Genomic DNA, 112,726 nt, shown 5'->3' on the forward strand with positions numbered 1-112,726 from the left:
GGCACAGGCGCAGCAGCAAGGTGCGATGGGCGGCATGCCCGGCGGCGCACTCCCGCCCGGTGCGCTTCCGCCGGGCGTTCCTGCCGGCCGCTAAGCATCTGAGATTATTCGCATTGAAAGCCGGCGCTGGGGACAGTGCCGGCTTTTTCGTGTGCGCGTCCTGCATGGTGAAGGGGCGGCTGCCGAAAGCTCGCGCCGCTGAGCATGGCGATCGTTCGACATTCGTCGGGAGCAGAGGGTGTTCGCGCCGAGGCGCGGAGGACGCGGAGTGGGACCGTCCGCGGCGGCGTCGCTCTGTGATGTTCATGTGTCGGTGGGAGGATCGCGAAGACTCTGGCGCAGCGTCTCCCTGCGTTCTCCGCGCCTCCGCGCGAACCATCCCTTTTGTTTGCCCGGAGGCGGACGTGGCCACGCGAAAGCGGACCCGGTCGATCGGACGGCGAGACGCGGCAACCCATCTGCGCCGGACAAAAAAATAGCGGCCCGAAGGCCGCTATTTCCTAGCCGAAGCTATCGGTCAGCTTAGTTGCTGTCCGCGTCGTCGTCGCTGTCGGCGACAACAACGATACCGGCGACAACGGCAGCAGCCGCGACCAGTGCGATGATGATGCCGCCACCGGCGAGCTCGTTCTTCTTCGACGACGCCGAACCGGTACGGACCGACTTCGACACCGACAGGCTGGCAGCCGGGTTTGCCGGAGCGGCAACCGCCGGAGCAACGGTCATCGTCGCGGCAGCAGCAGCTGCGAGATACTTCCCAAGACGCATAATGAACTCCCTCTTGTGCTCGTCACCGGTCGCCTTGCCAGAACTAGGTCAGCAGGACAACCGCTTATCGGCCGCGAACCCCGAATGATCCGCAACCGTTGCGGCGATGCAACATGGCACCGCCACGGGTCGGCATAGCATGACGGGTATCGCTGTGAAGCCCCAATCATGCCGACATCGCTTCACGCGAACGCGAAATTCAACCGGCTCGTATCGTCCATCGCGAAGTGCCTTCGAGGCCCAGCGCAGTCAAACGCCCGGTTTCATAGGCGCCCGTATCTACGCCGATGCGATGTGGCTGTACGTCCAAGTCTTCGCTGATCGTATGTCCATGAACGACCATCTTTTCAAAGGGGCGTTCATGATTCAAAAACGGATTACGTATCCATCGCAGATCCGCGCTGCGCTGGCTCGACAGGTCGGTGCCGGGCCGGATGCCCGCATGCACGAAGACATAATCGCCGATGACGATCAGATCCTCGAAACGCGTCAGAAACTCCTGATGCGCGATCGGGATCCGCTGACCCATGGCGGCGTGCAATTCCTCGTAATCCATGGGGTCATAGTCGGCCGCGTCGATGCCGTAGCTCATGATCGTCTCGCGTCCGCCGATGCGGCAGAACATGCGCAGCGCCTTGGGTTCGCCCTTGAGCGATTCGAGGAACACCTCCTCGTGATTGCCGAGCAGGAAACGGGTATCGGCGCGCGTTTCGGCCAGCAGGCGCAGCCGCTCGATCACGGCGGCAGAGGCGGGGCCGCGGTCGACGAGGTCGCCGAGGAAGATCAGCGTCGTCCGCGCCGGCCCGCGCGCCGCATCGTCGTCGGCGATCAGCGCCAGCAATTGCCCGAGCAGATCGTCGCAGCCGTGGACATCGCCGACCGCATAGACGCGTTCGCCGTCGGGTATGGCGGGAGCGGGGGATGCCGACGCGCGGCGCGCGCCCAGCAGCTTTTTAAGCATGTCATCCTGTCGATCGAGGCGGAGCGTTCAGTTAGGCCCACCGGGCATAGGCTGCAACACCCTGAACGGCACGTGAAAGCGTCAGCTCGCCAGACGAAGCGCCGCCGGCGCGGCGGCGGTGGCGGGCTGGTCCGGCCAGATGCCGCGTGTATCGAGCACGGCCTTGTCGCGCCGCTCCTCGACCGGCACCGAGCGGAAGACGTCGTGATCGACCAGCACGATCATGATCGGGCACGTCTCGATCGCGGTGTCGATGTCGATCAGCCGCGCGCCCGAGCCGTCGAAGGCGGCCGGCAGCGTATCGGCATAGGGCTCGACGATCCGCACGCGGTCGCCGAACCGCATCGCCAGCCGCTCCGCCACCTTGAGCGCGGGGCTCTCGCGGAAATCGTCGATATTGGCCTTGAAGGCGAGGCCGAGGCAGGCGACCGGCGCGCCGGGTCGCGCCTCGATCAGAGCGGCGGCCTGCGCGACGACATGGTCGGTCTTGCCGTCGTTGACGATCCGCGCGGTGCGGATGAGCGGCGTGTTGGCGGGATCGGCATGGACCAGGAACCACGGATCGACGGCGATGCAATGGCCGCCGACGCCGGGGCCGGGTTGCAGGATGTTGACGCGCGGATGGCGGTTGGCGAGGCGGATCACCTCCCACACGTCGACGCCCATCGTATCCGCGATCAGGCTGAGTTCGTTGGCGAAGGCGATGTTGACGTCGCGGAAGGCGTTCTCGGTCAGCTTGGTCATCTCCGCCGCCCGGGCGGTGGTGGTGACGCAGGCGCCGCGGACGAAGCGGCGGTAGAAGGTCAGCGCCTTGCGCGCGCAGCGCGGGGTGATGCCGCCGATGACGCGGTCGTTGTCGATCAGCTCGACGAGGATGCGGCCGGGCAGCACGCGTTCGGGACAATAAGCGATCGCGATGTCCGCCGCCTCGCCGGTGCGGCCGGGGACGCGGAGGTCGGGGCGCAATTGCGCGAGCAGGTCGCGGACCTTCTCCGTCGTGCCGACCGGCGAGGTCGATTCGAGGATGATCGTGTCACCGGCCTTCAGGACCGCGGCGATGCCGGTGGCGGCCTGCAGGACATAGCCGATATTGGGCGCGTGATCGTCGGCGAAGGGCGTCGGCACCGCGATGACGAAGACGTCGGCGGGTTCGATCGTGGTCGAGGCGCGGAGCGACCCGCGCGCGACGACGCCCGAGACGAGGCCGTCGAGATCGACCTCCTCGATATGGACTTTGCCCGAATTGACGGTGTCGACCACCGATGCGGTGACGTCGACGCCGAGCACGCGCGCGCCGGTGCGGGCGATCACCGCCGCGGTCGGCAGGCCGATATAGCCGAGACCGAGGACGACGACCTTCAGTTCAGAGTCCGAAATCATCGGCGACGATCCTTGCGATCCGGTTGCTGGCCTGGCCGTCCCCGAACGGATTGTGGGCGCGGGCCATGGCGGAATAGGCCGCCTTGTCGTCCAGAAGCGTGAAGACTTCGGAAACGATGCGATCCTCGTCGGTGCCGATCAGCTTCGCGGTGCCGGCGACGACGCCCTCGGGGCGTTCGGTGGTATCGCGCATGACCAGAACGGGTTTGCCGAGCGCGGGCGCTTCCTCCTGGACGCCGCCCGAATCGGTCAGCGCGATATCGCACAGCGTCAACGCACGGATGAAATGCGGATAGTCGAGCGGCGCGATGCGCGCGACATTGGCGGCATCGCCCAGCACCGCATCCATCACCGCGCCGACGTTGGGATTGGGGTGCATCGGAAACAGGACCGCGACGTCGTCGCGCGCGGCGATGCGGGCGATGCTGCGGGCGATCGCCGCCATGCCGTCGCCGAAATTCTCGCGGCGATGGGTGGTGACGAGGACGATCCGTTTGCCCGCGAACCGCGCGGCAAGGTCGTCGAGCCCGGCGGCGAGCGCCGGTTCGGCGGTGATCCGTGCGCGCGTCCAGTGCAGCGCATCGATCACCGTATTGCCGGTGACATGGACGCCGGCGGTGACGTTCTCGCGCGCCAGCGCCGCCGCGGCGGTGTCGGTGGGCGCGAAATGGAGATCGGCGATCGGCGCGACGATGCGGCGGTTCACCTCCTCCGGCCAGGGATGGTAGATGTTGCCCGATCGCAGTCCGGCCTCGACATGCGCGACCGGGATCTTGCGGTAATAGCCGGCGAGCGCGCCGACCATCGCGGTCGCGGTATCGCCCTGGACGACGATCCGGTCGGGCGCGACGCGGTCGATCACCTCGCCCAGACCGGTGAGCAGGCGCGCGGTCAGCCGGTCGAGCGATTGGCCCGGCTCCATCAGGTCGAGGTCGATGTCCGGCGTCAGGCCCGCGATCGCCAGCACCTGGTCGAGCAGGCCGCGATGCTGCGCGGTGACGCAGGTGACGGTGTCGATGCCGCCCGCATCCTCCAGCGCGCGGATCACGGGAAACAGCTTGATCGCTTCCGGCCGCGTGCCGAAGACGATCAGAACTTTGGGGCGCGATGGCGATGTCATGCCCGGGGGCTTAATCTATTTGCCTTAATGTGAGACTAAGCACTGCAACTGCATGTTTGCTAGGGCGTGCGGCAGCCTCTACACGCCGACGGACTTACGAGAAGGGTGACAATGACGATCAAGCGGGTGCGCAAAGCGGTATTTCCGGTGGCCGGTCTCGGCACGCGATTTCTGCCGGCGACGAAGGCGATGCCGAAAGAAATGCTGACGGTCGTCGACAAGCCGTTGATCCAATATGCGGTCGAAGAGGCCCTGGAAGCGGGTATCGAACAGATCATCTTCGTGACCGGGCGCAACAAGCATGCGCTCGAGGATCATTTCGATATCTCCTACGAGCTCGAAGACACGATGCAGGCGCGCGGCAAGTCGCTCGACCCGCTGCAGGGGACGCGGATGAAGCCGGGCAGCCCGGTCTATATCCGCCAGCAGCAGCCGCTGGGTCTCGGCCATGCCGTGTGGTGCGCGCGCGAGATCGTCGGGGACGAACCGTTCGCCGTGCTGCTGCCCGACGAGCTGATGGTCGGCAAGCCGGGCTTCATCAAGCAGATGGTCGAGGCCTATGAGCGGGTCGGCGGCAATATCGTCGGTGCGCTGGAGGTGCCCGACAGCGAGACGGACAAATATGGCATCATCTCGCCGGGGGCGATCGACGGCCGGCTGACCGAGGTGAAGGCGCTGGTCGAGAAGCCTGCCAAAGGCAGCGCGCCGTCGAACCTGATGATCCCCGGCCGCTACATCCTGCAGCCCGAGGTGATGCGCATTCTCGAAGGGCAGGAGAAGGGCGCGGGCGGCGAGATCCAGCTGACCGACGCGATGGCGCAATTGATCGGGCAGCAGCCGTTCCACGGCTTCACCTTCGACGGACAGCGCTACGACTGCGGCGACAAGGCGGGGTATATCCAGGCCAATCTCGCGCTGGCGCTCGACCGTGCCGACATCGGACCGGCGGTGCGCGACTTTGCGACGACGCTGCTGAAATAAGGGCGATGCGCCGCCTTCCCCGATGGGGAGGCGGCGTCGCTTACGTTCGCGGCGCTTGGCCGCAGGTCCTGCAGCCCGGGTCCTTGGGCAGGCGCAGCGTCCGGAAACGCAGGCTTAGCGTGTCGGCGAGCAGCAATTTGCCCGCGCTGTCGTCGCCGAAGGGGTGGAGGGCGCGTAGCACCTCCAGCGCGGCGAGGCTGCCGATCGCGCCGGCCATCGGCCCCAATACGCCGTCCTCGGCACAGCTGACGCCGGCGCGATCGGGATCGTCGCCGACGAAACAGCGGTAGCAGGGCTTGTCCGCCTCCCAGCCGCGGAACACGCCGAGCTGACCGTCGAACTGGCCGATCGCGGCGGACACGAGCGGGATGCGCGCCGCATAAGTGGCGTCGGCGACGCACAGTCGCGTCGCGAAATTGTCGCAGCCATCGAGAATCGCATCCGTATCGGCGAGGATGTCGGCGACGTTGGTCGCGTCGATCCGGAGCGCGCGGGCCTGCGCGACGATGTGCGGATTGAGCCGCCGCGCCGCCGCTGCCGCCGCATCCGCCTTGCGCAGGCCGATGTCACCGGTGGCATAGATCGTCTGGCGTTGCAGGTTGGACAGGTCGACCGCGTCGTCGTCGACGATCGTCAGGCGTCCGATCCCGGCGGCGGCGAGATACTGGATGGCGGGCGAACCGATTCCGCCCGCGCCGATCACCACCACATGCGCGGCGCGGAACCGCTGCTGACCGGCGCCGCCGACCTCCTTGAGGACGATATGCCGGGCGTAGCGGGTGAGTTCGTCGTCGGAGAGCGTCACGCCGGCCAGGAGAAGGTCAGACTGGTGCGATACCAGGTGTCGGGATCGGTCGCCGCGGCGGCGATGTTGCCGCGCGCCAGGCTGGAGACGAGCCCGGCGGCATATTGCTCCACCGACGGACAGGCGATCGCGCGCGGGACGACGCGGCGCGGCTGCGCGCCCGGCCCGACCAGCACCGCTAGGTCGATCCTGAGCGTCCAGCCCTGCGCAGCCGCTATCGCCGCAGTGCAACGCCCCGCCTTGACCTCGGCACGGACGAAACCCGACAGGTTGGGGCTGTCGTCCGCGCTGCGCATCAGGGGCAGGGGGCGTAGCACGCTCCAATCCTGCGGCGGCATCGGCAAGGGCGATGCGCCGGCCAATTGGGCCGCCAGTACAAGCACGTCGATCATCGGCCGGTCGATCCGAACCCTCCGCTTCCGCGTGCGGTATCGTCGAGTCCGTCGACGATGGCCAGCGTGGCGCGTTGAACCGGGGCGGGGACAAGCTGGGCGATCCGCTCGCCCCGCGTGATCGCGAACGGCGCTTCACCCAGATTAATCAGGATCACTTTCACCTCGCCGCGATAGTCGGAATCGATCGTCCCCGGGGTGTTGAGACAGGTGATGCCGTGTTTGAGCGCAAGGCCGGAGCGCGGACGGACCTGCACCTCATACCCCTCGGGAATCGCGATGGCGAAACCGGTGGCGACCGCAGCCCGCGCGCCGGGCGCCAGCGTCAGCGCCTCGGCGGCGACGACGTCCATCCCGGCCGCGCCGGCAGTGGCATAGGCAGGGACGGGCAACCCCTCGCCATGCGGCAGGCGGCAGAGGCGGATGGCGATCGCGTCGGTCATGGTCCTGCCCTATCGTCGGTTTGGCGTATTTGTCGATCGATCATGCGCTACGGGTTATGAACGATCGCCAGCTTGTTGCCCGAGGGATCGCGTACATAGGCCGCATACCAGTCGGGACCATAATGGGGTCGCAGACCGGGGGCGCCATCGTCCTGCCCGCCATGCGCCATGGCCGCCCGATAGAAGGCGTCGACCTGATCGCGATTCGCCGCTGCGAAGCCGGTCATCGCGCCATTCCCGGCACGCGCCGGTTCCCCGTCGAACGGCTTGCAGACCCACAGGGTCATGCCTTTGCCTGTGCCATCGCGCGAATAGGCGCGCCACCCGGGGAAGGCGACATGCGACGACCAGTCGATCGTGGCGAGCACGGCATCGTAAAAGGCGTTGGAAACCTCGGAGTCGTTCGCGCCGACCGTCACATAATGATCCATGACACTATCCTCCCTGCGGCAGGATCTATCGCACTGAATGGAACATATCAAGAACTGATAAGCGCGTCCGCGATCCGTTGCGCCAGTCGCCTGGCGACCTCCTCCTTGGGCAGGCGTTCCCAATGTTCGACGCCGTTGGCGGTGGCGAGGTGGACGGTGTTGGCGTCGCCGCCGAAGACGTCGCCGGAGACGTCGTTGGCGACGATCCAGTCCGCGCCCTTGCGCAGCCGTTTGGCGGTGGCGTGTTCGACGACCCGCTCGGTTTCCGCGGCGAAGCCGACGACGAGGCGCGGGCGTCGGTCCGAGGCCGCCACGGTCGCGAGGATGTCGACATTCTCGGTCAGGGTAAGGGCGGGGGTGGCATCGCCCTTCTTGACCTTCTGCGGGGCGGCGTCGACGCGCCAGTCGGCGACCGCGGCGACCATTACCGCGGCATCGGCGGGCAAGGCGCGCGCGACGGCATCCGCCATGTCCTGCGCGGTGACGACGTCGACGCGCGTCACGCCGGCGGGGGTGGCGAGCGCCACCGGGCCGGCGACGAGGGTGACGCGCGCGCCGAGACCGGCGAGCGCGTCGGCGATGGCGAAGCCCTGCCGCCCCGACGAGCGGTTGGCGATATAGCGGACCGGATCGATCGGCTCGTGCGTCGGGCCGGCGGTGACGAGGACGTGGCGGCCGGCGAGCGGTCCCGCCGCTGGCGTCAGCATCGAGTCGATCTCCGCGGCGATGGCGGCGGGTTCGGGCAGGCGGCCTGGGCCATATTCGCCGCACGCCATCGCCCCCTCGTCGGGGTCGAGCACGGTGATGCCGTCGGCGCGCAGCTGCGCGACGTTGCGCTGTGTCGCGGGGTGGGCCCACATCCGCACGTTCATCGCCGGTGCGGCGAGCACCGGCGTGTCGGTAGCGAGCAGCAAAGTGGTGGCGAGGTCGTCGGCGATCCCCGCCGCCATCCGCGCCATCAGATCGGCGGTGGCGGGCGCGACGACGATCAGGTCGGCCTGGCGACTGAGCTGGATATGGCCCATCTCCGCCTCGTCCTTGAGGTCCCACAGCGTCGTATAGACCTTGTCCTCCGACAGCGCGGCAAGCGTCATCGGCGTGACGAAATGACTCGCGCCCTCGGTCAGGACGCAGCGGACCGCATGGCCGCGCTTGCGCAGCAGGCGGATCAGCTCGGCGGCCTTGTAGGCGGCGATACCGCCGCCGACGACCAGCAGGACACGCTTCATCTGACGATCCTCTTCACGGTGATCCGCCGTCGGTCCGACAGGCCGGCAAACAGGTCGCGCACGCCATCGGGCACGAACGCCAGTCCGACCAGCAGCAAAGGCGCCACCAGCAGGCCCCAATAGAAGGTGTCGAGCCGACCGAACAGGCTGAGCACAACGGCATAGGCGGCGAGCAGCAGGGCGACGCGCAGGCCGAGCGGATCGTGCCATGCCGCCCAGCCGAACAGCGCGAGGCCGACGAGCGGCGCGGCGAGCCACAGGGGCGCCAGCGCCAGTGCGGTCGAGACGGTCATCGTCCGCACGAAGAAGCCGAAGCCGAGCTGACCCGACCAGCCGGGCGAGGCGGGGTCGAGCGGGCGGACCACCGCTGCGACGGCATGCGCATGCGCCGCCAGCACGAGCGCGAGGATCGCGCCTGCGACCAGCCAGCCGGTCGCCTCGCGTCGCTGCCCGCCGAGCAGCGCGAGGATCGCCATCAGCGCGAGGTACAGCCCCGCCGTCTCGCGGATCAGCGCCGCGGCGAGCCCGAACGCGACCGACGGCAGCCATGCGGCGGGACGATAGACGGCGAGCGACAGCGCGACGAACAGCCCGGCCCAGATTTCGTGGAAGGCGATCAGGTCGCGCTGCACGAACGCCATCAGCCCGCCTGCGAGCAGCGCCATCGCGACGATCCGCGGCGGCGTGCGCGCGAAGACGGGGGCCAGCCGCACATACCAGGCGAGCGCCACCGCCGCAGCCAGCACGTAGAGCAGCAGGACGACGACACCATGCGGCACCGACGCCTGCACCCGGGCGAGCGTCGGCAGGCGGACGGTGACGAACGGCTTCAGCGGGTAATCGCCGCTGCGCATCGCGTCGGCGGCGACGGTATAATACGGGCCGCCGTGGCGGACGTTCTCGACGATCGTCTCGTAGAGCATCACATCGGCCTGATCGTCCGCCCGGTTGGCGGCATCGCCGCTCGCCGCGGGTGGCGCCGGGGTGGCGAACACCAGCAAGGTCGCGAGCAGCAGCACCGCCAGCGCCGCCAGCACGGCCCCGGCGTTGCGCGGCGACAGCCCGGCGAAGCGCGAAGGCCGGGTCAGCCACACCGGAGCGAGCGGCCGGCGCATCGGGCTAGTGGACTATCAGCCAGGTCGCCGCGACGCTGGCGACCGCGGTGACGACCGCGACCGCGGCATAACGCCAGCCGCCGCCGATCCGCACCACCTCGATCTCGCGCAGCGGCGGCGCGGGCGGTTCGCCGCCGGGGGCGGGATAGCGCGCCTCGATCCGGCGGAGCAGGTCGGGCAAAGCGGCGATGGTGCGCACGTCCCGGATCAGCCGGTCGGCGATCGCCGCCTCGGGGCCGAGTTCGGTCCTGATCCATTCGCGCACGAACGGCGCGGCCGCTTCCCACAGGTTGATGTCGGGATCGAGCCCGGTGGCGACGCCCTCGACCATCACCATCGTCTTCTGGAGCAGCAGCAGATGCGGCTGCGTCACCATGTCGAAATCGCGGGTGATCGAGAACAGGCCGTCGAGCATCATGCCGATCGACATGTCCTTGACCGGCAGGCCGCGCATCGGCTCGCCGACCGCACGCAGCGCGGTCGCGAATTCGGCGACATTGTGGTGGCTCGGGACATAGCCCGCCTCGAAATGGATTTCCGCGACGCGTTTGTAATTGCCGGTGATGAGGCCGTAGAGGATCTCGGCGAGCCATACGCGGGCGCGGCGGTCGATGCGGCCCATGATGCCGAAGTCGATCGCGGCGATCCTGTTGCCCGGCAGGGCGAACAGATTGCCCTGGTGCATGTCGGCGTGGAAGAATCCTTCCGCGATCGCCTGGCGCAGGAACGCCTGCACCAGGGTGTTGGCCAGCCGGGGCAGATCATACCCCTGCGCGACCAGCGCCGCGCGATCGGACAGCTTGATCCCGTCGACCCATTCCACGGTCAGCACGCGTGCGGTCGAGCGCTGCCAGTCGATCGCCGGGACCATGAAATCGGGCTCGGCGGTCATCGATTCGGCGAGTTCGGAGGCGGATGCCGCCTCGCGCCGGAAGTTGAGCTCGCGCGCGGTCCAGCGCTTGAAATTCTCGACCGTCAGGCGCGGGCGGAGGCGGCGCGCCTCGACGCTCATCCCCTCCAGCTGCGCCGCGGCCCATTCATAGGTGGCGATCGCGCGCGTGAAGTCCGCCTCGACACCGGGGCGCAGCACCTTGACCGCGACGGTGCGGCCGTCGGTGGTCACCGCGCGATGGACCTGCGCGATCGAGGCGGCGCCGACCGGCGTCTCCTCGATACTGGCGAACAGGTCCGACGGCGGCCGGCCGAAGCTCGCCTCCATCGCCGCGGCGATCACCGCATAGGGGACGGGCGGCAACTGGTCCTGCAGGCGCAGCAGGTCGTGCGTCGCCTCGTCGCCGACGAGGTCGGGACGGGTGGCGAGCGTCTGGCCGAGCTTGATCGCGGCCGGGCCGATCGCCTGGAAGGCGTCGGCATAGCGCGGCACCTTGGGCACGCGCGCGCCGAACCGGGCGATGCGCGCCAGCCGGCGGACGGGGGCGGGGGTGTTGGGATCGCGTTCGATCCCGCGCAGCGCGCCGTGGCGGGCGAGGATGCGACCCCATTTCAGCAGGCGCCAGACATGGACGACGGAAGCGGTCACCGGGAAAGCCCCTCCCCTGCAGGGGAGGGGCTGGGGGTGGGGCATGTCTCACCGAGCGCGACGCCTGTGTCCCCCACCCCAACCCCTTCCCTGAAGGGAAGGGGCTTGTTTGTACGCCTCATCAGATCTTCCAGCCCGAGTGGATCGCGACGAGGCCGCCGAGGATCGGTTCGGCCCTGGTCCGAACGAAGCCGGCGTCGGCGATCATGCCCTTGAAGGTCGGCATATCGGGGAAGCGGCGGATCGATTCGATCAGATAGCGATAGCTGTCGGCGTCCTGCGCCAGCATCTGCCCCAGCTTCGGCACCAGCTTGTGCGAATAGCTGTCGTAGACCTCCTTGAACCCCGGCCACGTCGTGGTCGAGAATTCGAGGCAATAGAAACGCCCGCCGCGGCGCAGGACGCGATGCGCCTCGCGCAGCGCCTTGGGGATATCGGTGACGTTGCGGATGCCGAAGGCGATCGTATAGGCGTCGAAGAACCGGTCGGGGAAGGTCAGCGTCTCGGCATTGGCCTCGGTCCATACCAGCCCGTCCATGCCGCGCTTGGCGGCGCGTTCCATGCCGACCTCGAGCATCTGCGGATTGATGTCCGCGACCGTCACCGACGCGCCTGCCGCAGCGAGGCGGAAGGCGATGTCGCCGGTGCCGCCCGCCATGTCGAGGATCTGCTGTCCCTCCTGCGGCTGGACGCGGCGGACGAAGCGGTCCTTCCACAACCGGTGCATGCCGCCGGACATGGCGTCGTTCATCAGGTCGTAGTTCTTGGCGACGCTGGAGAAGACGCCGCCGACGCGGGCGGTCTTTTCCTCGGGCGCGACGTCTTCATAGCCGAAGGAGACGGTTCCGGTGGGGGCGGTGTCGGTCATGGGCTTGCCCTAGCGGCGCCTTGTGGCCGGGGCAAACGCAACCTAGCTGATCCGTGTGCCAGAGCTTCCCGAAGTCGAAACCACCGTCCGCGGGCTGACCCCCGTCCTCGCCGGCCAGCGCCTGACATTGGTCGAGCCGCGCCGCGCCGACCTGCGCAAGGCGATTCCCGTCGATCTGCGCCAGCGGATGACGGGGGCGACGGTCACCACGCTGGGGCGGCGCGCGAAATACGGCCTGATCGACACCGATCGCGGCGATACGTTGATCTTCCACCTCGGCATGTCGGGACGCTGGCGGGTCGATCCGGCCGAGCGGCTGGCGCATGACCATCTGCTGATCGAGACGGCGGAGGGGCGCAGCCTCGCGCTCAACGACCCGCGGCGATTCGGCTTCCTCGATCTGGTCGCGAGCGCCACGCTCGACGCCTATCCGCCCTTTGCGGCGATGGGGCCGGAGCCGCTGGGGGACGACTTCACCGGTGCCTATCTTCACACCGCGCTGAAAGCACGGGTCGCGCCGATCAAGGCGATGCTGCTCGACCAGCGAATCGTCGCCGGCCTCGGCAACATCTATGTGTGCGAGGCGCTGCACGTCGCGCGGATCGCGCCGACGCGGGCGGCCGGACAGATCGCGCTGCCGCGGCTCGAGCGGCTGGCGGTGGCGGTGCGCGAGGTGCTGCTGGCGGCGATCGAGGCGGGCGGATCGACGTTGCGCGACTATGCCCGGCCGGATGGCGAGCTGGGCTATTTTTCCAAGCAGTTCCTGGTCTATGGACGCGAGGGCGAACCCTGCCATTGCGGCGGCACGGTCCGGCGGCGGGTGGATAGCGGGCGATCGACCTTCTATTGTCCGCGATGCCAGCGCAATTGATCGGTCGTGGTTGACCCGCATCGCCACAATCGCTAAGGGCACTGCCTTCGAGACGGCGTAGGGATGACCGGCGCCTCTTTATATCGACCACATTACTCGCAAGGACGTACCGAATGGCGAATACGCCGCAAGCCAAGAAGCGCATCCGTCGCAACCAGCGCCGTGCCGACATCAACGGTGCCCGCGTCGGCCGCATCCGTACCTTCATCAAGAAGGTCGAAGCGGCACTTGCTTCGGGCGACAAGGCTGCGGCGACCACGGCGCTTGCGGCGGCTCAGCCGGAGCTGCAGCGCGGCGTCGCCAAGGGCGTGCTGCACAAGAACACCGCCAGCCGGAAGTTCTCGCGTCTGACCAAGGCGGTCACCACGCTCGCCTGACCCACGTCACGCGTCAAAGATTGCAACCCGTCGGGACCCGTCCCGGCGGGTTTTTTGATGTCCGGATCGGGCGCAAAAAGAACGAAAAGGGGAAAGGCAGGAGTCACCGCGATTCGTGTCGCGCCGATGACGGCGCGCGGGCGATAAAATCAGCATAAACAATGGCTTGTCAGATTTCTCGACGCATTTCTGCGGGCCAGGGGCTGTCAATCCCGTTTATTTCAGGAATGTGACCCGGCGGGGGCTTGATCGACTCGGCCCAGGCTTCATAACTCGCCCTCACCGCGGCGACATTCATCGCCACCGGGGACCTGAACAGCGTGGGCATGCCGAACGGCCATTGGCCGTAAGGGGGATTTGTCTGTCTTGAATACGACCGCCGGCCCGCCAGTGCGTGGTTCCGGCAACGGAGAGTTGTGCGTTGAACGATTGGCAGGCAGCGGTGGAGACGGAGAGCGAGGCGCACCGCGCCTGGGCCCGTGTCCGCAGCAACCTGCGTGAATCGGCGGGCGCGCGACTGTTCGAGCAATGGCTGAAGCCGATGGAGCTGATCGAGGACCGCGATGCCGACACGATCCGGCTCGGCCTGCCGTCGGCGTTCATGACCAACTGGGTCCGCAACCATTATGCCGACCGGCTGATGCTCGAATTCCGCACGCTGCTGCCCAACGTGCGCGGCGTGTCGATCGAGACGCGCATCGCCGCGCCGGCGGCGGTGAAGCTGGTCGCCGAGGCGCCCGCGGCTCCGGCTCCGGTCGCCCCGGCGCCGGCGCCGGTCGTGCAGCATGCGCTGCCGCTCGTCGCCGCGAAACCTGCGGGGGAGCGTCCGTCGCTCGATGCGCGCTTCACCTTCGACCGGTTCGTCGTCGATGCGGCCAACCGCGTCGCGTTCAACGCGGCGCGCGCGCTGGCCGAGCCCGGCGTGCCGCGGTTCAGCCCGCTGTTCCTCCATTCGGGGACGGGGCAGGGCAAGACGCATCTGATGCATGCGATCGGCCATGCCTTTCTGGCGCAGCATCCCGATGCCACCGTCATCTGCATGTCGGCCGAGCGCTTCATGTTCGATTTCGTCGCGGCGATGCGCGCGCGCGACACGCACAGCTTCAAGCAGCGGCTGCGCGGCGCCGACCTGCTGCTGATCGACGACCTCCAGTTCATCGCCGGCAAGGACGCGACGCAGGAGGAATTCTTCCACACCGTCAACGAGATCATGAGCGCGGGCAAGCGGCTGGTGATCTCCGCCGACCGTTGTCCGCAGGCGCTGGACGGCGTCGAGGCACGGATCGTCAGCCGCATGTCGGTGGGTCTGGTGGCGGACATCAAGGCGCCCGACCTCACGTTGCGGCGTGCTATACTGGACAGGAAACTCAGCGACCTGCCGGAGGCGAAGGTCCCAGCCGAGGTGCTCGACCTGCTGGCGGCGCGCATCCACGCCAATATCCGCGAGCTGGAAGGCGCGCTGAACCGCGTCGTCGCCTATGCACAGCTGACCGGGGACAGCATCGACATGGACTTTGCGGTGGCGACGCTCGGCGACGTGCTGCGCGGCGCGCAGCGGCGGGTGACGATCGACGAGATCCAGAAGCTGGTCAGCCAGCATTTCGAGCTGAAGCCGCTCGACCTGGTGTCGGCGCGCCGCAGCCGCGCGGTCGCGCGCCCGCGACAGATCGCCATGTATCTGGCCAAGCGGCTGACGACCCGGTCGCTGCCCGAGATCGGCCGCAAGTTCGGCGGGCGCGATCATTCGACGGTGATCCACGCGGTGCGCAAGATCGAGGAACTGCGCGACCAGGACCGCGATATCGATGCCGCGGTGCGGACGCTGATGCGGGAGCTGGAGGCCTGACCTTCAACTCCCCTCCCTGAAAGGGAGGGGCCGGGGGTGGGTCGCGGCGCGCGCGACGGCTTCGATGATCGACCAGTGGACGCCATCGAGGTTGGTCATCACCTCTGTGTTCCAGAAGCGCAGGATCGTCCAGCCCTTTGCCTCTAGATAGGCGGTACGGGCGGCGTCTTCCTCCATCATCGCGCCGTGCTGCCCGCCGTCGAGTTCGACGCCGACCTTGTGCGCCCGGCAGGCGAAATCGAGGATGTAGTGGCTGACGATCAGCTGTCGGGTGAAGCGGGGATTGTGTCCGCGCAGGGCGCCCCACAAGCGGCGCTCTGCCGGCGTCGCATCGATGCGAAGGCGCCGTGCGGCCGATCGCAGCTCGGGGGGCGTGCGTTGCATAAGCGGATGCTACGCGGCGTCAGCGCGTGGGGCTACCCACCCCCGGCCCCTCCCTTGCAGGGAGGGGAGCAGATCAGAGCATCAGCCCCATTGCTTCCTGTGCCCGACGCAGCACGGGGGCGGAGAGGTCGCGGGCCTTTGCGGCGCCCTTTTCGAGGATCGCGTCGATCGCCGTGCGGTCGTCAAGCAGGCGGAGCATTTCGTCACGGATCGGGCCGAGCTTCGCCACCGCGAGGTCGGCGAGGTCGGGCTTGAACGCGCCGAAGCCCTTGCCGGCGTAATCGGCGAGCACGTCGGCGGGCGTCCGATCCGCCAGCGCGGCGAAGATCGTCAGCAGGTTGCGCGCTTCCGGACGGTCGGCGAGTTCGTCGATCGTGTCGGGCAGGAAGCCGGCGTCGGTCTTCGCCTTTTTGAATTTCTCGGCGATGACCTCGTCCGGATCGATCAGCTTGACCACCGACTGTTCGGACGGGTTGGACTTGGACATCTTCGCCGAGGCGTCGCGCAGCGACATGATCCGCGGGGCGGCGGCACTGACCAGGGGCTCTGGCAGGGTGAACAGCTCGGTGGCGTAGTCGTTGTTGAACTTGGTCGCGATGTCGCGGGCGAGTTCGAGATGCTGCTTCTGGTCCTCGCCGACGGGCACGTGCGTCGTGTTGTAGAGCAATACGTCGGCGGCCATCAGCACCGGGTAATCGTACAGGCCGACGCTGGCGCCTTCGCGGTTCTTGCCCGCCTTGTCCTTGAACTGCGTCATCCGGTTGAGCCAGCCGACGCGGGCGACGTTGTTGAGCAACCACGACAATTCGCTGTGCGCCGGCACCCGCGCCTGGTTGAACAGGATCGAGCGGTCGGGATCGATGCCGGCGGCGACCAGCGTCGCGGTCATCTCGATCGTCTGGCTGCGCAGGTCCGCCGGCGCGATCCACTCGGTCAGCCCGTGCAGGTCGGCGATGAAGTAGAGCGTCTCGCCGCCCTCCGCCTGGATCGCGTCCTGCATCGCGACCCATTGCTTCACCGCACCCAGGTAATTGCCGAGGTGGAGGTTGCCGGTGGGCTTGATACCGGAGACGACGCGCTTTGCGGACATGAACGGGCTTTCAGGACTTGGAGCGGAGGAGCTGGCGGATGTCGCGGGGCCGAAGCGCGCCGGTTGCGAAGACCGCGACGGCATAGACCAGCATGCCGGTGCCGACCAGCACGACCATCGCGCCCCAGCGGGCGAGGTTGGTGCCGGTGGTATAGGGCTGGAACAGGTCGTTGAGGAAATACATGACGCCGCCCATCAGCAGCGCGGCGACGAGCAGCCGCGGCGCGCGGCGCCTGAGCTGCGCGTCGGGGACGAACTGGCCGCGGCTGGCCAGCGTGCGATAGAGGAGCGCGACGTTGACCGTGCTGGCGATCGCGGTGGCGAGCGGCGGCCCCATGTGGCGGAGCGGGACGATCAGCGCGAGGTTGAGCGCGAGGTTCACGCCCATCGAGATCGTCGCATAACGCACCGGCGTCTTCGTGTCGGAGCGGGCGTAATAGCCGGGCGTCAGCACCTTGACGAGGATGTAGGAGGGCAGGCCGATCGAGAAGGCGGCGAGCGCCTGCGCGGTGAACAGCGTGTCGGTGGCGTCGAACTTGCCGTGCTGGAACAGGGCGGCGGCGATCGGCATGCCGCAGACGACCAGCGCCACCGTCGCGGGCAGGGTGAGCAGCAGCGCCAGCTCCATGCCGCGGTTCTGCATGGTCATCGCCGCCGCTTCCTCGCCGCGGCCGAGCAGCCGCGAGATGGTGGGGAGCAGGACGGTGCCGAGGCCGATGCCGATCAGCCCGAGCGGCAGCTGGTTGAGCCGATCGGCGGCATAGATGTACGACACCGATCCCGACGGCAGCAGGCTGGCGGCGAGCGCGGTCGAGACGACAAGGTTGATCTGCACCGCGCCCGCACCGGCCGCGGCGGGGCCGATCAGCGCCATCAGCCGCTTCACGTCGGGGCCGAGGCGCGGCCGCTTGATCCGCAGCGTCACGCCGGCGCGGCGGCAGGCGTACCACAGCCACAGCAATTGCAGCGCGCCCGAGACGGTGACCGCGATCGCCTGATTGCGCGCGGTGAGCAGCGGCACGTCGTCGTGGAAGAACAGCAGCGCGGCGATCAGCGTCGCGTTGAGCAGGATCGGCGCGGCGGCATTGACCCAGAATTTGTGCAGCGAATTGAGGATGCCGCCGAGCAGCGACACGAGGCTGATGAACAGCAGATAGGGGAAGGTCAGCCGCGCGAGCTGGACGGCGAAGTCGAACTGCTTCGGATCGACGCCGTTGAACCCGCCCGACAGCGCATAGGTGACGGGCCAGGCGGCGACTTCCATCACCGCGGTCATTACGATCAGGATCGGGAGCAGGATCGACAGCGCGTCTTCGGCGAAGGCGATGCCGTGGGCGAGGCCGGTGCCCTCCGCCGCCTTGTCACCCTCCGCCACCTTGCGGTTGAACATCGGGATGAAGGCGGCGGAGAAGGCGCCCTCCGCGAACAGCGCGCGGAACAGGTTGGGCAGGCGGAACGCGATCATATACGCGTCCGACGCGAAGCCCGCCCCGACGAAGCGGAAGAACAGCGAATCGCGCAGCAATCCCAGCACCCGGCTGGCGAGCGTCAGTCCGCCCACCGAGCCGAGCGCCTTGGTCAGGTTCACCGGTATCCGCCCCCCGCTTTATGGATCAGGCGTGGCCGACGTCGCCGACCGAAAAGGCGCCGCCGTTATTCTGTTCGGACTGCTGCAGGTAGAGCTGCGCGAAGTCGATCGGCTCGAGCAGCAGCGGCGGGAAGCCGCCGTCGCGGACGCAATCGGCGAGCACGCGGCGCGCGAACGGGAAGAGCAGGCGCGGCGCCTCGCCGAGCAGGAACGGCTGGATCGCGTCGGCGGGGACGTTGCGCAGGCCGAACAGGCCGGCATAGGTCAGGTCGACGATGAACGCGGTCTGACCCTCGGCCTCCGCCTTGACGTCGATCTTGAGCAGGACCTCGTGGACCTCCTCGCCGACCTGCGCGGTGCCGATGTTGAACTGCACGTCGATCGCGGGCGGGTTCGGGTTCTGGAAGATCGCCGGCGCGTTCGGATTCTCGAACGACAGATCCTTGACATATTGCGAGATCAGGCCGGCCGCAGGCGCGGTGTCTTCGCCGTTCACCGGCTGCGTATCGATCGTGGTGCCGTTGTCCTGGTCGGCCATGGAAATGATCCTCGAATGAAGCGGAAAGGTGGGGACCGAAGCAGCCCGTCGGGCGTTCGATGCCGATGGCGCCCGCGCCTAGCAGCGCCTGCCCGGAGTTTCAACGCCGGGCGGAAGGGCGTGCGGACGAATAGTGTCGTTCGAATAGTGTGGTTTGAATAACAGGGGCTTTCGGCCTATGTATCGGTCAAGATCGGAGGCACGGTGTTCTACGTAGTTCTTCTCGCGATGGTGGCGGCCTTTCTGGCGCTCCGTCTCTACAGCGTGCTCGGCAAGCGTACCGGCCACGAGCAGCAGCCGCTGCCGCGTGCCGCCGAGGATCGGCCGTCGGCGCTGCCGGTCGCGCCGCGCGCGGTCGATGCGGCGCCGGAGGCGCGCGATCCCGTCAACCGCAACATCGAGCCGCGCGCCGAAGCCGGCCTGCGCGCGATCATCGCGGGCGAGCAGGGCTTCGACGTCAACCAGTTCCTGGGCGGCGCGCAGGCGGCGTACCGGATGACGCTGGAGGCGTTCTGGCGGGGTGACGACGCCGCGCTGGCCGACCTTGCCGAACCGGATGTCGCGCATGCCTTCGGCGAGGCGATCGCCGCACGGCGCGATGCCGGCGAGACGCTGGAGAACCGGCTGGTCTCGATCGAGCGGGCGGTGATCTCCGACGCGTCGCTGGACGGTCGCGAGGCACGGATCACGGTGCGCTTCGATGCCGACATCGCCGCGGTGACGCGCGATGCCGAGGGGCAGGTGATCGCCGGGTCGCTGACCGACGCGGTCGAGACGCACGACGTCTGGACCTTCGCCCGGACGCTCAAGAGCCGCGATCCGAACTGGAAGCTGGCGGACACCGACGAGGAATAGGCCCGGCGGGTCGATCGACCTGACCCGGCGCGGGCGGCGGAGAGGTGATGTCGCCGGCTTTCGCCGACGTCGGCAAACAAGCGCTTGTCCCCATCGGCGCGCTTCGGCAGAGCCTTGCATCACGCCAGCCGCCGACGACAGCGGATCAACGGGGACTAGGATGACCGGTAATCGCGTACTCGCCAGCATAGCGCTGGCCCTCGCCCTCAGTGCCTGCGGCGGCCGGGTCGTGCCGCTCGCGACGGGCAATGTGCCGGTGGCGCAGCCGCCGCGCGGTAATGCTGGCCAGCCAAACCGGCCTGCGTCGCGCCCCGTCGCCCCCGGTCAGCAGATCGCGAGCGGGCGCGGCTTCGACGGGCGCATCCAGCCGGCGGTGCCGCTGCTCGCCGCGCCGGTCGTCGCCAATCCTGGCGCGACCACGGCGGCTACCGCGGGAATCGTGCCCGGCCCGGCGCTCGACACGCTGCCGATCACCGATGCGCAGGCCGAGGCGGCGCGGCGTGCCTTCCTGTCGAGCTGTCCCGGGCTGATGCGGCGCACCGATGCCTCCGGCCTGACGCGCGGGACCGACTGGCAGCCCGCCTGTGCCGCCGCGGCGAGCGTGCCGCCGGGCGGGGCGCGCGCATTCTTCGTCGGCTATTTCGAGGCGGTGCAGGTGGGCGACGGCAAAGCCTTCGCCACCGGCTATTACGAGCCGGAGATCGCCGCCTCGCGCGAACGGCGTGCCGGTTACGAGGTGCCGATCTATGCGCGGCCGAACGACCTGATCGACGTCGATCTCGGCCAGTTCAGCGAGGCGCTGAAGGGCAAGAAGGTGCGCGGGCGCGTCTCTGGCAGCAACCTCGTGCCCTATTACGACCGTGCCGCGATCGACACCGGCGTGCTCGACGGCAAGGCGCCGGTGCTCGCCTGGGGCGCGGACGAGGCGGCGGTGTTCTTCCTCCAGATCCAGGGGTCGGGGCGGCTGCGGCTGCCGAACGGCGACATCATGCGCGTCGGCTACGACACCCAGAACGGCCGCGACTATACCGGCATCGGCGCGCTGATGAAGGCGCGCGGGCTGCTCCAGCCGGGGCAGACGTCGATGCAGGGGATCGTCGCCTGGCTGCACGCCAATCCCGCCGAAGGGCGCGCGATCATGGCGGAGAACAAGAGCTTCGTCTTCTTTCGCGAACTTAACACGCCGCCGGTCGGCGCCATGGGCTATGTCGTCAATGGCGGGATCAGCGCGGCGGCGGACGTGAAATACGTGCCGCTCGGTGCGCCGGTGTTCCTGTCGATGGACCGGCAGGATGCGAGCGGCCTGTGGGTGGCGCAGGACACCGGCGGCGCGATCAAGGGCAGCAACCGCTTCGACACCTTCTGGGGCGCGGGCGCGACCGCGGAGGCGACCGCGGGCGGCATGGCGGCGCGCGGCACCGCGTTCCTGCTGCTGCCGATCGGCACGCTCGCGCGCACGCAGGCCGTCCCCTATGGAGCGGGGTCCGTTGCGCCAGCTCAACGCTGACGAAGCCGACCTGTGGGCGCGGGTGATGGCGACGGTGAAGCCGTTGCGGTCGGTGCCCGTCGCGGTGGCGAAACCGGTCGCCGCTGCGCCCGCGCCGGTGAAGGCGACCCGGCCATCCAAGGCGTTGACCCGGGCGGTCGCGGCGGCGCGGCCGGTTGCGGCGAAGCCGGTGATCGCCGCGCCGTCGCCGCGGCAGAATACACTCGACGGCAGCTGGGACAAGAAGCTGACCCGCGGCATCGTCAGCCCCGACAGCGCGATCGACCTGCACGGGCATACCTTGTCCTCCGCCCACGCGATGCTCGACGACGGCCTGTCGCGGGCGATCGCACGGGGCGACCGCGTGCTGCTGCTGGTGACCGGCAAGCCGCCGCGGCCGGAGAGCGAGCGCCCGCATGCGCGCGGCGCGATCCGCGCGGCGATCGCGGACTGGCTGGCGGCGTCGCGGCATGCGGATGCGATCGCGGCGGTGCGAGGCGCGCATCCCCGGCATGGCGGGCAGGGCGCGCTGTATATCGTGTTGCGGCGGGGCGGGCGTTAGAGCGGAGGGGCCGGGGGCTCGGCGTCGAGCGGACGAAGAGGTGGTTCGCGCGGAGGCGCGGAGGGCGCGGAGGTGTTGCGGATGCCGCGCAGGCGATCCTTTCCCTCCATCATCGCGATGACGGGGCTACGCCATGCGTGCGACACCCCCGCGCTAACCCGATCGTCGGATCAGCCGATCGCGAGCCGCGCGATCACGTCCGCGTAGATCGCGGTCAGGGCGTCGAGATCGGCGACGGCGACCGCTTCGTCCACCTGATGCATGGTCGCGTTGACGAGGCCGAACTCCACCGTCGGGCAAAGTTTCGACAGGAAGCGCGCGTCGGAGGTGCCGCCGGAGGTGGAAAGCTCCGACACCAGCCCCGTCTGCGCCTCGATCGCGGCACTGACCAGGGCGGTGAAGGCGCCGGGTTCGGTGAGGAACGCCTCGCCCGACACCTTGCCGGTGACGATCGCGGCGGGGGCGTGTTCGTGGACGAGCGCGCGGACGCGCTCGATCAGGTCGGCGCCGCGCTGTTCGTCGTTAAAGCGGATGTTGAGGCGGGCGCCGGCGCGGGCGGGGATGACGTTATGCGCGGGATTGCCGATGGCGATGTCGGTGATCTCGAGGTTCGACGGCTGGAACCAGGCGTTGCCGTGGTCGAGCCCCATCGCCTGCAGCGCCGCCAACGCCTTGGCGAGCTTGCCCGCCGGATTGTCGGCGAGATGGGGGTAGGCGACATGGCCCTGCCGGCCGGGTACGTCGATCCAGATGTTGACCGAGCCACGCCGGCCGATCTTCACCATGTCGCCGAGCCGGTGCACCGAGGTCGGCTCGCCGACGAGGCACAGGTCCGGCGCGATGCCGCGCGCCGCCATCCGTTCGATCAGCGCGGGGGTGCCATAGGTCGCCGGGCCCTCCTCGTCGCCGGTGATAAGCAAGCTGAGCGTCGGGCCGGTCGCGCGCGAAGCGGCGGCGGCGAAGGCGGCGACCGCGCCCTTCATGTCGACCGCGCCGCGCCCGTAGAGCAGCTCGCCGCGGATCGCGCCCGACCAGGGCGAACCGGTCCAGCCGTCGCCGGGCGGGACGACGTCGACATGGCCGGCGAAGGCGAGATGCCGCCCCGAACCGGGCCGGAGCGCGATTATATTCTCGACCGGGCCGTCGGGCGCCGCGCCGACGACGAAGCGATCGACCGCGAAGCCGATCGGCACCAGGGCGGATTCGAGCACGTCGAATACCGCGCCGCGCGCCGGGGTGACGCTGTCCGCGCGCAGCAACGCCTGCGCCAGCGCCAGACCGTCGATCACGCCGCCGGCCTCACGTCGAGGGCTGTTCGTATTGCTGGATCACCCAATCCTCTTCCTGCGCGCCGGCGATCCAGTCCTGCATCCACGGATGCTGGATGACCGCGTCGATATAGGCGGCGGCGAAGCGCGCGATCGGCAATTGGTAGGTGATGATCCGGGTGCAGACCGGCGCGAACATGATGTCCGCCGCCCCGAACTGCCCGAACAGGAACGCGCCGTCGCCGCCCCAGCGCGCGCGCGCCTGCGCCCACAATTCCATGATCCGGCCGAGGTCGGCGATGACGTCCTCGTCGGGGCGCTTCGCGGGAAAGACCTGGCGGATGTTCATCGCATGCTTGCGGCGCAATGCGGTGAAGCTGGAGTGCATTTCCGCCGCCATCGACCGCGCCATCGCGCGCGCCGGCTCGTCCTGCGGCCAGAAACGGTCGCGCCCGACCTTGTCGGCGAGATAGTCGACGATGGCGAGGCTGTCCCACACCACCGATTCGCCGTCCCACAGAATCGGCACCTTGCCCGACGATGGCGCGAACTCCGCACCCTCGCGGCGGCGATCCCATTCGGCGTCGTAGAGCGGCACGACCACCTCCTCGAACGGAAGGCCGGACTGTTTGCACGCCAGCCAGCCGCGGAGCGACCAGCTGGAATACGCCTTGTTGCCGATGATGAGCTTCATGCCGCCGACCTAATCGATCAAGTCGCGACACGAAACCCGTCTTTCCCTCGCGTCAGCCGCGCTGAGCGTCAAAATCTGCCCAGTGCAACGCCGATTCCGCCAGATATGCTCGGATGAAGCTGGTGCCGGCGGTAACGGGAAAGGCAGTTGAGCCAGTGCATCCCGGCGCCGATGCGATGAGTTGCTTGATCGCCTGTCGTTCACTCTGTGATCCGTGTTCGCTCATCAGGACGGCCCGGGTCTCGTCCGGCGAGCGGACGGCCAAGCAGTTAGTGACGATCGAAAAACTGCGATCGTCCGGCAGTCGCGCAGTGCTGCGCGCCGTCTCGGCGGTTTGGAAGGCATCAAGCGCGCTCTGTCGAACGCCAACACTGTGTGTGGTCTGTGCGGTCGGCTGTCGCTTATACATTGCCTCGGCTAGGCTTCCGCGCAAGAAGACGACGGGCGCTCGATAGGCATAGGGCAGGCACGCCCGTGCAAGGCCGCTGAGCTGGTTCAGCTCGACCAGTTCGGTCCGCGTGTTGGGAGCAGCATTCAGCACCAGTCGTGCACGCTTGGGGCTGACGTTGGACGCGCAGCGACCGAATTGTTGCGCCAATTCATACGTCTGTTCGTAATACTTGCTTTGCGCAAACGGGCCGGCACCGTTGATCCGGTCGAACGGCGCAAGCGCGCCCGGTTCACGCGGTCGATACGTTTCGGGCTGGGCATATGTCGGCGTCCGCAGCGGCGTGACATCGACTTGAGCCGGCGGGGCGGGCGTCGTCGTCTGCGCCATGATCGCCGGAGCACACAATATAATTGCGCCGACCGACGCGATACACCGCAAAGTCCTCATTGCCTGTCTCCCGACTATGCCCAAAGCAGGGCATCCTCGGGATCATCAGTATGTTTTCTGTACTCAAGCTGAACGATGCCTGCAGGCCACGTGCTGTTCCGGATCAACCCACCGCTTCCATCACCGCGGCGCGGAGTTCGGGGATGCCCATGCCGCCTTCGCTCGAGGTGGCGAGGATGTCGGGGTGGGCGGCGGGGCGCTTGCGGGCCTCGGCGGCGACGCTGGCCATGACGTCGGCGAGTTCGGTCGCCTTCACCTTGTCCGCCTTGGTCAGGACGAGGCGATAGCTGACCGCCGCCTTGTCGAGCATCTCGAGGATCTCGCGGTCGACGTCCTTGATGCCGTGGCGCGAATCGATCAGCACCAGCGCGCGCTTCAGCGTGTCGCGGCCGCGCAGGAAGTCGTTGACCAGGAAGCGCCATTTCCTGACGACATCCTTGGGCGCCTTGGCGAAGCCGTAGCCGGGCATATCGACCAGCCGGAACGCCAACGGCGCGCCGACGTCGAAGAAGTTGAGCTCCTGCGTCCGGCCCGGCGTGTTCGACGTGCGGGCGAGGCCGTTGCGCCCGGTGAGCGCATTGAGCAGCGACGACTTGCCGACGTTCGAACGCCCCGCGAACGCGACCTCCGGCACCACCGGTGCGGGGAGATGCTCGAGCGCCGGCGCGGACTTCAGGAAGCTGATCGGCCCCGCGAAGGTCTTGCGCGCATGCTCGATCAGCTCCGGGGTGAAGCCCTCGTCCTCGGGCGTGGTGACGTCGTCGCTCACTTGGCGGGCGCCGTCTTGAGGTCGGGATGCCGGGCATACAGCACGCGCTGCTGCAGGATCGCGAGGAAGTTGGAGGCGATCCAGTAGACCTGCAGGCCGACCGGATAGCTCGCCATCACGAACATCAGTACCCAGGGGATGATCGCGAACACCTGCTTCTGGGTGTCGTCCATCGGCGCCGGGTTCATCTTGAACTGGAAGTACATCGAGATGCCGAGGATGATCGGCACGACCCCGATCGCGATCATGTGCGGCGGGGTGAAGTGCAGATAGCCGAACAGGTTGAGCGGCGTCAGCGGGTCGGGCGCGGACAGGTCCTTGATCCAGCCGAAGAACGGCTGGTGCCGCATCTCGATCGTCAGCATCAGCACCTTGTAGAGCGCGTAGAAGATCGGGATCTGGAGCAGCGTCGGCAGGCAGCCGGCGACGGGATTGACCTTCTCCGTCTTGTAGAGGCCCATGACCTCCTGCTGCATGCGCGGCTTGTCGTCCTTGAACCGCTCCTGGATCGCCTTCATCTTCGGCTGGATCGCGCGCATCTTGGCCATGCTGGCGAACTGGCGCTGGGCGATCGGGAACATCAGGCCGCGGATCGTCACCGTCAGCAGGATGATCGCGACGCCGAAATTGCCGACCATGCGGAACAGCCAGTCGAGATAGGTGAAGATCGGCTTTTCGACGATCTCGAACCAGCCCCAGTCGATCGCCTTGTCGAGCTTGGTGACGCCGGCGTCGTTCTCGTAATGCTGGAGCGCCTTCACTTCCTTCGCACCGGCGAAGAAACGGCTGGTCTGGGTGATCGCGCGGCCCGCGGGCAGCAGCTTGGGGGCGAAGGCGTAATCGGCCTGATAGGCCTTGTTGGTGCCGGCGCGGAACTGGCCGTCGAACTGCGCGGCCTGGTCGGGGACGAGCGCGGTCAGCCAGTATTTGTCGGTGAAGCCGAGCCAGCCGCCGGTCGTCGTGAACTTCGCGGGCGCCTCGTCGATATCCTTGAACTTGGTGCCGTAATCGGCGCCGCCGCCATGGACCGACATCGGGCCGGTGTGGATCTGCCACGTGCCGGGGTCCTTCGACACGCCGACGCGATTGACATAGCCATAGGGCGCGACGGGGACGGGCGCGCCGCCGGCGTTCTGCACCGTCTGTTTGACGGTGAACATATATTGGTCGTCGACCGACAGCTCGATCGCGAAGCGCTGGCCGCTCGCATTGGCGGCGGTGAGCGTCACCGGGCGACCGGGCGCGAGCAGCGGCGCCGAGGCGGTCCAGACGGCGTCGGCGGCGGGCGGCCTCAGGCCGTCGTCGCGCCAGCCGAAGCCGGCGAAATAGGCCTCGGGCGCGCCGGCCGGCGACAGCAGGCGGATCGGCGGCGAATCCTTGGCGATCGTTTCCTTGTACTTGACCAGCACGAGGTCGTCGATGCGCGCGCCCTTGAGGTTGATCGAGCCCTGCAGCGTCGGCGTCTGGATGCGGACGCGCGGGGATTCGGCGAGCACGACCTGCCGGTTGCGGACCGCCCCGGGATTGTCGGCGGTGGGATCGGCGGTGTCGCGCGCCGGGATCGGCTGCGACTTGCCGTTGACGATCTTCGTCACCGGCGGGTTCGCGACGGGGAAGAACTTGCCCTGGATCAGCGGCCACGCGAACAGGATCAGCGCGGCGATGACCGCGAACAGGACGAAATTCTGGCGTTCTTTGTTCAAGGTCTTGCCCCGTCTTGGCTCAAGGGACCGGATCGGGTCCGTACCCGCCCCAGGGATGACAGCGCGCAATCCGCTTCGCCGCCAACCAGCCCCCTTTGGCCGCGCCATAGCGGCGAAGGGCGGTGATTGCATAGGCGGAACACGACGGCTGGTAACGACAGGTGTCGGGCATCAGCGCCGACGGGCCCAATTGCCAGCCGCGCGCGATCAGGATGAGCAGCTTCGCGATCACCGTTTCGGCTTTCGCGGACCGGACGGGCGCGGGCCACGCGGACGTGCCGGCGCGCTCTCGCCGCGGGCGATCTTCGCCAGCGCCTTGGCCAGCTCGACCTTCAGCGCGGCGTGGTCGCGCTCGATGCCGCCGTCGCGGCCGATCAGCACGTGATCCGCACCGCGGATGCCGGCGGCGGGCAACAGCTCACGCGCCAGCGCCCGCAGCCGCCGTTTCATGCGGTTGCGGACGACGGCGTTGCCGACTTTCTTGGTGACGGTGAAGCCGACGCGCATTGCGGGGTCACCATCGTCGCGGTCGCGCACCAGCAGGACGAATCCCGGCATCGGTGCGCGCCGCCCCGCATTCGCCGCAAGGAAATCGCGGCGAACCGTAAGCGTTCGAATTACGCCGACAGCTTCTTGCGGCCGCGGGCCCGGCGTGCGTGGATCACCGCACGGCCGCCGACCGTCGCCATCCGGGCGCGGAAGCCGTGGCGACGTGCACGCACCAGATTGCTCGGCTGAAAGGTCCGCTTCATGATTCATTCCCTGATCGTCTGAATAGAAAACGGCCGCCACGCGGGACGGCCTTGATGGGGAGCGCATACCGAGGGGGATCGCGGAAGTCAACGCGAGCCGATCCGCTTGTCGCGCGCGTGCCGCTTGTCGCGGGCATGGCGGCGCAACGCGCTCTGCCGCCGCATCGTCCGGTCGACCAGACCGCCGATCCGCGGCCAGCGCCGCTTGATCCGCGCGAACCGGACCTGCGCGGATCGCGAGTTGCGCAGGATCAGCACCAGCCCGCCGGCGAACAGGAAGATGCCGCCCGGTCCCGGCAGCGGCGCGAGCGCCCCAGCGCCAAGGATCAGCAGGCCGCCGAGCAGGAGCTGCAACAGACGACTGACGGGATGGCGATCCTGCATGGCGCTCACTTGGGGGCTGTGTGTTGTTCGGACAAGGCAGCTTATGAATGTTCGAAACGGACTCTTTCGCACGGTGCAAAGCGCGCTATGAACCCGGCGTGACGCCGACGTGACATCGGGGGAGCGACGGGGGGAATGACATGGTGGCGACCGTCCAGACGGTGGCGTATCTCGGTCTGGAAGCGCGCGGCGTCGAGGTGCAGGTGCAGCTGATCCCCGGCCTGCCGAACTTCATCGTCGTCGGGCTCGGCGACAAGGCGGTCGCGGAAAGTCGCGAGCGGGTGCGGGGTGCGATTGCCGCGCTGGGCCTCGCGCTGCCGCCCAAGCGCATCGTCGTCAATCTGTCGCCCGCCGACCTGCCCAAGGAAGGATCGCATTTCGACCTGCCGATCGCGCTGGCGCTGCTCGGCGCGATGGCGGTGATCGACGTCGAGGCGCTGGCGGATTACGTCGTCGTCGGCGAACTGGGCCTCGACGGGCGGATCGCGTCGTCGCCCGGCGTCCTGCTCGCCGCATTGCACGCCGCCGCGGAGGGCAGGGGGCTGATCTGCCCGGCCGCACAAGGCTCCGAAGCCGCCTGGGCCGGATCGGTCGAGGTGCTCGCTGCGCCCGACCTGCTCGCGCTCATCAACCATTTCAAGGGCCATGGCCTGCTGTCGGCGCCGCCCGCCGGCGAGGTCGAGGCGGCGTCGCACGGCCCCGACCTGCGCCAGGTCAAGGGACAGGAGGTCGCCAAGCGCGCGCTGGAGATCGCCGCGGCGGGCGGTCACAATCTGCTGATGGTGGGCCCGCCGGGTGCCGGCAAGTCGCTGATGGCGTCATGCCTGCCCGGCATCCTGCCGCCGCTCGATGCGGCCGAGGCGCTGGAGGTGTCGATGGTGCAGTCCGTCGCCGGCACGCTGGCGGGCGGGCGGCTGACCCGCAACCGGCCGTTCCGCAGCCCGCACCACAGCGCGTCGATGGCGGCGCTGACCGGCGGCGGGTTGCGGGTGAAGCCGGGCGAGGTCAGCCTCGCGCATCTCGGCGTGCTGTTCCTCGACGAGCTCCCGGAATTCCAGCGCGGCGTGCTCGATTCGCTGCGCCAGCCGCTGGAGGCGGGCGTGGTCAGCGTCGCGCGCGCCAATGCCCATGTCACCTTTCCGGCGCGCGTCCAGCTGATCGCGGCGATGAACCCGTGCCGCTGCGGCCACCTCGGCGATGCCAGCCTCGCCTGCGCCCGCGCACCCCGTTGCGCCGCCGACTATCAGGCGAAGGTGTCGGGGCCGTTGCTCGATCGCATCGACCTGCACGTCGAGGTCGCCGCGGTGAGCGCCGCCGATCTGGTGCTGCCGCCGCCTGCGGAGGGATCAGCGGAGGTCGCGGCGCGAGTAGCGGCGGCGCGGGCGATCCAGACCGCGCGCTATGCCGGTCACCCGGTCCGCACCAATGCGGAGGTGGACGGCGCGCTGCTCGACATGGTCGGCACCCCGGACGCGGCGGGGCGCCAGCTGCTCGCGCAGGCGGCGGAGGCGATGCGGATGTCGGCGCGCGGCTATACCCGCGTCCTGCGTGTCGCCCGCACGATCGCCGACCTCGCCGGTCGGGACGCGGTCGGCCGCGTCCATGTCGCCGAGGCGCTGAGCTACCGCCGCCGCGCGCCCACTGCCTGACCCGAGCTGGTTTTGCGGGTCGGTCCGCCAAGCACCCTTGCGGGACCGCAGCCCGCCCGCTATCGGGCGATGCTTCGCTGCCCCTGTGGCGAAATTGGTAGACGCATTCGACTCAAAATCGAACGCCGAAAGGCATGCTGGTTCGAGTCCGGCCAGGGGCACCACTTCCCGAAGAAAACCGATTGATTGCTGCCGTTTAGGCTGACTTGGTGTCTAACTCGGGCGGAAGGTTGGACGTTTTCCACTTCGACATCCGACGCCCCCGTCAGACCGGCGGGGTTGGAGGCGTCGCGCGAAGCGCGTGGCTGAACGGCGGATGCCATCACCCGAAACACCCCATCGCCGCGCACGATCGGGATCGACAGGCGTCGATCGCCGCCGGTGGACCGGCCTGTTCGATCCCCTGAACGTATAGACCGTGGCGTCCGGGGCACGCCCCGCCGCTGCCTAGCCGCGCTTGCGCAGCCGCCCGCGGAACAGGCCGCGCTGCGTGGTCGCCTCGAACATCTCACCGGGGCCTTCGGGATCGAGCACCTCGTTGTCCGCCAGCCACTTTTGGATGCCGTCGAGGTCCGGCACCTCATAGGGGCGCAGCGAGCGGCCCGGGCCGCGCAGCCGCTCGATCGTCTCGATCAGCGATCCCGTCTGCTCCATCAGCTGCGCGACGCGTTCCGGCGCGACGTCGAGATGTTCGGCCATCAAATCGTGGCGGGTGGCGAGGATCCTGTTCTCCAGCCCGGCGTCGGGATGGCGTTCGGCGTCGAGCACCACGTCGCATTCGGTGTCGAGCCGGAGCGAGCGGTTGTTGATGTTGGCCGAGCCGATGCGCAGCTGCGTGTCGTCGATGATCGTGATCTTGGCGTGGCAATAGATCGCCGTGCCGCCGCGGGTGAAGGGATGGTAGAGGCGGAACCGGTCGTGCCTGTCGCGGCGGCGCAGCGTCTCGACCAGCCGCGCCCGCGCCGTGTCCATCGCCAGCGGCTCGAGCCAGCCCTGCGCGGTCAGCGGATTGACGATGACGATCTCCGGCCCGTCCGGCTCGTCGAGCCGCGCGGCGATCGCCTCGGCGATGCGGCGCGAGGCGAAATACTGGCTTTCGCAATAGATGTGGCGTTTGGCCGCCTTGATCTGGTCGAGGAACAGCGCCTCGACCTCGGTCACCGCCGCCTCGCCCGGCATCTCCGGCTGGCTGCGCGCGATGCCGAGGTCGACGTTCTCGAACGTCGGGTCGAGCGAGGCGGGCCAGCAGCTGCCGCCGCCCTCGACCGGGGTCAGCGTGTGGCCAGCCGCAAGATGCCAGCGGTCGCGGCACAATTCGCCCAGCGCGGCGGCGGCCGGTCCGGTGATCGCGGTGGTCGCGTCGTGCCACGGCTTGTAGGGCTTGCCGCTCCCCGGCAGCCGGCGCCCCGGATCGTCGTCGCGGTGCGCGCGCGTGTCCCAGCGTTCGGCGGTCATGTCGATCCCGCCGCAAAAGGCGAGGCAATCGTCGATCGAGACGATCTTCTGGTGATGCGACGAGGCGGTCGGATGATGGCCGTCGAGCTTCACGTGGATGCGCGGATGGCGCATCCATTTGAGGACGGTGAACATCGTGCTGCCGCGGAACGCCGCCTTGACCGCGCCGACGTCCCAGCGGAGCAGGTAGAGTTCCAGCTCCGGATTGCGCTGGATCAGCCAGTAGAGAAAGTCGCCGACCGTCTCCGGCCCCTCGGTCATGCCGGTGCTGCCGACCAGCCGGATGCGCGCGTCGAAATCCCAGCCGACCAGCATGATCCGCTTCCGGGCCTGCAGGAACGCTTCGCGGGCGACCCCGAAATAGCGGTCGGCATCGACGATCACCGACAGGCGGTCGGCACGTTCGATACGCCAGACGTTACGGGCTGGGTCGAGCATCGGGGGCGTGTGGTCCTTCTGTCGGTCGTGGAAGCGGTCGAGGACGGCATCGCGCACGAGGCGCTGCGCCGCTGGATCGAAACGGGAGGACCAGCAAGCTGTTCCGTGGGGAGGGGCGCGGACCGTCTCCCCGGAAGGAGGCTCGGCCCGTATGGCCGGGTGCGTACCGGCGAAATGCGTCGCCGTGAAGTCTTGGACGGTGCGGGAGAGGCCGGCGGGGCGCCACCATCCCGCGCGATCGGCGCCGATATGGCGGAATAGGTCCGCGCCACGGAACGTTACGCGGCCGATCCGGGTTTCACCGTTTCGATGAGAGACGATCCCGCACCCCCCCCGGCGCCTGCCGCCGACCTCGGCCGCTTTCCGAAGACCGGCCGGTTCCTGCTCGGACGGGGCAGGGAACGTATGACCGACGAGGAGCGCGACGTCCTCGAAAAGGCGGCGTGCGCGGTGAAGGACTATCCCGCGCGCCATCATCTCGTGCGGCGCGGCGAGCCGGTCGATACCAGCATGATGCTGATCGACGGCTATGTCTCGCGCTACATGGACGACCGCGAAGGCTATCGCCAGCTGGTGTCGGTCCATATCCCCGGCGATTTCGTCGATTTGCACGGCTTTCCGACCGGGCGGCTGGATCACGACATCGGGACGCTGGGGCCGATCCGGATGGCGCTGTTCGATCACCAGACGCTGGTCGGCATCACCGAACGGCATCCGCGGCTGACCCGCTTCCTGTGGTTCGCGACCCTCGCCGATGCCGCGATGCATCGCGAATGGATCTTCCGGCTGGGGAGGCTCGGCGCGGACGGGCGGCTGGCACACTTCTTCTGCGAGCTCAACGCGCGGCTGGAGCTGGTCGGCCTCGCGCGCGACGGCAGGTTCGAACTGCCGCTGACCCAGCCCGACCTGGCCGAGGCGTGCGGGCTCACCGGCGTGCACGTCAACCGCACGCTGCGCCGGCTGCGCGAAAAGGGGCTGCTGCTGTTCCGGAACGGGCAGGTCGAGATCCTCGACCAGCGCGGCCTGTGCGTCGCGGCGGAGTTCGACAGCGATTATCTCTATTCGGATTTCGGCGCATGGAAGACGACGTGAACGAACCGGCCGGCGGACGTGCGCATGATCCGGAAACCGTGCCGGGCGCGGTGTCGCTGCAGGAGGGGCAGGTCATGCTCGACGGGCCCGACGGCGTCGCGGTGGCGATGACGCCCGAGGCGGCGCTGGAAACCGGCCGTCGCCTGATCGCGGCGGCGGAACGGGCGAACACGCAGCGACCGGGGTGACGTCGGCGGATCAGCGGCTATGCTGGGCGTAACCATGATCCGGAGAGCATCTTGTACCACATCCTTCTCGCCACCGGCGCGGTCGCGCTGATGGCCGGCAGCGTCGCCGCCCAGACCGGCCCCGCGGCGACCGCGCCGGCCGCCAATCCGCTGCTTGCCGACTGGACCGGCCCCTATGGCGGGGTGCCGCCCTGGGACAAGGTGAAGCCCGAGCTGTTCCCGGCCGCGTTCGAGGCGTCGCTGGCGGAGCGCGCCGCGGACTATCGCCGGATCGCCGACAATCCGGCGGCGCCGACCTTCGCCAACACCTTCGTGCCGATGCAGCTCGCCGGCCAGCGCTACGGCCGGGTGATGACGCTGTTCGGCGTGATGACTGGCAATATGAACACGCCCGCCTATCAGGCGCTCGACCGCGAATGGTCGCCTAAGTTCGCCGCGGCGTCGGACGCGATCACCTTCGATCCGAAACTGTTCGCGCGGATCGAGGCGGTCCATGCCGCGCGGGCGACGCTCGACCCGCAGCAGCAGCGGCTCGTCACCCGCACCTACGACAGTTACGTGCGACAGGGCGCGAAGCTGACGCCGGCGCAGAAGGTGCAGCTGTCCGCCTATAATCAGGAGCTGGCGAGCGCGTTCAGCGACTTCTCGAGACGGCTGCTCGCCGACGAGAACAAGGCGATCCTCGTCACCGATGCCGCGCAGCTCGCCGGCATCCCCGACAGCGTCAGGGCGGTGGCGAAGGCCGCGGCGGCGGAGCGTGGCCAGACCGGCTGGGCGATCGTCAACACGCGCTCGGCGGTCGATCCTGTGCTCACTTTCGCCACCGATCGCGCGTTGCGGGAAAAGGTCTGGCGCGCGTTCGTCGACCGCGGCGACAATGGCGACGCGAACGACACGAACGCGACGATCGCGCGGATCGTCAAGCTGCGGGCGGATCGTGCGCACCTGCTCGGCTTCAAGACGCATGCCGACTGGCGGATGCAGGACACGATGGCGAAGACGCCCGCCGCGGCGATGGACCTGATGATGCGGGTCTGGCCGGCGGCGAAGGCGCGCGTCGGCGAGGAGGTCCGCGACATGCAGGCGATCGCGGACAAAGGCGCGACGAAAATCACGATCGAGCCCTGGGACTATCGCTTCTATCAGGAGCAGGTCCGCAAGAGCCGCTACGACCTCGATCAGGCGCAGCTGAAGCCCTATTTCGAGCTCGGCAACATCATCCAGGGGTCGCTCTACGCCGCCAACCGGCTGTACGGGCTGAACTTCAAGGAGATCACCGGCACCGTGCCGGTGTTCGAGCCGAACATGCGCGTCTGGCACGTCACCGACCGTAACGGCAGGGAGGTCGGACTGTTCTACCGCGACGATTTCGCGCGGAGCGGCAAGAGGTCGGGCGCATGGGCCAACACCTATCGCGGCCAGCGCAAGCTCGCGCCCGCGCAGACCGTGCTGTCGTCGAACAACAACAATTTCGCACGGGGGGCGAAGGGGGAGCCGATCCTCATCAGCCTCGACGATGCGCAGACGCTGTTCCACGAATTCGGCCACGCGATCCACGCGATGCTGCAGAACGTCACCTATCCGGGCCTTGCCGGCACGCCGCGCGACTTCGTCGAATATCCCAGCCAGGTGAACGAGCATTGGCTGCTCACCCGCGACGTGCTCGACAAATATGCGCGCCATTACCAGACCGGCGCACCGATGCCGCAGGCGCTGCTCGACAAGATCGAGGCGTCGAAGACGTTCAACCAGGGGTTCGCGACCGCCGAATATCTGTCCTCGGCGATCGTCGACATGAAGCTGCACACGGTGGCGGACGGCGTCGTCGATCCCGATGCGTTCGAACGCGCGACGCTGACCGAAATCGGCATGCCGAAAGAGCTGGTGATGCGGCACCGCCTGCCGCAGTTCAATCACCTGTTCTCGTCCGACAGCTATTCGGCGGGCTATTACAGCTATCTGTGGTCGGAGACGATGGACGCGGACACGTTCGCCGCGTTCGAGGAGGCGGGCAGCCCGTGGGACAAGCCGACCGCGGAGCGGTTCGCGCGCATCCTGCTGTCGACCGGCAACGAAACCGACCGCGCCGCCGCCTATCGCGACTTCCGCGGTCGCGATCCGGACGTCAACGCGCTGCTGAAGAAGCGGGGGTTCCCGACAACCGCCGCCAGATGATGCGACGGGCGGTGTGCCGGCGTCCGGTGCATCGCCGTCCTTCATGGAAAGGTGTGTGTTGTCGCGCAGAGGCGCAGAGGACGCAGAGATGGTGCGCCCGCTTCACCCTCACGCATCCCCGTCAGGCCGTAGAGATGGCAGGGCGCCGCGCACCCGGTACGGGACACCTCCGCGTCCTCCGCGCGAACCCTCTCTCTAGAATCGGATGACATCAGATTGATCCGAATGTTCGTCATTGCGAGCGCAGCGAAGCAATCCAGAGCCGTACCAGGACGCCCTGGATTGCTTCGCTGCGCTCGCAATGACGGATCAGTTTGATGTCATCCCGCTCTATCGCGATTTCCGCAGTCACGACACGGGCGTCAAGGCGTAACCTAAGACGCGGTGTCGGATCGTGGAAAGGGTGTGTGTTGGCGCGCGGAGGCGCGGAGGACGGAGAGATGGTGCGTCCGCTTCATCCTCACGCATCCCCGTCAGGCCGTAGAGACGGCAGGGCCACGCGTACCCGGCACGGGACACCTCCGCGTCCTCCGCGCCTCCGCGCGACCCATTTCTCTATCGCGATTTCCGCAGTCACGACACGGGCGTCAAGGCGTAACCCAAGACGCGGTGTCGGATCGTGGAAAGATGTGTGTTGGCGCGCGGAGGCGCGGAGGACGCAGAGATGGTGTGCCCGCTTCACCCTCAGGCATCCCCGTCAGGCCGTAGGGACGGCAGGGCCACGCGCATCCGGTACGGGACACCTCCGCGTCCTCCGCGCCTCTGCGCGCACCATCTCTACCGCTTCCGCACATCATGCACGCCGCAGAACGGCCAGCTCACCGGCTATCGGCCCTGACGCGGCAGTTCGATCGTCGCGCACAGGCCGCCGTCGTCGCGGTTCGCCAGCCGAACGTCGCCGCCCGCCTCGCGCACGATCGACCGGGCCAGCGCCAGACCGAGCCCGATCCCGCCGGTATCGCGGTTACGCGAGGTTTCCAGCCGGGTGAACGCCTCGAACACGTCGGTCAGCCGTTCCTCGGGGATGCCCGGCCCGCGGTCCGCCACCTCGATCCGCACCGTTGCGCTGTCCGGCACCAGCCGCACCGCCGCCCCGCCGCCGTACTTCACCGCATTCTCGATGAGGTTGCGGATCGCGCGGCGGATCAGCGACGGGCGCAGCCGCATGCGCAACCGGTCGGCCTCTTCAAAGCTGACATCCTGCCCCAGATCGCGGAAATCCTCGACCACGGCGTCGACCAGCGCGGCGAGGTCGACCTCGGTCAGCGGCTCGCTCGGCCGGCCCAGCCGCGCCAGCGACAGGATGTCGTCGAGCGTCCGGTTCATCTCGGCGATGGTGTCCGCCATGCGCGTGCGGTCGGTGTCGTCCTCGACCGATTCGACCCGCACGCGCAGCGCGGCGAGCGGCGTGCGCAGGTCGTGGCCGATCGCACCGAGCATCCGGTCCTTCTCGTCCAGCATCGCGGTGACGCGCAGCTGCAGCGCGTTGAACGACTGGACGAGGCTGGCGATATCCGCCGGGCCTCGCACCGTCACCGCCTCCGGCGCGTCGCCGCCGCGGCCGAAGCGCTGTGCCGCCGCGGTCAGGTCGCGCAGCGGCCGCGAGATATGGCGCGCGATCCACAGCACCGGCAGCAGCACGACGCCGTAGAGGATCAGCGTCTGGGCGAAGAGGCGCCAGAACAGGCGGACGCCGCCATTGCCGCTCCACGGCACGATCACCGCCAGCCAGCCGTGCCCCGGCTGCTCGACCGCGATCAGCAGCGCCTGTTCGGGACGATCCTGCACCCGGCGCTGGCGGTTGCTGCGCGCCGGATTGCGGGTCAGCACGGCATCGTCCATCGCCGTCCAGCGCCGCACGCCCGTGTCGATCCGCCCGACCTCGACGCCCTGTTCGCGCAGCTGGTTGCGCAGTTCGGCGGCGATCTCCGGCATCCGCGGCAGGGTGGCGGGGATGCCGTCGGCGTCGGCGCGGCGGATGCGCCCGCGGTCGCGCTGGATCGTGCGCAGCCCCTGCGCCTCGCGATCGATCGCGTCCGCCAGCCGGATCGCGACCGGCCGCGTCGCCTGCGCCAGCCGGAACTCCGCCCGGTCGCGCAACGCGAGCGCGAAATTGACCATCTGCGCGACCAGCAGCGCCAGCGCGATCAGCACTGCCATCTGCCCGGCGAGGCTGCGCGGCCACAGCCGTAGCGTCACAGCCGCACCCTCACAGGCGCGTCACCTCGGCCGCGAGCGTATAGCCGCCGCCCCACACGGTCTTGATGATCTCCGGCAGCTTCGCATCCGCCTCGATCTTGCGGCGCAGGCGGCTGACCTGGTTGTCGATCGCGCGGTCGAAGGCGGCAGCCTCGCGGCCCTGCGTCAGGTCGAGCAGCTGGTCGCGGGTCAGCACCTGCCGCGGCCGCGTCACCAGCGCGAGCAGCAGATTGTATTCGCCCGTCGACAGCGGCACCGACACACCCTCGCGGTCGACCAGCGCCCGCTCGCCCGTCTTCAGCACCCAGCCGGCGAAGGCGTAGGAGCCGCTCTCGGGCGCATGCTGGCGCGCGCCGCCCGCGGTCAGCCGCCGCAGCACCACCTTCACCCGCGTCGCCAGCTCGCGCGGCGAGAAGGGCTTCACGACATAATCGTCCGCGCCCATCTCCAGCCCGACGATCCGGTCGGTCTCCTCCGCCTTGGCGGTCAGCAGGATCACCGGCGTGTCGCTGGTCGCGGCGATGTGCCGGCACAGCGACAGGCCGTCCTCGCCCGGCATCATCACGTCGAGGATGACGAGGTCGATCGCATAGGCGGCGAGCCGCGTCCGCGCGCTTTCCGCATCCGCCGCCTGGGTGACGCGAAATCCCTGCTTGCCGAGATATTGCGCCAGCGGCTCGCGGATCGAACGCTCGTCATCGACGAGCAGCAGGTGCGGCATGTCTCCCATCGGTTCGGCATTAGCCATGCGATCGCGCTCCTGCCAGACCGGACGGGGCATGCCCGCCCCGCCGCGTCGTCACTGTGCCGGGGTCGGCGTGGGAAGCGGCGGGTTGCGGGGGCCGCGCATCGGCCGCGCCGCGGCCAGTTCGGCCGCATCCAGCCTGCCGTCGCGGTTGGTGTCGAGCCGGTCGAACCGTGCACCGGCTCGCTGCGCCGCCTCGGCACGGGTCAGCGCGCCGTCGCCGTCCGGATCGCCGCGCATGCCGAAGCCGCCACCACCGCGCGGACCGCCACCGTTGCCGTTGCGCCGCTGCGCCCGCATCGCCGCGCGCGCCGCATCGCGTTCCGCCGCGGTCACCTTGCCATCCTTGTCGGTGTCCATCGCCACGAAGCGCGCATCCGCGTCCGCAAGCATCTCCGCTCGCGTGATCGTGCCGCCGCGATTGGTGTCGGCGCGCATCAACCCGCCGCCATAGGGAATCGGGGGCGGGGGCGGGGCCACCGACTGCGCGATCGCCGTCGTCGCGAGCAACCCGCCCGCCGCCGTCATCAGAGCCAGAACAACACGCATCGTCGAACCTCCACCGCCAGGGCCGATCCCTGTACCGACCGATGCGACCTATGGGGCGGGTCTGTCGCCGCGATATGTCCGGCGCGGGGGAAAGTGTCGCAATCTGTCGCACGGAGCCCTTGGCGTGTGACGACCCCGGTCGTCAGGCGAACACCGCCACGCTCTGCATATGGTCGGCGACCGGCGTGCCGTCCGCCGCCCAGATTCCCATCCGCTGGCTCGAATGCCCCGCCCGCGCATAGTCGCTCGTCGCCTGCAACAGCCACCAGCCGTCGTCCGTCGCCGGCGCATCGCCCAGCAGGTTGAGCTGCCACGTCATCGAACTGACCGGCGCCGTCCGTCCCAGCATCTTGAGCGCCACCGGCGGCAGGCAGTCCGCCACCGCCATCAGCGCGACCATCGGGTGCAGCCCGTCGCGCTCCTTCAGCCGGACCCAGCGCAGCCATTCCGCCCGCTCGGCCTGCCGCCGCTCGACCAGTTCGAAATTCTGCGAAAAGGCGACCGCGGGATGGCCGCGCAGCACCGTGTCGTCGGGGCCCGGCGGCGCGACCGCCGGCGCGGCACCGGTATGGACGTCGAGCGCCGATGCCACCGTTCCCATGAACACGAAGGTGGCGCGCAGCCCCAGCCCCGCCTCGCTCTCCACATCCGCCTGCACGAACGCCGCGTTGCGGCCCCGGCGCAGCCGGCTGGCGCGGATCGTGATGTCGCCGCTCAGCGGACCGATGAATGCCACCAGCGCCGATCGCAGCGGCGGCAGATCCGTGTCCGATCCCATCGCGGCATGCAGCGCCAGCGCCGCCGACAGTCCGCCATAGGCGGTGCGTCCCTGCAACCAGCCGTCCGGCACCCGCCCGCGCCAGCCGCCCTCGACCGGCTCCAGCCCGGCGATCACATCCCGCAACGCCGTCATGCGAAATCCTCCAGCCGGTCGCGCAACGCGCGTTTCAGCACCTTGCCGATCGCGCTGCGCGGCAGTTCGTCGATCCGGTGCAAGGCCGACAGCCGCTGCGTCTTGCCGACCTGCGCGTTGACCCAGGACAGGATCGCTCCGGCATCCTCGCCCTCGAACCCCGGCCGCGCGACGTAGAAGCCGACCGGCGTCTCGCCCCACGCCTCCGACGGCGCACCGATCACCGTCCCGTCGCCGACCGCCGGATGCCGCAGCAGCACCGCCTCCAGATCGGAGGGATAGATGTTGAACCCGCCCGAGATGATGAGGTCCTTCTTGCGGTCCATCAGGATCAGGAAGCCGTCGTCATCGAAGCGGCCGACGTCGCCGTGGCGGATATAGCGGTTGCCGTCCGCGTCATGCCATTCCGCCTCGCGCGTCGCGCCGTCGCGGCCGTGATAGCCGGTCATCATCGTCGGCGACCGGCCGACGACCTCGCCCGTCTCGCCCGGCGGCACCTCGCGGCCGTCGTCGTCGATCAGGCGGATCTCATGGCCCGGCAACGGCTGGCCGACGGTATGCAACTTGTCGGGATGGGCGCTGGCGTTGAGCCCGCACGAGGCGCCACCCTCGGTCATGCCGTAATATTCGACCAGCAGTCCCGGCCAGCGCGCGACGACATCGGCCTTCAGCGTCGCCGCGAACGGTGCGCTGGTGCTGGTCTTGAAGCGGAAGTGCGACAGGTCGAAGGCGGCGAAATCGGCGAGCGCCATGATCCGCTGATACTGCACCGGGACCAGCATCGTGTGTGTCGCGCGATGCCGCTCGGCGAGCGTCAGATAGGTGCGCGCGTCGAACTTGCCCATCAGCACCGCGGTGCCGCCCCAGCCGAGGGTGGGGAGGAAACTGACCAGCGTCGTGTTCGAATAGAGCGGCGTCGCCACCATCGTCACCGCGGTGTCGAAGCCGGCGGCGGCGTTGCGGGCGATATGCGCCCAACGCATCGCATGGCTCTGGACGATGCCCTTGGGCGTGCCGGTGGTGCCGGACGAATAGATGATGTTGAACGGATCGTCGGGCCGGATCGCGACGGGGGAGGGGCGGACGTCCTCCGCCCCGAGCCAGGCAGCGAAGCCGTCGCCGAACGCGATCCGCCGCGCCGCAAACGCCTGATCCGCGAGCAGCGCCGCATTGGCGGCGTCGAGGAACACCAGCGGCGCGCCGCAATCGACGACCATCGCCGCGATCGCCGCCGGCGTCGCCGAGGGCGCGAGCGGCGTCGCCACGCACCCCGCGCGCAACGCCCCCAGAAACACGACCGCATAATCGACGCTCGCCTGCGCCACGATCGCCACGGCTGCGCCGGGCGCCACGCCGTCGCGTTGCAGCGCCGCGGCGACGCGGTCCATCGCGCGATCCAGCGCGGCATAGTCCATCGTCCCGCCGCTATCGGCGAGCGCGACCCGCTCCCCTCGTTCGCGGGCGTGGGCGGCGATCAAATCGGGAAGCGTCGCGAAGTCGGACGCAAGCATGTCGGCGGCGGTCTGCATCGCGCGACGCTAGGTGAAGGTGTGCGCCGACGCCATACGCAATCTTCGAAACGCTCTGCACCGACGCTGGTACGTTGGAAAATGGCTCACGCGGAGACGCGGAGACGCGGAGGTGTCACGCGAAAGGCGCCGCAGGCGCTCCATTACGAACGGTGCAATCGGCGGCGTGCGGGGAGGGGATCGGTACGCTCACCCCCGGCGCACCATCTCCGCGTCTCCGCGTCTCCGCGCGAACCAATCCTTCTACGACGCAGCAGCCACCCGCACCCGAGCCACCACGATTCCCGCGGCGGCCAGCCCGAGCACCCCCGCGATCACGAACGCCGCGCCCGGAAAGCCGTGATCGATCCCCCACGCCAGCACCTGCGTCAGCAACAGCGGCGCGATGATCGCCGAGACGCTGCCCATCGACCCGAGCCCACCCTGCAACTGCCCCTGCCGCGTCGCATCGACCATGCGCGACATCAGCCCCTGCATCGCCGGCATCGCGAAGCCCGACAGCGCGCTGGTGCAGAACAGCAGATAGACCTGCCAGCTCGCGCTCACCGCCGCGAAGGCGAGGAACGAGCCGCCGCCCGCGACCAGCCCGATCAGCAGCGCCCGCCGCTCGCCGAAGCGGGTGATCGCACGCCCGGTCAGCCCGCCCTGGACGATCGTCGACACCAGCCCGACGAAGGCGAGGCTCCAGCCGATCGCCTTGGCATCCCAGCCGAATCGTGCGGTCGCCCAGAAGCTCCACGTCGCCGGATAGACCATGTGCGCCAACTGCCAGAGAAACATGGCGAGCAGCAGCGGTGCGGCATGGCCGGCGTGGAACAGCGGCCGGAACGCGCCGACGACATGCGCGTCGCGCAGGCGGAACGGGCGCCGGTTCTCCACCGCCAGCGTTTCCGGCATCGCCACCAGCATCACCGCGGCGTTGACCAGCGCCAGCGCCGCCGCGGCGTGGAAGGGCGCGCGTGGCCCCCACAGGGAAAACAGCCCGCCCAGCGCCGGCCCGATGATGAAGCCCAGCCCGAACGCGGCGCCGATCAGCGCGAAAGTCGCGCCGCGCCGTTCGGGCGGCGTCACGTCGGCGATCACCGATCCCGCCGGGCCATAAACCGCGCCCGCGATGCCGGCGACCGCACGCCCGACGAACAGCCAGGCGACGCTGGGGGCGACCGCCATCACCGCATAGTCGATCCCGAAGCTCAGCATGGATGCGATCAGCACCGGCCGCCGTCCGAACCGGTCGGACAGGTTGCCGAGCACCGGCCCGGCGACGAATTGCGCCGCGGCATAGACGACCAGCATCCAGCCCGCGATCCGCGTCGCATGTTCGATATCGGCATGGCCCAGGCTGGTCAGCAACGCGGGAAACACCGGCGCGACGATGCCGAAGCCGATCGTGTCGATCAGCACCGCCGCCAGCGCCATCGGCACCGCCTTATGCCCGAACCGCATGTCGATCTCCCGCCCAGCCCGGCAGGGTTGTGCCCGATCGTCGCGGCGGAGCCAATGGCGGGGCTTTGCATGTCCGATCTTTCGTGGCATGGCCTGCCGCGACATACCCGATCTTCAGATTCGGGTTTCAGGAGATCCCGATGGCAACCGCCGCCGAACTCGACCCGCTCGCCGCCTTTCGCGAAGAGGCGCGGACCTGGCTCGCCGATCATTTCCCGAAAAGCCTCGCGCATCAGGATGCCGGCCTGTCCGCACTGGAAGGGCCGCACGATCCGACCCCGGACGAGGCCGCCTGGACGAAGGCAATGGGCGACAAGGGCTGGGGGGTGCCGACCTGGCCGCGGGCCTATGGCGGCGGCGGCCTGTCGCGTGCCGAGGCGCGGGTCTTGCAGGAGGAGATGGCGCGTATCGGTGCCGCCAATCCGATCGGCGGCATGGGCGTGATGATGTTCGGCCCGACCCTGCTCGAATATGGCACCGAGGAGCAGAAGCAGGAACATATCCCGGCGATCGCGCGCAACGCGGTGCGCTGGTGCCAGGGCTATTCCGAGCCCGGCGCCGGCTCCGACCTCGCCAGCCTGCAGATGTCCGCCGAGGACAAGGGCGATCATTATCTCGTCAACGGCCAGAAGACGTGGACCAGCGGCGGGCAATGGGCCGACAAATGCTTCGCGCTGGTCCGCACCGACCGGACGAAGAAGCATGAGGGCATCAGCTTCCTGCTGATCGACATGGATTCGCCCGGCGTCGAGGTGAAGCCGATCCGCCTGATCTCCGGCGCGTCGCCGTTCTGCGAGACCTTCTTCACCGACGTGAAGGTGCCCAAGGGCAATCTGGTCGGGCGCGAGGGCGAGGGCTGGACGATCGGCAAGCGCCTGCTCCAGCACGAACGCTCCAGCCTGTCGGGCGGTGGCGGTTCGGCCGGGCGCCTGCTCGCCGGCAAGCCGTTGAGCCAGGTCGCCAAGGACTATCGCGGCACCGATGACGCCGGCCGCCTGTCCGACGCCGACCTGCGCATGCGCCTCGTCCGGCACGAGATGGACACGCGCGCCTTCATGCTGACGCTGCGTCGCGCGGCGCTGGAGGCGAAGTCCAATGCCGGCCCGTCGGCCGCGACCTCGATCATGAAGAACGTCGGCGCCCGCATCACGCAGGATCGCGCCGAGCTCGGCATCGAGATCATGGGCATGAACGGCCTCGGCTGGGAGGGCGAGGGCTTCTCCGAGGCCGAACTCGCGCAGACCCGCACATGGCTGTGGGGCAAGGCGGTATCGATCTACGGCGGCAGTTCCGAAATCCAGAACAACATCGTCGCCAAACGCATTCTCGGCATGCTGGACCACCAGTAACCGGGCACCCGTTGGAGGGGAGCGGGGGGACGGCGCAAGCCGATCCTCCCGCCAATTTTGCAGGAACAGACATGGCCGTCCTCACCGAAGAACAGACGATGCTGCGCGACATGGCGCGCGAATGGGCGGACAACGAATCGCCCGTCACCGCCTTTCGCAAGTTGCGCAACGCTGCGCCGGCGGAGGGCTATGACGCCGCCGCCTGGGCCGAGATCGGCCAGATGGGCTGGGGCGGCATCGTCATTCCGGAGGAGCATGGCGGATCAGCGCTCGGCTATCTGTCGCTCGGCATGGTCGTCGAGCAATTGGGGCGCAACCTTGCCGCCAGTCCGCTCGCCTCGACCGGCCCCGCCGCCAGCGCGATCGTGCTCGGCGAGAGCGAGGCGGCGAGATCCGACTGGCTGCCGCGCATCGCCTCGGGCGAGGTCGTCGCGACGCTCGCGATCGACGAGGGCCCGGTGCACGGCGGCCCGATCGCGACGCGCGTCGAGGGTGGTCGCCTGACCGGCACCAAGCTGTTCGTCGCGGAGGGCGACAGCGCCGCGCTGTTCGTCGTCGCGGCGCAGGACGGCCTGTATCTGGTCGCCGGCGACGCGGGCGTCCGCCGCTCGCCGCGCCGCATGGCCGATGCGCGCAGCCATGCCGAGGTGCGCTTCGACGACGCCCCCGCGGTCCGGCTCGGCGGCGTCGATCTGACGGCGCGCGTGGTCGATTACGCCACCGCGCTGGTCACAACCGAATTGCTCGGCCTCTCCGAACAAGCGTTCGCCACCACCAACGACTATCTCAAGACCCGCGTCCAGTTCGGTCAGGCGCTCAGCACCTTCCAAGCGCTGCAGCATCGCATGGCGAAGATGCTGACCGAGCTCGAACTGATGCGCTCGGTGGTCGAGGGCGCGCTCGAGGCGATCGATTCCGGCCGCTCCGATCGCGATCAGGCGGTCAGCCTCGCCAAGGCGGTCGCCGGCGACACCGCGAAACTGGTGACTCGCGAGATGATCCAGCTCCACGGCGGCATCGGCATGACCGACGAACACGACGCCGGCTTCTACATGAAGCGCGCTGCGGTGCTGGAGGCGATGTGGGGCAACTCCGCCTTCCATCGCGAACGCTTCGCCCGCCTCAACGACTATTGATCGCGTCGCGGGCATTCCGGTTTCGCACGAATAAGGTAGATGTTCGCGCGAAGGCGCGAAGACGCGAAGGTGGACCTTTCGGGGCGCCGCAGGCTCTCATCACAGCCTATGCCGGGTGACGATCTAGCCTCGCCGGCAACATCTTTGCGTCTTCGCGCCTTCGTAAAAACCCTTATTCTCTCTGCGCCCTCCGCGCCTCTGCGCGAACCATCAAGCCGCCGGCAAAGCCCGGTCGTCGAACAGTCCGAACAGCAACGTCGAGGCATACATACCGATCGCCCGTTCGCGCGGCATCGTCGCCGCCCATTTGCGCATGTCGAACGCCGCATTCTGTAGCGCCATCAGCGCCTGCGCTGCCACCAGCGCATCGACGGCGCGGATCGATCCTTCGGCGATCCCGTCCATGATCGTTCCCGCGAAGCGGCGCGCGATGCGGTTCGAGCGGTCGACCATCGCGGTGCGGACGACCCCCGGCAGGCCGCTTAGCGCAGTCGTCCGCAACAGCGGCGCGCGTTCGGCGAACTGGACGTCGAGCAAGGTCGCGATCGTGCTCGCCAGTCGCTGCCAGTGCGAGCCGCCGGCTTCGTCCGCCAGCCGCTGCGCATCGCTGATCGTGTCGAAGCTGCGGCGGTAGCAGGCGATCACCAGATCGTCCTTGGCGTCGAGATGGTGGTAGAAGCTGCCCTTGGTGACGTTCAGCTCCGCCGCGATCCGCTGCACCGACGCACCGCGATAGCCCAGTTCGTTGATGAGCCGCGTCGCGGCGAGCAGGAAGGCGGCGCGACCCGGCTCGATCTCCTCATGCTCGAGGTCGATCGGCACCGGCGCCCAGCGCACGTCCGCCCCCGCGATGCCGCGCTCGAACACGTCCATCAGCCGCGCTTCGACCCGGTCATATTGGTCGGGCTCGTACCGGACCAGCCACACCGGCAGCCAGAAGGTGTTCTCCAGCAGTACATGCGCCCGCGCGCCGAAAAGGTCGGTCTGCGCCCGCGACGTCGCCGGGCCCCACAGCGCGCGGGTTCGCCGGAACACCTCGCGCCAGCGATTTAGCAATCGGGTACGGTTCGGGTCTTCTGTGGCGCGAAGATCGGACAGCACCGCCATCGCGCGATCCTCGCCGCGCTGCACCCGCGCCAGCCGGTCCATGTTGAGCGACAGATAGCGACGGACGCGCTCCCGCGGGGTCGGTGCCGCCATCGCCTCGTCGATCATCGCCAGCAACTGTTCGAGCGTATGCTCGAACGCCGCCGCCGCCAGATCCTCCTTGCGCTTGAAATAATAGGTGACGCTGGTGGTGTTCAGCCCTACCCGCCGCGCGACGTCGGCGAAGGTCATGCCCTTTGCGCTCTGTTCGTTGATCGCCTCCGCCGCGGCGGACAGGATCGCGTCACGCTTCGCCCGGAAGCGCTTCGTTCCCTGTTCTTCCCCGTTGCCGATTTCGCTCCCGCCGCTGCCGGCGTCCGCCCCCGTCTGGTTCATCCTGCCAGTGTATCGACTGCGCTTTCGAAGAAACAGTGTTTTCTGGCGGGCCACGCGTCCAGGCGTGAAAAAGCGGCCATCGACCGCTCTGCGGGACTTTACCGAATGTACGGTACGGCCTAAACCCCCGGTCAAAGACGTTTGGAGAGAGCCACATGGACTTCACCCTCAGCGAGCGCGAGACCTATTTCCGCGATCGGGTGCGCAGCTTCATCGACCAGGAGATCCGGCCCCGGATCCCCGAACATGACGCGCAGGAGCATGAGGGCGAGCGCTGGAAGGTGATCCCGGTCATCGAGGCATGCAAGGAAATGGCGAAGGCCGCCGGCCTGTGGAATTTCTTCATGCCGCCCAATTCCGGCCAGACCCATGTCGACGACAGCTTCGCCTTCGAAGGGACGCAGCTCACCAACCTCGAATATGCCCTGTGCGCCGAGGAGATGGGCAAGGTGGGCTGGGCGTCGGAGGTGTTCAACTGTTCCGCGCCCGACACCGGCAACATGGAGGTGTTCCACCGCTACGGTACGCGCGAACAGAAGGAGCAATGGCTCGGCCCGCTGATGCACGGGCAGATCCGCTCCGCCTTTCTGATGACCGAACCCGCGGTCGCCTCGTCCGATGCGACCAACATCGAAACCTCGATGGTGAGGGATGGCGATCATTACGTCATCAACGGCCGCAAATGGTGGTCCTCGGGCGTCGGCGATCCGCGCTGCAAAGTCGCGATCGTCATGGGCAAGACCGATACCTCGGCGAAGCGCCATGCGCAGCAGAGCATGATCCTGATGCCGATGGACGCGCCCGGCGTGACGATCGAGCGGATGCTCACCGTCTACGGCTACGACCATGCGCCGCACGGCCATGGCGAGGTGGTGATGAAGGACGTGCGCGTGCCGGTCGAGAACGTGCTACTCGGCGAGGGGCGGGGGTTCGAGATCGCGCAAGGGCGGCTCGGGCCGGGGCGCATCCACCATTGCATGCGGACGATCGGCGTGGCCGAGACGGGGATCGAGGCGATGGCCAAGCGGCTGCTCGGCCGCGTCGCCTTCGGCAAGCGGCTCGCGGATCATTCGGTATGGGAACAACGCATCGCAAAGGCCCGGATCGACATCGAAATGACGCGCCTACTGTGTCTCAAGGCCGCGGACATGATGGACAAGGCCGGCAACAAATCGGCGCAGCTCGAGATCGCGATGGTCAAGGTCGCCGCACCGACGATGGCGCTGCAGATCCTCGACGATGCGATCCAGGCGCACGGCGGCGGCGGCGTCAGCCAGGATTTCCACCTCGCCCATGCCTGGGCTGCGATGCGCACGTTGCGCTTCGCCGATGGTCCGGACGAGGTCCACAACCGCGCCATCGCCCGCGCCGAGTTCGGGAAATACGGCGACTATGCCGCGGAGCGGCCGACGCGGTGATTGGGGAAGCCGGTCCTTTGCCCGATCGTCAACCCGGCGAACGCCGGAACCCATCGACACGAAGCGTCGGCGACGGCGCTTATCTCCGACCGTTTGCAACCATGGATCCCGGCGTTCGCCGGGACGACGGGGTAGGCAGGCCGGTCGCCCAGCAACAAGGCTCCGCACGATGAAAGCCGCCGTCCTTTTCGAACCGAAACAGCCGCTCAGCATCGAGGAGGTCGCCGTCTCGAACCCGGCGGCGCATGAGGTGCTGATCCGCACCGTCGCGGTCGGCGTCTGCCGATCGGACCTGCACTTCGTCGACGGCATCTATCCGCATGCACTCCCGACCATCCCCGGCCACGAGGCCGCCGGCGTGGTCGAGGCGGTCGGCAGCGAGGTGCGCACCGTCAAGGTCGGCGACCATGTCGTCACCTGCCTCAGCGCCTTTTGCGGCCAGTGCGAATTCTGCGTTACCGGCCGCATGTTCCTGTGCGTCGATGCGGGCGTACGGCGGCCGAAGGGGGCAGCCCCCCGGCTGACGCTCGGCGACCGGCCGGTGGCGCAGATGCTCAACCTGTCCGCCTATGCCGAGATGATGCTGGTCCATGAACATGCCTGCGTCGCGATCGACCCCGACATGCCGATGGACCGCGCGGCGCTGATCGGCTGTGCTGTGACGACGGGGGCGGGCGCGGTCTTCAACACTACCGACGTGACGCCGGGCGAGACGGTGTGCGTCGTCGGGTGCGGCGGCATCGGCCTCGCCGCGGTCAACGCCGCCAAAATCGCCGGCGCGGGCAAGATCATCGCGCTCGATCCGGTGCCGGAAAAGCGCGCGCTCGCCGAAAAGCTGGGCGCGACGCACAGCATCGACGCGCTGTCCGACACCGCGGCGGACGAGGTGGTCGAGATCACGAAGGGCGGCGTCCATCATGCGATCGAGGCGGTCGGCCGCCCGCAGAGCGCCGCGACTGCGGTCAAGGTGCTGCGCCGCGGCGGTACCGCGACGATCCTCGGCATGTTGCCGCCGACCGAGAAGGTCGGCCTGTCGGCGATCGACCTGCTGTCCGGCAAGAAGCTGCAAGGCGGGCTGATGGGCAGCAACCGCTTCCCGGTCGATATTCCGCGGCTGGTCGATTTCTACATGCGCGGGCAGCTCGATCTCGACACGATCATCGCGGATCGCATGCCGCTGGAGCGGATCAACCACGCCTTCGACGAGCTGCGCAAGGGGGATGCCACCCGCAGCGTGATTACCTTCGGATGACGCCCTGTCGTCCCGCTTCCGTCATCCCCGCGCAGGCGGGGATCCAAAGCCGCCACATGTGTGAAAGAGCCGCAACGTCAGCGTGTGAGGATTGTCGCTTTCGCGGGAATGACGATGAAGGGATGACCATTACAGCATGACCGACACCATCCCCGTCCCGGAAAAAGACCGGCTCAACGATGCGAATCTCACCGCCTGGATGGAGGCGAACGTCGCCGGCTTCACCGGCCCGCTCACCTACGCCAAGTTCGCCGGCGGCCAGTCCAACCCGACCTATCGCGTCGACAGCCCGTCGGGCGCCTATGTCTTGCGTCGCAAGCCGTTCGGGCCGCTGCTGCCGTCCGCGCACGCGGTCGATCGCGAATATCGCCTGATCGCCGGCCTGTATCCGACCGGCTTCCCGGTCGCCAAACCCTATGGTCTGTGCACCGACGACACCGTCATCGGATCGATGTTCTACGTCATGGCGCTCGCCGACGGGCGCAACCTGTGGGACGGGACGCTCCCGGATCACGCGCCGGCGGAGCGCACCGGCATCTACAATGCGATGGTCGATACGCTCGCCGACCTGCACAACACCGACCACGTCGCCGCGGGCTTGGGCGATTACGGCAAGCCCGGCAATTACTTCGCGCGGCAGGTCGAGCGCTGGACGAAACAATATCGCGCCAGCGAAACCGAACATATGCCCGAGGTGGAGAGCCTCATCGCCTTCCTGCCGCGCACCGTACCCGAACAGACGCGGACGTCGATCGTCCATGGCGACTATCGCATCGACAACATGATCTTCGCGCCCGCCGAACCGCGCGTGATTGCCGTGCTCGACTGGGAGTTGTCGACGCTCGGTGATCCATTGGCCGATTTCAGCTATTTCCTGATGAGCTGGGTGACCGAACCCGAAGGGCGCTCGGGCGTGAAGGGGCGGACCGGGCCGGACACCGGCATCCCGACGATCGAGGCGATGACGCAGCGCTATTGCGCGCGCACCGGCCGCGACGGCGTGCCCGATCTCAACTGGTATTTCGCGTACAACCTCTTCCGCCTGACCGGCATCGTCCAGGGCATCAAGAAGCGGATCGTCGACGGCACCGCCTCCAGCGCGCAGGCCGAACGCTCCGCGGCGCAGGTCCATCGTCTCGCCGCCGCGAGCTGGCATTTTGCCCAGGCGGCTGGGGCATAATTCACCTATCCGAGAGGGTTACATGTCGCTCTTCGATCTGACCGGCAAGGTCGCCGTCATCACCGGTTCCTCGCGCGGGATCGGCAAGGCCAGCGCGGTCGAACTCGCCCGCGCCGGCGCCCGCGTCGTCATCAGCAGCCGCAAGCAGGACGCCTGCGACGCGGTCGCCGCCGAGATCAACGCGGCGTTCGGCGAGGGGCGTGCGATTGCGGTCGCCGCCAGCATTTCGTCGAAGGAGGCGCTGCAGCATCTCGTCGACGAAACCCGCCGCGCGTTCGGCCGCATCGACGTGCTCGTCTGCAACGCTGCATCCAACCCTTATTACGGTCCGATGGAGGGCATCGCCGACGACCAGTTCCGCAAGATCCTCGACAACAACATCCTGTCCAACCACTGGCTGATCCAGATGGTGGTGCCCGAGATGCGGCAGCGTCGCGACGGATCGGTCGTCATCGTCTCGTCGATCGGCGGGTTGCGCGGGTCGCCGATGATCGGCGCATACAACGTGTCGAAGGCGGCGGACTTTCAGCTCGCGCGCAATTATGCGGTCGAATACGGCCCCGACAATGTGCGGGTGAATTGCATCGCGCCGGGCCTCATCAAGACCGACTTCGCCCGTGCCTTGTGGGACACGCCGGAGGCGGAGACGCGATCGAGCCAGCATACGCCGCTGCGACGCCTCGGCGATCCGATCGATATCGCCGGCGCGGTCGTCTATCTCGCGTCCGATGCCGGTCGCTACATGACCGGTCAGGCGATGGTCGTCGACGGCGGGGTGACGATCTGATGGCGCGTTTCACCGGCAAATCGATCGTCGTCACCGGGGCAGGCAGCGGCATCGGCCGTGCGGCAGCTATCCTATTCGCCGGCGAAGGCGGGCAGGTGATCGTCGCCGACCGGACGGAGGGCGCCGACGAAACCGCGGCGGCGATCGTCGCGAACGGCGGCACCGCTCATGCCATCCGCATCGATGCGGGTGTCGAGGAGGACGTCGTCCGCGCCATCGCGCTGGCCTGTGACCGGTTCGGCGGACTCGACGTCATGTTCGCCAATGCCGGCATTTCGGGGGGCATGGCCAATATCTTCGATACCGACGTCGCGCTCATTACCGACGTGTTGCGTGTCAACCTGATCGGGCCATTCCTCGCGATCAAGCATGCCGCGCCGCGGATCGCCGAACGCGGGCAGGGCGCGATCGTCCTCACCGCCAGCGTCGCCGGCATCCGATCCGGCGCGGGCTCTCCCGCCTATTCCGCGTCCAAGGCGGGGGTCATCAATCTGGCGGCGGTGGCGGCGCAGCAGCTGTCGGGCAGCAATGTCCGCGTCAACGCGATCTGTCCCGGCCTGACCGAGACGGGGATGACCCGGCCGACGTTCGACTATGCCCGCGACGCCGGCAAGATGGACCGTCTCGGCCGCCTCAATCCGTTACGCCGCGGCGCGCAGCCCGATGAACTGGCGAAGGTCGCGCTGTTCCTCGCCTCCGACGATGCCAGCTACGTCAACGGACAGGCGATCGCGGTCGACGGCGGCCTGTCCTCGAGCCATCCGGTGACCCGCCAGGAATTTGGCAAAACGGCGGTCTGAATGACTTGAAGCGGTAACCCGTGCGGGTCAGGATGTGGGGATGAGCCTGATTCTCGCGACCACTCTTCTGGCAGCCCCCGCCGTCCAGAGCGTAGAACCGATCACACTGGTTCCCCGCTCTGCCGGTCCGAACACCGGTATTGTGGCATCGCCACGGCAGGAACTCGGCCGTTGGGTAATGAGTCCGGTGCTTTGTGCCGATACTGCGGGTGTCGGGCTCGTAGCGCAGGCGGCGGTCCGGGTGCCAGAGCCGCAGCGGTTCCTGGGCTGGAACGGTGTCAGTCCGCGACGCACGCTGACGCTGGACTTTCGTATCGATGAGGACGGGCGCCCGTTGTCGATCGCGCGCCGCACCGTCGGCGGCTTCGTCTACGTCCCCGACGCAGAAGACGTCGTCCCCGCCTTCGCGGCGAGCCGCTTCGCACCCGGCGCGGCACGGACGCGCTGCACCGCCACGTTCTCTGCCGATCTCACGCCGATCGCCGCCGCTCCGATCGAGGACGTGATGGCCTATTCGGTGTTCCCAGCGACGCGGCCGACCGCGGCGATCTGGGATCGGTTGAAGACGCCCGGCGCCGATTGCACCGATCCCGCGCCCGACGTGCTGCTGCGCGCCTTTCCGGCATTCAGGACGATGCCGGATCAGCCGGGATACCGGACGTGGAGCATGACCGCCTACGACCTCGACCGATCGGGCAGGCCGCGCAACGTGCGGACGATCGGCGGCAGCGGCACGCTGGCGCTCGATCGCGCCTCGCGGGAGGCGGTCGCGCGCTCTCGGTTCGAACGCGGCGCACGGACGGGATGCTTCTATCCCTATTACAAGAATGCCGCGATCCTCCCCGCGCCCGCAGCGCCGACGGAGGACGAGATGCGGCCGGTCGGGGCGACCTGTCCGCACGACCACAGCTGGAATCAGGCGCCGGCGCTTCGCTATCCGACGCCCTATTGGCGGCGCAGCATCGAAGGGTGGGCGGTGGTCGCCTATGACGTCGCGCCCTGGGGCCAGACCGGCAACATCCGCGTCCTGAAAGCGGAGCCGAGCGCGGAATTCGGCGACGCGGCAATGGCGATGATCCGCGGCGCCACGCTGAAGACCGCCGGCACGGGCTATGTCGGCTGCGTCGACCGCGTCCTCTACGTCATGCGCAAACCCGGCACTCCCGCAAAAGCAGGCGAACCGGACGCGATCGTCGATTGACCACTCAGTCCCGTGGCGCGCGTCTTCGGATGAGCCCCTCCTGCGCGACGCTCGCGACCAGCCGTCCGTCGGCGGTGAAGATGCTGCCGCGGTTCATGCCGCGTGCATGGCCGGCCCAGGGGCTCTGGGTGGTGTAGAGCAGCCATTCGTCGGCACGAAAGGGTTCGTGGATCCATAGCGAATGGTCGAGGCTAGCGGTCTGCATCTCTGGCATCAGCCAGTTGACGCCGTGCGGCATCATCGCCGTCGCGAGCAATGCCATGTCGGAGGCATAGGCCAGCGCCGCGCGGTGTACCGCCGGATCGTCGCCGATGGCGGCGGCGGTGCGGAACCAGGCGGCGTTGTTGGGCGGGCGCTTCTCGGGCGCGAACCAGCTGCGCGGATAGAGCGGCAGCATCTCGATCGCATTCTGCCGGCGCGTGAAGAAATCGCGGTATTTCTCCGGCACCTGATGTGCGACCGCCTGTCGCAGTTCGCGTTCGGACCTCAGCGTCTCGGGAGCCGGCACGTCGGGCATGACATCCTGATGATGCAGGCCGTCCTCGGGCGTCTGGAACGAGGCCGCCATGGTGAGGATAGGTTGCCCCTGCTGTGTCGCGACCACGCGCCGCGTCGCGAAGCTCTTGCCCTCGAAATCGCGGGTGACCTGATAGACGATCGGGAAATTCTCGTCGCCGGGACGCATGAAATAGGCGTGGAGCGAGTGCGCGTCCTTGCCCGCGACCGAGCGCTGCGCTGCCTGCAACGCCTGCGCGATCACCTGTCCGCCGAACACGCGGCCCCGCCCGCCGGGCTGGCGCGAACCGCGGTAGAGATCGGTGTCGATTTCCTCGACGTCGAGCAGGGTGACGAGCATCGCCGCCAGCTCTTCGGGCGAGCGTTCGGTGAACGCCGCCATCAATAGCCCGCCGCCTTCGCCAGCCGGTCGGCATGGAAGCCGACGTCGCCGAACATCTCGGCGAGCACGCGCGCGCGCTTCATGTAGAAACCGATGTCATATTCGTCGGTCATGCCGATGCCACCATGCATCTGGATGCCCTCCTGCACGCTCAGCGTCGTCGCCATGCCGGTCATCGCCTTGGCGATCGACACCGCATCGTCCGCATCCGCGCCGCCGTCGAGCAATTGCTGCGCCTTCAGCACCGCGGCGCGCGCCACCTCCATCTCGGCATAAAGATGCGCGGCACGGTGCTGGAGCGCTTGGAAGCTGCCGATCGCGACGCCGAACTGCTTGCGCTCCTTGAGGTAGCCGACGGTCATGTCCATCGCGCCGCCGCCGACGCCAAGCAGCTCCGCCGCGGCGCCGGTACGTCCGGCGCGCAGCAGCCGCCCGAGCGGGGTGCGCCCCGCATCGACCTCGCCGATCACCGCATCGGCATCCACCTCGACCCCCTCGAACGCGATCCGCGACGCGAGGCTCGAATCGGCGAGGCGTTCGGGCGTGGCGGTCAGGCCGGCGGTATCGCGCGGGACGGCGAACAGGGTGACGCCTTCCGCCTCGTCGGGCGATCCCGCCGTGCGCGCCGCGACGATCAGCAGGTCGGCGACATGGCCATGGGCGACGAACTGCTTGGCGCCGGTCAGGCGAAAGCCGTTGCCCGATCGCGCCGCGGTCATCGCGATCCGGTCGCGGTGCTTGGCGCCCTCGTCGATCGCCAGTGCGGCGACGGTGTCGCCCGCGACGATGCCGGGGAACCAGCGCTCCGCCTGCGCCGATCCTTGCAGCGCTGCGACCGCCGCGACCGCGGTGGCGAGGAAGGGGGAGGGGGACAGGTTGCGCCCGATCTCCTCCAGCACCACCCCCGCCTCGACATGGCCGAGGCCGAGGCCACCCTGCGTCTCGGGGATCAGGATGCCGTTGAGGCCCATTTCCGCGAACTGCTTCCACAAGTCGCGGCTGAAGCCGGTCGCATCGTCGGCGTCGCGCAGCGCGCGGAGGTGCGACACCGGGGCATGTTCGGCGACGAAGTCCTTCGCGGTATCGCGCAGCATCGTCTGTTCGTCATTGAGGTAGAGAGGCATTGATCGTCTCCTGAGCCCCCTCCGCGCGGGAGGGGGATCGATGGTCTATGCGCCCGGCAGTTCGAGGATGCGCTTGGCGATGATGTTGAGCTGCACTTCCGACGTGCCGCCCTCGATCGAATTCGCCTTGGTCCGCAGCCAGGCGCGGGGGCCGGCGCCGGTGTTCGACCGCTCGCTCTCCCATTCCAGCGCGTCCGATCCGCCCGCCGCCATCAGCAGTTCGTGCCGATCCTTGTTGAGCTCGGTCCCGACATATTTCATCATGCTCGGCTGCGCCGGATGCGCCCGCCCGGCCTTCAGCTCGTCGATGAAGCGTTCGGACATCGCCGCGAACGCCTTGGCCCGCACCTCGAACAGCGCGATCTGCGTGCGCAGCACCGGGTCTGCCAGCCGCCCGTCATGATCGAGCCCGATCGTCGCGATCGCCCCCTCGATCAGCGGATTGCGCCCGCCATGGCCGAGGCCCATGCCGGAGATCATCTCGCGCTCGTGACCGAGTAAGTATTTCGCGACGTCCCAGCCCTTGTTCTCGTCGTGGATGCGGTTCGCCTTGGGCACCTTCACATTGTCCATGAAGGTTTCGCAGAAGGGCGAATAGCCGCTGATGAGCAGGATCGGCCTGGTCGAGACGCCGGGCGTCTCCATGTCGAACAGGACGAAGCTGATGCCGCCCTGCTTGGACGCCTTGCTGGTGCGGACGAGGCAGAAGATCCAGTCCGCCTTGTCGGCATAGCTGGTCCACACCTTCTGCCCGTTGACGATATAATGGTCGCCGCCATCGTCCGCGCTCGCCGCCAGCCCGGCGAGGTCGGAGCCCGCATTGGGTTCGGAATAGCCCTGGCACCAGCGGATCTCGCCGCGCGCGATTCTGGGCAGATGTTCCAGCTTCTGCTCCTCGGTGCCGTATTTGAGCAGTGCCGGCCCGAGCATCGAGATGCCGAAGGAATTGAGCGGATTGCGCGCGCGGATCGCCGCCATTTCCTCGCGCAGGATCTTGGTTTCGGCCGGCGACAGCCCGCCACCGCCATAGGCCGTGGGCCAGTCCGGCACCGTCCAGCCGCGCGAGGCCATCCGGTCGAGCCAGTCCTTCTGCGCGGGCGACGACGGCTTGAAATTGCGTCCGCCCCAGCAGACGTCGGCGTCGGAGCGCACCGGCTCGCGCATCTCGGGCGGGCAGTTTTCCGCCAGCCATGCGCGGGTCCGGTCGCGGAACGTGTCGAGTTCGGTGTCGGTCATGGTCACTCTCCGAACGGGGTTACTTGATGCTGCCCGACGTCAGGCTCTGCGCAGGGGTGAAGCCATGCTTCTCAAGCCCTGCCACAACCTTGTCGTAACCCTCGGATTTTGCCCAGAACATCGGGCCGCCGCGATAGACCGGCCAGCCATAGCCATAGATCCACACGACATCGACGTCGGACGCGCGCTGCGCCATCCCCTCCTCGAGGATCAGCGCGCCCTCGTTGACCATCGTGTAGAGCGTCCGCTCGACGATCTCCTCGTCGGTCACCGCATGCTGGGGCGTGCCGGTCTTCTCGCGCCATTCGGCGATGATCTCGGCGACGCGGGGGCTGGGGGAGGGGTTCCGCTTCTCGTCGTAATCGTAGAAGCCCGCCTGCTTCTTCTGCCCCCAGCGGCCCTCGGCGGCGAGCGCGTCGCGGACGTTCTCGATCCGGTTCGGGTCGCGGTGCCAGCCGATGTCGACGCCGGCAAGGTCGGCCATCTGGAACGGCCCCATCGGCATGCCGAACGCGACATGGACGCGGTCGATCTGTTCCGGCGTCGCACCTTCCAGCAAGAGCTTGTTCGCCTCGACCTGCCGCGGCATCAGCATGCGATTGCCGATGAAGCCATAGGTCACGCCGGCGACCACCGCGACCTTCCGGATCGTCTTGGCGAGGTCCATCACCGTCGCGAGCACGTCGGGCGCGGTCTTCGCGCCGCGCACCACCTCCAGCAGTTTCATGACGTTCGCCGGCGAGAAGAAGTGCATGCCGACGACATCCTGCGGCCGGCTCGTGCAGGCGGCGATCTCGTCCACGTTGAGATAAGAGGTGTTCGACGCGAGGATCGCGCCCGGCTTGGCGATGCCGTCGAGACGCGTGAAGATCTCCTTCTTCACGTCCATATTCTCATACACCGCCTCGATGATGAGGTCGCAATCGGCGAGCGCATCGAAATCCAGCGTCGGGGTGAGCGCGCCCATCGCCGCCGTGACCTGCTCGGGCTTCATCCGGCCCTTCGCCGCGGTCGCCTCGTAATTCTTGCGGATCGTCGCCGTGCCGCGGTCGAGCGCCTCCTGCTGCATCTCGACGATCGTCACCGGAATCCCGGCGGACAGGAAGTTCATCGAGATGCCGCCGCCCATCGTGCCGGCGCCGATCACGCCGACACGCTTGATCGGGCGCCGCTGCGTATCCGCGGGAACGTCGTCGATCTTCGCGGCCTGCCGCTCGGCGAAGAAGATGTGGCGCTGCGCGGCGGACTGCGTCCCCGTCATCAGCTTCATGAATTCCTGCCGTTCGAAGGCGATGCCCTCGGCGAACGGCGTTTCCGTCGCTTTGACGACACAGGCGATATTCGCGGCGGGCGCCTCGAACCCGCGGAAGCGGCGGGCGTTGTCCTTCTGGAAGGCGGCGACCGCCTCGGGATCGGGCTTCGCCTCCTTCTCCGAGGCGCGCGGGATCGGCCGCGCCGCCTTGATCTCGCGGGCGAAGGCGATGGCGTCCGCCTCCAGACTGTCCTCGCCGACGATCCGGTCGATCAGGCCCGCTTCCTGCGCCTTCTTCGCCGGGATCGGATCGCCCTTGGCGGTCATCTCCAGTGCCATGCGGACACCGGCGATACGCGGGATGCGCTGCGTGCCGCCCGCGCCGGGCAGCAGGCCGAGCTTCACCTCGGGCGTGCCGATCTTCGCCGAGGGCACGGCAACACGGTAATGGCAGCCCAATGCGACCTCGCAGCCGCCGCCCAGCGCAGTGCCGTGGATCGCGGCGACGACCGGCTTGGTCGAGGCCTCGATCAGGTCGACGACGGTCGGCAGGCCGGGTTCGACCATCGGCTTGCCGAATTCGGTGATGTCGGCGCCCGCGAAGAAGGTGCGGCCGTCGCAACGGATCACCATCGCCGCGATCGACGCGTCGGCGACGCCTTCCCGGATCGCGGCGTCCAGCCCCTGCCGCACCGCCGCGCCGAGCGCGTTGACGGGCGGGTTGTCGGAAATGATGACGAGCACGTCGTCATGGCGTTCGGTACGGATCGGCGAGGTCATGGGAAACACTCCGGTGACGAAGAAAGGGGAAGGGGCTCAGTTCAACGCGGCGTAGATCATCGTCTTCAGCTCGCGGCGGATCGGGTATAGGCCGGACGGGCTCAACTGGGTCATGAACACCATGTGGAGCCGCTCGACGGGGTCGATGAAAAAGGCGGTCGAGAACATGCCGCCCCAGTAATATTCGCCCTGTGACCCCGGGATCATCGTCCGCGCGACGTCCTGCGTCACCGCGAAGCCAAGGCCGAAACCGGTGCCGGCATTCTGCGTCTCGCTGAACAGCGATCGCGACAGGCTGGCGAGGTCCTTGCCGCCGGGCAGATGGTTCATCGTCATCAGGTCGAGCGTCTTGCGCCCGACGATGCGTACGCCGTCCAGCGTGCCGCCCTGTTCGCACATCCGGCAGAAGCGGTGATAGTCGAGTGCGGTCGACACCAGTCCGCCACCCCCCGACAGCAGCTTCGGGCGCCGGCTCCACGCGCTCGCTTCGCCGCGGTCGTAGAGCACGCGGCCCTTGCCCTCGACCAGCGTATAACAGTCGGTCAGGCGATCGATCTTGTCCTCCGGCACCGCGAAGAAGGTGTCGTGCATGCCCAGCGGCGCGAAGATACGGGTCTGGAAGAAGGCGTCGAGCGTCTGCCCCGACACCCGCTCGACCACCGCGCCGAGAACGTCGGTCGCCACCGAATAATTCCAGCCTTCGCCGGGCGAGAATTCCAGCGGCAGCTTGCCGAGCGCGGCGACGAAGCCGTCGAGGTCGAGGTTGCCGTGCCAGTTTTCCATTTTCGATTCGCGATAGGCGGCATCGACGTTCGACCGGTTCTGGAAACCATAGGTCAGGCCGGCGGTGTGGCGCAGCAGGTCGAGCATCCGCATCGGCTCGCTGGTCGGCCGGGTGACGAACGGCACGCCGCCGCCGCCGCCATTATAGACGCCGAGGCCCCTGAACTCCGGCAGGATGTGATGGACCGGGGTGTCGACCGCGACCTTGCCCTCCTCGACCAGCATCATGAACGCGATCGAGGTAATCGGCTTGGTCATCGACGCGATGCGGAACAGCGACCGCTGGTCCACCGTGCCGCCGCCCTCGCGCGCCGCGCCCTGGTGCGAGAAATGCACGATCTCGCCCTCGCGTGCGATCAGCAGCTGCGCGTTCGGCAACAGGCCGGTGTCGAGGTAGCGCGCCTTCAGGAACGCATCGATCGCGGCCAATCGCCTGCTATCCATGCCCTGAACGCTCGCGGCGGTGTTGGTCATCCTCTGCCATACCCCATTTTCTAACGTTCCTATCCTATTGCCTTGAGCGGCAGCGGAATCAACTATAACCTTTCATCGAAACGCGGGTTTTCGACGACCCGCTCGACAGGTGAGAGAGGAAGCTGATTGTGGCGAGCGAACCGATCGTGGCCCTGCCGCCCTCGTGGCCGGCGATGTCGCTGCCGCAGGCGCAGGCGCTGCTGACCGCCCCCGGCGCGAAGTTCGAGATGGCGCAGGCCGACATCCGCGGCGTGCCGACCCGCGTCTGGAAGAATGCGCCGCCGACGATGCGCGTCCTGCTGGAGGCGAGCCGCGGCCATGCCGATCGCCTGTTCGTGATCTACGAGGACGAACGGGTGAGCTACGAGGCGCATTACCGCGCCGCCGCCGCGCTCGCCGCGCATCTCGTGGCGCTGGGCATCGGCAAGGGCGACCGCGTCGCCCTGGCGATGCGCAACCTGCCCGAATGGCCGGTCGCGTTTTTCGCCGGCGTGTCGATCGGCGCGATCATGGTGCCGCTCAACGCGTGGTGGACGGGGGCGGAGCTGGAATATGGCCTGCGCGACTCGGGCGCCCGCGTGCTGATCGTCGACGGCGAGCGCCACGGGCGGCTGGAGCCGGTCTATGCTGCGCTGCCCGGACTGGAACGGGTGATCGTCGCGCGTGCGACCACGCCGCTGGCGGCGGGGACCGAGCGGCTCGAGGAGGTGATCGGCACGCCGCACGACTGGACGGCGCTACCTGAGGCGGCGCTGCCGGCGGCCGACATCGCGCCCGACGACGATGCAACGATCTTCTACACCAGCGGCACCACCGGCGCGCCCAAGGGGGCGCTCGGCACCCACCGCAACTTCATGACCAACATCATGTCGAGCGGCTTCACCGCCGCACGCAGCTATCTGCGCCGCGGCGAGACGCCGCCCGAGCCGACGCCGCGCGTATCGCTCACCGTCATCCCGATGTTCCACGTCACCGCCTGTTCGGCGGGGATGATGGGGGCGATCGCGAGCGGGTCGACGATGGTCTTCCTGCGCAAATGGGATGCGACGCGCGCGCTCGAGATCATCGAGCGCGAACGGGTCAACATGACCGGCGGCGTGCCGACGATCGCCTGGCAATTGCTCGAACACCCGGACCGTGCGCGATACGACCTCTCGTCGCTCGATACGATCGCCTATGGCGGCGCGCCGTCCGCGCCCGAGCTGGTCCGCCGCATCTATCAGGAATTCGGCGCCTTGCCCGGCAACGGCTGGGGCATGACCGAGACGACCGCGACCGTCACCCAGCATGGCGGCGAGGATTATCTCAACCGCCCCGACAGCGCCGGTGCACCGGTCGCGACCGCGGATATCGAGGTGCGGGGCAGGGACGGCGTCACCGTACTGCCGCCGGACACGATCGGCGAGCTGTGGGCGCGCGGGCCGATGATCGTCAGCGGCTATTGGAACAAGCCCGAGGCGACCGCGGCCACCTTCATCGACGGCTGGGTGCGCACCGGCGACCTCGCCCGGATCGACGCAGAGGGGTTCCTGTTCATCGCCGACCGCGCCAAGGACATCGTCATCCGCGGTGGCGAGAACATCTATTCGATCGAGGTCGAGAACGTCCTCTACGCGCATCCCGCGGTCACCGATGCGGCGCTGGTCGGCATTCCGCACCGCACGCTCGGCGAGGAGCCGGCGGCGATCGTCCATCTCTGCCCCGGCTGCGCGGCGACCGAGGCCGAATTGCAGGCCTTCGTGCGCGAGCGGCTGGCGGGGTTCAAGGTGCCGGTGGCGATCCGCTTCCTGCCCGCGCCGCTGCCCCGCAACGCCAACGGCAAGATCCTGAAGAAGGACCTCAAGGCGCTGTTCGAGGACCGGGTCGCCGCCATCGCCTGACGCACCCTCAAGAAGCAGGATGGCGGGGCGCGAAAATGCGCTAGAGCAGGGGGATGGCCGACACTCCCGATCCCGCGTCCAGCGCGCCTCCCATGTCTTCCGAAGAGCAGGTGGCGCTGGGCGCGCCGCTGTTGCCGGGGACGCGATCCGAGATCGGGCGGATCGCCTTGCGGCGCGACCGGTTGCTGGCGGCCTTTACATTGATCTCCGGCGTCGGCCTCGCGCTCGGCACGCCGTTCGCGCTCAAGTCCGGCGCGGAGTTCTTCATGCCGCTCACCGCCGCGCTGGTCATCGCCATCGCGCTGGTGCCGGTGCTCGAATGGCTGGAGCGCCGCCGTCTGCCGTCGGCGCTGGCAGCGCTGTTCTGCGTCCTCGTCTTCCTCATCATCGCCAATATCGCGATCGCGGCGATCGTGGTGCCCGCGACCGACTTCTTCCAGTTGCTGCCGAGCCGGATCAGCCGGATCCAGCATAATCTGTCGCCGCTGCTCGACCTCTATTCGACGCTCGAAAAGTCGGTGAACAAGATGTTCCGGCAGATCGCCTCGACCCCGGTCCGCCAGCCGCAGACCGCGGCGGTCGCGCCGCCCAGCTCGATCCTCGAACTCGCCGCCACCTCGGCGCCGACGGTCATCGTCCAGTTCTTCTTCGGCATCCTCATCGTCTTCTTCTTCCTGTCCGGCTGGACCGGCATGCGCAAGAAGACGATCACCGGCCGCACCAGCTTCGACGGCGCGATGGCGACCGCGCGGGTGATCCAGGACGTCGTCGACGACGTGTCGGCCTATCTCGGCACGATCACGATCATCAACCTGACCTTGGGCGGCATCGTCGCGGGCGCCCTGTATTTCATCGGCATGCCCTCGCCGCTGATGTGGGGCGGGATCGTCGCCCTGCTCAACTACATTCCCTATTTCGGGCCGATCATCGCGATGTTCCTGCTCGCGATCGGCGGGATGATGACCTTCACCGACATCTGGGTGGCGATGCTGCCGCCCGCGGTGATGATCGGCTGTCACCTCGTGGAGGCGAATGCGATCACGCCGCTGATCGTCGGGCACCGGCTGACGATCAGCCCGCTGATGATCCTCATCTCGATCAGCTTCTGGGGCTGGGTGTGGGGAACGGCGGGGGCGCTGCTGGCGGTGCCCTTGCTCATCATCATCCAGACCGTGCTCGGCGCGGCGGGCAAGCCCGATATCGCCGGTTTCCTGTTCGAGCACGGTACGCTGGTGCAGCAGGAGCGGGAGCGTCGCCGGCGAAACGACGGTGACGGCGAATAGGCCGTTGACACCCCCGATGCCCTCGCCTAGTTGGCGCGCCTCAACGCTTTCAGCGGGTGTAGCTCAGTTGGTTAGAGCGCCGGCCTGTCACGCCGGAGGTCGCGGGTTCGAGCCCCGTCACTCGCGCCACTTTCCGTTCCGGGAAGCGGGATAAGCTAATCGGAATATGCGGGAACAGCGCATCGCCCAATCGGCGAAGGTCGCGTTCCGACCGCTTTCAGCGGGTGTAGCTCAGTTGGTTAGAGCGCCGGCCTGTCACGCCGGAGGTCGCGGGTTCGAGCCCCGTCACTCGCGCCACCGGTCATCGACCGGGGCGCTTTCCGAAACTCCCCTCAGCGCCAGCGCCCGGTTTCCATCCACAGCAGCAGCGGCCGCAGCGGCATGATCCAGACGATCCCGGTCACCAGATAGAAGGGCAGTTGCAGCCACCACGGCCAGGCGCCGACGATCGCCGACGCGCTGACGATCCCGATGCACCAGATCGCGATCAGCGCGAGGATGATGAACATGCCGGCCGGCTTGCGCCACGAAGGGGTCATGGGACGATCCAGTCTGATTCGGTGGCGATGGCGTGAAGAGGGACGTCCCAGGGATCGGGGAAGAGCGTATCGACCTGCTGCACCGACCAGGCGATGCCGATCCGCCACGCCGCCGGATGCGCGGCGAAGGCGCGATCGTAATGGCCTGCGCCTTGCCCCAGCCGGTTGCCGCGGAGGTCGAAGCCCAGCAGGGGTGTCAGGATGATATCCGGCCGGATCTCGGCCGCCGTCGCATCGGGCTGGCGCAGGCCGAACGGACCGCCACCGAGCGTGATGGCCTCGTCCCAGGCGAGGAAGCGGAACGGCGCTGCGCGCGTCGTGACATGGGGCAGGGCGATGGTGCAGCCGGCGGCGCGGGCCGCGGCGACGAAGGGGGCAGGGTCCGCTTCGCTGCCGATCGGGATATAGCTGGCGACCACCGGCCGGCGAGCGAGCCGCGCCGCAAAGTCATCCGGCACCGCAATCGCGGCGTCGCGCGCGAAGCCGTCGCGGGCTGCACGCAGGCGGGCGCGGAGGGCGAGCTTGTCGGTCATCGCTCCGGACTGCATGCGGGAGGGAAAAGCGGGTGGCGGGACCGCCGTGGCCGTGTGCCAAAGTATCCGCCGACGCCTGTTAACGTCAGGTGGGGACCATATGCATCGGACCAGGGTCCGGACAGGGACAGCCCCCTTGGATGATGAATAGCCTCAGGGATAAAGTAAGGCTCGTACCGGGCAGAACCCGCCACCGCCAATCTAGGGTGTCCGGGCTCCCGTGGCAATGCCCCCGGAGCAGGCACGTCACCCCGCCGCGGGGGCATGCTCCAGCGCCTCGGCCAGCGCCTCCAGCCGGTCGGCGATCCGCGCCAGCGCGGGCTCGCTCACCGCGGCGCCCTCGGGCGGGCGCTGCTCGATCTCCTCGAGGTCGTCGGCGAGCATCAGCGCAACGAACAGCATCGCCCGCTCGCCCGGCACCCCGGCCGCGGCGCGCAGCGCGGCAGGCCAGCGTTTCTCGATCATCGCGCCGAGTTTTTGGAGGCGCGGCTCCTCGCCGTCGCGACAGGCGATCGTATGGGGGCGACCGCCGATGGGGAGCGTGACGTTCGCCATCAGGATGCGGTGCCGCGGGCGATGACGTCGTCCAGCGCGCTGACCGCCTCGGCCATGCGTGCCTTCAGCGCGGCATGGCGGCGGGCGAGCGCATCGCCGGCCGCGGCGCGGGCGTCGATCGCGGTTTCGATACGGGCGATCGCGGCGTCGATACGCTCGACCGCGGTGGGGGTGTCAGCCATCGCGACGACGTAGGCGTGCGGTCGAGGACCGGCAAGACGGCAAACCGGTGCGGCCATTCGTCTCGCCGCGGGAAGCCAACATGTGAAGGCTGCGGTTGACAGGATGGGTCCCCCCCTCGCAAAGGCTGCGCGCCCGGCGCGGCCCCATTCCGTCGCGCACGCAGACCCACGCGAGGAGAGACCAGATGACGGTGAAGGTTGCGATCAACGGCTTCGGACGCATCGGACGCCTCGTGGCGCGTGCGATCATCGAGCGCAATTCGAGCGAACTCGAGCTGGTCGCGATCAACGACCTCGCCGACGCCAAGTCCAATGCCTGGCTGTTCAGCCGCGACAGCGTCCATGGCAAATATCCCGGCACGGTCAGCGCCGAGGGCAACGACCTGGTCATCGACGGCAAGCGCATCCGCGTCACCGCCGAGCGCGATCCCGCCAATCTGCCGCACAAGGAACTGGGCGTCGATCTGGTGCTGGAATGCACCGGCTTCTTCACCGACAACGTCGCCTGCCAGAAGCATATCGATGCCGGCGCGAAGAAGGTGCTGATCTCGGCGCCCGGCAAGGGCGTCGACCTCACCGTCGTCTATGGCGTCAACCACGACAAGCTCACTGCCGAGCACACGATCGTCTCGAACGCCTCGTGCACGACCAACTGCCTCGCGCCGGTCGCCAAGGTGCTGAACGATTCGATCGGGATCGAGCGCGGCCTGATGACCACGGTCCACGCTTATACCAACGACCAGAAGATCCTCGACCAGATCCACCCGGACCTGCGCCGCGCCCGCGCCGCCGCGATGTCGATGATCCCGACCACCACCGGCGCCGCCCGCGCCGTCGGCGAGGTACTGCCCGAACTGAAGGGCAAGCTCGACGGTTCGGCGATCCGCGTGCCGGTGCCGGACGTCAGCCTGATCGACCTGACCTTCACGCCGAAGCGCGACACGACGCGGGACGAGGTCAATGCGATCCTCAAGGCCGCAGCCGAGAGCGGCCCGCTCAAGGGCGTGCTGGTCTATTCGGACGAGCCGCTGGTTTCGATCGACCTGATGCACAGCCCGCAGTCCTCGACCGTCGACAGCCTCGAAACCGCGGTGCTCGACGGCAAGCTGGTGCGCGTCGTCAGCTGGTACGACAACGAATGGGGCTTCTCGAACCGCATGGTCGACACCGCGACCGTGATGGCGAGCTTCCTCTGAACCGAGGACGATCCTTCTGGTTCGTCGCTGCGAGGAGCGTGGCGACAGGGCGACCCGGGGCCGCGCGCAGGCCGCTCCGGATCGCTCCGCTCCGCCCGCAATGACGACGTCGGGTACCGGCGTGCTGGTCGGCATCGCCCGGCACGCCTTTCCGAAGGCGCCGATGGAGCTGCTCGAGGCCGTCGAGGTGACGGTCGAGGGCGGGCTTCACGGCGACTTCCGTGGTGCGGTGAAGCCGGGCGGGCGCGGCAAGCGTCAGGTCACGATGATGGAGCGCATCGACTGGGATGCGGCGATGGCCGAACTCGGCCACACGATTCCCTGGCAGGAGCGGCGGGTCAACCTGCTGCTCGACGGCATCGACATCCCGCAACTGCCCTGCACGCGCATCCGCATCGGCACGGCCGAATTCGAGATCACCGTGGAATGCGATCCGTGCAGCCGCATGGAGACGGTCGCGGCCGGACTGAAGGCGGCGCTGACCCCCGACTGGCGCGGCGGAGCTTGCACGCGCGTCAAGGTCGCCGGGCGGATCGCGATCGGCGATGCCGTGACCATTCTCCCCTGACATTTCAGACACGAAGGAAGACGACGTGACCAAGCCCTTCAAGACGCTCGACGATATGGGTGAGATCAGCGGCAAGCGCGTGCTGGTCCGCGAGGATCTCAACGTGCCGATGGCGGATGGCGCGGTGACCGACGACACGCGGCTGCGCGCCACGCTGCCGACCGTCACCGAACTTGCCGACCGCGGCGCGATCGTGCTGATCCTCGCGCATTTCGGCCGGCCCAAGGGCGTGCCGAGCGCCGACATGTCGCTGTCGATACTCGCGCGGCCGTATAGCAACGTTCTCGGCCGCGAGGTCCGCTACATCGACTGGGAAGGCGCCGAGGAGGCGGTCGCGACGCTGCAGCCCGGCGACATCGCGATCCTCGAGAACACGCGCTTCTTCGGCGGCGAGGAAAAGAACGATCCGGCGGTGGTCGCGCGCTTCGCGAAGCTCGGCGACCTCTACGTCAACGACGCCTTCTCCGCCGCGCATCGCGCCCATGCCTCAACCGAAGGGCTGGCGCGGGCGTTGCCCGCTTTTGCCGGCCGCGCGATGGAAACCGAGCTCGACGCGCTCGAAAAGGCGCTGGGCAAGCCCGAGCATCCGGTCGCGGCGGTGGTGGGCGGCGCCAAGGTGTCGACCAAGCTCGACGTGCTCAAGCACCTCGTCACCCGCGTCGATCATCTCATCATCGGCGGCGGCATGGCCAACACCTTCCTCGCGGCGCGCGGGGTCGATGTCGGCAAGTCGCTCTGCGAACACGACCTGACCGGCACCGCGGACGAGATCCTCGACGCGGCGGACAAGGCGAACTGCACCGTCCATCTGCCCTATGACGTCGTCGTCGCGAAGGAATTCCGCGCCAATCCGCCGGTCCGCACCGTCAACGTCCACGAGGTCGCAGCGGACGAGATGATCCTCGACGTCGGCCCGAGCGCGGTCGAGGCGCTGGGCGACGTGCTCAAGAACTGCCGCACGCTGGTGTGGAACGGCCCGATGGGCGCGTTCGAGACGCCGCCGTTCGACGTCGCGACCGTCAGCCTCGCGCGCACCGCCGCGGCGCTGACCCAGGACGGCAGCCTCGTCTCGGTCGCGGGCGGCGGCGACACCGTCGCGGCGCTCAACCAGGCGGGCGTTGCCGATCGCTTCACCTTCGTCTCGACCGCGGGTGGCGCCTTCCTCGAATGGATGGAGGGCAAGGACCTCCCCGGCGTCGCCGCGCTGATGGGCTGAACGGGGTGGCGCCGCTCAGGCGGGCGGCGCTTCCTTCAGCAGCGGAATGAGGGTGGCGTTGAGATCGTCGAGATCGAGCGCCGCCGCCTTCGCGTAGCGCACCACGCCGGCGCGATCGATGACGTAATTGGTCGGCACGGCACCGTCGATCAGCGGATAGCGTCCCTTGATCCGCTTTGCCGGCGTGATCGCCAGCGCCGCAAACAACGGTTTCATCCGGAACGCAGGCACCGAATCCTCCGTCGCGATCGCGAACACGCGGAGGCCGTGCTTGCGCGTTTGCCGGTAATAGCCGTCGAGCAGCGGCAGTTCGGTACGGCACGGCACGCACCACGTCGCCCAGAAGTTCAACACCACCACCTGACCGCGCAGGCTCGCCAGCGTCACCTTGCTGCCGTCGATGAGCGTCACCTCGAAATCGGGCGCGGGCCGGCCGACGAGCGTCGGGGCCGGCGGCGCCAATGCCGCGGTGAGGGTCCATACCGCCGCGGCGATGGCAGCGCGAAACAGCTTCATGATCGTTCCCCCCTGCGCTCACCAAAGTATGCCGGGGGCGGTCCGTCAACTCCCGCTCCTAACCGGTTGATCCGGCGGGGCAGCCGGGCTATGTTAAACGCGTTAAACAGGAGCCGGCATGCTCGGAGTGCGACTCGACACCGAACTGGAAGATCGGCTCGCCGCCGTCGCGCGCACCCAGGGTCGCAGCAAGAGCGACATCGCGCGCGAGGCGGTCCGCCGTTACGTCGACCTTCACGACGACGCCTATCGGCGTGAGGCGCGGCGCCAGTCGACGCGCGCCTCCGCCCGCGATTCCGCCAGCGACACGACGTTCTGGCAGGATGCCGCCGCATGGAAGTGAAGCATGGCGGCATCGTGCTGGTCGATGGACCCGATGGCGCCCCGGCGCGGCCGTGCGTCGTGGTCCAGTCGGACCTGTTCAACGCCACGCATGCGACGATCACCGTCTGCCCGCTGACCGGCGTCATGGGCAGCGAGGCGCTGTTCCGCGTCGCCATGTCGCCGCGCGAACACAATGGCCTGACCGCGGAATGCGAGGTGCAGGTCGATCGCATCGCCAGCGTCGCGCGCGAGCGGATCATCGCGGTGATCGGCCATGCCAGTCCCACCCGCATGGAGCAGATCGACCAGGCGCTGCGGCGCTGGCTGATGCTCTGACTTTCGTACTGTCCCCAAGGAGCCGACCCATGACCACCGTCACCCCCGCCGTCAAAGCGATCCTCGACAAATATGAAGCGACCAGCCCCGCGGTGAAGGCGAACCTCGCCCGCATCCTGATGCAGGGCAAGCTGGGCGGCACCGGCAAGCTCGTCATCCTGCCGGTCGATCAGGGCTTCGAACATGGCCCGGCGCGCTCGTTCGCGGTCAATCCCCCCGCCTACGATCCCCATTATCACTATCAGATCGCGGTCGACGCCGGCCTGTCCGCCTATGCCGCACCGCTCGGACCGCTCGAGGCGGGCGCCGACACCTTCGCCGGCCAGATTCCGACGATCCTCAAGGTCAACAGCTCGAACAGCTGGGCGACCAGCATCGACCAGGCGGTGACCGCCAGCGTCGGCGACGCGCTGCGCCTCGGCTGCGCGGCGATCGGCTTTACCATCTATCCCGGCTCGGACGGCATCTTCGAACAGATGGAAGAGATCCGCGAGCTGAGCGAGGAAGCGAAGTCGGTCGGCATCGCCACCGTCATCTGGAGCTATCCGCGCGGCGGCAAGCTGTCGAAGGACGGCGAACTTGCGCTCGACGTCGGCGCCTATGCCGCGCACATGGCGGCGCTGCTCGGCGCGCACATCATCAAGGTGAAGCTGCCCTCGGCACATATCGAGCAGGACGAAGCCAAGAAGGCTTATGAGGGCACCGACTGGTCGAAGCAGTCGGATCGCGTCAAGCACGTCGTCCAGTCGAGCTTCGCCGGCCGCCGCATCGTCGTCTTCTCGGGCGGGGCCGCCAAGGGCAGCGATGCGGTCTATCAGGACGCGCGCGACATTCTGGCGGGCGGCGGCAACGGCTCGATCATCGGTCGCAACACCTTCCAGCGCAACCGCGAGGACGCGCTCGAGATGCTCGCCAAGATCATCGCCATCTACAAGGGCGAGGCGGCCTGATCCGATGACCGGGGCGGGGGACGGCAGCGGCGACGCGACCGACCTCCGCTTCGCCTATCATCGTGCCGTCGCGCCGATGATGTGGATGCTGGTCGCGTGCGGGACGGTCGAACTGCTTGTCACCCATGCGCTGATTGCTTTCTGGCATCCGACTGCGGCACTCATCGTCTCGCTGCTGACCCTGGTCGGGCTCGGCTGGCTGGTGCGGGGGCTGCTGCTGATGAAGCACCGGCCGGTCCTGCTCGGCCATGGCCGGCTGGTGATGCAGGTCGGGACGATCCGCCGCGTCGATGTTCCGCTCGATGCGATCGCCGGTATCCATCCGTCGATCGACATGCAGGCGGTCAAGCGGCGCTCCGTGCTCAACCTCGCGCTGCTCGCCTATCCGAACGTGGTCGTCGATCTCGTCGCGCCGCTGCCCGGCCGGCGGGGGATCGCGACGATCGCGCATCGCCTCGACGACCCGGCCGCTTTCGCAACCGCGCTGGAGCGGCTACGGGCGTCGTCATGACAGAAGACGATCCCCTCGGCCCGCTCGATCCCGATTTCGCTAGCCATTTCCAGCGGTCCGACCGCCGGCCGCCGTGCCAGCTCTATCTGGTCTCGCCGCTCGACGTGACCGGCGGGTTCGCCGACCGGCTGGCGCGGGCGCTCGATGCCGGGCCGGTCGCGGCGTTCCAGTTCCGCGTCAAGGACGTGGACCAGCATGCCGCCGCGACGCTCGCCGAACCGCTGCAGCGGATCTGCGCGGATCGTGAGGTCGCGTTCATCGTCAACGACAGCATCGCGCTCGCCAAGCGGCTGGGGGCGGACGGCGTCCATCTCGGTCAGGACGATGGCGACCCGCGCGAGGCGCGCGATATCCTCGGGCCGGACGTGCAGATCGGCGTCACCTGTCATGATAGCCGCCACCTCGCGATGGAGGCAGGCGAGCGCGGCGCGGACTATGTCGCATTCGGTGCCTTCTTCCCGACGACGACCAAGACGGTGGAGCATCAGCCCGATCCGTCGATCCTGTCCTGGTGGGCTTCGATGTTCGAGCTGCCGAGCGTCGCGATCGGCGGGATCACCCCGGTCAACGCGCCGGCATTGGTCAAGGCGGGGGCGGATTTCCTCGCCGTGTCGGGCGCGGTGTGGGGCGGCGACGAAGCTGCGGCCGTAAAGGCGTTCGCCGGGGTCCTCGCCAGATAGGCGTCCCCGACCCGCCGGGACCATCGTGCCGCTGCGACGAAACCTCCGCCCCCGCCGACCGTTCAGTCCGCAAGCGTAACGGTAAAAGGGACACGGCGGATGAAGGCGTTAGTCGCAACGGCACTCCTGGCGGGCGCCACGCTCGCCGCCCCGACGACGGCACAGGCGCCGCAGCCGGTCGATCGCAACATCCTCCACGTACAGGTCATCCTCGATTCGCTTGGCTTCGGTCCGGGCGTGCTCGACGGCAAGGGCGGGCAGTCGCTGACGGCCGCGTTGAAGGGGTTTCAGGAAGCCAAGGGGCTGCCGCGTACCGGTAAGCCCGATGCGGCGACGCTCCGTGCCCTCTATCCCTATCGGGCCAAGCGCCCGACCGCGCGCTTCGTGCTGACCCGCGAGGCGCTCGCCGGTCCGTACATCAATCCGCTTCCCAAGGATTATGGTGAGCAGGCGAAGCTGCCGACGATCGGCTATGCCACGCCGATGGAAAAGCTGGCGGAGATGTTCCACACCCAGCCCGCGGTCCTGATCGCGCTCAATTCGCCGACGACGCGGCTGAAGGTCGGCGACGCGATCACCGTCCCCAACGCGCTGCCCGCCTCGCGCGATTACGATCCCAAGCTGCCTGACCACTGGCGCCAGACGCTCAATATGCTCAACGTCGATGCGACCCAGCCGGTCGCCGATCACATCGTCGTCGACAAGTCCGACAGCGTCCTGCGCGTGCTCGACAAGGACGATCGCCTGATCGCGCAGTTCAGCGCGACGATGGGGTCGAAATACGATCCGCTGCCGCTCGGCACGTGGAAGATCAACGGCGCGGACTATAATCCGAAATTCCACTACAATCCCGCCTTGTTCTGGGATGCCAAGAAGGGCGACGAGAAGGAGATGCTGCCGCCCGGGCCGAACGGTCCGGTCGGCGTGGTCTGGCTCGACCTGTCGAAAGAGCATTACGGCATCCACGGCACGCCGCACCCGGAGCTGATCGGACGGACGGAGAGCCACGGCTGCATCCGCCTGACCAACTGGGACGCCGCCCGCCTCGCGCAGATGGTGAAGCCCGGGACCAAGGCGGTGTTCCAGGCGTGATGCGGGCCGGGGAGGTGCGCCGATGACCCGCCTCGGCTGGGGCATCCTCGCGCTCGTGCTGGTCGTCGTCGCCGCCTTCCTGTCGATGACCAGCTTCGGCACCGCGTCCCGCCGCTCCCTCCGCGTCGACGCCGCCGTCGGGGAGCCGCAGCCGGCACCCGACGCCGGCACGCTTGCCGTCCCCGTCGCGGGTGTAGCCCGCGGTACGATCGTCGACAGCTGGAACGACCCGCGTGGCGGCGGCAGTCGCGGCCATCACGGCACCGACATCCTCGCCCCCGCCGGCACGCCGGTGCTTGCTGCCGCAGCGGGCCGCGTCGAGAAGCTGTTCCAGTCCGGCCTCGGCGGCACCACCGTCTATATCCGCTCGCCCGACCGCCGCTGGATCTATTATTACGCGCATCTCGCAGGGTACGTGCCGGAGTTGCGGGAGGGCATGAGCGTCCGTGCCGGGCAGCAGATCGGCTATGTCGGCGATACCGGCGACGCCGGCCCCGGCAATTACCACCTCCATTTCGGCATGCAGCGGATGCGCCCCGACCAGCGCTGGTATCAGGGCGAGGACGTCAACCCCTACCCGATGCTTGCCGCCCGCGCCGCGCCACGATAAAGGACGCGACACCAAGGCGCGCGCTGACCTGCGCGCCGCAATCGCTCTTTCCTATAGGTTCAGACCATGAAGATCAGCGGCGTGGACATCCGTCCCGGCAACATCATCGAATATGAGGGCGGCATCTGGCGCGCCGTCAAGATCCAGCACACGCAGCCCGGCAAGGGCGGCGCGTACATGCAGGTCGAGATGAAGAACCTGATCGACGGTCGCAAGAACAACGTCCGCTTCCGCTCCGCCGAGACGGTCGAGCGCGTCCGCCTCGACACCAAGGATTTTCAGTTCCTGTTCCGCGACGGCGATGCGCTGACGTTCATGGACAAGGACAATTACGAACAGATCACGCTCGACGCCGGCATCCTCGGCGATGCCGCGGCGTTCCTGCAGGACGGCATGGACGTCGTGCTCGAGCTGTACGACGAGCGCCCGATCTCGGTCGAGCTGCCGAGCACGATCGAGGCGATGATCGTCGAGGCCGACGCGGTGGTGAAGGGGCAGACCGCCTCGTCCAGCTACAAGCCCGCGATCCTCGACAATGGCGTGCGCGTGATGGTGCCGCCGCATATCGGTGCCGGTACGAAGATCGTCGTCGACGTCTACGAACAGACCTACGTCCGCCGCGCGGACTGAGCCAACATCCCTCTCCCTGCGGGAGGGGGTGGTCGAGCGCAGCGAGGTCGGGCGAGGGCAGGGCCTTCGCCGATCCTCACCCTCCCACCGCCTGACCGCGGCGGGCCCAGTTGCGGGGTGGATCACACCCCGTGTAATCCAGGTCATGCCGGTGGCATGACCGACCCCGCAACTCTCTCCCGAACGGGAGAGGGGTAAAGAGAGCATCCCATGCCCAGCCATTCCGGCCTCTTCACCGTCATCGAACGCGCCGCCCGCAAGGCCGGCACGGCGCTGCGCCGCGACTTCAACGAGGTCCAGAACCTGCAGGTCAGCCGCAAGGGGCCGGCGGACTTCGTCTCGATCGCCGACAAGCGCGCCGAACAGACGCTCTACGAGGAACTGAGCCGTGCCCGCCCCGACTGGGGCTTCCTGATGGAAGAGGGCGGCGAGGTCGCGGGCGATCCGAACAAGCCGCGCTTCATCATCGATCCGCTCGATGGCACGTCCAACTTCCTCCACGGCATGCCGCATTTCGCGATCTCGATCGCGGTCGAGGAGCCGACGCCGTCGGGCAAGCGCGAGATCACCACCGGCCTCGTCTACCAACCGCTTACCGACGAGAGCTTCTGGGCTGAGAAGGGCCGGGGGGCATGGCTCACCGACCAGCGGCTGCGCGTCTCGGGGCGGCGTGACCTGTCGGAGGCGCTGATCGCCACCGGCATCCCGTTCCTCGGCCATGGCGATTTCGTCCAGTGGAGCCGTATCTTCGGCGCGATCGCCCCCGAAGTCGCCGGCATCCGTCGCTTCGGCGCGGCGGCGCTCGACCTCGCCTGGGTCGCCGCCGGTCGCTTCGACGGCTATTGGGAATCGGGCCTGAAGCCCTGGGACACCGCGGCCGGCATGCTGCTGGTCAAGGAGGCCGGCGGTTATGTCACCGATTTCCGCGGTGCCGATCGCGCGATGGAGCGCAACGAATTCCTCGCCGCCAACGACGGCCTGCACGTCAAGCTGCACAAGCTGGTGGCCGGCGCGCTGCGCTGACGCAGACGTCCTGTGCCCTCACCCGTGCGGCGAAGCCGGTGCAGGGGTGAGGGCAGGGGGAAGCCGGGCTAAGTCATTCACTCCCGCTTAATTGCGAGTGATTCTCACACCCTCCCGGCCTTGCCCGTGCCACCCCACGGGCCTAAAGCGACCCCATATCCTTCGCACCTGCGAGAAGCCCATTGGTCGATCTGTCGCAATACCTGCCAATCCTGCTGTTCCTGGGCATCGCCCTGGCGCTGTCGAGCACGTTCGTGTTCCTGCCCATGGTCGTCGCCCGCCTGACCGGCGCCGACAAGCCGAACGAACAGAAGCTGTCGGAATATGAATGCGGCTTCCCCGCGTTCGAGGACCCGCGCAGCCAGTTCGACGTGCGATTCTATCTCGTCGCCATCCTGTTCATCATCTTCGATCTCGAGGCCGCGTTCCTCTATCCGTGGGCCGTATCGGTGTTTAGCATCGGCTGGAGCGCCTGGATTTCGATGATGATCTTCATCGGCGAATTGGCCTTGGGCCTTGTCTACGCCTGGAAAAAGGGAGCGTTGGATTGGGAATGACACCCATGTCCGGACCCGTCGAACTCGATCGCCCGGCCACCGCCACGTCGCTGGTGCCGCCCGATCAGGGGTTTTTCGATAGCCTGAACGGCGAGCTGACCGACAAGGGCTTCCTCGTCACCTCGACCGAGGAGCTGTTCCAGTGGGCGCGTACCGGCTCGCTGTGGTGGATGACCTTCGGCCTCGCCTGCTGCGCGGTCGAGATGATCCACGTCAACATGCCGCGCTACGATCTCGAACGCTTCGGCGCCGCGCCGCGTGCGTCGCCGCGCCAGTCGGACGTGATGATCGTCGCGGGCACGCTGTGCAACAAGATGGCGCCCGCGCTCCGCAAGGTCTACGACCAGATGTCGGAGCCGAAATACGTCATCTCGATGGGCAGCTGCGCCAACGGTGGCGGCTATTATCACTATAGCTACAGTGTCGTGCGCGGCTGCGATCGCGTCGTGCCGGTCGACATCTACGTGCCCGGCTGCCCGCCGACCGCGGAGGCGTTGCTGTACGGCATCATGCAGTTGCAGCGGAAGATCCGCCGCGCCGGGAGCATCGAACGGTGAGGGCGCCCGCTCCCGCCTATGCGGCCGATCTCAACGGCGAGACGATCGAAACCGCGCGGATCGCGCTCGGCGCGGCGCTGATCGGCGCGGTCGACCAGGTCGGCGAGGTCGCGCTCTATGTCGAGCGTGAGGCGATCGTGACCGCGCTCACCGCGCTGCGCGACACGCCCGGCCTCGAATATCAGCAGCTGATGGAGATCGCCGGCGTCGATTATCCGGAGCGCCCCGAGCGCTTCGAGGTGGTCTATTGCCTGCTGTCGCTGACGCGCAACCATCGCCTGCACGTCCATGTCGCGACCGACGACGTCAAGCCGGTGCCGTCGGTGACGGGCATCTGGCCGGTCGCCGGCTGGCTGGAGCGCGAAGTGTACGACATGTACGGCGTGCTTTTCACCGGTAACGCCGACCTGCGCCGCATCCTCACCGATTACGGCTTCCGCGGCCATCCGCAACGCAAGGACTTCCCGCTCTCTGGCTTCGTCGAGATGCGCTATTCGGAAGAGCAGAAGCGCGTCGTCTACCAGCCGGTCAGCCTCGCGCAGGATTTCCGCAACTTCGACTTCCAGAGCCCTTGGGAAGGTGCGCAATACGTCCTTCCCGGCGACGAGAAGGGCATGGTGCCCGAGGCCAAGGGCGCGCCGACGCCGCTGAAGGCGGACGAGATCGTCAAGGCCGACGCGCCCGCGAAATCGCAGCCGGCAGCCGCGACGAACGAGCCGAAGACCACCGAAACCACCGCGCAGACCGGCGCCGGCGAACCCGATCCCGGCAACCAGCGGCAGGATAAGCCCAAGGATTCGGACGTCGTTCCGACCAAGGGCGGAGGACAGAACCAGTGAGCGACTATGTCGACGAACTGATGCACGTCACCGATGCGGCCGATCCGACCACCGGCGACGTCACCATATCGAACTATACGATCAACTTCGGTCCCCAGCATCCGGCGGCGCACGGCGTGCTGCGGCTGGTGATGGAGCTGGACGGCGAGATCATCGAGCGGATCGACCCGCACGTCGGCCTGCTGCATCGCGGCACCGAAAAACTGATCGAATACAAGACCTATGCGCAGGCGATCCCCTATTTCGATCGTCTCGATTACTGCTCGCCGATGTGCATGGAGCATACGTTCGTGCTGGCGATCGAGAAGCTGCTGGATATCGAGGTGCCGATCCGCGCCCAGTATCTGCGCGTCTTCTTCGCCGAGCTGACGCGTATCTCGAACCACATGCTCAACCTCGGCAGTCACGTGATGGACGTCGGTGCGATGACGCCGAACCTGTGGCTTTTCGAGATTCGCGAGGATTGCTACAATTTCTTCGAGCGCGCGTCGGGCGCGCGCATGCACCACAATTTTATGCGGCCGGGCGGCGTCCATCAGGACGTGCCGCTCAAGCTGCTGACCGACATCGCCGACTGGCTCGACACGCGCCTGCCGCGCCTGTTCGAGGATGCGATCAGCCTCGTCGCGGACAACCGCATCTTCAAGCAGCGCAACGTCGATATCGCGACGGTGAGCCGCGAAGATGCGATCGCCTGGGGCTTCTCGGGTCCGATGATCCGCGCCGCGGGCATCCCGTGGGACCTGCGCAAGTCGCAGCCTTACGACGTTTACGACCGGATGGAATTCGACATTCCGGTCGGCACCAGGGGCGATTGCTACGATCGCTTCATGGTGCGCGTCGAGGAGGTCCGCCAGTCCGCGCGGATCATGAAGCAGTGCCTGCGCGACATGCCGGAGGGGCCGATCGCCTCGACCGACCGCAAGGTGGTGCCGCCCAAGCGCGCCGAGATGAAGCAGTCGATGGAAGCGCTCATCCACCACTTCAAGCTCTACACCGAGGGCTATCACGTCCCCGCCGGCGAGGTATACGTCGCGACCGAGAGCCCGAAGGGCGAATTCGGCGTGTTCCTCGTCTCCGACGGTTCGAACAAGCCGTATCGCTGCAAGATCCGCCCGACCGCGTTCAGCCACCTGCAGGCGATGGACTTCATGTCCAGGGGCCACATGCTGGCGGATACGACCGCGATCCTCGGTGCGATGGATATCGTTTTTGGTGAATGTGACCGCTGATGGCTGAAGCACCCCAGATCCCCGACGAAGCAGAGACCCGCGCCCGCTGGGGCGGCTTCGCCTGGAACGAAGAGAACCAGCGCAAGGCGAACGAGATCCTGTCGCGCTACCCCAAGGGTCGCGAACAGTCGGCATCGATCCCGTTCCTCGACCTCGCGCAGCGGCAGGTCGGCAGCGAGACGCAGACGCAGGGCTGGCTGCCCGTGCCGGTGATCGAATTCGTCGCGCGCGCGATCGGCGTGCCGTATATGCGCGTGTACGAGGTCGCGACCTTCTACACGATGTTCAACCTCGCGCCGGTCGGCCGCTATCACGTCCAGGTCTGCGGCACGACGCCGTGCATGCTGCGCGGGTCGGACGACGTCCTCGCCGCCTGCAAGAACCGCGGGCTGGTGAAGGGCGGCACGACCCCCGACGGCCTGTTCACGCTGACCGAGGTCGAATGCCTCGGCACCTGCGCCAACGCGCCGATGGTCCAGATCAACGACGACAATTACGAAGACCTCGACTATGACCGCACCGTCGCGGTGCTCGAGGCACTCGCCAAGGGCGAGCAGCCGAAGACGGGGTCGACGATCGGTCGCCAGACCAGCTGCCCCGAGGGCGGCCCGACGACGCTGACCGCGATGGTCGATGCCAACCACGATTACCGGAGCGAGTGGGCATAATGGCCGAGGAAGCGGACATCCTGAACTTCATCGGTGAACAGTTTCGGCGGCTGAATGCGCGCTTCGACAAAAAGGATGTCGAGGATCTGGAAACGAAGATGCGCCTGTCGTCGATCGACGACCATCTCCCTGGCATGATGATGTCGGTGGCGGGAATTAACTCGCGGATCGACCGCGTCGAGGAACGCCTCGGCCGTGTCGAGCGCCGCCTCGATCTGACGGATGTACGCTGATGCTCGCCGACAAGGACCGCATCTTCACCAACGTCTACGGGTTCCAGCCCTGGAACCTCGAATCGGCGTTGAAGCGTGGCGACTGGGACAATACCAAGGCGCTGATGGCGCTCGGCCAGGACGCGATCATCGACGTCATCAAGGCGAGCGGCCTGCGCGGCCGTGGCGGTGCGGGCTTCCCGACCGGCACGAAATGGTCGTTCATGCCCAAGGAGCCGAAGCCGGACCGGCCGAACTTCCTCGTCATCAACGCCGACGAATCCGAACCCGGTTCGTGCAAGGACCGCGAGATCATCCGCCACGATCCGCACAAGCTGATCGAGGGTGCGCTGATCGCCGGTTATGCGATGCGCGCGCGCGCGGCCTATATCTACATCCGCGGCGAATATATCCGCGAGGCGGAAACGCTGTTCGCGGCGGTCGCCGAGGCGTACGACCGCGGCCTGATCGGCAAGAACGCCAGCGGCTCGGGCTATGACTTCGACGTCTTCGTCCACCGCGGCGCCGGCGCGTACATCTGCGGCGAAGAAACCGCGATGCTCGAAAGCCTCGAGGGCAAGAAGGGTCAGCCGCGGCTCAAGCCGCCGTTCCCGGCGGGCGCGGGCCTCTATGGCTGCCCGACGACGGTCAACAACGTCGAATCGATCGCGGTCGCGCCGACGATCCTGCGGCGCGGTGCCTCGTGGTTCTCGAGCTTCGGCCGCGAGAACAACAAGGGTACCAAGCTCTACCAGATCAGCGGTCACGTGAATAAGCCCTGCGTCGTCGAGGATGCGATGGGCCTGACCTTCCGCGAACTGATCGAGACGCATTGCGGCGGCATCCGCGGCGGCTGGGACAATCTGCTCGCGGTGATCCCGGGCGGATCGTCGGTGCCGTTGGTGCCGGCGAAGGATATCATCGACGCCCCGATGGACTTCGACGGGCTGAAAGCGGTCGGCTCCGGCCTCGGCACCGCGGCGGTGATCGTCATGGATAAGTCGACCGACATCGTCCGCGCGATCAGCCGCATCTCCTACTTCTACAAGCACGAGAGCTGCGGTCAGTGCACGCCGTGCCGCGAGGGCACCGGCTGGATGTGGCGCGTGATGGAGCGGCTGCGCACCGGCGATGCCGACATCGCGGAGATCGACACGCTGCACCAGGTGACCAAGCAGGTCGAGGGCCACACCATCTGCGCGCTCGGCGATGCGGCGGCCTGGCCGATCCAGGGCCTCATCCGCCACTTCCGCCCCGAACTGGAGCGCCGGATCAACGAACGTAGCGGCGGCGATCTGACGCCGATGCAGGAAGCTGCTGAATAATGCCCAAGCTGAAGGTAGACGGGATCGAGGTCGAGGTGCCGCAGGGCGCGACGGTCCTCCAGGCATGCGAAGCCGCGGGTAAGGAAATCCCGCGCTTCTGCTATCACGAGCGGCTGTCGATCGCCGGCAATTGCCGCATGTGCCTCGTCGAGGTGAAGCCGGGGCCGCCGAAGCCGCAGGCTTCGTGCGCACTGCCCGCCGCGGACAACCAGGAGGTGTTCACCACGACGCGGATGGTGAAGGCCGCGCGCGAAGGCGTGATGGAATTCCTGCTCATCAACCATCCGCTCGACTGCCCGATCTGCGATCAGGGCGGCGAATGCGACCTGCAGGACCAGTCGATGGCCTATGGCAAGGGCCATAGCCGCTACACCGAGAACAAGCGTGCCGTCACCGAGAAGTATATGGGGCCGATCGTCAAGACGATCATGACCCGTTGCATCCAGTGCACGCGCTGCGTCCGCTTCGCCGAGGAAGTCGCCGGGGTCGAGGAGATCGGTGCGATCTACCGCGGCGAGGACATGCAGATCACCTCCTATCTCGAACAGGCGGTGACCAGCGAACTCAGCGGCAACGTCGTCGACCTGTGTCCGGTCGGCGCGCTGACCAGCAAGCCCTACGCCTATGAGGCGCGGCCGTGGGAGCTCAAGAAGACGCTGACGATCGACGTGCAGGACGCGGTCGGCACCAACATTCGCCTCGACAGCCGCGGCCGTCAGGTGCTGCGCTGCGTTCCCCGCATCAACGAGGACGTCAACGAGGAGTGGGCGACGGACAAGACCCGCCATCACGTCGATGGTCTGGTCCGTCGCCGTCTCGACCGGCCCTATGTGCGTCGCGACGGCAAGCTGGCGCCGGTGAGCTGGGACGAGGCGTTCGCCGTCATCAAGACCAAGATCGATGCGGCGGGCTCGAACGTCGCGGCGGTCGCCGGCGACCTCGTCGATTGCGAGACGATGTACGCCGCCAAGTCCTTGCTGGCGAAGCTCGGCTCGTCGCTGCTCGAGGGGCGGCAGACGGGTATGGATTACGACACGTCCAGCCTCGCCGCGGTGAATTTCAACACGACGATCGCCGGCGTCGAGGAGGCGGACGCGATCCTGCTGGTCGGCACCAACCTGCGCTGGGAAGCGCCGCTGGTGAACACCCGCATCCGCAAGGCGATCAAGAAGGGCGCGAAGGTCTTCGCGATCGGGCCGGAAACCGAGCTGACCTACAAGGTCGAATGGCTCGGTGAGGATCTGTCGCTGCTCGGCAACCTGCCGGAGGCGGCCGCGCAGCGGTTCACCGACGCGAGCAAGCCGATGGTCATCGTCGGTGGTGGCGCGCTGAAGGGCGGCCATGGCGCCGCGCTGGCCTTCGCGCGGCAGTTCAACCTCGTCCGCGAGGGCTGGAACGGCTTCAACGTCGTCCATATGGCGGCGAGCCGCATGGGCGGGCTGATGCTGGGCTATGCGCAGAAGGGCGGCATCGCCGACCTGACCGGCGCCGGCGTCACCTTCTTCCTCGGCGCCGACGAGGTCGATTACGGCCGTTTCGCCGGGTTAAAGGTCTATATCGGCCATCATGGCGACACGGGCGCGCACCATGCCGACGTGATCCTGCCGGGTTCGACCTATGCCGAAAAGTCCGGCACCTGGGTCAATCTCGAGGGGCGCGTCCAGCGCGGCGAGCGTGCGGTGTTCGCACCGGGCGACGCGCGCGAGGATTGGGCGATCCTGCGTGCGCTGTCCGACGTGCTTGGCCACACGCTGCCGTTCGACAGCCTTGCCGGGCTGCGCGAGGCGATGGGCGCGGACGTGCCGGCGCTGCGCGCGCCGGGTCTGGCCAGCTTCGACTGGAACCCGCCGGCGCTCGACGCGGCCGGGCAGGGCAGCCTGTCGGGCTATCCGATCAAGGATTTCTATCTGACCAACGCCATCTGCCGGGCGTCGCCGACGATGCAGCGCTGTTCGGCGGAACTGGTCCATGGCGAGACGTTCGCGGAGGCCGCGGAGTGACCGACTTCTTCAATTCCACCGTCGGCATGTCCTACGAATGGGCGTGGTTCACCGCGACGATCGTCGGCATCCTCGTGATCGCGCTGCCGCTGATGCTGGCGGTGGCAATGATAATCTACGCCGATCGCAAGATCTGGGCGGCGATGGCGCTGCGCCGGGGCCCGAACGTGGTCGGGCCGTTTGGTCTTCTCCAGTCGTTCGCCGACGGGCTCAAGGTGTTCCTGCAGGAGACCATCGTCCCCGCCGCCGCCAACCGCGGCCTGTTCCTGATGGCGCCGATCATCACCTTCACCGTCGCGCTGATCGTCTGGGCGGTGATCCCCTTCGGTGCGGGCGTGGTGCTCGCCGACATCAACGTCGGCCTGCTCTACGTGCTCGCGGCGTCGTCGCTCGGCGTCTACGGCATCATCCTGTCGGGATGGGCGTCGAACTCGAAATATCCCTTCTATTCCGCGCTGCGCGCCGCGGCGCAGATGGTCAGCTACGAGGTCGCGCTCGGCTTCGTCCTCATCACCGTCGTGCTCTGGGCGGGGACGTTCAACCTGTCCGCCATCGTCATGGCGCAGAAGGCGATCTATTCGTGGCTGCCGGTCAACGGCTTCGGCTTCAACCCGCTGCTGTTCCCGATGAGCATCGTCTTCCTGATCTCCGGCATGGCCGAAACCGGCCGCGCGCCGTTCGACCTGACCGAGGCGGAATCGGAACTCGTCGCGGGTTACCAGACCGAATACAGCTCGATGAGCTTCGCGCTCTTCTGGCTCGGCGAATATGCCAACGTGCTGCTGATGTGCGCGCTCAACGCGACGCTGTTCTGGGGCGGGTGGCTGCCGCCGATCGACTGGGCGCCGCTCTATTACGTGCCGGGCATCATCTGGCTGTTCGCGAAGATCCTGTTCTTCTTCTTCGTGTTCAGCTGGGTGAAGGCGACCGTACCGCGCTACCGCTACGACCAGCTGATGCGGCTGGGGTGGAAGATCTTCCTGCCGCTGTCGCTGTTCTGGGTGTTTCTGGTGTCGGGCGTCCTGATGTGGATGCGGGTCGGGCTGTGAGCCACGTCTCCACCTGGCTTTCGCATCGCGGGTTTGACCCGCAGGCAGTGTACCGGCGTACGCTTGGCGGCGTCGTCATCGGATTGACGGTCGTATCGATCGATCGAATATTGGGGTTTGGGTCTTGAGCGTCGCACAGATCATCAAGTCGTTCACGCTGTGGGAGTTCGTGAAGGCGCACGCCCTCACGCTGCGGTATTTCTTCAAGCCCAAGGCGACGATCAACTACCCGTACGAACGCAACCCGATCAGCCCGCGCTTCCGCGGCGAGCATGCCCTGCGTCGCTATCCGAACGGCGAGGAACGCTGCATCGCATGCAAACTGTGCGAGGCGGTGTGCCCGGCGCAGGCGATCACGATCGAGGCCGAACCGCGCGACGACGGCAGCCGCCGCACGACACGCTACGACATCGACATGACCAAGTGCATCTATTGCGGCCTGTGTCAGGAAGCATGCCCGGTCGACGCGATCGTCGAGGGGCCGAACTACGAATATGCGACCGAAACCCGCGAGGAGCTCATCTACGACAAGGCGAAGCTGCTCGATAACGGTGACCGCTGGGAAAGCGCGATCGCGGCGAACCTTGCCGCCGATGCGCCCTACCGTTAATGCGCGCCGCACTCGATTCAGGGCTTAGGGGGCCGACCCAATCGTGATTCAGGCAATTGCCTTTTACCTGTTCGCCATCGTGGTGATCGGATCGGGCGCGATGACGATCTCGTCGCGCAATCCGGTGCATTCGGTGATGTGGCTGATCCTCGCGTTCTTCAACGCCGCGGGGCTGATGGTGCTCGTCGGTGCGGAATTCATCGCGATGCTGCTCGTCATCGTCTATGTCGGCGCCGTCGCGGTGCTGTTCCTGTTCGTCGTCATGATGCTGGACATCGAGGTCGCGCAGCTGCGCGCCGGCGTCGCGCAATATGCCGCTCTGGGCCTTGCGCTTGCGGTGGCGCTGGCGGCGGAGATTCTGATCGGCATCGGCGCCTGGAGCGCGGGCGGCCTCAAGATCAGCCAGCGTATCGCGCCGATCGATACGGCGGTGCCGAACGTGCAGGCGATGGGGCAGCTGCTCTACACGCGCTATCTCTTCGTGTTCGAGGCAGCGGGCTTCGTCCTGCTCGTCGCGATGATCGGTGCGATCGTGCTGACGCATCGCCAGCGTGGCGGGGTGCGCGCGCAGTCGCCATCCCGTCAGATCGCGCGCCGTCCCGAGGATGCGACGCGCAACGTCCAGCCGCCGGTCGGTCAGGGGGTCCAGCTGTGATCGGTCTTACCCATTATCTCGTCGTCGCGGCGGTGCTGTTCACGATGGGCGTGCTCGGCATCTTCCTCAACCGGAAGAACCTGATCGTCATCCTGATGGCGATCGAACTGATCCTGCTCGCGGTGAACCTCAACCTCGTCGCCTTCTCCGCGTATCTCCACGACCTGGTCGGCCAGATCTTCGCGATGTTCGTGTTGACCGTCGCCGCCGGCGAGGCGGCGATCGGGCTGGCGATCCTGGTGATCTATTTCCGTGGCCGCGGCACCATCGCGGTCGACGACGTCAATCGGATGAAGGGCTAAACACCGGTGACCTCCATCCTCTTCATCGTATTCCTGCCGCTGCTCGCCGCCATCGTCGCCGGGCTCGGTAACAAGGCGATCGGCTGTGTCCCGGCGAAGGTCATCACGACCGGCGCCCTGTTCGCATCGTGCCTGCTGTCGTGGCCGATCTTCCTCGGCTTCCTTGCCGGCACGAATACGGCGACCGTCGTACCAGTGCTGACCTGGATCGTCAGCGGCGACATGGCGGTCGACTGGAGCCTGCGCGTCGATCAGCTGACCGCGATCATGCTGGTGGTCATCACCAGCGTGTCGGCGCTCGTCCACCTCTATAGCTGGGGCTATATGAGCGAGGACCCGGATCAGCCGCGCTTCTTCGCCTATCTGTCGCTGTTCACCTTCGCGATGCTGATGCTCGTGACGGCCGACACGCTGGTGCAGATGTTCTTCGGCTGGGAAGGCGTCGGCCTCGCCAGCTACCTGCTGATCGGCTTCTGGTTCCGCAAACCCTCGGCCAATGCCGCCGCGATCAAGGCGTTCGTCGTCAATCGCGTCGGCGATCTCGGCTTCATGCTCGGCATCTTCGGCACGTTCCTGGTGTTCGGTACCGTCTCGATCCCCGCGATCCTCGCCGCCGCGCCGGGCATGACCGGATCGACGATCGGCTTCCTCGGCATGCGCGTCGATACGATGACCGTGCTGTGCCTGCTGCTGTTCGTCGGCGCGATGGGCAAGTCGGCGCAGCTCGGCCTGCACACCTGGCTGCCCGACGCGATGGAGGGCCCGACCCCGGTGTCGGCGCTGATCCACGCCGCGACGATGGTCACCGCCGGCGTCTTCATGGTCTGCCGCCTGTCGCCGATGTTCGAAACCTCGCCGGCCGCGCTGCATGTCGTGATGTTCGTCGGCGCGGCGACCTGCCTGTTCGCCGCGACGGTCGGCATGGTGCAGACCGACATCAAGCGCGTCATCGCCTATTCGACCTGTTCGCAGCTCGGCTACATGTTCTTCGCCGCGGGCGTCGGTGCCTATGGCGCGGCGATGTTCCACCTATTCACGCACGCCTTCTTCAAGGCGCTGCTGTTCCTCGGCGCCGGTTCGGTGATCCATGCGATGCATCACGAGCAGGACATGCGCTATTACGGGGGCTTGAGGAAAAGCATTCCGCTGACCTTCTGGGGCATGATGATGGGGACGCTGGCGATCACCGGCGTCGGCCTGCCCGCGGTGTTCGGCAACCCGCTCGGCATCGGGTTCGCAGGCTTCCATTCGAAGGATGCGATCATCGAGGCCGGCTGGGCGGCGGGCGAACCCGGCGTGTGGTTCGTCGGCGTGCTCGTCGCGCTCATCACCAGCTTCTATTCGTGGCGGCTGATGTTCCTGACCTTCTGGGGCAAGCCGCGCTGGGCCGCGTCGGAGCATATCCAGCACGCGCTGCACGATGCGCATGGCCACGGCCATGACGATCACAGTCATGCCGATCACGGCCATGACGCGCATCACGCCGACGAGACGCACGCCAATCCGGCGAAGGCCGAGGACGGCGGCGATCATCCCTCGACGCATGGCGCGTCGCAACAGGATTTGCCCGCGGGCACCGGCGGCTATCATCCGCACGAGAGCCCGTGGCCGATGTTGGTGCCGTTGATCCTCCTCTCGATCGGCGCGATCGCGGCGGGCTTCGTCTTCCACGGCTATTTCATCGAGCCGGAAGCGGGCGAGACCTTCTGGAAGGGCGACATCGCCTTCCGCGAGCATCTGATGCATGCGATGCATGAGGTGCCGACGATCATCAAACTGTCGGCGACGATCGCGATGCTGCTCGGCCTCGGCACGGCATGGTATGCCTATATCAAGGCGCCGCGCTTCCCGGCCGCGGTCGCGGACCAGTTCCGCGTCCTGTACCGCTTCCTCGTCCACAAATATTATTTCGACGAGCTCTATCACCTGATCTTCGTCCGTCCCGCCTTCGCCATCGGCCGCCTGTTGTGGCACCGGGGTGACGAGCAGACGATCGACCGGTTCGGACCGAACGGTTCGGCCTGGGTGGTGCAGCTCTCCAGCCGTCTCGCCGGCCGGCTCCAGAACGGATATGTCTATACCTATGCCTTCGTCATGCTGATCGGTCTGACCGCCGTCGTCACCTGGGCGATCGCACAATGAGCGGGCTGCCCATCCTCTCGATCATGCTGCTGATCCCCGCGGTCGCGGCGATCGCCTGTCTGTTCGTCCCCGCGGCGACCGCGCGCATGGTCGCGCTGGCCGCCACGCTGGTCGATTTTGCCCTCGGCGTGCTGCTCTGGGCGAATTACGACATCGGCGGCGCGCAGTGGCAGTTCGTCGAGCAGGGCCCGCGGCTCGGCTTCTTTGGCTGGGACCTCGGCATCGACGGCTTCGCGCTCATGCTCATCATGCTCAGCGTCTTCCTGATGCCGATCTGTATCGGCGCGAGCTGGCGCGCGATCGAGAAGCGTGTACCGGAATATATGGCGGCGTTCCTGCTGACGGAAACGCTGATGATCGGCACCTTCGCGGCGCAGGACCTGTTCCTGTTCTACCTGTTCTTCGAAGCCGGCCTGATCCCGATGTATCTCATCATCGGCATCTGGGGTGGCGCGAACCGGATCTACGCGTCGTACAAGTTCTTCCTGTACACCCTGCTCGGCTCGCTGCTGATGCTCGTCGCGATGCTTTACATGGCGCAGACCGCCGGTACGTCGAGCATCCCGGCACTGCAGGCCTATGACTTCCCGGCCGGCGTCCAGACCTGGCTGTGGCTTGCTTTCTTCGCCTCGTTCGCGGTGAAGATGCCGATGTGGCCGGTCCACACCTGGCTGCCCGATGCGCACGTGCAGGCGCCGACCGCGGGGTCGGTGATCCTAGCGGGCGTGCTGCTCAAGCTCGGCGGCTACGGCTTCCTGCGCTTCAGCCTGCCGATGTTCCCGGAAGCCAGCGGCGAGCTGACCTGGCTGATCTTCGGCCTGTCGGCGGTGGCGGTGATCTACACCAGCCTCGTCGCGCTGGTGCAGGCCGACATGAAGAAGCTCATCGCTTATTCGTCGGTCGCGCACATGGCGATCGTCACCATCGGCCTCTTCGCCTTCAACCGGCAGGGGATCGAGGGCGCGATGATTATGATGCTCAGCCACGGGCTGGTGTCGGGCGCGCTGTTCCTGTGCGTCGGCGTCATCTACGACCGGCTGCATACGCGCGAGATCAGCCGGTACGGCGGGCTTGCGATCAACATGCCGCGCTATGCGCTGTTCTTCCTGTTCTTCACCATGGCGTCGATCGGCCTGCCGGGAACCAGCGGCTTCGTCGCCGAATTCCTGGCGCTGATGGGCACCTATCAGGTGTCGACCTGGATCGCGCTCCTCTGCACGACCAGCATCATCCTCGGTGCGGCCTATATGCTGTACCTGTATCGCCGCGTCGTCTTCGGCGAGATCAAGTCGGACGACGTGCGCGAGATGCAGGACCTGTCGCATCGCGAACTCTGGCTGCTCGCGCCGATCGCCGCGGTGGCGCTGTGGATGGGTGTCTATCCCGAAAGCTTCCTCAGCCCGATGCGCAAGGATGTCGGCGTGCTGCTCGCCCGGATCGACCGTGCGACGCCGCCGTCCGACTCGCAGCCGACCGCCGGCAAGCCCCTACCTGCGGCCCACGCCGCCGCCCACGGACAAGCGCACTGATGGATTACGCCGCCAATCTCGCCATGACCCTGCCCGAGGTCATCCTCGGACTGGGTGCCGTCGCCCTGATGCTGGTGTCCGCCTGGGGCGGCTCCGCCTCGACGCGCGCGGTGTCCTGGACCGCGGTCGCGATCCTTGCCGGTGCCGGCGTCGCGTTGATCGGCCCCGCCAGCTACGGTGGCTCCGCCTTCGACGGGCTGTACCGGGCCGATGCCTTTGCGGCCTTCGCCAAGGTGCTGATCTTCATCGCCGCGGCGGTCGCGATCCTGATGGCGCCGGACTTCTTCCAGCGGACCAGCGGCGACGATCTGCGTCCGGAATATCCGGTGCTGATCCTGCTGTCCGCGGCCGGCATGGGCATGATGGTGTCGGCAAGCGATCTGCTGACGCTCTACGTCGGGCTCGAATTGCAGAGCCTGTCGGCCTATGTTCTCGCGAGCTTCATGCGCCGCGACACGCGCTCGGCGGAAGCGGGCCTCAAATATTTCGTGCTCGGCGCGCTCGCCAGCGGCATCCTGCTCTACGGCATCAGTCTGGTCTACGGCTTCTCGGGCACCACGCTGTTCGGCGGCATCGCCGCCGCCTATGCGCAGGGCAATTCGCTTGGCCTGTTGTTCGGTCTGGTCTTCGTCTTCGCCGGGATCGCATTCAAGATTTCGGCGGTGCCGTTCCACATGTGGACGCCCGACGTCTATGAGGGCGCGCCGACGCCGGTCACCGCCTTTTTCGCGTCCGCGCCGAAGGTGGCGGCGATGGGCCTCGCCGTCCGCGTCGCGGTCGAGGCGATGGGCCCGGCCACCGACCAGTGGCGCCAGATCGTGATCTTCGCCGCGCTCGCCTCGATCGTGTTGGGTGCGGTGGCGGCGATCGGCCAGACCAACATCAAGCGGCTGCTCGCCTATTCGTCGATCAACAACGTCGGCTTCGCGCTCGTCGGCCTCGCCGCGGGAACGCCGGACGGCGTGTCGGGTGTGCTCGTCTATCTGACGATCTACGTCGCGATGACGCTCGGCTCGTTCCTCGTCGTGCTGCAGATGCGCGATGACGAGGGCCAGCCGGTCGAGGAGATCGTCGCATTGTCCGGCATGTCGCGGACCCGTCCCGGCCTCGCCGCGGCGCTCGCGATCTTCATGTTCAGCCTCGCAGGCATTCCGCCGCTGTTCGGCTTCTACGCGAAGTTCGCGGTGTTCGACGCGGCGGTGAAGGCCGGCCTGTTCCCGCTGGCGGTGATCGGTATCGCCGCCTCGACGATCGGCGCCTATTATTATCTGCGCGTGGTCAAGACGATGTACTTCGACGAACCCGCAGCGGCGTTCCCCAAGGGCAACAGTCCGGTCGAGGGCGGCCTGATCGTCCTGACCGCGGCCTTCGTGTCGCCGCTCGGCTATCTCGCCATTCCGCTGCTCGGCGGCTGGACGATGGCAGCCGCCCGCGCGCTGTTCCCCGCGATTTGACGATCCGCACCGTCGCGGAGACGGGATCGACCAACGCGGATATGCTCCTTCTCGCCCGGCAGGGCGCGGAGGAGGGGTTCTGGCTCCGCGCCGAACGCCAGACCGCCGGGCGCGGGCGGCAGGGCAGGGCGTGGACCGCGCCGCCGGGCAATCTCTCCGCCTCGACGATCGTGCGGCTGAGGCCAAGCGATCCGCCCGCCGCGACGCTGGCGCTGGTCGCTGCGGTCGCGCTGCACGAGGCCGTGGCGGTGTTCGGCGTGGCGGCGCAGCTCAAATGGCCGAACGACCTGCTCTGCGATGGCGCCAAGCTGTCGGGAATCCTGCTCGAACGCAGCGACGACGCGGTGGTCATCGGAATCGGCGTCAATTTGGCCCACCACCCCGACCTGCCCGATCGCCCGGCCACCAGCCTTGCCGCGCACGGCGCGCCGGTCGCCCCGGACGCGTTCCTCGAGGTGCTGGCCGAGGCCTTCGCGCGCTGGCTGGCGCGCTGGCGGGGCGAGGGGCTGGCCGTGGTACGCGCCGCATGGCTCGCTGCGGCGTATCCCGTCGGCACCGCGCTGACCGCACAGATGCCCGACGGCAGCGCGCATGACGGCCTGTTCGACGGGCTCGACGCCGACGGCGCGCTGATCCTGCGCTTGGCGTCGGGGCAACGGCATGTCATTCACGCCGCCGACGTGTTCCTGCTGTGAAGGATTGACGATGCTGCTCGCCGTGGATGCCGGCAACACCAATGTCGTGTTCGCGCTGGTGGAGGGCCGCACCATCAAGGCGCGCTGGCGCATCGCCACCGACCCGCGCCGCACCGCGGACGAATATGCGGTCTGGCTCAGCCAGCTGCTCGCGCTGGAGGGCTATGACCGCGGCCAGGTCGATGCGGTCATCATCGCCACCGTCGTGCCCCGCGCGCTCCACAACCTTCAGGTGCTGGCGCAGAAATATTTCCGGACGGAGGCGCTGATCGCCGGTCGCACGCCGGTCGAATGGGGGATCACCATCGACGTCGACGAACCCGCGAGCCTCGGTGCGGACCGGGCGGTGAACACGATCGCGGCGCATGCGCTGCACGATGGTGACCTGATCGTCATCGACTTCGGCACCGCCACCACCTTCGACGTCAGCGACTATAGTGGCGCTTACAAGGGCGGGATCATCGCGCCCGGCATCAACCTGTCGCTCGACGCGCTGGTCAGCGCTGCGGCCAAGCTGCCGCGCATCGCGATCGAGGCGCCGGCGATCGACAGCGTCATCGGCCGCAACACCGTCGACCAGATGGCCATCGGCGTCTATTTCGGCTATATCGCGATGATCGAAGGGCTGGTCGCGCGGATGAAGGCGGAAATCGGCCGCCCTGCCAAAGTCATCGCAACCGGAGGGCTCGCCACCCTCTTCGAACAGCATACCGACGTGTTCGACGTCATCGAGCCGGACCTCACTATCCAGGGGCTGGCGATCATGTACCAAAACGCCCATATCGAATGAGACGCGCTCGCGCCATCAATCGGCCTGCGGGCGCCACGATATTCCTTGAAAGACATAAATGACACCTAAGAACAACGAGCTTCTCTTCTGCGCCCTCGGCGGTTCCGGCGAGATCGGCATGAACGTCAATCTCTACGGCCATGCCGGCAAATGGCTGATGGTCGATTGCGGCGTGACGTTCGCCGACGCGGCCTATCCCGGCATCGACATCGTCCTGCCCGACCTGTCGTTCATCGAGGATCGCATCGACGACCTCGTCGGCATCGTCCTGACCCATGGACATGAGGATCATATCGGCGCGCTGCCGTATCTGGCCGAGGATCTCGGCGTGCCGCTCTATGCGACGCCGTTCACCGCCGGGCTGATCCGCGGCAAGCTGGAAGAGGAAGGCAACGCCAACCGCGTCAAGCTGCGCGTGATCCAGCCGAACAAGGACACCGGCGTCGCCGGCGTGCAGATCGGCCCGTTCGGCGTCAGCTTCGTCGAACTGTCGCACTCGATCCCCGAACCCAATGCGCTCGTCATCGAGACCAAGGCCGGCCGCGTCTTCCATACCGGCGACTGGAAGCTCGATCCGACCCCGGTGATCGGCAAGCCGGTCAGCGCCGAGCATCTGACGCGGATCGGCGATGCCGGCGTCGACGTGCTGGTCTGCGATTCGACCAACGTCTTCAACAAGGAGGCCTCGGGATCGGAGGCGTCGGTGCGGCAGGGGCTGGCCGAACAGGTCGCCAAGGCGAAGGGCCGCGTGCTCGTCACCACCTTCGCCTCCAACGCTGCGCGTCTCCACACTCTGGGCCAAGTCGCGCGCGAGACGGGGCGCAAATTGTGCGTTACCGGCCGCTCGCTCGACCGGATTCTGAAGGTGGCGCAGGCCACCGGCTATCTGACCGACTTCCCCGACACGGTCGATCCCGACACGGCGATGCGCCTGCCCAAGAACAAGATCCTGATCGTCGCCACCGGCGGCCAGGGCGAACCGCGCGCCGCGCTTGCCCGCGTCGCCGACGGATCGCACACGATCAAGCTCGACATGGGCGACACGGTGATCTTCTCGTCCAAGCAGATTCCGGGCAACGAGGTCGCGATCGGCAAGATCCAGAACACGCTGGCGGGCAAGGGTGTGGTGATGATTACCGAGCGTCAGGCGCACGTCCACGTCTCCGGCCATCCGGGTCGCCCCGAACTCGCGCAGATGTACAAGTGGATCCGCCCGCAGACGCTGATCCCCGTGCATGGCGAGATGCGGCATATGATGGAGCACGCCCGCTTCGCGCTGACCGAGGGCGTGCCGCAGTCGCTGGTGCAGAGCGATGGCGACGTGATCCGCCTGATTCCGGGCAAGCCCGAGAAGATCGGCAACGCCGGCGTCGGCCGGCTTGTGCTGGACGGCGACGTGATCCTGCCCGCCGACGGGTCGACGATCAACGAACGCCGCAAGCTGGCGATCAACGGCCAGATCTCGGTCGCGGTCGCGATCGGGCGCAACGGCCAGCCGCTCGGCCGGCCGCAGATCCGCGTCAACGGCGTGCCGGTCGAGGAAGATCGCGCGGCCTTCGTCGAGGATGCTGCCGATGCCGCCGCTGAAGCCCTGAAGGGTCAGAAGCGGGAGATCGACCGTCGTCGCGAGGACGTGCGCCTCGCCGTCCGTCGTATCGCGACGCGCTGGACCGGCAAGAAGCCGATCGTCGACGTGCTGATCGTCGAGGCCTGACGCCGCCATGAAGTGGACGTCGATGCTGGCGATCTACGTCCTCTTCTGGGCGTTTTCGGTGTTTCTCGTCCTGCCGTGGGGCGTCCGCACCACGGATGAGGCCGGCGGCGACTATGTCGCCGGCCAGGCCGAAAGCGCGCCGCATGAATTCCGGCTCGGCCGGCTTGCGTTACACGTGACGATCGTGGCGACGGCGCTGTTCGCGCTGTTCGTCGCCAACTACCGGTTCGGCTGGGTCACGCCGCAGATGCTCGACCTGTTCAACCGCGATTCGGTCTACGGCCACGGCTGAGGCGCGTCGGGGATGACGGGACGGCCATGTCGCGAGGGGCCGGCTGGAACTACGATCGTGCGGCGATCGGCTGCCAGCCGCTGACGGGTATGAGGCTCGACAGCGGCGCTTTCCAATAATGCCCCTGGAAGGGCTGGTCGAACGTCCGGGCAATGGGCTTTCCCGCCAGCGCACAGAAGAGCAGAGTACCGACCGCGCCATGTGCGACGATCGCAAGATCGCCGCCGTCATGTTCCGAGACGATCTGCGACACGGCGTTATGGACACGCGCCTGGGCATCGATTGCCCGCTCCCATTCCCGGACGCTTGCAGCGGGTTCTGCGAAGAACGCATCCGCGACTTGTTTGAATTCGGCCGGCGGCAGAAAACCGGTAGCGCTCCGATCGTTCTCGCCGAGCGCCTTGGAGACGGACACGCCGAGTCCCAGGGCGGCGGCGAGTATGCCGGCCGCCTCGATCGCCTTCGTTTCCGTGCTGGACCATATGGCACGGACGCCGGAGAGTGCCGGCTGGTGGGCGAAGGTGCGCATCCGCGCGATGCCCGACGCGCTCAGGTGCCAGCGTTCGACGGGCGTCTGCGCGTCGACCACCACCTCCGGGTGGGTGATGAAATACGGATACGACATCCGGGTTTCCTGCTCGGTCGTTGCGCCCCGCGGGCTCAGGATGACCGGCGATCCGGGCGTTGCCGCTGGTAATGTCCGATCAGCGCAGCCGCTCGATCGCCTGGGCGAGCGCCACGTACAATTTGCCCATGTCCGACGACAGCAAAGTGACGCTGAGCGGCGAGCCGTCGCGCTGGGCGAGGATCGTGCGGAGCATGCTCTCGAAATCGTGGATGTAGCGGTTCACCGCCTCGCGGAAGCCGGTGTCGTCGTCGTAGAGCCGCGCGATGTCGCGGGCGTCGCCCGGCTCCAGCACGCGCACCGCGCGCCGCGTGAACACGCCGCGGTCGCCCTTGAGATAGGCCGCCCAGGCGCTGTCCGACACCTCCGGCGCGAACGCCTTGGTGATGTCGATCGAGGCGCTGTGGAGCGATTCGATCAGCAGGGAGGCACGGCGCGCGAAGGTGTCGCGTTCGGCCTCGTCGCGCTCGGTGCGTGCATCCTCGATCCGCGTTTCGACGATCGCTGTCTGGTCGAGGATCTGCTGCACCTGATGCGAGAGCCGTTCGGTCGCCCGCGTCGCGGCGTCGACGGCCTGACCGGTGGCGTCTGCGATCGCGCGCACCTGTCGCTCGACCGTGTCGGTGGTAGCGCGGCGCATCGCCTCCGCGCTTGCCGTCTCGAGCTGGCTGGCGGCGTCGGGAATGACGGTCGCCAGCGTCTCGCGCGCCTTGTCCGCCGCCACCGCGGCGGTGTCGCGGACGCGGAGCAGCGCATCGACCAGCCGCGGCGCGGCCTCCTCGGCGAAGCGGTGGGTGCGGTCGATCGTCTCGTCGACCATCATGCCGAGCGCATCCGCCTTGGCGCGGCCGTCGGTCAGCGTCTGGAGCAGGGTGCCCGACAATTGGTCGAGCGTGCGCCGCTGTTCGGCGATCACGCCGGCGATCGCCTCGATCGCGTCATGCGTGCTCTCCGCCGCGGTGACCAGCGCGAGCAGCTCCGGTTTGGCCGCGATCACCACCTGTTTGCTACCGGCGATCTTGGCGTCGAGCCGGGTCAGCGCGTCGGGCAGGGTCTCGTCGATTTCGCGTGCCGCCGCGTCGAGCGCGATCAGCAGCGATTCGGTCGTCCCGATCGTCCGCGTCGCCATCGCATCGCCGGCACGCAGCGCCTCGGTCATCGCATCGGCCGAGCCGCCGAGCGCACTGATCGAGGCTGCAAGCAATTGCGACCGCTCGACGCCCTGCGTGTGGAGCGTGTCAAGCCGCGTCTCGACCCGGCCGATCCCGGCGTCGAGCCCGGCGAGCAGCGAATCGCTTGCCGAACGCTGCCCCTCGAGCCGCAGGGTGACGCGGTCGATCACGTCCTCCACCGCGGTGATCCGCTCGGCGAGCGCATCGGCGCTGTCGCGCGCGGCGCTGTCGAGCGCGGCCTGATTGGCGCGCAGCATCGCGAGCATCGCATCGCCTTGTGCCGCAATCCCCTTGCGCGCCTCGTCCACGGCATCGGCGGTGCGGCCGAGCAGGGCGTCGACCGCGGACGACATGTCGCCGGTCACCGCCTCCAGCCGTGCGCCGGCGGTTTCGCTGGTCGCCTCCATCCGTGCGATATGCGCCGCGAGCTTCTGCGCGGCACTGCCCGCGACCAGATCGGCGTCGCGGCCACGTTCGGCGAGTGCGGCGAGCTGCGCTTCCAGTGCGGCGGCATGGCCACTCGCCGACAGGCCGGTATCGTCGAGCAGGCGCTGGACCTCCGCCACCTCCGCATGCGCGCGGGGCAGCGAGGCGAGCAGCACGCCGAGGCTGCCCTGCGCGTCGGCCGCGGCGCGCGACAGGGCGCCCGCATGCGCGTCGGCCTGACCGATCTCCGCAGACAGACCCCGGCCGATTCCCGCCAGCCGTTCGCTGGCGCCGTCGCCCATCGCCATCAATGTGGTGATCTGCGTGGCGAGTTCGCGCCGGTTGGCGTCGAGCGAGCGGGACAGCAATGCGACGGTACGTTCGAGATTGGCCGCCTCGGCCCGCATGCCCTGCGCCGTGCCGCGGAACCGTCGCGCCTCGCGCCGGCTGGTCCGCATGCCGAGCAGGTAGGCGATGCCGACCAGCGCCGGCACGACGGCGAGTGCCGCGAGGAACTGCACCAGCGCGACGGGGGCGAGCAGGGGGATCTGGTCGCGGGCGATCCATGCCATGCCGCCCAGCCACGCGACGCAGACCAGCACCGCGATCAGCGGTGCGATCCAGGCGTTGGTGCGACCCGGCTCGGGCTCGACCGCCTCGGTCCACACATGCGTGCCGTCGTCCGCATCGGCGCCGGCGATGCCGTGATGGTCGCCATAATCGTGGACGTCGCTGTGTGCGGCGGCTTCCGCCCGCATGTCGATTATCATGGAACCCCCGTTCTTCGGCGGCGAACTTAACCGGCTTCGCCCGCACCATAAAGCGAAACCGCAACACTTGATTAAGCACCGTCGCGTTACAGGCTCGTCATGGCTTATGATCCGGGAGCGATCGATGCGGCACTGGCCGCGGCAGTGGGGGACGAACCCGCTCTGATCGCGGAGCTGCGGCTGGCGTTCGTCGAGAGCGCGCAGCGGGCGCTGGCGGCGATGGAGGCGGCCGACGGGCGCGACGCATGGCGAGAGGCGGCGGCGCGGATGAAGGGGCTGGCGGCGAGCTTCGGTGCGGTGCGCCTGATGGCGCTCGCAGCGCAGGCGGCGGACCTGCCGCACGACGGCGCGATGCTGGCGAAGCTGCGGCGCTCCGTCGCGCGACTCTGACGCCGGATCGTCACGATCGCTCGGGCGAGCCTTCGTAATGACCTAGGCATGGGCCGCATCACCGCCTAACAGCGGCGGGATGCTCGCCGGCCTTCTCTTCGCCATGCACGATGCGGACGATCGGCCCGCGATGTTGACCGCCACGCTGCCGTTCGGTGGCGTGACGCTGATCGAATATCAGGCACGCCTGCTGATCGCGGCGGGGGCGTCTCAGATCGTCATCCTCGTCGCGCGTCTGACCCCCGAATTGCTTGGCGCGATCAGCCGTATCGGCAAGCGTGGCGTCGCCGTCGACACGGTGCGCACCGCGGCGGAGGCGGCGGCGAAACTGCACCCGCTCGCCCGCGTGCTGATGCTCGCCGATGGCCTGACCACGACCGAGGACGTACTGGCGGTGCTGGCGCGCGAGGGCAGCGACGCGCTGCTGGTGATGCCGGAGGATCAGGCGACCGGCGGGTACGAACGCGTCGGCAGCGGCATGGTGTGGGCGGGCGTCGCCCGGCTCGATCCGGCGCGGCTCGGCGAACTCGCCGCCATGCCGCGCGACTATGACGTGCAATCGACCCTGGTCCGTCTCGCCTCGCAGGCGCGGGCGGTGCACGTGCTGCTCCCGCAGGAGGCGGTGCGCGGCGGCCATGGCGTCGGCCATGCCGGCGCGGCGCTCGAGGCGCGGGGCCGGACGGTGATGGCGGCGATGATCTCCGGCCGCAACGGCTGGTTCGAACGGTTCGTCACCGCGCCGCTGGCGCGTGCCGTCATTCCCCTGCTGGTGCCGCGGACGGTGCCGGTGGTCGCGGTCGCCGGCGGTGCCGGGGCGATCGGCGTGGCCGGACTGGCGCTGACCCTGTTCGACCAGCCCGTGTCGGGACTGCTGCTGGCGTTGCTCGCCACGCTCGGTCTGTCGCTCGCCGCGGCGCTGGCCGACCTGCGCGACGAATCGGCCAGCCAGCGCCTGCTCGATCTGGCGGCGAAGCTGCTGCCGGCGGGCGCGGCGATCCTCTATGGCGTTCAGGCGACGCAGTTCAGCGGCGACCGGGCGGCGGAGATCCTCGGGATTGGGCTCGTGCTGCTCGCCGTGCTCGGTGAGCGCGCGCTGGGCACGCGGCCGCGCCGGTTGTGGTGGGGCAGTGCGCCCGCCTATCTCGGCTGCACGTGGCTGGGCGCGCTGTTCGCCGCGCCGGTGACCGGGCTGGGCCTGGCGGCGATCTATGCCGCCGCGACATTGACCGCCGCGATCGAACGATTGCGACGGGAGCCTTAGCGCTGTCTTAATGATGGAAGGGTAGTCGTCAGGCCATGTCGGTCGGACCGGAACAGGCGGAGCGCGAGGCGCTCGGCACACGCATTACCGCTGCACGCCGGCTCGGCGGGCTGGCGGACGCGCGCCTGACCGGGGCGATCGCCGATTTCTTCCTCGCGGATGATGGCCGCCTCGACGAACGCACCCGGATCGATCTGGGACGCGTGCTCGCTGCGGTGGTGCAGGGGATCGAAACCGCGATCCGCCGCCACGGCGCCCGCGTGCTGTCGGCGCACGGCGCGGACGTGCAGGCGGAGCGGCTGCTGCGCGGGCATGAGGACGTGATGCGGCGCCTGTCGCGCGCCGGCCTGTTGCGCGACCGGCAGCTGATGGACGAACTGATCGCGCAGGTCCGGTGCGAGCGGATCGCCGCCGAACTGCCGCCCGCCGCCGCCGCGCGCGAGCAGGCGAGCCTGCTGGTCCGCCTCGCCGAGGTCGACGATGGCGTCGTCGCGGCCGCGGCGCGCGCGCTGCTCGCCGCGGAGGCCCGTCGCCGGTCCGCGGCCGAACAGGGCCTGTTGCCGGCAGAATTGCATCACCAGTTGATCTGGTGGGTCGCCGCCTCGATCCGCGAGGGGCAGGTCGCGGCGGGTGGCGAAGATCCGGCGGTGGATCGCGCGATCGTCGAGGCGGCGCAGCGCAGTCTCGCCGCGCATGACGAAGGGCAGCGGCCGGAAGCGATCGCGATGCGCCTCGCCTCGGCGATCGATGCGCGGGCGGACGAACTCGGCGGCCTGCTGGTCGACGCGCTCGGCGATCGGTGCCTGCTGCTGTTCGTTGCCGTGCTCGGCCGCGCCGTCGATCTCGATTTCACCGGCGCGCGGGCGATCGTGCTCGAACCCGAAGGCGACCGGCTGTGGCTCGCGCTCCGCGCGGCCGATCTCGACCGGCAGACGATCGCGCGCATCGCGCTGGCACTCGCCGATGCCGATCCGCGCCGCGATATCGAGCGCTTCGCCGACGATCTCGATGCGATCGCCGCGATTGCGCCGGAGGCGGCGCGATCGGCGCTGGCCCCGCTGACGCTGCACCACGACCTGCGGCTGGCGATCGACGCCCTCGCGCGGGAGGCGATGCGATGAGGGCGGACGGCATTCCCGACCTGCCGGTCAGTCACGCGACGCTGGATTCCGACGGGCGTCTGCTCACCGCCGACCCGGCACTGATGGCGCTCAACGACAATGCCGGCGGGGCGCCGGGCGCGATGCTGGCGATCCCGCAACTCGCGACGGTGGCGCGACTGGCACGGCGGCTCGGCATCCTCGTGTCGCGCGGCGTGACCGTTGCCGATCTCGACACGGACCTCGACCTGTGGGTGCGCGTGCAGCCCGAGGGCGACGGCCTGCGCATGGCGGTGAGCGGCTGGCGCGAGGTGCGCCCCCGCTTCGTCGCGACGGCTCCGGCCGCGCCGCTGGTCGAGGATGGCGATCTGATGTGGGAAACCGATGGCGCGTTGCGCCTGACCTTCGTCGCGATCGATCCCGCGCGGCGGCTCGGCATCGACGCCTTCTCACTGCTCGGACAGCCCCTGACCGCCCTCTTCGCACTGGATGCGGCGGGCGATGGCGCGCTGCCGATCCTCGCCGCGGTCGCCCAGCGCAAGGCGCTGCGCGAGCAACGCGCGACGCTGCGCCCGGATGGCGCGCCGATGCTGCTGACCGCGCAGGTCAGACAGGATGCGAGCGGCGAGTTCGCCGGCCTCTCGGGCATCGCCCGTGCCGCCAACGTGCCGACGCTGACCGAGCCGTCCGCTCCCGCGATTTCCGCCGCGTTCACCGGCGGCCTCGACAAGGCCCTGCGCGGGCCGCTCGCGCGGATCATCGCGCATGCCGACACGATCCATGCCGAGGCGGAGGGGCCCGTCCAGCAGGATTACGTCGCGTATGCCTCCGACATCGCCAATGCCGGGCGGCATCTGCTCGGGCTGGTCGACGATCTGGTCGACCTGCAGGCGGTCGAGTGCGAGGATTTCGCGCTGGTCCCCGAAGCGGTCGATCTGGCCGATGTCGCGCGCCGGGCCGCGGGTCTGCTCGCGGTGCGGGCCGGCAACGCCGGCGTCGCCATCGCGCGGCCGTTGCCCGACCTGCGCGTCGACGCCTCGGGGGATTTCCGCCGGGCGCTGCAGATCATGGTCAATCTGATCGGCAATGCCGTCCGCTATTCGCCCGAAGGCGGCGTGGTCACCGTTACTGCGACCCGGCTCGGCGACCGGGCCGAGGCGATCGTCGCAGATCAGGGCAAGGGCATCGCACCGGAGGATCAGGCACGCATCTTCGAGAAGTTCGAGCGGGTCGATCCGTCGGAGGCGGGCGGCAACGGCCTCGGCCTCTATATCGCGCGGCGACTGGCGCGCGCGATGGGCGGCGATCTGACGGTGGAGAGCATGCCCGGCGACGGTGCGCGGTTCACGCTGACGCTGCCGGTCTGAGGTCCGGTCTGAGGTCTTCGGGCGGGAGCGGTGCCGCCGCTAGCGGCGCATCCGCCGCGCGACGAGGATCAGCAGCAGTCCGGCGACCGCCAGTGCCGCGCCGCGGTCCGCCCATGGCCGCTGGTCGAGCATGAAGCTCGACTGCGGCCAGTGGACGTAGCCGAGGCCCTGGGCGATCCAGAGCATCCCCATCAGCGTCAGGAGGACGCCAACGGAGAGCAGGACCGGCCGGGCGCGGCGCATCAGCGCTGCTCGACCGGAACGTAGGACCGCTGCGTCGGGCCGGTGTACAGCTGGCGCGGACGGCCGATCTTCTGGTCGGGATCGGTAATCATCTCGTTCCACTGCGCGACCCAGCCGACGGTACGGGCGAGGGCGAACAACACCGTGAACATCTCGGTCGGGAAGCCGATCGCCGACAGGATCACGCCCGAATAGAAATCGACGTTCGGGAACAGCTTCTTCTCGATGAAATATTCGTCGTTGAGCGCCAGCTCTTCCAGCCGCAGCGCGGTGTCGAACAGCGGATCGTTGACCTTCAGCGCGTCGAACACCTCGCGCACCGTCTTCTGCATCACGGTCGCGCGCGGATCGTAGTTCTTGTAGACGCGATGGCCGAAGCCCATCAGGCGGAACGGATCGTTCTTGTCCTTGGCGCGGGCGATATATTCCGGAATGCGCTCGGGCGTGCCGATCTCGCGCAGCATGTTGAGCGCCGCCTCGTTCGCGCCGCCGTGCGCCGGACCCCAGAGGCAGGCGATGCCCGCCGCGATGCAGGCGAACGGATTGGCGCCCGACGACCCGGCGAGACGCACGGTCGAGGTGGAGGCATTCTGTTCGTGGTCGGCATGGAGGATGAAGATCCGGTCCATCGCCTTCTCGACCGCCGGATTGACCTCATATTGCTCGGCGGGGACGCCGAACGTCATGCGCAGGAAGTTGCCGGTGTAGCTGAGCGAATTGTCCGGATACAGGAACGGCTGGCCGACGCTGTACTTGTAGGCCATCGCCGCGATCGTCGGGATCTTCGCGATCAGGCGATGCGACGCGATCGTGCGCTGCACCGGATCGTGGATGTCGGTGGAATCGTGATAGAAGGCCGACAGCGCACCGACGACGCCGCACATGATCGCCATCGGATGCGCGTCGCGACGGAAGCCGCGGAAGAAGGCCGCAAGCTGTTCGTGCACCATCGTATGGCGCGTGATCGTGTTGTTGAACCCGCTCAGCTCGTCCGCCGACGGCAGTTCGCCGTTGAGCAGCAGATAGGCGACCTCCATGAAGCTCGAATTCTCGGCCAGTTCGCCGATCGGATAGCCGCGGTGCAGCAGCACGCCTTCGTCGCCGTCGATATAGGTCAGCGCCGACTGGCACGACGCGGTCGAGGTGAAGCCCGGATCGTAGGTGAACGACCCCGTCTGCGCGTAGAATTTGCGGATATCGACGACGTCGGGCCCGACAGAGCCGGACATGACCGGATATTCGAGGTCCTTGCCATCCAGGGAAACTTTGGCGGCTTCGGTCATGTCGTTGTCCTTCCTATCAGGCTGCCATTTTGTCCGCGATCCGGCCGAGGCTTTCCTCTTTGCCGAGAAGCGCGAGCACGTCGAAGATGCCGGGCGATGTCTTGCGCCCGGTGAGAGCGGCGCGGAGCGGCTGGGCGACCTGGCCGAGCTTGACGCCCTGGCTGTCGGCCACCTGCCGTACCGCTGCTTCGATCGCCTCCTGATCCCACTGCTGCACCGCGTCAAGCGCGGCGTGCAGTGCAGCGAGAACGCGGGGTGCGTCGCCGCCGAGCAGGTCCAGAGCGGGCTGATCCATATCGAGCGGGCGGACCGCGAACAGGAAGCGCGCACCCTCGCTCAATTCGTTCAAGTTGGCGGCACGGGCCTTCAGCACCGGCATCGCACGGGTCAGCAGGTCCGTATCCGGATAGCCGCCGATGGCCGCGACCAGGCCGGCAAGGCGGGCATCGTCTGCGGCGCGGATGTAATGGCCGTTCAGGTTTTCGAGCTTCTTGAGGTCGAAGCGGGACGGGCTCTTGCCGACGCCGGCGAGGTCGAACCATTCGGTCGCCTGTTCGCGGCTGATGATCTCGTCGTCGCCATGGCCCCAGCCGAGGCGCAGCAGGTAATTGTCGAACGCCTCCGGCAGGATGCCGAGTTCGTCGCGATAGGCCTCGATCCCGACCGCGCCGTGGCGCTTCGACAGCTTGGCGCCGTCGGTGCCATGGATCAGCGGGATGTGCGCATAGACCGGCTCGGGCCAGCCGTTCGCCGTGTAGATCGGCAGCTGACGGAAGGCGTTGTTGAGATGGTCGTCGCCGCGGATGACGTGGGTCACGCCCATGTCGTGATCGTCGACCACCACCGCGAGCATATAGGTCGGCGTGCCGTCGGAGCGCAGCAGAATGAGGTCGTCGAGTTCGGCATTCTGGACCGTCACCGAACCCTGCACGCGGTCGGCAATCGTCGTTGCGCCCTCGCGTGGGGCCTTGAGGCGGACGACGAACGGCTGGCCGGACGGCGCGGTCGCCGGGTCGGCATCGCGCCACGGGCTGCGGATTCGCAGCGGCTTCTTCGCCGCCTGCGCCTCGGCACGCTGCGCCGCAATCTCGTCCTGCGTCATGTAGCAGCGATAGGCATGGCCGTTCGCCACCATCTGGTGCGCGACCTCGGCATGGCGGTCGGCGCGCGCGAACTGGAAGACGGCCTCGCCGTCCCAGTCGATGCCGAGCCAAGTGAGGCCCGACAGGATCGCATCGATCGCCGGCTGCGTCGAACGGGCGCGATCGGTGTCCTCGATCCGCAACAGGAACTTGCCGCCGTGATGGCGCGCGAACAGCCAGTTGAACAGCGCGGTCCGCGCGCCGCCCAGATGCAGATAGCCGGTCGGCGACGGCGCGAAGCGCGTGACGATGCCATTCGTATCGGATGACGCCGGGGCCGCAGCCTGGTCGGTGCCGAGATTGTCAGTTGCGCCCAACCGCGCGTGCTCCCAAGGTTCGAAATGTGATGGCCAGTCCAGCCGCCGCGGCCCCTAGCACGCGCTCGGTGCGCCTTCAAATCCCGCGCGCGCACCGCGGGTTGCGCGACGGTATCGAAGCATGGCTGGAGGCGGAGCGCGACCAGATCGTCCTGTGGGCGCCGGTCGCCTTCGGTGGCGGCATCGCGATCTGGTTCCTGCTGCCCGATGCGCGCGGCTGGCTGTCGGCGATGCTGTCATGCGTCGCCGTCGGGCTCGGCGGTATGGCGACCGGCACCGGCGGGCGGCTGGCGCGGATACTGGCCATCGGCGGCCTCCTTTGTGCGGGCGGTATCGCGCTCGTCTGGTGGCGGGCGGACCGGGTCGCGGCGCCTGTCCTCGCGCGGCCGGTCGTCGTCGCCTTCACCGCCACCGTCGAGCGGGTCGAGCCGCTGGCCGCCCGCGACCGCGTGCGGCTGACGCTGTTGCCCGATGCCGGGGCTGGCCTGCCGCGGCGGGTGCGGGTCAATCTGGCGACCGGCGACGCGCCCGTGGGAGCGGGCGAGGGCGCGCGGATCGGCCTGCGCGCCCGACTGATGCCGCCGCCCGCGGCTGCGGTGCCGGGTGCGCACGATTTCGCACGCGTCGCCTGGTTCGCCGGAATCGGTGCGACCGGCCGCGGCTTCGCGCCGGTCACGGTGATCGCTCCCGGCGCGGGGCAGGGCGGGCTGCGGACGCGGCTGACCGCGCATATCACGTCGCGGCTCGACGGCAGCCGCGGCGGCATCGCGGCGGCGCTCGCCACCGGCGACGAGGGCGCGATCGCGTCGGTCGATTCGGAGGCGATGCGCCGCGCCGGCCTCGCCCATCTGCTGTCGGTGAGCGGCCTGCACATCACCGCGGTGGTGGCGGCGACGATGCTGCTCGTCCTGCGGCTGCTGGCGCTGTCGCCGTGGCTGGCGATCCGTCTTCGCCTGCCGCTGGTCGCGGCCGCGGCGGGCGCGCTGGCGGCGATCGGCTATACGTTGCTGACCGGCAGCCAGGTGCCGACGATCCGGTCGTGCGTCGCGTCGCTGCTCGTGCTCGTCGCGCTGACGATGGGACGCGAGGCGATGACGCTGCGGCTGGTCGCAGCGGGCGCGATGATCGTGCTGCTCGCCTGGCCCGAGGCGCTGGTCGGCGCGAGTTTCCAGCTGTCCTTCGCCGCGATCGCCGCGATCGTCGCGCTGCACGAGCATCCCGCCGTGCAGGACTGGTTCGCGCCGCGGGAAGAGGGGTGGGGGTTGCGCCTGGTGCGGGGGCTGGGATCGCTGCTGCTGACCGGGCTGGTGGTCGAGGCGGCGCTGATGCCGATCGCGGTCTATCATTTCCACAAGGCGGGCCTGTACGGCGCGGCGGCGAACATCGTCGCGATCCCGCTGACCACCTTCGTCGTCATGCCGCTGGACGCGGCGGCGTTGCTGTTCGACACGGTCGGGCTCGGCGCGCCTTTGTGGTGGCTGACCGACCTCGCGTTGCAAATCTTGCTCGGTCTCGCCCATCTAGTGGCGAATGCGCCGGGCGCGTCGGTGGCGCTGCCGTCGATGCCGGTCGCCGCATTCGGGACGATGGTCGCGGGCGGGCTGTGGCTGGCGCTGTGGCGGACGCGCGTGCGGTGGTTCGGCTGGCTGCCGCTGGCGGTGGGGGCATCCTGGGCGGTGCTGACCCCCGCGCCCGACCTGCTGGTGACAGGCGACGGGCGGCATCTGGCGGTGCGGGTGGATGGCGGGCTGGCGCTGCTGCGCGATCGGGCCGGGGACTATACGCGCACGATGCTGGCCGAGAATGGCGGGATCGACGGTGAACCGGCGTTGCTGGCGGATCAGGCGGCGGCGCGCTGTACGCCGGATGCGTGCGCCGTCGATGTGCGTGCGGAAGGGCGGGCGTGGCGGGTGCTGGCGACGCGCAGCGGCTATCCGGTTGCGTGGCGGACGCTGGTGGCCGCGTGCCGCTCGGCTGATATCGTGGTGAGCGAACGCCGCCTGCCGCGGGGCTGCATCCCGCGCTGGCTGAAGCTCGATGCGGCGATGCTGCGTACGACCGGCGGCGTCGCGGTGACGTTCGCCGGTGGCCGGGTGCGCACCGTGCGAACGCCGGGCGACCGTCACCCTTGGCTCGTGCCCGCGACGGTCATGCCGTTCCGCGTGGCGCGATTCGATGGCGGGCGCGAGGTGCGACGCCGCGCGCTACAGCGACGCCGCGACTGATCGGCCGTCATCGCGAGCGCCGCGAACCAATCCAGAGCCGGGTTTAGGACGACCGGGATTGCTTCGCGGCGCTCGCGATGACGGTTCGAGAGGCCCGAGCGGTGACCCTGACTATGCTCTCCACGAGGCACGGTGGAGGTCGTCCTATGGCTGCAGGCGACGGCGGACGTGTGTCATTCCGGGACGGGGATCCCGTGGGCGCTACCGCTTCGCTCTGTCCGGCAGGCTGGTGGGGATGCGCTACCACCAGCCCGAGCAGTACAATGTGGGTTAGGGCGAGCGATCCATGCCGTCGAAGGCGAACCTCCGCACGGGTGCAAGGGTGATGTGTATTGCACCGACGGAAAAAGACCGGACGTCACCCCACGATCGTCATTGCGAGCGCAGCGGAGCAATCCAGGGTCGGCCCAGGACGCCATGGATCGCTTCGCTGCGCTCGCAATGACGATCTGCTGCCTGCGCGGCAGCCTTGAGTATGGTCGCGATCCGGCGGATATGCGGTCGGTCGCGGCCATGTCATGGAACAGACGATGAAGCATCTCGCCATTTTCGCCGCCGCACTGGCGAGCCTTTCGGTCGCACCACCGGTCGGGGCGCAGGATGCCGCGCAGCGGCGGCTGTGGAATGCGCCCGCGGAGCCGTTCCGTATCGTCGGCAACGTTTATTATGTCGGGACGGCGGGGCTGTCGTCGTTCCTGATCGCCGACCCCGCCGGGCTGGTGCTGATCGACGGGGCGTTGCCGGAGAGCGCGCCGCTGATCGCCGCGAACATCCGGCGCCTCGGTTTCCGGCTGCGCGATATCCGGTATCTGCTCAACAACCACAGCCATGTCGACCATGCCGGCGGACTCGCCGCGCTGCGACGGGCGAGTGGGACACGGGTGGTGGTGAGCGCGGGCGATCGCGCCGACCTGATCGCGGGGCGGACCATCGGCCGATCGGATATCAGCGGCTTTCCGCCGGTGCGTCCGTCATTGACGATCCGCGACGGAGCGACGATCGCCGTCGGCAAGACGCGGCTCGTCGCGCATCTGACTCCGGGGCATACCGACGGCGCCACGACATGGAGCCTGCGTACCAGCGAACGAGGCAAGCCGCTCGACGTGTTGTTCGTGTCGAGCCTCAGCGTCGCCGGCCGGCGGCTGGTCACCCGCGCCGACCCTGCCGACCCGGCCCGCGGCAGGCCGCCGCACGATACCGCGGCGGTCGCGCAATTCCGCGGCACGTTCCGCCGGCTCGCCGCGATGCGCGCCGACGTGGTGCTGAGCTATCATGCCGAGCTGTTCGACCTCGCAGCAAAGCGCAAGGCACAACTGGCAGGCGATCCGGCGAGCTTCGTCGATCGCACCGCCCTGCCGCGGATGGTCGCCGACGCCCGCACAGCCTTCGAACGCGCGCTGGCGGAGCAGCGCCGTTCGCCTCAGTCGTAGCGGCGGAGGATACCCGACAACTTGCCCTGCACCCGGACGTGCGACGGGACGTAGCGCTGCGGCTCGTAGGCGCGATTAGCCGGATCGAGCCGGATCATCGCGCCCTCGCGACGGAAATATTTGAGCGTCGCCTCGGCATCGTCGATCAGCGCGACGACGATCTCGCCGTCCCGCGCCACCTCGGTCCGCCGGATCAGCGCATAATCCCCATCGAGGATGCCGGCCTCGACCATCGAATCGCCAGACACTTCGAGCGCATAATGTTCGCCCGAGCCGAGCAATGCGGCTGGCACGGCGAGCATCGAGCTGCCCTCGAACGCCTCGATCGGCACGCCGGCGGCGATCCGGCCATGCAGCGGGATTTCGATCACGTCATTCGCGGGCGAAGGGGCCGCACGGACGTTGCCTGACTTCGCCGGAGGCGGCGTCGGCGCGGGGGGCGCGACCTTGCGCTCCGACCGTTCCGGCATCCGCAGCACTTCGAGTGCGCGGGCGCGGTTGGGCAGGCGACGGATGAAATGGCGTTCCTCCAGCGCGCTGATGAGGCGATGGACGCCGGATTTCGACTTGAGGTCGAGCGCTTCCTTCATCTCCTCGAACGAGGGGGAGATGCCGGTCTCTTCCAACCGGTCGTTAATGAAGCAAACGAGCTCGTGCTGCTTGCGCGTGAGCATAGGCGGTCTTCCCCGTCAGAACAGACGCGGAACTTCTAGGGAACGAAACCGCCCTCGTCAAGCGATGACGAGGATTTCCGCCGAGTCGCCCGCCCGCGCCGGCGGCGCATCGATGGGGCGCACGATCAGGCAATGCGAGCGCGCCAGCGTCAGCAGCATGGAGCTGTCCTGGATGGTAGAGGCGAAGGCCCGCCCGTCGCGCAATTCGGCACGCAGATAGTCGGTGCGGGGGCCGTTGGCGGGCAGGTCCTCGCCGAGGATCGCGTGGGTGGTGCGCGGATGGGGATCGGCCGCCCCGCCGAGATGCGCGATCAGCGGCCGCACGAACAGAGTCGCGGTGACGAAGGCGGAGACGGGGTTGCCGGGCAGGCCGAGCACGCTGGTGCGGCCGATCCGCCCGGCCATCATCGGCTTGCCGGGACGCAATGCGATCCGCCAGAAATCGATCGATCCGCCGGCGGCCTCGAGTGCCGGGCGGACGAGATCGTGGTCGCCGACCGAGGCGCCGCCGGTGGTGACCAGCAGGTCGGCGTCGATGGCGGCGAAAGCGTCGCGCAACGTGTCGAGGTCGTCGGGCAATATGCCGAGGTCGATCAGCTCGACCGGCAGATCGGCGAGCATCGCGGCGAGCATCGCGCGATTCGATTCGGGCAGGGCGGCGGGATCGTGCGCGCCGCCGGGTTCGACGAGCTCGTCCCCGGTCGCGCAGATCGCGACGCGGACGCGGCGATTGACCGCCAGCGTGCCGACGCCGCCGGTCGCGGCGACCGCGATGCGCGCCGGGGTAAGTCGCTCGCCGCGGGCGATGAGCGGATCGCCCTGCGTAAAGTCGAGGCCGCGCCGTCGGGTGTTGCGGCCGCGGGCCGGCGGACCTTCGCCGGTAAGGCGGATCGCGGTGCCGTCGGCGGCGACCTCTTCCTGGATCATCACCGTGTCGGCACCCGCGGGCATCGCCGCGCCGGTGAAGATGCGGACGGTCTCACCCGGTCCCACCGTACCGGCAAAGGCGCGGCCCGCGGCGCTCTCGCCGATCAGGGTCCAGGGACCGGGCAGGTCGGCGTGGCGGATCGCACAGCCGTCCATCGCCGACAGGTCGGTCGCCGGTTGCGTGCGGCGGGCGTGGATATCGGCGGCGGCCCAGCGCCCGTGCGCGTCGGCGAGCGCGACCTCCTCCGCGGCGACCGGTGCGGCGAGCGCGAACAGGCGGTCGAGCGCGTCGGGGATCGGCAGCAGCGTCATGCGTGCCAGTCGCCGGATTTGCCCCCGGCCTTCTCCAACAGGCGGATGCCGGTGATCGTCATGCCGCGGTCCATCGCCTTGGCCATGTCGTAGATCGTCAGCAGCGCCACCGAGACGGCGGTCAGCGCCTCCATCTCGACCCCGGTCTTGCCGTCGGTCGCGGTCAGCGCGGTGGCGGTGACGCCGGTGTCGTCGAGCACGAGGTCGAGCGTCACGCGGGTGAGGGGCAGGGGGTGGCAGAGCGGAATGAGGTCGGCGGTCTTTTTCGCCGCCATGATCCCGGCGACGCGCGCGACGGCGATCACGTCGCCCTTCTTCGCGCTGCCTTCGCGGATCGCCTGCAGCGCGTCGGCGGCGATGGCGATATGGCCCGTGGCGACCGCGCGGCGGCTGGTCACCGCCTTGTCGCCGACATCGACCATATGCGCGGCGCCCTCGGCATCGAGATGGGTGAGCCGGCTCATGCGGCGGGCGCGAGCAGGGCCAGGGTCGCCGCCTCGACGTCCGGCTGGCGCATCAGCGCCTCGCCGATCAGGAAGCAGCGGACGCCATGCGCGGCCATCGCGTCGAGGTCCGCGCGCGTCTCGAGGCCGCTTTCGGCGACGAAGGTGCACCCCTTCGGCGCCTTGCCGACGAGTTCGTAGGTGCGCGCGAAATCGACGCTGAAATCGCGCAGGTCGCGGTTGTTCACGCCGATCAGCCGCGATTTGAGCTTCAGCGCCCGGTCGAGTTCGTGCGCGTCGTGCACCTCGACCAGCACGTCCATCCCGCAATCCATCGCCGAGGCCTCGATCTCGGCCATCTGGTTGTCGTCCAGCGCGGCGACGATGATGAGGATGGCGTCGGCGCCGATCGCGCGGCTCTCGGTCGCCTGCCACGGATCGATCATGAAATCCTTGCGGATCACCGGCAGGTCGCAGGCGGCGCGCGCGGCGATCAGATACTCGTCATGGCCGCGGAACCATTGTTCGTCGGTCAGCACCGACAGGCACGCCGCGCCGCCGGCCTGATAGGCGCGGGCATGCGCCGGTGGATCGAAATCCGCGCGGATCAGGCCCTTTGACGGGCTGGCCTGCTTGATCTCGGCGATCAGGGCGTGGCCGGGCTTCGCATCCAGCGCAGCGCGAAAGCCGCGTGGCCGGGTGACGGCGGCGATACGCGCGTCTAGATCGGCGAGGCTGGTCGTCGCCTTGCGCGCGGCGACCTCGGCCCGCTTGGTTTCGATGATACGGGACAGGATGGTCATCGATAGGCAATCCAGCGGTCGAGCAGCGCGGCCGCGGCACCGTCGTCGATCGCGGTGGCGGCGGCGATCGCGCCTGCGGAGAGGGAGGGGCTGTGCGCCGCGACGACCAGTGCCGCGGCGGCGTTGAGCAGGACGGCGTCGCGATAGGCGCCCTGCTCGCCGTCGAGCAGGCGGCGCAGCGCGGCGGCGTTATAGGCGGGGTCGCCGCCCCGGATCGCGGCGAGCGGGTGACGCGGCAAGCCGGCGTCCTCCGGCACGATGCGGCGCGGCAGGTCGGCGCTGCCGACGTTGACCGCGAGGCTGGGACCCGCGGTGGACAATTCGTCGAGCCCCTCCTCGCCGGAGATCACCGCGGCGCGTTCGGTGCCAAGCTGCTCCAGCGCCTCGGCATAGAGGCCGGCATAATCGGGGCGTGCGATGCCGATCAGCTGACGGGTGACGCGGGCCGGATTGGCGAGCGGACCCATCAGGTTGAAGATCGTGCGCTTGCCGATGCGGCGGCGGATCGGGGTGATCCGCTTCATCACCGGATGATGGTTGGCCGCGAAGAGGAAGGCGATGCCGAGGTCGGCGAGGCTTCCCTCCGCGGTCGCACCGGCGACCTCCATGTCGAGGCCGATCGCCTCCAGCGTGTCCGCCGCGCCCGCCTTGGAACTGGCGGCGCGGTTGCCGTGCTTGGCGACCGGCACGCCGCAGGCCGCGACGACCAGCGCCACCGCGGTCGAGACGTTGAGCGTGTGATGGCCGTCGCCGCCGGTGCCGCAGACGTCGATCGCACCGGCGCGGGCCGCGATCGGGATCATCCGTTCGCGCAGCGCGCGCGCCGCCTCGGCGATCTCGACGCTGGTTTCGCCGCGATCTGACAGCGCGATGAGGAAACTGCCTATCGCCTCTTCGGACACGCGCGCGTCGAGCATGTCGGCAAAGGCCTGCGCCGCGCTCTCACGCGACAGCGGCGTCGCCGGATCGGGCAGCAGCGTGACGACGGTCACGCGTGCTCCCTCACCGGGATGCCGGCGATGCGCAGGAAATTGGCGAGCATCGCATGGCCATGCTCGGTCGCGATGCTCTCGGGATGGAACTGGACGCCGTGGATCGGCAGGCTTTCGTGACGGAAGCCCATGACGTTGCCGTCCTCCGCGCGCGCGTTGACCACCAGAGGGGCCGGCACGTCATTGACGATCAGGCTGTGATAGCGCGTCGCGGTGAAGGGCGAGGGCAGGCCCTCGAACAGGCCGGTGCCGTCGTGCAGGACGGGCGAGGTCTTGCCGTGCATCAGCCCGCCGCGCTCGACGCGCCCGCCGAAATGGTGGCCGATCGCCTGATGCCCCAGGCACACGCCGAGCAGCGGCCGGCCGGCATCGGCGGCCGCGGCGACGAGGTCGAGGCTGACCCCCGCCTCGGTCGGCGTGCACGGGCCGGGCGAGATCAGGAACGCCTGCGCACCCGACGAGAGAGCCTGCCCCGCGGAAATGGCATCGTTGCGCACCACCTCGACCTCGCTGCCCAGCTCCATCAGGTAGTGGACGAGGTTCCAGGTAAAGCTGTCGTAATTGTCGACGACGAGGATCATGGGGACGCCATAGCCGATGACCGCTGCGGTGCAACGCCTGTTGCGCGCGCGCAATCCTGCGGCAATGTGGCCGGGGCTAATGTGATCTTGTGTGACACCGGGAGCAACGGTGTCGGCCGCTCGTTATGCCCACGAAGGAGATGCTTACCATGATCCGCCCGTTGCTTTTTGCCGCTCTGGTCGCACTGCCCGGCCTCGCCGGTGCGCAGACCGCCCCGGCGGCCACGGAGGGCGCGTCGTCGGGAACGCCGCCGCAGCGCGTGCGCAGCGTCACGCTGGGGGTGGGCCAGAAATGTCCGCAGAGCAGCGATACCGAGATCGTCATCTGCTCGACGCTCGACCAGCCCTATCGCATCCCCAAGCAGTTCCGCGACAGCGGACCGATCCCGGCGCAGAACCAGGCCTGGGGCAATCGCGTCGCGACGGCGGATCAGGTCGGCCGGGTCGCCGGCGGCCTGCCCGACACCTGCTCCGCGGTCGGCAGCGGCGGCCAGAGCGGCTGCGCGCTGGCGACGAACCGGCAATGGGCGGCCGAGCGGCGTGCGCAGCGCGATGCGGAGTCGACGGTTCCCTGACGGGCGCATGGCGTGATCGTGTTGTGGCCGGATGATGTCGGCCAATGCGGATACGTCTGATCGGTTCGACAGGCTTATTGTAGCCCGGCTCTCGATGAGTGGCTCTTTGACGGACACGGCGCGACCTGGTCGAAAAGAGATCGTCATGTACGCGGAGACGCGGAGGTGCCGCGACTGCGGCAGCGGATCGCTTTGACCCTCATCGTTTGATGGGGAAGCTGCGGTTGCGACAAGCACCCCATCTCCGCGTTCTCCGCGCCTCCGCGTGAACCCAACTGTCTTTTGCTTCGCGGATCACCGCAAGGCGGCAGGTCTTACCGACGGCGCGGTCCGCGCGGCTCCGGAAGGCTTCGCCGTGCTCGCAACGAAGGTTCAGGCCGCGCTTTGCCTCTTCGTCTCGCCGTCGAAAGCGCCCGCAAGCATGGGTCGGGCCGCGCGGTCCGCCCCCGCGCCCATGCGGTCTACTGACCGAAGCCGCCGGCCGCTGTCCGGGCGACCGCGTCGCGGGCGGCAGCGAGGATCGCGCCGGCCTTCGCCTCGCATTCGCGCTGTTCGTATTCGGCGACGCTGTCGGCGACGATGCCCGCGCCGGCCTGCGCATGGACGATGCCGTCCTTCACCACGGCGGTGCGCAGCACGATGCACGAATCCATCGATCCGTCCGGCGAGAAATAACCGACGCCGCCCGCATAGGCGCCACGCCGTTCGGGTTCGAGCTCGGCAATGATCTGGCAGGCGCGCACCTTGGGCGCGCCGCTGACCGTGCCGGCCGGGAAGCCGGCGAACAGCGCGTCGATCGCGTCGGCCGAGGGCGACAGTTCGCCGACGACGTTCGAGACGATGTGCATGACGTG

At 68.2% G+C, this 112,726-nt stretch carries 115 protein-coding genes and 3 tRNA genes (2 of these 118 cut by a window edge); 63 read left to right on the plus strand and 55 right to left on the minus strand.

Features of this window, described 5'->3' with window-relative positions:
* Positions 1-94 carry the 3' portion of an FKBP-type peptidyl-prolyl cis-trans isomerase gene (locus B2515_RS13305; RefSeq protein WP_293877048.1) on the plus strand. It extends 500 nt beyond the left edge of the window, so 94 of the gene's 594 nt are visible here — the last part of the coding sequence; its start codon lies beyond the left edge, outside the window; its stop codon occupies positions 92-94.
* Between the two features lie 428 nt (positions 95-522).
* On the opposite strand, the gene B2515_RS13310 is transcribed toward B2515_RS13305, so the two are convergent.
* The 4 genes from B2515_RS13310 to wecB form a co-directional block, all read right to left on the minus strand.
* Positions 523-768: a hypothetical protein gene (locus B2515_RS13310; RefSeq protein WP_293877049.1), complete on the minus strand. Its 246-nt coding sequence runs from the start codon at positions 766-768 to the stop codon at positions 523-525.
* A 199-nt stretch (positions 769-967) separates the two neighbouring features.
* Entirely contained in the window at positions 968-1,729 is a 762-nt protein-coding gene (locus B2515_RS13315) for a metallophosphoesterase family protein (RefSeq protein ID WP_293877051.1), read from the minus strand.
* A gap of 81 nt (positions 1,730-1,810) precedes the next feature.
* The gene (gene wecC, locus B2515_RS13320; protein ID WP_293877053.1) at positions 1,811-3,109 is read right to left on the minus strand and encodes a UDP-N-acetyl-D-mannosamine dehydrogenase; all 1,299 of its coding nucleotides are present in this window, start codon (positions 3,107-3,109) and stop codon (positions 1,811-1,813) included.
* Positions 3,093-4,229, minus strand: a complete 1,137-nt coding sequence (gene wecB, locus B2515_RS13325; RefSeq protein ID WP_293877055.1) for a non-hydrolyzing UDP-N-acetylglucosamine 2-epimerase — start codon at positions 4,227-4,229, stop codon at positions 3,093-3,095. Before wecB ends, wecC begins: the two co-directional genes overlap by 17 nt.
* Before the next feature lie 111 nt (positions 4,230-4,340).
* On the opposite strand from wecB, the gene galU reads away from it, so the two are divergent.
* The gene (galU, locus tag B2515_RS13330; protein WP_293877057.1) at positions 4,341-5,210 is read left to right on the plus strand and encodes a UTP--glucose-1-phosphate uridylyltransferase GalU; all 870 of its coding nucleotides are present in this window, start codon (positions 4,341-4,343) and stop codon (positions 5,208-5,210) included.
* Positions 5,211-5,250: 40 nt separating this feature from the next.
* Here galU and B2515_RS13335 read toward each other — a convergent pair whose 3' ends face one another.
* The 8 genes from B2515_RS13335 to B2515_RS13370 form a co-directional block, all read right to left on the minus strand.
* Positions 5,251-6,015 carry a HesA/MoeB/ThiF family protein gene (locus B2515_RS13335; protein ID WP_293877059.1) on the minus strand — a complete coding sequence of 255 codons (765 nt, stop codon included), beginning with the start codon at positions 6,013-6,015 and terminating at the stop codon, positions 5,251-5,253.
* A complete protein-coding gene (locus B2515_RS13340) occupies positions 6,012-6,407 on the minus strand; it encodes a hypothetical protein (RefSeq protein ID WP_293877061.1) in 396 nt (131 codons plus the stop codon). The genes B2515_RS13335 and B2515_RS13340 overlap by 4 nt, the downstream gene beginning before the upstream one ends.
* Positions 6,404-6,850, minus strand: a complete 447-nt coding sequence (dut, locus tag B2515_RS13345; protein ID WP_293877063.1) for a dUTP diphosphatase — start codon at positions 6,848-6,850, stop codon at positions 6,404-6,406. Before dut ends, B2515_RS13340 begins: the two co-directional genes overlap by 4 nt.
* A 47-nt stretch (positions 6,851-6,897) precedes the next feature.
* On the minus strand, positions 6,898-7,281 hold the full coding sequence (locus tag B2515_RS13350) for a VOC family protein (RefSeq protein ID WP_293877065.1): 384 nt from the start codon (positions 7,279-7,281) through the stop codon (positions 6,898-6,900).
* Between the two features lie 47 nt (positions 7,282-7,328).
* A complete protein-coding gene (coaBC, locus tag B2515_RS13355; RefSeq protein ID WP_293877067.1) occupies positions 7,329-8,510 on the minus strand; it encodes a bifunctional phosphopantothenoylcysteine decarboxylase/phosphopantothenate--cysteine ligase CoaBC in 1,182 nt (393 codons plus the stop codon).
* Positions 8,507-9,625, minus strand: coding sequence for a hypothetical protein (locus B2515_RS13360; protein WP_293877069.1), 1,119 nt, complete (start codon positions 9,623-9,625; stop codon positions 8,507-8,509). Before B2515_RS13360 ends, coaBC begins: the two co-directional genes overlap by 4 nt.
* Before the next feature lie 4 nt (positions 9,626-9,629).
* Positions 9,630-11,165, minus strand: a complete 1,536-nt coding sequence (ubiB, locus tag B2515_RS13365) for a 2-polyprenylphenol 6-hydroxylase (RefSeq protein ID WP_293877071.1) — start codon at positions 11,163-11,165, stop codon at positions 9,630-9,632.
* A gap of 121 nt (positions 11,166-11,286) precedes the next feature.
* Entirely contained in the window at positions 11,287-12,033 is a 747-nt protein-coding gene (locus tag B2515_RS13370; protein WP_293877073.1) for a class I SAM-dependent methyltransferase, read from the minus strand.
* Between the two features lie 55 nt (positions 12,034-12,088).
* On the opposite strand from B2515_RS13370, the gene mutM reads away from it, so the two are divergent.
* The 3 genes from mutM to dnaA all read left to right on the plus strand — a co-directional run bounded on the left by mutM (position 12,089) and on the right by dnaA (position 15,127).
* Positions 12,089-12,904, plus strand: a complete 816-nt coding sequence (gene mutM, locus B2515_RS13375) for a bifunctional DNA-formamidopyrimidine glycosylase/DNA-(apurinic or apyrimidinic site) lyase (RefSeq protein ID WP_293877074.1) — start codon at positions 12,089-12,091, stop codon at positions 12,902-12,904.
* Positions 12,905-13,017: 113 nt separating this feature from the next.
* Entirely contained in the window at positions 13,018-13,281 is a 264-nt protein-coding gene (gene rpsT / locus B2515_RS13380; RefSeq protein ID WP_163958367.1) for a 30S ribosomal protein S20, read from the plus strand.
* A gap of 421 nt (positions 13,282-13,702) precedes the next feature.
* Positions 13,703-15,127, plus strand: a complete 1,425-nt coding sequence (gene dnaA, locus B2515_RS13385) for a chromosomal replication initiator protein DnaA (RefSeq protein ID WP_293877079.1) — start codon at positions 13,703-13,705, stop codon at positions 15,125-15,127.
* A 3-nt stretch (positions 15,128-15,130) separates the two neighbouring features.
* Here dnaA and B2515_RS13390 read toward each other — a convergent pair whose 3' ends face one another.
* The 4 genes from B2515_RS13390 to secB all read right to left on the minus strand — a co-directional run bounded on the left by B2515_RS13390 (position 15,131) and on the right by secB (position 18,727).
* Positions 15,131-15,511 carry an endonuclease domain-containing protein gene (locus B2515_RS13390; protein WP_293877081.1) on the minus strand — a complete coding sequence of 127 codons (381 nt, stop codon included), beginning with the start codon at positions 15,509-15,511 and terminating at the stop codon, positions 15,131-15,133.
* Between the two features lie 73 nt (positions 15,512-15,584).
* Positions 15,585-16,601, minus strand: coding sequence for a tryptophan--tRNA ligase (gene trpS, locus B2515_RS13395; protein WP_293877083.1), 1,017 nt, complete (start codon positions 16,599-16,601; stop codon positions 15,585-15,587).
* Between the two features lie 10 nt (positions 16,602-16,611).
* Positions 16,612-18,189 (minus strand): murein biosynthesis integral membrane protein MurJ, encoded by a 1,578-nt coding sequence (murJ, locus tag B2515_RS13400; RefSeq protein WP_293877085.1) that lies wholly within the window; start codon positions 18,187-18,189, stop codon positions 16,612-16,614.
* Positions 18,190-18,214: 25 nt separating this feature from the next.
* Positions 18,215-18,727 carry a protein-export chaperone SecB gene (gene secB, locus B2515_RS13405; protein WP_293877086.1) on the minus strand — a complete coding sequence of 171 codons (513 nt, stop codon included), beginning with the start codon at positions 18,725-18,727 and terminating at the stop codon, positions 18,215-18,217.
* A gap of 204 nt (positions 18,728-18,931) precedes the next feature.
* Here secB and B2515_RS13410 point away from each other — a divergent pair, with 204 nt between their 5' ends.
* From B2515_RS13410 to B2515_RS13420, 3 genes are all read left to right on the plus strand, one after another.
* Complete coding sequence (locus B2515_RS13410) at positions 18,932-19,582, plus strand: Tim44/TimA family putative adaptor protein (RefSeq protein ID WP_293877088.1); 651 nt, start codon at positions 18,932-18,934, stop codon at positions 19,580-19,582.
* Positions 19,583-19,742: 160 nt separating this feature from the next.
* On the plus strand, positions 19,743-21,089 hold the full coding sequence (locus B2515_RS13415) for a murein transglycosylase A (RefSeq protein WP_293877090.1): 1,347 nt from the start codon (positions 19,743-19,745) through the stop codon (positions 21,087-21,089).
* 25 nt (positions 21,090-21,114) lie between these two features.
* The gene (locus B2515_RS13420) at positions 21,115-21,630 is read left to right on the plus strand and encodes a Smr/MutS family protein (protein WP_293877613.1); all 516 of its coding nucleotides are present in this window, start codon (positions 21,115-21,117) and stop codon (positions 21,628-21,630) included.
* A 170-nt stretch (positions 21,631-21,800) separates the two neighbouring features.
* Here the strand turns inward: B2515_RS13420 and dapE are convergent, their stop codons facing one another.
* The 9 genes from dapE to B2515_RS13465 all read right to left on the minus strand — a co-directional run bounded on the left by dapE (position 21,801) and on the right by B2515_RS13465 (position 28,047).
* Positions 21,801-22,919 carry a succinyl-diaminopimelate desuccinylase gene (dapE, locus tag B2515_RS13425; RefSeq protein WP_293877092.1) on the minus strand — a complete coding sequence of 373 codons (1,119 nt, stop codon included), beginning with the start codon at positions 22,917-22,919 and terminating at the stop codon, positions 21,801-21,803.
* Between the two features lie 10 nt (positions 22,920-22,929).
* On the minus strand, positions 22,930-23,592 hold the full coding sequence (locus B2515_RS13430) for a glutathione S-transferase family protein (RefSeq protein WP_293877094.1): 663 nt from the start codon (positions 23,590-23,592) through the stop codon (positions 22,930-22,932).
* A gap of 52 nt (positions 23,593-23,644) precedes the next feature.
* Entirely contained in the window at positions 23,645-24,370 is a 726-nt protein-coding gene (locus B2515_RS13435; protein WP_293877096.1) for a hypothetical protein, read from the minus strand.
* 163 nt (positions 24,371-24,533) lie between these two features.
* Positions 24,534-25,199 carry a ribosome biogenesis GTP-binding protein YihA/YsxC gene (gene yihA, locus B2515_RS13440; RefSeq protein ID WP_293877098.1) on the minus strand — a complete coding sequence of 222 codons (666 nt, stop codon included), beginning with the start codon at positions 25,197-25,199 and terminating at the stop codon, positions 24,534-24,536.
* On the minus strand, positions 25,196-26,902 hold the full coding sequence (gene yidC, locus B2515_RS13445; protein ID WP_293877100.1) for a membrane protein insertase YidC: 1,707 nt from the start codon (positions 26,900-26,902) through the stop codon (positions 25,196-25,198). The genes yihA and yidC overlap by 4 nt, the downstream gene beginning before the upstream one ends.
* 19 nt (positions 26,903-26,921) lie before the next feature.
* Positions 26,922-27,134: a membrane protein insertion efficiency factor YidD gene (yidD, locus tag B2515_RS13450; protein WP_293877102.1), complete on the minus strand. Its 213-nt coding sequence runs from the start codon at positions 27,132-27,134 to the stop codon at positions 26,922-26,924.
* On the minus strand, positions 27,131-27,520 hold the full coding sequence (gene rnpA, locus B2515_RS13455; protein ID WP_293877615.1) for a ribonuclease P protein component: 390 nt from the start codon (positions 27,518-27,520) through the stop codon (positions 27,131-27,133). The genes yidD and rnpA overlap by 4 nt, the downstream gene beginning before the upstream one ends.
* Positions 27,520-27,654 (minus strand): 50S ribosomal protein L34, encoded by a 135-nt coding sequence (gene rpmH / locus B2515_RS13460; RefSeq protein ID WP_031393806.1) that lies wholly within the window; start codon positions 27,652-27,654, stop codon positions 27,520-27,522. Before rpmH ends, rnpA begins: the two co-directional genes overlap by 1 nt.
* A gap of 87 nt (positions 27,655-27,741) precedes the next feature.
* Complete coding sequence (locus B2515_RS13465; RefSeq protein ID WP_414711401.1) at positions 27,742-28,047, minus strand: hypothetical protein; 306 nt, start codon at positions 28,045-28,047, stop codon at positions 27,742-27,744.
* Between the two features lie 131 nt (positions 28,048-28,178).
* Between B2515_RS13465 and B2515_RS13470 the strand changes: the two genes are divergently transcribed.
* Both B2515_RS13470 and B2515_RS13475 read left to right on the plus strand, forming a co-directional pair.
* Positions 28,179-29,687 (plus strand): YifB family Mg chelatase-like AAA ATPase, encoded by a 1,509-nt coding sequence (locus B2515_RS13470; RefSeq protein WP_293877104.1) that lies wholly within the window; start codon positions 28,179-28,181, stop codon positions 29,685-29,687.
* Between the two features lie 79 nt (positions 29,688-29,766).
* Positions 29,767-29,851, plus strand: a tRNA-Leu gene (locus B2515_RS13475).
* A gap of 283 nt (positions 29,852-30,134) precedes the next feature.
* Here the strand turns inward: B2515_RS13475 and B2515_RS13480 are convergent.
* Positions 30,135-31,580, minus strand: coding sequence for a phospholipase D-like domain-containing protein (locus B2515_RS13480; protein WP_293877106.1), 1,446 nt, complete (start codon positions 31,578-31,580; stop codon positions 30,135-30,137).
* Between the two features lie 309 nt (positions 31,581-31,889).
* Here B2515_RS13480 and B2515_RS13485 point away from each other — a divergent pair, with 309 nt between their 5' ends.
* Genes B2515_RS13485 through B2515_RS13495 form a run of 3 tightly spaced genes read left to right on the plus strand, consistent with a single transcriptional unit; the run spans position 31,890 to position 35,035 of the window.
* The gene (locus B2515_RS13485) at positions 31,890-32,672 is read left to right on the plus strand and encodes a Crp/Fnr family transcriptional regulator (protein WP_293877108.1); all 783 of its coding nucleotides are present in this window, start codon (positions 31,890-31,892) and stop codon (positions 32,670-32,672) included.
* Positions 32,657-32,860 carry a hypothetical protein gene (locus tag B2515_RS13490; RefSeq protein WP_293877110.1) on the plus strand — a complete coding sequence of 68 codons (204 nt, stop codon included), beginning with the start codon at positions 32,657-32,659 and terminating at the stop codon, positions 32,858-32,860. Before B2515_RS13485 ends, B2515_RS13490 begins: the two co-directional genes overlap by 16 nt.
* 51 nt (positions 32,861-32,911) lie before the next feature.
* Positions 32,912-35,035 carry a M3 family metallopeptidase gene (locus B2515_RS13495; RefSeq protein ID WP_349676252.1) on the plus strand — a complete coding sequence of 708 codons (2,124 nt, stop codon included), beginning with the start codon at positions 32,912-32,914 and terminating at the stop codon, positions 35,033-35,035.
* Positions 35,036-35,860: 825 nt separating this feature from the next.
* Here the strand turns inward: B2515_RS13495 and B2515_RS13500 are convergent.
* From B2515_RS13500 to B2515_RS13525, 6 genes are all read right to left on the minus strand, one after another.
* Positions 35,861-37,195, minus strand: a complete 1,335-nt coding sequence (locus B2515_RS13500; protein ID WP_293877643.1) for a sensor histidine kinase — start codon at positions 37,193-37,195, stop codon at positions 35,861-35,863.
* A 49-nt stretch (positions 37,196-37,244) separates the two neighbouring features.
* On the minus strand, positions 37,245-37,964 hold the full coding sequence (locus B2515_RS13505) for a response regulator (protein WP_293877644.1): 720 nt from the start codon (positions 37,962-37,964) through the stop codon (positions 37,245-37,247).
* A gap of 69 nt (positions 37,965-38,033) precedes the next feature.
* Entirely contained in the window at positions 38,034-38,528 is a 495-nt protein-coding gene (locus tag B2515_RS13510; protein ID WP_293877112.1) for a hypothetical protein, read from the minus strand.
* A gap of 142 nt (positions 38,529-38,670) precedes the next feature.
* Positions 38,671-39,441 (minus strand): acyl-CoA thioesterase, encoded by a 771-nt coding sequence (locus tag B2515_RS13515; RefSeq protein WP_293877115.1) that lies wholly within the window; start codon positions 39,439-39,441, stop codon positions 38,671-38,673.
* The gene (locus B2515_RS13520) at positions 39,438-40,970 is read right to left on the minus strand and encodes a class I adenylate-forming enzyme family protein (RefSeq protein ID WP_293877117.1); all 1,533 of its coding nucleotides are present in this window, start codon (positions 40,968-40,970) and stop codon (positions 39,438-39,440) included. The genes B2515_RS13515 and B2515_RS13520 overlap by 4 nt, the downstream gene beginning before the upstream one ends.
* A 243-nt stretch (positions 40,971-41,213) precedes the next feature.
* Positions 41,214-42,416 carry an MFS transporter gene (locus B2515_RS13525; protein ID WP_293877119.1) on the minus strand — a complete coding sequence of 401 codons (1,203 nt, stop codon included), beginning with the start codon at positions 42,414-42,416 and terminating at the stop codon, positions 41,214-41,216.
* Positions 42,417-42,556: 140 nt separating this feature from the next.
* On the opposite strand from B2515_RS13525, the gene B2515_RS13530 reads away from it, so the two are divergent.
* Both B2515_RS13530 and B2515_RS13535 read left to right on the plus strand, forming a co-directional pair.
* Positions 42,557-43,765 carry an acyl-CoA dehydrogenase family protein gene (locus tag B2515_RS13530; RefSeq protein ID WP_293877121.1) on the plus strand — a complete coding sequence of 403 codons (1,209 nt, stop codon included), beginning with the start codon at positions 42,557-42,559 and terminating at the stop codon, positions 43,763-43,765.
* Between the two features lie 71 nt (positions 43,766-43,836).
* On the plus strand, positions 43,837-44,901 hold the full coding sequence (locus B2515_RS13535) for an acyl-CoA dehydrogenase family protein (RefSeq protein WP_293877123.1): 1,065 nt from the start codon (positions 43,837-43,839) through the stop codon (positions 44,899-44,901).
* A gap of 210 nt (positions 44,902-45,111) precedes the next feature.
* On the opposite strand, the gene B2515_RS13540 is transcribed toward B2515_RS13535, so the two are convergent.
* A complete protein-coding gene (locus B2515_RS13540) occupies positions 45,112-46,383 on the minus strand; it encodes a TetR/AcrR family transcriptional regulator (protein ID WP_293877125.1) in 1,272 nt (423 codons plus the stop codon).
* A gap of 155 nt (positions 46,384-46,538) precedes the next feature.
* On the opposite strand from B2515_RS13540, the gene B2515_RS13545 reads away from it, so the two are divergent.
* From B2515_RS13545 to B2515_RS13570, 6 genes are all read left to right on the plus strand, one after another.
* A complete protein-coding gene (locus B2515_RS13545) occupies positions 46,539-47,801 on the plus strand; it encodes an acyl-CoA dehydrogenase family protein (protein WP_293877127.1) in 1,263 nt (420 codons plus the stop codon).
* 169 nt (positions 47,802-47,970) lie between these two features.
* The gene (locus tag B2515_RS13550; RefSeq protein WP_293877129.1) at positions 47,971-49,053 is read left to right on the plus strand and encodes a Zn-dependent alcohol dehydrogenase; all 1,083 of its coding nucleotides are present in this window, start codon (positions 47,971-47,973) and stop codon (positions 49,051-49,053) included.
* Positions 49,054-49,189: 136 nt separating this feature from the next.
* The gene (locus B2515_RS13555; RefSeq protein ID WP_293877131.1) at positions 49,190-50,233 is read left to right on the plus strand and encodes a phosphotransferase family protein; all 1,044 of its coding nucleotides are present in this window, start codon (positions 49,190-49,192) and stop codon (positions 50,231-50,233) included.
* 22 nt (positions 50,234-50,255) lie between these two features.
* Positions 50,256-51,020: an SDR family oxidoreductase gene (locus B2515_RS13560; protein ID WP_293877133.1), complete on the plus strand. Its 765-nt coding sequence runs from the start codon at positions 50,256-50,258 to the stop codon at positions 51,018-51,020.
* On the plus strand, positions 51,020-51,820 hold the full coding sequence (locus B2515_RS13565) for an SDR family NAD(P)-dependent oxidoreductase (protein ID WP_293877135.1): 801 nt from the start codon (positions 51,020-51,022) through the stop codon (positions 51,818-51,820). The genes B2515_RS13560 and B2515_RS13565 overlap by 1 nt, the downstream gene beginning before the upstream one ends.
* A gap of 241 nt (positions 51,821-52,061) precedes the next feature.
* Positions 52,062-53,021 (plus strand): TonB family protein, encoded by a 960-nt coding sequence (locus B2515_RS13570; RefSeq protein ID WP_293877137.1) that lies wholly within the window; start codon positions 52,062-52,064, stop codon positions 53,019-53,021.
* Positions 53,022-53,025: 4 nt separating this feature from the next.
* On the opposite strand, the gene B2515_RS13575 is transcribed toward B2515_RS13570, so the two are convergent.
* The 5 genes from B2515_RS13575 to B2515_RS13595 are packed head-to-tail and all read right to left on the minus strand — an operon-like array spanning position 53,026 to position 59,568.
* Entirely contained in the window at positions 53,026-53,919 is an 894-nt protein-coding gene (locus tag B2515_RS13575) for an acyl-CoA thioesterase (RefSeq protein ID WP_293877139.1), read from the minus strand.
* Complete coding sequence (locus B2515_RS13580) at positions 53,919-55,043, minus strand: acyl-CoA dehydrogenase family protein (RefSeq protein ID WP_293877141.1); 1,125 nt, start codon at positions 55,041-55,043, stop codon at positions 53,919-53,921. Before B2515_RS13580 ends, B2515_RS13575 begins: the two co-directional genes overlap by 1 nt.
* A gap of 45 nt (positions 55,044-55,088) precedes the next feature.
* Entirely contained in the window at positions 55,089-56,279 is a 1,191-nt protein-coding gene (locus tag B2515_RS13585) for an acyl-CoA dehydrogenase family protein (RefSeq protein ID WP_293877143.1), read from the minus strand.
* Between the two features lie 19 nt (positions 56,280-56,298).
* Positions 56,299-58,311, minus strand: a complete 2,013-nt coding sequence (locus B2515_RS13590) for a 3-hydroxyacyl-CoA dehydrogenase NAD-binding domain-containing protein (RefSeq protein ID WP_293877145.1) — start codon at positions 58,309-58,311, stop codon at positions 56,299-56,301.
* Between the two features lie 36 nt (positions 58,312-58,347).
* Positions 58,348-59,568, minus strand: a complete 1,221-nt coding sequence (locus B2515_RS13595; protein WP_293877147.1) for a serine hydrolase domain-containing protein — start codon at positions 59,566-59,568, stop codon at positions 58,348-58,350.
* A gap of 173 nt (positions 59,569-59,741) precedes the next feature.
* On the opposite strand from B2515_RS13595, the gene B2515_RS13600 reads away from it, so the two are divergent.
* The 4 genes from B2515_RS13600 to B2515_RS13615 all read left to right on the plus strand — a co-directional run bounded on the left by B2515_RS13600 (position 59,742) and on the right by B2515_RS13615 (position 63,028).
* Positions 59,742-61,448 carry a class I adenylate-forming enzyme family protein gene (locus B2515_RS13600; RefSeq protein ID WP_293877646.1) on the plus strand — a complete coding sequence of 569 codons (1,707 nt, stop codon included), beginning with the start codon at positions 59,742-59,744 and terminating at the stop codon, positions 61,446-61,448.
* Positions 61,449-61,501: 53 nt separating this feature from the next.
* Positions 61,502-62,731: an AI-2E family transporter gene (locus tag B2515_RS13605; RefSeq protein ID WP_293877149.1), complete on the plus strand. Its 1,230-nt coding sequence runs from the start codon at positions 61,502-61,504 to the stop codon at positions 62,729-62,731.
* Between the two features lie 52 nt (positions 62,732-62,783).
* Positions 62,784-62,860, plus strand: a tRNA-Asp gene (locus B2515_RS13610).
* 91 nt (positions 62,861-62,951) lie between these two features.
* Positions 62,952-63,028, plus strand: a tRNA-Asp gene (locus B2515_RS13615).
* Between the two features lie 35 nt (positions 63,029-63,063).
* Here the strand turns inward: B2515_RS13615 and B2515_RS13620 are convergent.
* The 4 genes from B2515_RS13620 to B2515_RS13635 form a co-directional block, all read right to left on the minus strand.
* A complete protein-coding gene (locus B2515_RS13620; protein WP_293877150.1) occupies positions 63,064-63,270 on the minus strand; it encodes a DUF2842 domain-containing protein in 207 nt (68 codons plus the stop codon).
* Positions 63,267-63,803, minus strand: coding sequence for a 5-formyltetrahydrofolate cyclo-ligase (locus B2515_RS13625; RefSeq protein WP_293877152.1), 537 nt, complete (start codon positions 63,801-63,803; stop codon positions 63,267-63,269). The genes B2515_RS13620 and B2515_RS13625 overlap by 4 nt, the downstream gene beginning before the upstream one ends.
* A 246-nt stretch (positions 63,804-64,049) precedes the next feature.
* On the minus strand, positions 64,050-64,358 hold the full coding sequence (locus B2515_RS13630; protein WP_293877154.1) for a cell division protein ZapA: 309 nt from the start codon (positions 64,356-64,358) through the stop codon (positions 64,050-64,052).
* Complete coding sequence (locus B2515_RS13635) at positions 64,358-64,540, minus strand: hypothetical protein (RefSeq protein ID WP_293877156.1); 183 nt, start codon at positions 64,538-64,540, stop codon at positions 64,358-64,360. Before B2515_RS13635 ends, B2515_RS13630 begins: the two co-directional genes overlap by 1 nt.
* 185 nt (positions 64,541-64,725) lie before the next feature.
* Here B2515_RS13635 and gap point away from each other — a divergent pair, with 185 nt between their 5' ends.
* From gap to B2515_RS13650, 3 genes are all read left to right on the plus strand, one after another.
* Entirely contained in the window at positions 64,726-65,736 is a 1,011-nt protein-coding gene (gene gap / locus B2515_RS13640) for a type I glyceraldehyde-3-phosphate dehydrogenase (RefSeq protein WP_293877158.1), read from the plus strand.
* Between the two features lie 100 nt (positions 65,737-65,836).
* Positions 65,837-66,304, plus strand: a complete 468-nt coding sequence (locus B2515_RS13645; RefSeq protein WP_293877160.1) for an MOSC domain-containing protein — start codon at positions 65,837-65,839, stop codon at positions 66,302-66,304.
* A 25-nt stretch (positions 66,305-66,329) separates the two neighbouring features.
* The gene (locus B2515_RS13650; protein ID WP_293877162.1) at positions 66,330-67,520 is read left to right on the plus strand and encodes a phosphoglycerate kinase; all 1,191 of its coding nucleotides are present in this window, start codon (positions 66,330-66,332) and stop codon (positions 67,518-67,520) included.
* Positions 67,521-67,535: 15 nt separating this feature from the next.
* Here the strand turns inward: B2515_RS13650 and B2515_RS13655 are convergent, their stop codons facing one another.
* Entirely contained in the window at positions 67,536-68,036 is a 501-nt protein-coding gene (locus tag B2515_RS13655) for a TlpA family protein disulfide reductase (RefSeq protein WP_293877164.1), read from the minus strand.
* Between the two features lie 118 nt (positions 68,037-68,154).
* On the opposite strand from B2515_RS13655, the gene relB reads away from it, so the two are divergent.
* From relB to B2515_RS13795, 28 genes are all read left to right on the plus strand, one after another.
* Complete coding sequence (gene relB, locus B2515_RS13660) at positions 68,155-68,379, plus strand: type II toxin-antitoxin system RelB family antitoxin (RefSeq protein ID WP_293877165.1); 225 nt, start codon at positions 68,155-68,157, stop codon at positions 68,377-68,379.
* The gene (locus B2515_RS13665) at positions 68,370-68,696 is read left to right on the plus strand and encodes a type II toxin-antitoxin system PemK/MazF family toxin (RefSeq protein WP_293877166.1); all 327 of its coding nucleotides are present in this window, start codon (positions 68,370-68,372) and stop codon (positions 68,694-68,696) included. The genes relB and B2515_RS13665 overlap by 10 nt, the downstream gene beginning before the upstream one ends.
* A 29-nt stretch (positions 68,697-68,725) precedes the next feature.
* Positions 68,726-69,646, plus strand: coding sequence for a class I fructose-bisphosphate aldolase (locus B2515_RS13670; RefSeq protein ID WP_293877168.1), 921 nt, complete (start codon positions 68,726-68,728; stop codon positions 69,644-69,646).
* A gap of 4 nt (positions 69,647-69,650) precedes the next feature.
* Positions 69,651-70,157, plus strand: coding sequence for a hypothetical protein (locus B2515_RS13675; RefSeq protein WP_293877169.1), 507 nt, complete (start codon positions 69,651-69,653; stop codon positions 70,155-70,157).
* Positions 70,154-70,837 (plus strand): thiamine phosphate synthase, encoded by a 684-nt coding sequence (thiE, locus tag B2515_RS13680; protein WP_293877170.1) that lies wholly within the window; start codon positions 70,154-70,156, stop codon positions 70,835-70,837. Before B2515_RS13675 ends, thiE begins: the two co-directional genes overlap by 4 nt.
* Positions 70,838-70,936: 99 nt before the next feature.
* The gene (locus B2515_RS13685) at positions 70,937-71,929 is read left to right on the plus strand and encodes a L,D-transpeptidase family protein (protein WP_293877172.1); all 993 of its coding nucleotides are present in this window, start codon (positions 70,937-70,939) and stop codon (positions 71,927-71,929) included.
* Between the two features lie 22 nt (positions 71,930-71,951).
* A complete protein-coding gene (locus B2515_RS13690; protein ID WP_293877174.1) occupies positions 71,952-72,539 on the plus strand; it encodes a M23 family metallopeptidase in 588 nt (195 codons plus the stop codon).
* Positions 72,540-72,605: 66 nt separating this feature from the next.
* Positions 72,606-73,169: an elongation factor P gene (efp, locus tag B2515_RS13695; RefSeq protein WP_293877175.1), complete on the plus strand. Its 564-nt coding sequence runs from the start codon at positions 72,606-72,608 to the stop codon at positions 73,167-73,169.
* Positions 73,170-73,379: 210 nt separating this feature from the next.
* The gene (locus tag B2515_RS13700) at positions 73,380-74,192 is read left to right on the plus strand and encodes an inositol monophosphatase family protein (protein WP_293877177.1); all 813 of its coding nucleotides are present in this window, start codon (positions 73,380-73,382) and stop codon (positions 74,190-74,192) included.
* A 182-nt stretch (positions 74,193-74,374) separates the two neighbouring features.
* Complete coding sequence (ndhC, locus tag B2515_RS13705) at positions 74,375-74,749, plus strand: NADH-quinone oxidoreductase subunit A (protein ID WP_293877179.1); 375 nt, start codon at positions 74,375-74,377, stop codon at positions 74,747-74,749.
* A 5-nt stretch (positions 74,750-74,754) separates the two neighbouring features.
* Positions 74,755-75,306 (plus strand): NuoB/complex I 20 kDa subunit family protein, encoded by a 552-nt coding sequence (locus B2515_RS13710; RefSeq protein ID WP_293877181.1) that lies wholly within the window; start codon positions 74,755-74,757, stop codon positions 75,304-75,306.
* Entirely contained in the window at positions 75,303-76,145 is an 843-nt protein-coding gene (locus B2515_RS13715; RefSeq protein WP_293877182.1) for an NADH-quinone oxidoreductase subunit C, read from the plus strand. The genes B2515_RS13710 and B2515_RS13715 overlap by 4 nt, the downstream gene beginning before the upstream one ends.
* Before the next feature lie 20 nt (positions 76,146-76,165).
* Positions 76,166-77,377: an NADH-quinone oxidoreductase subunit D gene (locus B2515_RS13720; protein ID WP_414711407.1), complete on the plus strand. Its 1,212-nt coding sequence runs from the start codon at positions 76,166-76,168 to the stop codon at positions 77,375-77,377.
* Positions 77,377-78,045 (plus strand): complex I 24 kDa subunit family protein, encoded by a 669-nt coding sequence (locus B2515_RS13725; RefSeq protein ID WP_293877184.1) that lies wholly within the window; start codon positions 77,377-77,379, stop codon positions 78,043-78,045. Before B2515_RS13720 ends, B2515_RS13725 begins: the two co-directional genes overlap by 1 nt.
* A complete protein-coding gene (locus B2515_RS13730) occupies positions 78,045-78,278 on the plus strand; it encodes a hypothetical protein (RefSeq protein WP_293877186.1) in 234 nt (77 codons plus the stop codon). The genes B2515_RS13725 and B2515_RS13730 overlap by 1 nt, the downstream gene beginning before the upstream one ends.
* Complete coding sequence (nuoF, locus tag B2515_RS13735) at positions 78,278-79,582, plus strand: NADH-quinone oxidoreductase subunit NuoF (protein ID WP_293877189.1); 1,305 nt, start codon at positions 78,278-78,280, stop codon at positions 79,580-79,582. The genes B2515_RS13730 and nuoF overlap by 1 nt, the downstream gene beginning before the upstream one ends.
* Positions 79,582-81,582 (plus strand): NADH-quinone oxidoreductase subunit NuoG, encoded by a 2,001-nt coding sequence (gene nuoG / locus B2515_RS13740; protein ID WP_293877191.1) that lies wholly within the window; start codon positions 79,582-79,584, stop codon positions 81,580-81,582. The genes nuoF and nuoG overlap by 1 nt, the downstream gene beginning before the upstream one ends.
* Positions 81,583-81,608: 26 nt before the next feature.
* On the plus strand, positions 81,609-82,631 hold the full coding sequence (gene nuoH, locus B2515_RS13745) for an NADH-quinone oxidoreductase subunit NuoH (protein ID WP_293877648.1): 1,023 nt from the start codon (positions 81,609-81,611) through the stop codon (positions 82,629-82,631).
* A gap of 124 nt (positions 82,632-82,755) precedes the next feature.
* On the plus strand, positions 82,756-83,241 hold the full coding sequence (gene nuoI / locus B2515_RS13750) for an NADH-quinone oxidoreductase subunit NuoI (RefSeq protein WP_293877193.1): 486 nt from the start codon (positions 82,756-82,758) through the stop codon (positions 83,239-83,241).
* A gap of 43 nt (positions 83,242-83,284) precedes the next feature.
* A complete protein-coding gene (locus B2515_RS13755; protein ID WP_293877195.1) occupies positions 83,285-83,896 on the plus strand; it encodes an NADH-quinone oxidoreductase subunit J in 612 nt (203 codons plus the stop codon).
* The gene (gene nuoK / locus B2515_RS13760) at positions 83,893-84,198 is read left to right on the plus strand and encodes an NADH-quinone oxidoreductase subunit NuoK (protein ID WP_293877197.1); all 306 of its coding nucleotides are present in this window, start codon (positions 83,893-83,895) and stop codon (positions 84,196-84,198) included. The genes B2515_RS13755 and nuoK overlap by 4 nt, the downstream gene beginning before the upstream one ends.
* Positions 84,199-84,204: 6 nt before the next feature.
* Positions 84,205-86,340 carry an NADH-quinone oxidoreductase subunit L gene (gene nuoL / locus B2515_RS13765; protein ID WP_293877199.1) on the plus strand — a complete coding sequence of 712 codons (2,136 nt, stop codon included), beginning with the start codon at positions 84,205-84,207 and terminating at the stop codon, positions 86,338-86,340.
* Entirely contained in the window at positions 86,337-87,869 is a 1,533-nt protein-coding gene (locus tag B2515_RS13770) for an NADH-quinone oxidoreductase subunit M (protein ID WP_293877201.1), read from the plus strand. The genes nuoL and B2515_RS13770 overlap by 4 nt, the downstream gene beginning before the upstream one ends.
* Entirely contained in the window at positions 87,869-89,323 is a 1,455-nt protein-coding gene (gene nuoN / locus B2515_RS13775; protein ID WP_293877203.1) for an NADH-quinone oxidoreductase subunit NuoN, read from the plus strand. Before B2515_RS13770 ends, nuoN begins: the two co-directional genes overlap by 1 nt.
* Positions 89,320-90,018, plus strand: coding sequence for a biotin--[acetyl-CoA-carboxylase] ligase (locus B2515_RS13780; RefSeq protein WP_293877205.1), 699 nt, complete (start codon positions 89,320-89,322; stop codon positions 90,016-90,018). The genes nuoN and B2515_RS13780 overlap by 4 nt, the downstream gene beginning before the upstream one ends.
* A 10-nt stretch (positions 90,019-90,028) precedes the next feature.
* Positions 90,029-90,808: a type III pantothenate kinase gene (locus tag B2515_RS13785; protein ID WP_293877207.1), complete on the plus strand. Its 780-nt coding sequence runs from the start codon at positions 90,029-90,031 to the stop codon at positions 90,806-90,808.
* Positions 90,809-90,866: 58 nt separating this feature from the next.
* Entirely contained in the window at positions 90,867-92,522 is a 1,656-nt protein-coding gene (locus tag B2515_RS13790) for a ribonuclease J (RefSeq protein ID WP_293877209.1), read from the plus strand.
* A 7-nt stretch (positions 92,523-92,529) separates the two neighbouring features.
* Positions 92,530-92,814, plus strand: a complete 285-nt coding sequence (locus tag B2515_RS13795) for a DUF1467 family protein (protein ID WP_293877210.1) — start codon at positions 92,530-92,532, stop codon at positions 92,812-92,814.
* Between the two features lie 49 nt (positions 92,815-92,863).
* Here B2515_RS13795 and B2515_RS13800 read toward each other — a convergent pair whose 3' ends face one another.
* A complete protein-coding gene (locus tag B2515_RS13800) occupies positions 92,864-93,439 on the minus strand; it encodes a histidine phosphatase family protein (RefSeq protein ID WP_293877211.1) in 576 nt (191 codons plus the stop codon).
* 79 nt (positions 93,440-93,518) lie between these two features.
* Positions 93,519-95,807 (minus strand): hypothetical protein, encoded by a 2,289-nt coding sequence (locus B2515_RS13805; RefSeq protein WP_293877213.1) that lies wholly within the window; start codon positions 95,805-95,807, stop codon positions 93,519-93,521.
* Positions 95,808-95,906: 99 nt separating this feature from the next.
* On the opposite strand from B2515_RS13805, the gene B2515_RS13810 reads away from it, so the two are divergent.
* The 4 genes from B2515_RS13810 (at position 95,907) to B2515_RS13825 (ending at position 99,925) form a co-directional block, all read left to right on the plus strand.
* Positions 95,907-96,197 carry an Hpt domain-containing protein gene (locus B2515_RS13810; protein WP_293877215.1) on the plus strand — a complete coding sequence of 97 codons (291 nt, stop codon included), beginning with the start codon at positions 95,907-95,909 and terminating at the stop codon, positions 96,195-96,197.
* Between the two features lie 130 nt (positions 96,198-96,327).
* Complete coding sequence (locus B2515_RS13815; protein ID WP_293877217.1) at positions 96,328-97,458, plus strand: hypothetical protein; 1,131 nt, start codon at positions 96,328-96,330, stop codon at positions 97,456-97,458.
* A gap of 35 nt (positions 97,459-97,493) precedes the next feature.
* The gene (locus B2515_RS13820; RefSeq protein WP_293877219.1) at positions 97,494-98,579 is read left to right on the plus strand and encodes a DUF2336 domain-containing protein; all 1,086 of its coding nucleotides are present in this window, start codon (positions 97,494-97,496) and stop codon (positions 98,577-98,579) included.
* Positions 98,576-99,925: a sensor histidine kinase gene (locus B2515_RS13825; protein WP_293877220.1), complete on the plus strand. Its 1,350-nt coding sequence runs from the start codon at positions 98,576-98,578 to the stop codon at positions 99,923-99,925. Before B2515_RS13820 ends, B2515_RS13825 begins: the two co-directional genes overlap by 4 nt.
* Positions 99,926-99,964: 39 nt before the next feature.
* Here B2515_RS13825 and B2515_RS13830 read toward each other — a convergent pair whose 3' ends face one another.
* The 3 genes from B2515_RS13830 to gltX are packed head-to-tail and all read right to left on the minus strand — an operon-like array spanning position 99,965 to position 102,844.
* Positions 99,965-100,168, minus strand: coding sequence for a hypothetical protein (locus tag B2515_RS13830; RefSeq protein ID WP_293877221.1), 204 nt, complete (start codon positions 100,166-100,168; stop codon positions 99,965-99,967).
* Complete coding sequence (locus B2515_RS13835) at positions 100,168-101,451, minus strand: citrate synthase (RefSeq protein WP_293877223.1); 1,284 nt, start codon at positions 101,449-101,451, stop codon at positions 100,168-100,170. The genes B2515_RS13830 and B2515_RS13835 overlap by 1 nt, the downstream gene beginning before the upstream one ends.
* Positions 101,452-101,467: 16 nt before the next feature.
* A complete protein-coding gene (gene gltX / locus B2515_RS13840) occupies positions 101,468-102,844 on the minus strand; it encodes a glutamate--tRNA ligase (protein WP_293877650.1) in 1,377 nt (458 codons plus the stop codon).
* Between the two features lie 95 nt (positions 102,845-102,939).
* On the opposite strand from gltX, the gene B2515_RS13845 reads away from it, so the two are divergent.
* Complete coding sequence (locus tag B2515_RS13845) at positions 102,940-105,135, plus strand: ComEC/Rec2 family competence protein (RefSeq protein ID WP_414711402.1); 2,196 nt, start codon at positions 102,940-102,942, stop codon at positions 105,133-105,135.
* Between the two features lie 530 nt (positions 105,136-105,665).
* Positions 105,666-106,565 (plus strand): subclass B3 metallo-beta-lactamase, encoded by a 900-nt coding sequence (gene bla, locus B2515_RS13850; RefSeq protein WP_293877227.1) that lies wholly within the window; start codon positions 105,666-105,668, stop codon positions 106,563-106,565.
* Here the strand turns inward: bla and lexA are convergent.
* Genes lexA through B2515_RS13880 form a run of 6 tightly spaced genes read right to left on the minus strand, consistent with a single transcriptional unit; the run spans position 106,556 to position 111,297 of the window.
* Positions 106,556-107,239, minus strand: coding sequence for a transcriptional repressor LexA (lexA, locus tag B2515_RS13855; protein WP_293877229.1), 684 nt, complete (start codon positions 107,237-107,239; stop codon positions 106,556-106,558). The genes bla and lexA overlap by 10 nt on opposite strands.
* A gap of 57 nt (positions 107,240-107,296) precedes the next feature.
* Positions 107,297-108,478 carry a gephyrin-like molybdotransferase Glp gene (gene glp / locus B2515_RS13860; protein WP_293877231.1) on the minus strand — a complete coding sequence of 394 codons (1,182 nt, stop codon included), beginning with the start codon at positions 108,476-108,478 and terminating at the stop codon, positions 107,297-107,299.
* Entirely contained in the window at positions 108,475-108,942 is a 468-nt protein-coding gene (moaC, locus tag B2515_RS13865) for a cyclic pyranopterin monophosphate synthase MoaC (protein WP_293877233.1), read from the minus strand. Before moaC ends, glp begins: the two co-directional genes overlap by 4 nt.
* Positions 108,939-109,724 carry an indole-3-glycerol phosphate synthase TrpC gene (gene trpC, locus B2515_RS13870; RefSeq protein ID WP_293877235.1) on the minus strand — a complete coding sequence of 262 codons (786 nt, stop codon included), beginning with the start codon at positions 109,722-109,724 and terminating at the stop codon, positions 108,939-108,941. Before trpC ends, moaC begins: the two co-directional genes overlap by 4 nt.
* Entirely contained in the window at positions 109,721-110,716 is a 996-nt protein-coding gene (trpD, locus tag B2515_RS13875) for an anthranilate phosphoribosyltransferase (RefSeq protein ID WP_293877237.1), read from the minus strand. Before trpD ends, trpC begins: the two co-directional genes overlap by 4 nt.
* The gene (locus B2515_RS13880) at positions 110,713-111,297 is read right to left on the minus strand and encodes an anthranilate synthase component II (protein ID WP_293877239.1); all 585 of its coding nucleotides are present in this window, start codon (positions 111,295-111,297) and stop codon (positions 110,713-110,715) included. Before B2515_RS13880 ends, trpD begins: the two co-directional genes overlap by 4 nt.
* A gap of 149 nt (positions 111,298-111,446) precedes the next feature.
* Here B2515_RS13880 and B2515_RS13885 point away from each other — a divergent pair, with 149 nt between their 5' ends.
* The gene (locus B2515_RS13885; protein ID WP_293877241.1) at positions 111,447-111,872 is read left to right on the plus strand and encodes a hypothetical protein; all 426 of its coding nucleotides are present in this window, start codon (positions 111,447-111,449) and stop codon (positions 111,870-111,872) included.
* Between the two features lie 461 nt (positions 111,873-112,333).
* On the opposite strand, the gene B2515_RS13890 is transcribed toward B2515_RS13885, so the two are convergent.
* A protein-coding gene (locus tag B2515_RS13890; RefSeq protein WP_293877243.1) for an anthranilate synthase component I family protein crosses the window boundary here: on the minus strand, positions 112,334-112,726 show its 3' end. 1,113 nt of this gene lie beyond the right edge of the window; only the last 393 of its 1,506 coding nucleotides appear in the window; its start codon lies off the right edge, out of view; it ends in the stop codon at positions 112,334-112,336.

Source organism: Sphingomonas sp. UBA978 (genome assembly GCF_002292295.1).
In the GTDB taxonomy this organism is placed as follows: domain Bacteria; phylum Pseudomonadota; class Alphaproteobacteria; order Sphingomonadales; family Sphingomonadaceae; genus Sphingomonas.

Bases quoted from the DNA above. Each gene is read 5' to 3' on its own strand.
- B2515_RS13310 (WP_293877049.1), bottom strand. From the start codon at position 768: ATGCGTCTTGGGAAGTATCTCGCAGCTGCTGCTGCCGCGACGATGACC.
- B2515_RS13315 (WP_293877051.1), bottom strand. From the start codon at position 1,729: ATGCTTAAAAAGCTGCTGGGCGCGCGCCGCGCGTCGGCATCCCCCGCT.
- wecC (WP_293877053.1), bottom strand. From the start codon at position 3,109: ATGATTTCGGACTCTGAACTGAAGGTCGTCGTCCTCGGTCTCGGCTAT.
- wecB (WP_293877055.1), bottom strand. From the start codon at position 4,229: ATGACATCGCCATCGCGCCCCAAAGTTCTGATCGTCTTCGGCACGCGG.
- galU (WP_293877057.1), top strand. From the start codon at position 4,341: ATGACGATCAAGCGGGTGCGCAAAGCGGTATTTCCGGTGGCCGGTCTC.
- B2515_RS13340 (WP_293877061.1), bottom strand. From the start codon at position 6,407: ATGATCGACGTGCTTGTACTGGCGGCCCAATTGGCCGGCGCATCGCCC.
- dut (WP_293877063.1), bottom strand. From the start codon at position 6,850: ATGACCGACGCGATCGCCATCCGCCTCTGCCGCCTGCCGCATGGCGAG.
- B2515_RS13350 (WP_293877065.1), bottom strand. From the start codon at position 7,281: ATGGATCATTATGTGACGGTCGGCGCGAACGACTCCGAGGTTTCCAAC.
- coaBC (WP_293877067.1), bottom strand. From the start codon at position 8,510: ATGAAGCGTGTCCTGCTGGTCGTCGGCGGCGGTATCGCCGCCTACAAG.
- B2515_RS13360 (WP_293877069.1), bottom strand. From the start codon at position 9,625: ATGCGCCGGCCGCTCGCTCCGGTGTGGCTGACCCGGCCTTCGCGCTTC.
- B2515_RS13370 (WP_293877073.1), bottom strand. From the start codon at position 12,033: ATGACCGACACCGCCCCCACCGGAACCGTCTCCTTCGGCTATGAAGAC.
- rpsT (WP_163958367.1), top strand. From the start codon at position 13,018: ATGGCGAATACGCCGCAAGCCAAGAAGCGCATCCGTCGCAACCAGCGC.
- B2515_RS13390 (WP_293877081.1), bottom strand. From the start codon at position 15,511: ATGCAACGCACGCCCCCCGAGCTGCGATCGGCCGCACGGCGCCTTCGC.
- trpS (WP_293877083.1), bottom strand. From the start codon at position 16,601: ATGTCCGCAAAGCGCGTCGTCTCCGGTATCAAGCCCACCGGCAACCTC.
- secB (WP_293877086.1), bottom strand. From the start codon at position 18,727: ATGGCCGACCAGGACAACGGCACCACGATCGATACGCAGCCGGTGAAC.
- B2515_RS13415 (WP_293877090.1), top strand. From the start codon at position 19,743: ATGACCGGTAATCGCGTACTCGCCAGCATAGCGCTGGCCCTCGCCCTC.
- B2515_RS13420 (WP_293877613.1), top strand. From the start codon at position 21,115: ATGGCGACGGTGAAGCCGTTGCGGTCGGTGCCCGTCGCGGTGGCGAAA.
- B2515_RS13430 (WP_293877094.1), bottom strand. From the start codon at position 23,592: ATGAAGCTCATCATCGGCAACAAGGCGTATTCCAGCTGGTCGCTCCGC.
- B2515_RS13435 (WP_293877096.1), bottom strand. From the start codon at position 24,370: ATGGCGCAGACGACGACGCCCGCCCCGCCGGCTCAAGTCGATGTCACG.
- rpmH (WP_031393806.1), bottom strand. From the start codon at position 27,654: ATGAAGCGGACCTTTCAGCCGAGCAATCTGGTGCGTGCACGTCGCCAC.
- B2515_RS13470 (WP_293877104.1), top strand. From the start codon at position 28,179: ATGGTGGCGACCGTCCAGACGGTGGCGTATCTCGGTCTGGAAGCGCGC.
- B2515_RS13480 (WP_293877106.1), bottom strand. From the start codon at position 31,580: ATGCTCGACCCAGCCCGTAACGTCTGGCGTATCGAACGTGCCGACCGC.
- B2515_RS13485 (WP_293877108.1), top strand. From the start codon at position 31,890: ATGAGAGACGATCCCGCACCCCCCCCGGCGCCTGCCGCCGACCTCGGC.
- B2515_RS13490 (WP_293877110.1), top strand. From the start codon at position 32,657: ATGGAAGACGACGTGAACGAACCGGCCGGCGGACGTGCGCATGATCCG.
- B2515_RS13500 (WP_293877643.1), bottom strand. From the start codon at position 37,195: ATGGCAGTGCTGATCGCGCTGGCGCTGCTGGTCGCGCAGATGGTCAAT.
- B2515_RS13505 (WP_293877644.1), bottom strand. From the start codon at position 37,964: ATGGGAGACATGCCGCACCTGCTGCTCGTCGATGACGAGCGTTCGATC.
- B2515_RS13510 (WP_293877112.1), bottom strand. From the start codon at position 38,528: ATGCGTGTTGTTCTGGCTCTGATGACGGCGGCGGGCGGGTTGCTCGCG.
- B2515_RS13515 (WP_293877115.1), bottom strand. From the start codon at position 39,441: ATGACGGCGTTGCGGGATGTGATCGCCGGGCTGGAGCCGGTCGAGGGC.
- B2515_RS13520 (WP_293877117.1), bottom strand. From the start codon at position 40,970: ATGCAGACCGCCGCCGACATGCTTGCGTCCGACTTCGCGACGCTTCCC.
- B2515_RS13525 (WP_293877119.1), bottom strand. From the start codon at position 42,416: ATGCGGTTCGGGCATAAGGCGGTGCCGATGGCGCTGGCGGCGGTGCTG.
- B2515_RS13530 (WP_293877121.1), top strand. From the start codon at position 42,557: ATGGCAACCGCCGCCGAACTCGACCCGCTCGCCGCCTTTCGCGAAGAG.
- B2515_RS13535 (WP_293877123.1), top strand. From the start codon at position 43,837: ATGGCCGTCCTCACCGAAGAACAGACGATGCTGCGCGACATGGCGCGC.
- B2515_RS13540 (WP_293877125.1), bottom strand. From the start codon at position 46,383: ATGAACCAGACGGGGGCGGACGCCGGCAGCGGCGGGAGCGAAATCGGC.
- B2515_RS13545 (WP_293877127.1), top strand. From the start codon at position 46,539: ATGGACTTCACCCTCAGCGAGCGCGAGACCTATTTCCGCGATCGGGTG.
- B2515_RS13550 (WP_293877129.1), top strand. From the start codon at position 47,971: ATGAAAGCCGCCGTCCTTTTCGAACCGAAACAGCCGCTCAGCATCGAG.
- B2515_RS13555 (WP_293877131.1), top strand. From the start codon at position 49,190: ATGACCGACACCATCCCCGTCCCGGAAAAAGACCGGCTCAACGATGCG.
- B2515_RS13560 (WP_293877133.1), top strand. From the start codon at position 50,256: ATGTCGCTCTTCGATCTGACCGGCAAGGTCGCCGTCATCACCGGTTCC.
- B2515_RS13565 (WP_293877135.1), top strand. From the start codon at position 51,020: ATGGCGCGTTTCACCGGCAAATCGATCGTCGTCACCGGGGCAGGCAGC.
- B2515_RS13575 (WP_293877139.1), bottom strand. From the start codon at position 53,919: ATGGCGGCGTTCACCGAACGCTCGCCCGAAGAGCTGGCGGCGATGCTC.
- B2515_RS13580 (WP_293877141.1), bottom strand. From the start codon at position 55,043: ATGCCTCTCTACCTCAATGACGAACAGACGATGCTGCGCGATACCGCG.
- B2515_RS13585 (WP_293877143.1), bottom strand. From the start codon at position 56,279: ATGACCGACACCGAACTCGACACGTTCCGCGACCGGACCCGCGCATGG.
- B2515_RS13590 (WP_293877145.1), bottom strand. From the start codon at position 58,311: ATGACCTCGCCGATCCGTACCGAACGCCATGACGACGTGCTCGTCATC.
- B2515_RS13595 (WP_293877147.1), bottom strand. From the start codon at position 59,568: ATGACCAACACCGCCGCGAGCGTTCAGGGCATGGATAGCAGGCGATTG.
- B2515_RS13600 (WP_293877646.1), top strand. From the start codon at position 59,742: ATGTCGCTGCCGCAGGCGCAGGCGCTGCTGACCGCCCCCGGCGCGAAG.
- B2515_RS13605 (WP_293877149.1), top strand. From the start codon at position 61,502: ATGGCCGACACTCCCGATCCCGCGTCCAGCGCGCCTCCCATGTCTTCC.
- B2515_RS13620 (WP_293877150.1), bottom strand. From the start codon at position 63,270: ATGACCCCTTCGTGGCGCAAGCCGGCCGGCATGTTCATCATCCTCGCG.
- B2515_RS13625 (WP_293877152.1), bottom strand. From the start codon at position 63,803: ATGACCGACAAGCTCGCCCTCCGCGCCCGCCTGCGTGCAGCCCGCGAC.
- B2515_RS13630 (WP_293877154.1), bottom strand. From the start codon at position 64,358: ATGGCGAACGTCACGCTCCCCATCGGCGGTCGCCCCCATACGATCGCC.
- B2515_RS13635 (WP_293877156.1), bottom strand. From the start codon at position 64,540: ATGGCTGACACCCCCACCGCGGTCGAGCGTATCGACGCCGCGATCGCC.
- gap (WP_293877158.1), top strand. From the start codon at position 64,726: ATGACGGTGAAGGTTGCGATCAACGGCTTCGGACGCATCGGACGCCTC.
- B2515_RS13645 (WP_293877160.1), top strand. From the start codon at position 65,837: ATGACGACGTCGGGTACCGGCGTGCTGGTCGGCATCGCCCGGCACGCC.
- B2515_RS13655 (WP_293877164.1), bottom strand. From the start codon at position 68,036: ATGAAGCTGTTTCGCGCTGCCATCGCCGCGGCGGTATGGACCCTCACC.
- relB (WP_293877165.1), top strand. From the start codon at position 68,155: ATGCTCGGAGTGCGACTCGACACCGAACTGGAAGATCGGCTCGCCGCC.
- B2515_RS13665 (WP_293877166.1), top strand. From the start codon at position 68,370: ATGGAAGTGAAGCATGGCGGCATCGTGCTGGTCGATGGACCCGATGGC.
- B2515_RS13670 (WP_293877168.1), top strand. From the start codon at position 68,726: ATGACCACCGTCACCCCCGCCGTCAAAGCGATCCTCGACAAATATGAA.
- B2515_RS13675 (WP_293877169.1), top strand. From the start codon at position 69,651: ATGACCGGGGCGGGGGACGGCAGCGGCGACGCGACCGACCTCCGCTTC.
- thiE (WP_293877170.1), top strand. From the start codon at position 70,154: ATGACAGAAGACGATCCCCTCGGCCCGCTCGATCCCGATTTCGCTAGC.
- B2515_RS13685 (WP_293877172.1), top strand. From the start codon at position 70,937: ATGAAGGCGTTAGTCGCAACGGCACTCCTGGCGGGCGCCACGCTCGCC.
- B2515_RS13690 (WP_293877174.1), top strand. From the start codon at position 71,952: ATGACCCGCCTCGGCTGGGGCATCCTCGCGCTCGTGCTGGTCGTCGTC.
- efp (WP_293877175.1), top strand. From the start codon at position 72,606: ATGAAGATCAGCGGCGTGGACATCCGTCCCGGCAACATCATCGAATAT.
- B2515_RS13700 (WP_293877177.1), top strand. From the start codon at position 73,380: ATGCCCAGCCATTCCGGCCTCTTCACCGTCATCGAACGCGCCGCCCGC.
- B2515_RS13710 (WP_293877181.1), top strand. From the start codon at position 74,755: ATGTCCGGACCCGTCGAACTCGATCGCCCGGCCACCGCCACGTCGCTG.
- B2515_RS13720 (WP_414711407.1), top strand. From the start codon at position 76,166: ATGCACGTCACCGATGCGGCCGATCCGACCACCGGCGACGTCACCATA.
- B2515_RS13725 (WP_293877184.1), top strand. From the start codon at position 77,377: ATGGCTGAAGCACCCCAGATCCCCGACGAAGCAGAGACCCGCGCCCGC.
- B2515_RS13730 (WP_293877186.1), top strand. From the start codon at position 78,045: ATGGCCGAGGAAGCGGACATCCTGAACTTCATCGGTGAACAGTTTCGG.
- nuoF (WP_293877189.1), top strand. From the start codon at position 78,278: ATGCTCGCCGACAAGGACCGCATCTTCACCAACGTCTACGGGTTCCAG.
- nuoG (WP_293877191.1), top strand. From the start codon at position 79,582: ATGCCCAAGCTGAAGGTAGACGGGATCGAGGTCGAGGTGCCGCAGGGC.
- nuoH (WP_293877648.1), top strand. From the start codon at position 81,609: ATGTCCTACGAATGGGCGTGGTTCACCGCGACGATCGTCGGCATCCTC.
- B2515_RS13770 (WP_293877201.1), top strand. From the start codon at position 86,337: ATGAGCGGGCTGCCCATCCTCTCGATCATGCTGCTGATCCCCGCGGTC.
- nuoN (WP_293877203.1), top strand. From the start codon at position 87,869: ATGGATTACGCCGCCAATCTCGCCATGACCCTGCCCGAGGTCATCCTC.
- B2515_RS13785 (WP_293877207.1), top strand. From the start codon at position 90,029: ATGCTGCTCGCCGTGGATGCCGGCAACACCAATGTCGTGTTCGCGCTG.
- B2515_RS13790 (WP_293877209.1), top strand. From the start codon at position 90,867: ATGACACCTAAGAACAACGAGCTTCTCTTCTGCGCCCTCGGCGGTTCC.
- B2515_RS13795 (WP_293877210.1), top strand. From the start codon at position 92,530: ATGAAGTGGACGTCGATGCTGGCGATCTACGTCCTCTTCTGGGCGTTT.
- B2515_RS13800 (WP_293877211.1), bottom strand. From the start codon at position 93,439: ATGTCGTATCCGTATTTCATCACCCACCCGGAGGTGGTGGTCGACGCG.
- B2515_RS13805 (WP_293877213.1), bottom strand. From the start codon at position 95,807: ATGATAATCGACATGCGGGCGGAAGCCGCCGCACACAGCGACGTCCAC.
- B2515_RS13810 (WP_293877215.1), top strand. From the start codon at position 95,907: ATGGCTTATGATCCGGGAGCGATCGATGCGGCACTGGCCGCGGCAGTG.
- B2515_RS13815 (WP_293877217.1), top strand. From the start codon at position 96,328: ATGTTGACCGCCACGCTGCCGTTCGGTGGCGTGACGCTGATCGAATAT.
- B2515_RS13820 (WP_293877219.1), top strand. From the start codon at position 97,494: ATGTCGGTCGGACCGGAACAGGCGGAGCGCGAGGCGCTCGGCACACGC.
- B2515_RS13825 (WP_293877220.1), top strand. From the start codon at position 98,576: ATGAGGGCGGACGGCATTCCCGACCTGCCGGTCAGTCACGCGACGCTG.
- B2515_RS13830 (WP_293877221.1), bottom strand. From the start codon at position 100,168: ATGCGCCGCGCCCGGCCGGTCCTGCTCTCCGTTGGCGTCCTCCTGACG.
- B2515_RS13835 (WP_293877223.1), bottom strand. From the start codon at position 101,451: ATGACCGAAGCCGCCAAAGTTTCCCTGGATGGCAAGGACCTCGAATAT.
- B2515_RS13845 (WP_414711402.1), top strand. From the start codon at position 102,940: ATGGCCAGTCCAGCCGCCGCGGCCCCTAGCACGCGCTCGGTGCGCCTT.
- bla (WP_293877227.1), top strand. From the start codon at position 105,666: ATGAAGCATCTCGCCATTTTCGCCGCCGCACTGGCGAGCCTTTCGGTC.
- lexA (WP_293877229.1), bottom strand. From the start codon at position 107,239: ATGCTCACGCGCAAGCAGCACGAGCTCGTTTGCTTCATTAACGACCGG.
- glp (WP_293877231.1), bottom strand. From the start codon at position 108,478: ATGACGCTGCTGCCGATCCCCGACGCGCTCGACCGCCTGTTCGCGCTC.
- moaC (WP_293877233.1), bottom strand. From the start codon at position 108,942: ATGAGCCGGCTCACCCATCTCGATGCCGAGGGCGCCGCGCATATGGTC.
- trpC (WP_293877235.1), bottom strand. From the start codon at position 109,724: ATGACCATCCTGTCCCGTATCATCGAAACCAAGCGGGCCGAGGTCGCC.
- B2515_RS13880 (WP_293877239.1), bottom strand. From the start codon at position 111,297: ATGATCCTCGTCGTCGACAATTACGACAGCTTTACCTGGAACCTCGTC.
- B2515_RS13885 (WP_293877241.1), top strand. From the start codon at position 111,447: ATGATCCGCCCGTTGCTTTTTGCCGCTCTGGTCGCACTGCCCGGCCTC.